Below are 110,917 nucleotides of genomic sequence, written 5' to 3' on the forward strand. Positions count from 1 at the left end.
AGAGGGCGCGACCTACATGCTGCGCGACCTCGCTGCGACTTAACGCCCCTCCCCGCTCGCTCCCGCCTCACGCGGGCGTGAAACCGCCGGCTCGAACCGGGTCAGATCAGCCTCCGTCGAAGGTGTGTGCGAGCCCTTCCGGTCTCGCCGAACCGAGGCTGGAGAATGTCCATGAAACTCACATTGTCGAAAGTTGCTTTCGTTGCGTGCGTTGCGGCGACTGCGTTCACCGCGACCAGCGCCAACGCGGCGCAGTACCGGACCTATGGCTGCGACATCGCCTTTTTCGAAGGTTGCGGCTTCCTGATCGAGACGCCGAACGTGGGCAGAAAACCCACCACCGTAACCCATCGCGACACCTCGCCCGTCTACATGAAGCAGACCGATCCCCGCTACAGTTCGTCGCTAAGCGATGCCGGCGGCGGTGGTGGCGGAGGTGGAGGTGGTGGCGGCGGTGGCCGCTGAGTCCACCTGACTTTTCGAGTGATGTCGCCGGTGCAAGCCGGCGGCATCATAGCCGTCCTTCCTGAACGGTGGCGTTTCAGCCGCGATGCTTCTTCTTGGTCTTCTTTCCCGGCGCCCCCCTCACCGGCCATGGCCTAACCGACGGCTCCGCGCGGCCCATCTTATCGCGATGCTTCTTTTTCATTCCGGAAGACGGCGCATCCTCGAATCTCGGTCCGCGCCCGCCGAGCGGTTTGCTGTGAGGTTTGAACTCACGTGCCTCGCGCGGACGATCCTCGCGGCGCTCGCCATCGTCTCTCGCGCGCCGCGGCGCGTGTGATCGCTCTTCCGACCGTGCCTGCTGCTGCGGCGCGTCCGCCATCGGCTCGATGCGGATGCTGTCTTCCTTGTCCGGACGCTTGACCTTTGCTGCGAAGGACTCCGCAACCCGCTCGGAGATCTGGAACTCGGTGGTGGTGTCCATGACCTTGATGGCGCCGATATCGCCCTTCTTGATGCCGCCACGTCGGCAGATCATGGGAAGCAGCCAGCGCGCCTCCGCGTTCTTACGCCGCCCGATCGCGGCCCGGAACCAGACGCTGCCCTCGTCCATGCCGTGCTTCGACGACGCTTGTCCGGACTTCGATCGCGGCTTCGCGGGACGATCGTCGCCACCTTCAAGTCTGTCGCGCCCGCGCCCGTCGCGCGGCCGGCCGCTCCGCTCACCGGGATCGATGATGTCCTCGGGGGACGGCAGCCGGGCGCGATAAAGCCGCGCGAGCGCGGCGGCGATCTCCTCGGCTGACCTCTCGGCGAGCAATGCCTGCGCCAAGGCCACGTCGTCAGGCGTCGTCTCTTCGGTGAACAGCACATCCTTCATGCGGTCGTGATCGAGCTTGCGGATCTCCTCGGCCTGCGGCGCCGTGCCCCAGACCGCATCGATACCCGAAAGATTGAGCAGCAGCTCCGCGCGCCGCCGACGCGCGGGCGGCACCAGCAGGACACTTGTGCCCTTTCGTCCCGCACGCCCGGTTCGGCCCGAGCGATGCTGCATCACCTCGGCGTCGTTGGGCAGATCGGCATGAATGACGAGGTCGAGACTCGGCAGATCGATGCCGCGGGCGGCAACGTCGGTTGCGACGCAGACGCGGGCGCGTCCGTCACGCAACGACTGCAAGGCCATGGTGCGCTCGTTCTGCGTCAATTCGCCGGAGAGAGCGACGACAGAGAAGCCGCGCTCCAGCAACGCCGCCTGCAAATGCCGGACGGCATCGCGCGTGCTGCAAAACACCAGCGCGCTCGGCGCCTCGTAGAAGCGTAGCACGTTGACCACGGCGTGCTCGACATCGGCAGGCGCGATGCGGATCGCGCGATACTCGATGTCGGCGTGGCCGCCTTCGTCGCCCGCGACCTCGATCCGGAAGGCGTCGCGCTGATATTGCCGGGCCAGCGCGACGATGCCGCGCGGAAAGGTCGCCGAGAACAGCAGGGTCCGGCGCGTCTCCGGGGTGGTCTCGAGGATGAACTCCATATCCTCGCGAAAACCGAGATTGAGCATCTCGTCGGCTTCGTCGAGAACGACGGCAGCGAGTTCGGAGATATCGAGACGACCGCGCCGCAAATGATCACAGAGCCGGCCGGGCGTCCCGACGACGATGTGCGCGCCCGCCGCCAGCTCGCGTTGCTCGCGCCGCGGATCCATGCCGCCGACACAGGAGACCACGCGCCCGCCTGCATGTCCGTAGAGCCAGGCCAGCTCGCGCTGAACCTGAAGCGCGAGCTCGCGGGTCGGCGCCACGATCAATGCGAGCGGCGCACCGGCCTGCTCGAACCGCTCGGTATCGCCGAGCAAATCCTTCGCCATGGTGAGGCCGTAAGCGAGAGTCTTGCCGGAGCCGGTCTGGGCCGAAACCAGCAGATCACGGCCAGCGGCTTCGTCCGCAAGCACGGCGAGCTGAACGGGAGTGGGAGAATCGTAGTTCCGCTCGGCCAAAGCGCGGGCGAGCGGCGGGGTCAGGGCCGGAAAGGACACGAGATGGAGAACCTTGGTTGATTCAGGCGCGTAAACGGTGGACGGCGGGCCTGAGCTCACGTGCGCGGCAGAAGGCCAGCAGCACGGGGCGATTTGATTTGGATGCTCTTTACGCCAAGCGCGGGGAAATCACCATGCTTATGTTGCATGGCTTGAGGGAGAGTAACGCGCCCGTTGGCTGCGGCCGACCTGGCATCAACCGTTCCGGACGCTTGTACCATGCAGGTTCTTTCAGATTTCCGCGTACACCTCCAGCAGATTACCGTCGGGATCGCGGAAGAACAGCGTACGGTGGCCGAAGGACTGGTCCGTCGGCAGAGCCAGAAGCACCACGCCTTGCCGCTGGAGTTCATCGGCGCACTGGTCGACCTCGTCCGCCGAGACCCTGAAGGCCAGCTGCAGCGCGGCGCTTCCCGCCGGGATCGGCGCGTCGGACGCGGTCCGGCTTGGCCTCGCCAAAACCAGCGTGTTGCTGCCGATGCCGTATTCGATCCAGTTCGGGGACAGCTCGCGTAGCAAGGAGAAGGCGAGCACGCCCTCGTAGAAGCGGCGCATCGCTGCCATGTCGCGCACGAAGATGACGGTGTAATCGATCGCGCGGATGGCGTGGAAGGGGGAGCGCGCGTTCACGTCGGGGGCATCTGTCATCGTGGCCCTCATTCCAGATTTCGGCACGTAACCCGCTTGAGCGGGGCGACATGCGGGAACGCCCGATTCGAAAAACGCTCCGGATATCGCCTCGCTCATCCGGGCTTCGGATCGTCTATCACGGCGGGGCATTACTCCACCAGCTCTGGCCACGGCACGATGGTCGACTTCACCGTCTTCATCGCCATCGCGTCTTTCACCGCCTGCGCGACGCCATCTTCCGTGAAGGGATAGATCGTCTGCATCTTCAGCCAGGGATACTTGTCCCGCGTGCGGTAGAGCATGTCGACGCCTAACGGCAGATCGTTGCCGGTGAAGCCCCAGGACCCGAGCACGTTGAGGTCCTTGGTGCAGATGCGGTGCCAGGAGGTGTCGATCGAGCCGGCGTCGGTGAACTGGCCCATCTCGACATAGGTGCCGCCGTCGCGCAGCATCTCGATGCCTTCGGGTCCGGCGGTGGGATGGCCCGAGCAGTCCATCACCAGATCGGCGCCGAAACCGCCCACGATCTTCCGCACGCGCGCGATGCGTTCTTGCGGCGATTTGAGCTCCTCGATGTTCACTGTCGCCTCTGCGCCGAACTCGCGCGCGAGCTTCAATCGCGGCGCCTCGGGCGCACCGACGCAGATGACGCGCCCTGCCCCCATCTCTTTTGCGGCCGCCACGGCGAGAATGCCGATCGGTCCCGAGCCCTGGATCACCACGGTGTCGCCCCAGCTGAAGCCGCCGGCGCGGGTCGCACGGTTGAAGGCGCGAATGCAGGAGGTCAGCGGCTCCGATAGCGCTCCCAACCGCAGCGACATGTCATCGGGCAGCTTGTAGATCTTGGTGCCCGGCAGCATCTCGAGATCGACATAGACATATTCGGCCCAGCCGCCCCACAGGTGCGGCGCCTTGTCGAAGCCGAGATAGCGGCCGTAATAGACCGGCGTCAGGCATTTGTTCGCGGTCTGGGGATAATGGATGCAGTAATAGCAGCGCCCACACGGCATCAAGGGCGGGATCATCACCTTCGAGCCGACCTTGAGCGGCTTGCTCATGAAGTCCTCGGAAAATTCATCGCCGCATTCGACGATGACCCCACCGAGCTCGTGTCCGAGCGTGAACGGCCACGGCAGCGGCTTCGGCCAATGACCTTTCAGGATATGCAAATCAGTGCCGCAAACCCCGCAGGCGCCGACCTTGATCAGCGCGGCCTTGCGGCCGACCTTCGGCCACGGCACGGTACGGATGACGGGCTCGGAGCCCGGACCTGCGTGAGTGCAGACGCGGATGGATTCCATGGAGACTTCCTCGCTGCCCGTCTGTTATGATTGATGGTGCGGGCTGATGCGAAGCGTATGTGAGATGCGCGCGCGTGCCAAGCGCTCGGCCTCGTAGCCTGCGTGAGCGCAGCAAGAACCTGCGGTGTGCTCCGGGGTCGGCACGAAGACAACTGATCACAAGACATGACCAGCGATCGCTCTCCTACATTGCTCGTATTCGGCGGCCTCCCCGGCACCGGGAAAACGACAATCTCCCGCGAGTTGGCGACACAGCTCAACGCAACCTACCTCCGTGTCGACGCCATTGAACAGGCATTGCGGCAGGGAGGCCTGGCGGTTGGCTCTATGGGGTATGCCATAGCGAATGCCATCGCCGCCGAGAACCTCAAGCTCCACCGAACCGTTGTTGCCGACTGTGTGAACCCGGTGCTCGCAAGCCGTATCGGCTGGCGACAGACCGCCGCGGAAACTTCGGCACGCATTATCAAGATCGAATTGGTCTGCAGCGATCTGGCTATCCACCAGCGGCGGGCGGAAGACCGCGTCGCTGACATCTGGGGTCACGAGCTCCCAGCTGGGAGGAGATAGTGAACCACGACTATGAGTCATGGGATCGAGAGCATTTTGTGCTCGACACACTGCCGGAGCCTCTCTCGATCATCTCGTCGAGCAATTGGAGAAACATGTCTGTGACAGGCTCGGCTAATCTTAGGCCCACGGATAACCGCGTAGGCACGGGCCAATCTCACATAGGGTAGTGCGAATCCCTTGCTCGGCATGCGGGCCTTCAGCGAGAACACGATCGGATATGGCATGGCGGCCGGCATTCACTGGTGGCTTGGCCTGTCGGTCGCGCTGCGGCGGGTGACGCGCGCGGCTTGACCGGTCGAATCGGGTCCTCGGAATGTGGCTTTTCGAGCGCATTGCGTCGGTTCGTCGTGGCTAGGCCCAATCCTAACGCGGCATTAACCCTATACACCTTAGGGTCGTCCCGGACTCCGCCCGGGCGGGGGGTCGGGTGTTGGAAATGGCGTTGGCGAACAAAAAATTTCTTCCGGCCGCCGAGGAGCGCAGGCGCTTCCAGCGGGTGAAGGTGCACCTGCTCGGCCGTTACATGCTGCCGGACCGCCGGGAATTCCCCTGCCAGGTGATCAACATGTCGCCGGGCGGCCTCGCTTTGCTCGCTCCCGGCATCGGCAATGTCGGCGACCGCGTGGTCGCCTATCTCGACCACATCGGCCGCGTCGAGGGCAAGATCACCCGCATCATCGACAACGGCTTCGCCATGACGATCGGAGCCACGCCGAGGAAGCGCGACAAGCTGGCGGCCCAGCTGACCTGGCTCGCCAACCGCGACATCCTCAATCTGCCGGAGGATCGCCGCCATGACCGTATCGTGCCGCGCAACCCCATTGCAGTGCTGACGCTCGAGGACGGCACCAAGATGACCTGCCGCATCATCGACCTTTCTCTGTCCGGTGCTGCCATTGCCGCCGAGAACCGGCCGCCGCTGAAATCGACGGTGCTGCTCGGCCGGGTCCAGGGCCGCGTGGTCCGCAACCTCGAAGACGGCTTCGCGCTGGAGTTCTTGCACGAGCAGCCGATCGAGACACTCGAAGAGAGCGTTACCGCGCGGTAAAGCGCGAGGACGCGAAAACCTCGACATTTCCAGGCTGGAAGGCGGCTTTCGCGATGCGCGATGCCGCCTTTTTCACGTCCGGCGGCGAACGCCCTGCAGTTAACGCAGGGCCTGCGAACGCGCGCAATCACCGGTTCCGCCGCGGGTTTCGGGTTAATCGATAAAATTTGAATCAATTGCAGTCATGTCCAATTTTATTCGAATTCGATTCAAGTATAGATCGAATTCGTCGCGCCTTTTACTTGTATTCGTTTCGACTTGACTTGGTTGACTTAGCAGCAGCTCAAAAGCTCCGTGCGCAATGTGGTCCCAACAAGAAACGGGGGCCGCAATGTTTGACTTCAGGGGACAGGGGAAGAAGCTGGCGCTGGTCGCCATGCTCTTCGGGATCAGCGCGACAGCGCAGGCTGGCGAAAGCCGTCTGCTCTACGCGAGCCTCGGCGATACCACGCGTGCGCCGATCGGCTGGGTCGAGTTCTGCGCGGACAAAGCCGCCCAGTGCCAGGGCGCACCGCTGCAGCCGCGCGACATCGTGATGTCGCAGGCTGCGTGGCGCGACCTCGTCAAGGTCAATCGCTGGGTCAACGAGACCGTCAAGCCTTTGACCGACCAGGAGCACTGGGGCGTGATCGAGAAGTGGTCGCTGCCGTCAGACGGCTATGGCGACTGTGAAGACTATGTGCTGTTGAAGCGCAAGATGCTGATGGATGCCGGTTGGCCACGCCAGGCCCTGCTGATCACCGTCGTGCGCGACAAGAAGGGCGAAGGCCACGCGGTGCTCACGGTGAAAACCGACAAGGGCGAGTTCGTTCTCGACAATCAGAACGAGAACGTCGTTGCCTGGACGGAGACCGGCTACCGCTTCGTCAAGCGCCAGTCGCAGAGCGATCCCAACGTGTGGGTCTCGCTGGGCGATACCAGGCCGGCGGTCTCCACCGCCAGCGCGAGAGATTAGGAACGAGACAACGAGTTACGCGGCCCGGTCACATCCCCACCCCTCCCCGTCCCAGACCGGTTCGCGCGCGCCCAGCCATCCCCCAATGGCTGGGCGCAACTTTTTGGCGAGACGCGTCGCTCTCGCACCGAGCACGCCCGCAAGCCGCAGTCGTCGGCGGCGGATCCTTCAGGAACAGTTCGGCCTCGATTCGGTGGGTGCGACAGCATCAGCGCGCGAGCAGCTGCTTGTTGCGCTTGCGGATCGCGGCCACGATTCCGGCGTGGTGATCGGTGCCGCAGGCCGGCGTGATCGAGCCAGGCCGGAGAGACCGCATCGATCGCGTGATCCATGACCTCAGCCGTTTCGTTCACGATGATCACTCTTGCGCTCGGCACCAACCACATGCTCAACAAGCGGCAGGCGGCCAGAGGTCCGGACGCCGGCAAGCGACTCGTCTGAGAAAGGACTAGTCTGGTCTGATGCGACTGCACGTCGTCAATCCCAACACCACCGCGTCGATGACGGCGAAGATCGCCGCAGCCGCGCGCAGCGTCGCCCTGTCCGGCACATCGATCGATGCGCGCCAGCCGGCGATGGGCCCGGTCTCGATCGAGGGATTCTACGACGAGGCTTTCGCCGTCCCCGGCATGCTCGGCTGCATCCGCGAGGCCGACCGCGACGGCGCGGACGCCCACATTATCGCCTGCTTCGACGACACTGGCCTCGATGCCGCGCGCGCCGCCGCCAAAGCGCCGGTAATCGGCATCGGCGAAGCCGGCTTCCACATGGCGAGCCTGATCGCTGCGCGCTTTGCCGTGGTGACGACGCTCGGCGTCTCCATCGCTCCGATCGAGCACAATCTGAAGAAGTACGGCCTCGCCGAGCGCTGTGCCCGCGTCCGCGCCGCCGAGGTGCCGGTGCTCGCACTCGAGGAGCGCAACACCGAAGCCGTCGGCAAGATCTCCGCTGAGATCACCGCCGCGATCCGCAATGATCGCGCGGAAGCCATCGTGCTCGGCTGCGCCGGCATGGCCGATCTCGCCGCTGAGCTCGCCGCCACACATGCCCTGCCCGTGGTCGACGGCGTTGCCGCAGCTGTGACGCTGGCGGAATCACTGGTACGGCTGCGGCTGACAACCTCCCGGCTCGGCCCCTATGCACCGCCGCGCGCGAAAAGCTATTTCGGGCCTTTTTCGCAGTTTCAGCCTTGATCCTGCTCCCAAGGGGGCTCTCGGAGTCCACAAGGCACGATGATCACTGGTTTTTTGGCCTTCAGCCTCTTTTTGGTCCCATTCCTTGCTGAAACCTAACGCTTTCGGGACGCCCCGGTGACCCTCTGGGTTGCCGGTCTTCGCCACTCACCAAGTTTCAATTTGGGTTTTGTCAGCGATGATCGATCTCGCCCAGGACACGCCATCCAATCGCCTGTTTCGGTTCGGCGGTCAGCCCATCGCGCTGACCGCGGCAGCTCTCTTGCTCTTGATTGTAGGCGTGACCTCGATCGCGATCTGGCGCGCCTATACCGGTGCAGCGCCGGAGACCGACCGGGTCGTCGCAGCGCGGCAGCTGCAGGCCCGCACCGCCCAAGCATCCGAGCAGTTGGTCGAGAAGACCAAGGGATTGGAGGCGACCCAGCAGGAATCGATCGACCAGCTGCAGGTGATGCAGGACCAACTCCTGACCATGAAGCGGCTGATGGCGGCGCAACAGGCCGATACCAAGCGGTTGTCCGAGCAGGTTGCAGCCCTGAACGAATCCATCGACGGCCTGCGGCAGTCCTTTGCCAGTGCCCGGGCAAGCGAGGTCGAAACGCCGCCGGTCACCCGCAAGAAACCGGTGCGGCAACGCGCCCACGACAGCGCCCGCAAGCGGTCGCGAAGCTGAGCCGACGACCACGCGACGGGAACTTATTTCGCCAGTTGTGAACTGGATCACATTCGCCCGTATGATTCCGGGCCATGCTCGCCGTTACCGGATGGCGTGAGCCGATTTCAATATCCGGGGCTGGCAAGGTCGTTGACGGTATACTGCGTCAACGGCCTTGTTCTTTGACAACTCACTCCGCCTCACTCGCAGACGTCGACCCGACGGTATCGCCATCCCGACGGCGTCATGACGCGCTTTCGCGCGACATAGCAGCCGCCATAGCCATCGTTGTAGCCGGTACCATAATAGTAGGGGACGCCGTAATAGGGATAACCGTACCCGTAGTAACCGCCGTAGAAGCCGGCACCGGCGATACCTGCCCCGATTGCGACCCCTGGCCAAAAGCCGCCGCCATGCCAATGACGGTGCCCCCAGCCGCCTCCGCCATGGAAGCCGCCACCATGGAAGCCTCCGCCGCGCCCGAAACCGCCCCGCGCCTCGGCCGCCTGCGGCGCCGAGAGCCCGACCGCGGCGACAGCCAGCGCCGTCATCATCATCTTGCGTAACATCGCTCGATCCTCCGCGTGGACACGCTCCACGCTTCCGAACCAAGCTAGCTTCAGTTGGAAACTCGTGACAGCCACGCTGTCTCACTTCCGCGCGAGCGTCAGCAGCCGCGACAGATGCTCTTCAGTCTCTTATCGAGCTGCCGATTCTCGGCGTTGACGGTTGCATCGACCCCACCACCTCCGCCGGTGCCGGTCGTGACTCCCGAGCCGGATGATTGAGCCGTACCCAGGCTGTTGGTCCCGGGCGGCGGAACGGGCGAATTGCGAACACCTCCGGTCGATCCCGCGGAGCCTCCCGTTGATCCCATCGAGGCTCCGCTCGAGCCTGTCGAGCCGCCGGCCGCCTGCGCGAGCGCTGCAGCCGGCATCGCCGCGAGTGCGAGGATCACGATCATCCCTTTGATGGGGCCGAACGATGCGGGCATGGGAAATTCTCCTTTGGCGGTCAACGGCCGCCACGAAGACCTGTTCCGGAACAAATGCCGCCATATCAGCTTGAAGCGAGGGAGGCACGATCATGACCGTGGATTCAGATCCCTTTACGGAAGGCGAACGCGCCGCGCGCGAAAACATTCCCGCTGAGGCCAACCCTTACCGCGACGGGAGCGATGAGCATGCGCTGTGGGCTGCGGGCCACGAGAAGGTCGCAGGCGCGATCGAAGCGCGGGAATCGGAAGGCAGCTGACCTCAGCCGATCCGCTTCAATCCTTTCTTGAAGCGCGGGCCGTTGGCCACGTAGAACCTCGCGGCGCTTCCCATCCTCTGGACTTGCGCATCGTCGAGCGTGCGGATCACGCGCGCCGGCGAGCCGATGATCAGCGAGCGCTCCGGAAATTCCTTGCCCTCGGTAATGACGGACCCGGCGCCGACGATGCTGTTGCGGCCGATTCTGGCGCCATTCATCACGATCGAGCCCATGCCGATCAGCGCGCCCTCCTCGATGGTGCAGCCGTGCAGGATGACGTTGTGGCCGACGGTGCAGTTCTTGCCGATGACAAGCGGAAAGCCGAGATCGGTGTGGCAGGTCGAACCGTCCTGCACATTGGCGCCCTCGCCGATCTCGATCCACTCGTTGTCGCCGCGCAGCACCGCGCCGAACCAGACGCTCGCACCCGGCTTCAGGCGCACGCGGCCGATCACGGTGGCAGTCTCGGCTATGAAGTAATTGCCGTCGGCGGGAAGGTCGGGCGCTTGCCCGTCGAGCTCGTAGATCGCCATGGAGGTCTCCTGTCGCGTTGACCAGCCATAGCGAAACGGCAGCCTGGAGGCAAAGGGCCGGCCGCGTCCGAAGCGCGGGGATCAGACCGGAATGCCGGCGGCGCGCAGCGTCATCAGGAAGAAGGTGCCGCTCATCATGCTCCAGAAGCTCGCGATGACGGTCGCCATCATCACGAACTCGATCCGGCGGCTTTCCACCTGGATGCCTCGCAGCGTGTTGCGCATGATGATGAAGGGCGCGGCGAACACGAGGAACGGAACCGCCGCGAAGGTCTTCGGCGCCACGCCCTCCTGCAACAGGCCGAAGCCGGCGGGCCGCTGTGCGAGCGCCTGGTATCCGTTCACGAGCGCGCCCGCGAGCGCGAAACCGATGCCGATCGCAAAAAAGGTATTGAGAGCCTCAGGTGTCATCGGAACGGTCCGCCCTTACGCAACGCCACCGTCTTCCTGTGACAAAGAGTGCGGGTTAACGCTACATTATCCTTAAGGGAAGGTTAACGCGGCCGCCCGCCCGGCGCAGGTCCCTCCTCTGTCCCAGCAGGCGGGAACGCTGCGCGAAACCGCCGTCGCATGGCATATTCGCCGCTGATTCGTCGGCCACCGGCCGACGTCCGGCTTTCCCCAGCGCTCAGCTCATGACGGTGTTTTCGGCAGCTTCCCTCAGGTCCCCCCGCACGCGCATCAGGTCGCATATCGTCCCGATCGTGCTCGGAGGCGCGGCTGCGGTCGGTGCGGTCGCGCTCGTCGCCTATCTGCTGTGGCCGACCTGGGGCACGCGCGCGGCGAACGCACCGGACAAGCTGCCGGTGAGCGTCGGCGGCACGCTGTTCAACCTGCCCAGGGCTGCGATCCGCATGAAGATCCAGCGGCACTCGGGCCCGCAGGAGCGGATCGATCTCGACTTCCTCTATCCCTCGCTGGAGCCGCCCGGCGCGCCCAAGCACGTCACCGCCGACACGGTGGAAGCCGTGGTGCAATCGATCGATCGCATCTTCCTGTCGATCGCGGCCCATCACGATGCGCTCGCGCCCGAGCAGCGAACGGCCACGATCTATCCGCGCTATCTCGATCGGGCCGCGACGATGCCTGTGGAAGGCCTGACGATGCGGATGTTCCGCGCCGACACGCCCTACGGAAGCGAGGACCTCTATTCCGCCGCCAGTCCCGCGCTGACCGCGCGCTGCACGCGCGATGCGGCCACCCCGGGCATGTGCCTCTCCGAGCGCCGCGTCGGCGGCGCCGACCTCACCTTCCGCTTTCCACGGAGCTGGCTGTCGCAATGGCGCGACGTGGCGGATGCGATGGAGAAGCTGACGGCGCAACTGCGCGGACCGAAGGGCTGACCACGGCCGTGCTGACCTGGCTCGGTGCCTCTCAAGCCAGAACTTCGAAAACAACCCCATGCACAGTAGCCAAGCCCTTGGCCGGACTTCGTATTTCCAGAATCATGACCTGATCGTCGCGCCGCGAGCGAATGACGTGGCTATATCTCCCCTCCCGCGGTATTCGCTCCGGCAATTCGTATTCTACGAAACTAGCTTGAAGCGACGGGCAAAACAGGGGCAGAATGGCGCGATGAAAAATGCGAGAGGGTCGTGTGAGCCGACCTCGTGACGCCGAGGTGCGGCGGTGACGGGCTGTTGTTGAAACGATAGAGTACCGGACTGCAGTCGCTGCTGTTCCTCGTTGCGAGCCAAGGGGCCCGCGCAAAGCGCGACCCGATGACAGGCTCCACGAAGCGATCCAGAATTTCTCCGCGGAAAGACTCTGGATTGCTTCGCTCCGCTCGCAATGACGGCCTGGAGAGAGCGGATCCAATTTCTCTGCGGCGTTGCAGCGCGTCCGGGACACGAGAGAGCGCGCGCGGCGAGGATTTCGTTACGCTCGCGACGGCGCCAAACGCCTATTCCTGATCGACGAGATCGTCTTCGAGGATCGCCATCTGGAACTGGAACGAGCGATCGTCGTCCTCGTCGTCGACGAACAGCACGCCGATGAACTCCTCGCCGATATAGACCTCGGCGGAATCGTCCTTCTTAGGCCGCGGCACGACGCGGATCTTGGGATTGCCGAATACGCGCTTCAGATACGCGTCGAGCTTCCTGACTTCCTTGACGTCCACGGCAAGTCTCCAATCGAAATCTAACGTGGCGGGGTTTTAGGACGAGACGCGACGAACCGCCAGCATGAATTGCCAAAGAATTTGGGGACGAAAAAGGCCGGAATTTCCGGCCCTTCGCGAGCATCAAAGCCTGGTCTCAAAGCCCCATCGCGTTGATCATCTGGTCCATGGTGCGCGAGGGCTCGGCGCAGCCGGCTTCGCCGACGATCTTGGCGGGAACGCCCGCAACCGTGACGTTGTGCGGCACGGGCTTGACGACCACCGAGCCGGCAGCAATGCGCGCGCAATGGCCGATCTCGATGTTGCCGAGAATCTTCGCGCCGGCGCCGATCAGCACGCCGTGCCGGATCTTCGGATGACGATCCTCGTTCTCCTTGCCGGTGCCGCCGAGCGTGACGCCGTGCAGGATCGAGACGTCGTCCTCGATGATCGCCGTCTCGCCGCAGACGAAGCCGGTGGCGTGGTCGAGGAAGATGCCGCGGCCGATGCGCGCGGCGGGATTGATGTCGGTCTGGAACACCGCCGAGGACCGGCTCTGAAGGTAGAATGCGAAGTCCTTGCGGCCCTTCAGGTAGAGCCAGTGCGCGAGGCGATGGGTCTGGATCGCATGGAAGCCCTTGAAGTAGAGCAAGGGATCGATGAAGCGCGAGGTGGCGGGATCGCGATCGTAGACGGCGACGAGATCGGCGCGGAAGGCGTTGCCGAGATCGGGATCGTCGCGCAGGGCCTCGTCAAAGGTCTGGCGCACCAGATCACCCGACAGCGCGGAATGGTCGAGCCGGTCGGCGACGCGATGGACCACGGAGTCTTCGAGGCGGCTGTGGTGCAGCACCGTCGAATAGATGAAGGTCGCAAGCTCGGGCTCGCGGTGGACGATGTCCTCCGCCTCGCCCCGGATCCGGTCCCAGATCGGATCGAGCGATGCGAGCTTCCCTCCCGGATTGACCTGATGCACTGCCATGGGATCTGCTCTCTCGAATTGGCTTCTTTTGCTGGCTGTATAGCACATCCTAGGCGACAAAGTCCTGACGGGCTTGCCTGAAAGTGAACAGCACCTTGCCTCGCGGGCACCTGCCAAACCCTTGAAACGTAACCGGTTTCCTCTGACGCCCCAAGCGGCAAGTCGGATCAAGGTGGTCAGAGTTCCACCAAATTCAAGGCGGGCTGCGTCAAACTATTGGTGAATTCTCTCCGAGCCGCTATTGCGGTGATGGCCGAACGAGGGCGGGAGCGGATTTGAGCATCACCACCGATCAATTACGCGCGCGCGCCGCCGATACGTTATGGCTCCGCCTGACAGCGGCGGCTCTGCCCCTCCTGATGATCGCGCCGGCGTTCTGGAACGGCTATCCGCTGTTGCAATGGGATACCGGCGGCTATCTCGCACGCTGGTACGAGGGCTATCTCGTCCCCAGCCGCTCCACGGTGTTCGGCCTCTATCTGCATTACGGCGAGAGTTTGGGATTCTGGATCAACCTCGCCGTCCAGTCGCTGGCGACCCTGTGGCTGCTGCAGCTCACTTTGCGTGTCCTGGGATTGATGCAGACCTTTCGCTTCGTCGCGATCAGCCTCGGCCTGATCCTGTCGACCGCGCTGCCCTGGCTGGCGAGCATGCTGCTCACCGACATCTTCGCAGGACTTTCGGTGCTGTCGCTGTTCCTGCTGGTGGCTGGCGCAAGCCGCACCTCGACGCTGGAGAAGATCGCGCTGTTCGTCTTCACCGCGTTTGCAGCCGCGACCCACAGCGCCACGCTCGGCGTGCTGCTGGGCCTCTGCGTCGCGGGTTGGATGGCGCGGCCGCTGCTCGGCAACCGGCTTCCGCTCGCCGGGCTGACGCAAGCGAGCCTCACCATCGTTGCGGGCAGCCTGATGCTGGTGTCGGCGAATTACGCGCTGTCCGGCAAGTTGGCCTGGACGCCCGGCGGCTATGGCGTCGCCTTCGGCCGCATGATGCAGGACGGCATCGTCGCGCGCTTTCTCAACGACCGTTGCCCGCGCGAACGCTTCAAACTCTGTCCCTATCGCAACGAGCTGCCGGCCAGCGCCGACGAATTCCTGTGGGGCAAGAGCATGTTCAACACGCTCGGACGTTTCGAAGGCATGAACGACGAGATGAGCTACATCGTCGTGCATTCCCTCAAGGACTATCCTGCCTGGCAGGCCGCCGCGGCGCTGCGCGCGACGGGACAGCAATTGCTGCACGTGGCGACCGGCGAAGGCACCAATGGCTGGATCCCGCACACCTACGGCATCATCGAGCGCTACATCCCCGAGCAGGTTGCGCCGATGCGGGCCGCGCGGCAGCAGCACTGGGCAATCGATTTCGACTACGTCAACTGGCTGCATGTCCCCGTCGCGCTGGCCTCGATGCTGGCCCTGGTTACGCTGCTTGCGCATGCGCTGGCGAACCGCCGGCTTGACGACCTCACGCTGCTGGCGGGGACCGTGGCGCTGGCCCTGCTCGGCAACGCCTTCATCTGCGGCGTCATCTCCGGTCCGCACGATCGCTACGGCGCGCGGATGGTGTGGGTTGCCACCTTCGCGGTGCTGATGGCGCTTGCGCGCCGTTTCGGCGGCGACGTTGAAGCGCGATGAGATCGGGGTGTAGCGTCATCGCGCTTGGCAGCTCTTTCGAGCTCGACCCCCCGCGCCGACGGCTTCCCATCTCGACGGCACTCATGCTCGCGGCGAACATAGCCAAGGGGACCGGCCTGAGCGCTGAATCAGCGGATGCAACGGGACGGGTCTTTGCGGCTTGCAGGAACGGGCCGATGCTCATGGCGGACGGAGTCGCCGGCCGCTACATCCTGGCTGGCCGCCCAATAGCAGGCCTTGGCGACTCCGGCAGCGCTCGGAGCGGCGACCGGTGACCCAGAGCAGACGTGTGCGCTGTAAATGAGCAGGCTACTCAAACTGAGTAGCTCGCTCTATAGGACGAAAGAACGCCCGAATAATCTCGGAGAACATGTGAAGCCGTGATAGCGTTTCACGATCACTGAACGACTTGTGGCTTATGACAGTGACTGAGAGACAATTTGCGCTCCCGCCTGAATGAGGGGGAGCGCCATGTGCGACAAATGCGATGAAATCGATAGGATGGTCAGCCAGTGGAAATTTATTCAATCATCAGCCACTGAACCCTTGGCCATCGAATTGCTTCGTATCGACATCGACGAACTCCTTCGTAGAAAGCACGAACTGCACAACGATCCGAAAGCTTCGGCCGATGAATAGCTCTCATCAGGCGGCGTGTTTCTCTTCATGCGTCGGCAGAATTTTTATGGTGCTGTTCCCTGCGATACCTCGTTCAGGCTTGCAGGGTGGTGGCAACCAAGCCTTGCATATCCTAATGCCGCTTTTCCTAATGCCGCTTTCGAGTCGCGAGCAGTTGGCGGATGTGGTCGAGCACGGGGCGATAATCAAGCTTCTTCGCCGCCTGGGGCCCCCCTTCGCAAAGGTCACCCGCGAGTGCAAGGACCTTCCCGACCGTCGCGCCTAGCATCGTCTTCACGGCTGGATAGTTGCTCCGTATCCACGCGGAAAGAGCAAACCCGGAACCGGTGGGACCACCTACGTCGATCAAGGCAACATCGATGTTGTGTTTGCCACCTTCGAGGCATTCACGAGCATCATCGTGCTGAGCTGCTTCCACCACGCGGTAGCCGCACTCGCGAAGGTACTCCGCCAGCGGGTGACGCACGAGGACGTCCTGCTCGACGATCATCACAGTTGCTGCTTGCATGTATATTACGGCGCCGAGCCGAGCATCTCCGCGATCAGCGCTGCGATCTGCTTGGGATCGTACGGCTTGCTGATGAACCTACCTACGCGGCTCGCTGCGCTCTCCAATTCTACGCTTCCAGAGGCAACAAGGATAAGCAGCATTGGTTGCATGACGCGCAGCTTCCCGGCCAGTTCAAGACCATCAAGGGTTCCGGGCATTCGGATGTCGGTTATAAGCGCGTCAACTCGCTCGCCTGAGGAGATGTAGTCCATCGCTTCGTCGGCAGTGCTCGCCTCAACAACCTCAAACCCCGCAGTTCGAAGCTGCTCAGCTACGTCAAATCGGATGAACCATTCGTCCTCCACCAGCAAAACCCTGACCCGATCGCTCTCTAGCTGCTCTTGGGGGACCATCGTCGGCTCCGCAGATGACCGGGAGCCAACTAGCTGAGGGGTCGAACGTTCCAAGCCATTGAGTTCTCTGCAGTTTGGAAGTCCGAAGCGCAGAGGCGGAATATCCGCAAGGCGGTACGCAAAATTTGATATCGCCGTCAGGGTCAGGGGCTCTGACCTACCTGCGACGACCCCGCGTTGTCGTGATGCCACAAAAGCGTCGGTTCATGACCCCCTGCTGGTGAGCTGCGGCCGGTACCTCTGAGGGAGGGACTTCAGTTAGGAACAATAGAGTCGACTGATTGTTTGCGGCATGCGCCGAGCGTTTGAACTAAACCTCGGTGAGGATGTAGTCCATCAGCTCCCGCCGACGGGTCGGTATTGCCTGCATCACTCCAAGAGAGCCTCGACCGGATCGAGCAACAGATTCGGGCCTACGAGGCATACGATCTGGCCGAGAAGGCCCGGTTCGCCCGCGAATCCTGGCTATGGACAGCAGAAGAGCGAATCGAATGGCAGGAAACTCAATCTGACAACGGCAGGGTACTTCGTGATCTGCGTGAGCAGGCCGATGCCCTGCGTCAAAAGCTGACGCCCTTTCAAAAACCGGCATAACCTGAGAGCCGCGAACCGATACCCTGAGGGAGCGCGAACGTGGAGGGCAACATAGCGGGTTGCCGAGCTGCGCAAACACGTCGGGCGGATCACCGGCGAGCCCCGATCTTACCGAGGCCGCGGCAGGCTGTTCGAAAAATCTGACGATGCCCTCTCTCAGGCTTAGAACCTTCGCGCCTACGCACACCCAGGACAGCCACGCAGGAAGGACACGACTGGCGCGTCATCGCGAGCAGTCAACCAGTCAGCGGCGGTAAGAAGCTGGCAAATGGCTCCTGCCGGAATCGAAACAAAGCCCTCGCTGACGGGCGAATAAAGGCGAACAGTCCCGCCACCCCCGAGCGGCTCTCAGCATCTATCGGTGGCGTGAACGCAAGTGCGCTCCCGCTCATCCAAGCGGAGCGTCAAATATGTCGGCTCAACGGTCCCCAGGACATTCCTTGACGTTCGTCTGCGGCGTCATCTCCGGCCCGCACGATCGCTACGGCGCGCGGATGGTGCGGGTTGCCACCTTCGTGGTGCCGATGGCGCTGGCGCGCCGTTTCGGCGGCGACGTTGAAGCGCGATGAGATTGGGTGAAGCGTCATCGCGCTTGGTACCTTGTTCAAGCATGCGCTCCACGCCGACGGCCTCCCTCCCCATTTCCACCGCACTCATCCTTGCGGCGACCATAGCCCAGCGTGCGGCCACGCGCCCATTTAGCAGAACGAGCGGCACATCGGGCGTCCGCGACAAGGAAGGTATGGGGACTGCGAGGAACGCACGAGCTGTTTCCTGATTGTCACGCATGCCACGCTACTACTTCGACTCCCGTGACAATGAAAAATTCGTCTCAGATGAGATCGGCGTCGAGGTCGCCTCCCTGCAGGAGGTAAAGACGCTGGCCTCCACTGCTATGGCCGAGCTCGCTAGGGACGTGCTGCCCGGTTCGGTGGCTCGAAGGTTGGCGATTGAAGTTCGTGACGAGTTCGGCCTGCTCCTCAGCGTCTGCCTCCGTTTCGAGATCGAACCGGCACGACAAATAACATAGAGCAGGTTTGGAACCTTTCCCTTAACCTGTGATTGTTGATTTACCACCGGCCGAAGCATTGGGCGCTGGTGGCTGAGAGTCTTGTGCTCCCGCCTGTCTCGGCCGGAGCGGCGAGTTGAATCCGGCTCAAATTTCTCAAGCGTGGAGAAGTGCGATGCCCGGTAGCCCAACGGCTGCGCTCGTTCAAAAACTCACCAAAACCAATCGGCTTGACCAGGACGATATTCTGGCGATTCAACAGCTTCCGATCCAGAGCAAGCGGGTTCCCGCCCAGCACGGCTTCGTACGTGACGGTGACCGCCCATCGGAATCCTGTCTCATCGTCGATGGGTTCGCCTTCCGCTCCAAGCTGACGCCGGACGGTCAGCGGCAAATTCTCTCGCTCCACATTCCAGGAGAAATCCCGGACCTGCAAAGCCTGCACTTGCACGTCATGGACCATGACCTGACGACGCTCACGGAATGCACCCTCGGATTCATCAAGCACGAAGCCTTACGGGAGCTGAATCTGAGGAGGCCCAACGTAGCTTCTGCGCTCTGGCGCGAAACCTTGATCGACGCCGCAATCTTCAGGGAATGGATCGTCAATGTCGGGCGCAGGCCGGCGCGGGTCCGAACTGCCCACCTGCTGGCGGAGCTCTATGAGCGGCTCGAACTGATCGGACGAACCACGAATGGGTCCTTTGAATTGCCCATCACTCAGATCGAGCTGGCGGACTGCCTTGGATTGTCGGTCGTGCATGTCAACCGGACTCTGCAAGAGCTTCGTCACGACGGTCTCATCGCAACGGAACGCAGAACCTTCCACTTGCTCGATAAGAGCGGGGTGGAGGAAGCAGGGCAATTCGAGAAGATCTACCTGCACCAACGTCCTGCGCTTTGAAGAAGGAAAGCCTCCCCTGCATCGACACTTCTGGTTACCCCTTGCCGACGTCCCGCCGTCCTCGATCCGTCGTCTCAATCGGCGCCAAGCGGACTCCCGATGTCTGCGCATGAAGGCGTGGACAACTGGCATGACATCAGGAGCATTGACCGACGAGCTCATCGGCGAAGACAGCATGCCTCAATCGCGGCGTGAGAGGAAATCGAGCACGCCGGTCTTGTAGACCTTGTCGCCGACCGCACGCATGTGATCACGGTTGGGGATGTCGAGCACTTCCGAGCCGGGGATGATGGCGCCGAGCGCACTCGCAGAGCCGGCTACGTCGTCGGTGGTGCCGACCGCAATCAGCACCGGCACCTCGATGCGCGCGGCTTCCTCCCTGCTCATAAGATCGCGCGTGCCGCGCAGGCACGCCGCAAGCGCGCGGTGGTCGGAACGGGTCTGGTCGGCGAACGCACGGAAGGTACGCCCCACGGGATCGGTGACGTCATCAAGGGAAGGCGCTTCCAGCGCCCTCGCGACGTTCTCGTCGGGGCCGGTGCCCTCGATCAGGCCGCCGATGCCGATGCCGCCGAGGATCGCCGCGCGCAACCGCTGCGGCTCGTTGAGGGAGAGCCACGCCGCTATCCGTCCACCCATCGAATAGCCCATGATGTCGGCCTGCGGGATGGCGAGATGATCCATCAGCGCGAGCACGTCGCCGGCCATGGTCGGGATCGAGTACTGCGCGGGCTCGTAGAGCTTCGCGCTCTCGCCGTGGCCGCGATTGTCGAGCGCGATAACCCGGCGGCCGTTCTTGCGCAGCTCCGACACCCAGGTCGGATAGACCCAGTTCACGTTCTTGCTGGAGGCGAAGCCGTGGACCAGGATGATCGGATCGCCCTCGCCTTCGTCGAGATAGGCAATTTCAACGGCGCCGTTGTGGAAGCTCGGCATCATGAGTTCCGTGAGATCTTGTGGGGGACAGCTCGATCTTAGAGCATGATCCGGAACACTGTGCAGCGGTTTTCCGGCAACATCATGCTCAAACAATAGCCTGATGCGCGCAGCGCTTCAGGCCGTCGCGGCCGCGTTGGCCAGACTTGCCTCTGCTGCGATCTGCGCACGGCGGAGCCGGCGCGCGCGCCTGCGATCGCACCAGGCCTGGGTCAGGCCTTCCGTCGTGGCCTTGATCGACGACAACAGGCCAAACAGCGTCAGGGCCGCGCCGAACAGCCAGAGGGTCAGATTGAACGCGCCGGTCGCAAGCAGCAGCGCGCCGCGGCCAAGCAGCTTGATGATGGCGCGGGTCTTGCCGCCATGCGCTTCCGCAAGCCGCGCCGCGCGCGCGACATCCTTGGGGCCTTCGGCGATGCGCAGCGTATCCATCGCCCCGCGCGTGCCGGTCTTTCCGGCGACGCGCGTCACGTCCTTGCCGAGCCGGACCAGCGCACCGGCCTTCTCGGCCCGGAAAGCAGCCTTGATCGCGCTCACGGTCTGGCCAGGGCGCAGCACCGAGCCGGACGCGACGGCGTTCCGGAGCATCGGCGCGTCGACTACCTCGCGTGCGGAGCGGCCGGCCCATGCGGCAAGCCCCTCGCCGAGCCGCCCCACCTTGCGCGCGTCCTTCACCAGCGATAGCCCCGCGCGCACCGGCGCGGCACCGCCGACGGAGACGTAGGTCGCCGCCGTCACCGCAAGGCCGGCAGCCGCAAGGGCGAGCACGAGGCGGTCGGTGTCCTCGCCCATGGCAAGATGCTTGCCTTCGCGCACCACGTCCCTGATGTCGCCGAACACGAAGAGATCGCCAGTCACCGTCCCCGAGAGGCTCGCGACGTCGTCAGCATTGCCGGTGACGAGACCGGTGACGAAGCGCTTGGCGAAATGCGAGGTGGAGTTCTCTGTTTTGACCGCATCGCTGACGCGGCTGAGGACGTCGTCCGGTAGCGCGATATTCCGGTCACGCGCCAGCGCGACAAAACTGTCGGCGAGGTCAGCGTCTCCGGCCGCGAGTGCGGCCTCGATGCTGTCCTGGACCAGACCCTCGTTCTGCCGCAGCAGTGCATCGAGCTTGAGCTCGGAGAGCACGGCCGGATCGTCCTGGGCCGCGAGAAGCGCGCCGGCCTCGCGGGCGTGCGGCGCGACCTGCACGAGCAGGAAGCCGCACGTCGCGATACCCGCCAACGCGGTGGTGATTCGCAGCCACTTCATCTGGAAAAGCCCGGCGATCCCAAAAATCGTCTACGCCTGATGTTTTCGTCTTTCGGCGCAAATTGCTCGCCAGAGAAGATAGTATGCCAAAATTGCGACACAACGTCCCCGACGAAAGAAGGGCTTCTCTCAGGCCGCAAGATTGTGTCGAATTTGCATGAGCAAATGAGCATGGGGCAATTGCGGAGCTTGCGGTTCCGCTGGACTAGCAATCATCTGCACCCGCCTTTATGGTCCGCCGCGCCTTAAAGATGCCGCGTCACTTGTTGATTGTGTCTGCCGCCATTGCCACTCCAGGATGAGTTACGATGTCCGACCATGTCGTCCCGCACTTCCATAACGATGCCGGCGTTCCCGTCATCGAGATCGGCTCGCATGAGTTCATGTGCGTGGGCGCCAACCCTCCGTTCGACCATCCGCACGTCTTCCTCGACCTCGGCAACGACGACGAGATCATCTGCCCCTATTGCTCGACGCTGTACCGCTTCGCGGCCGACCTGAAGCCGGGCGAAGCCCGCCCGCCGGAATGTGTCTTGAAGGACAAGGTGGCCTGACCGCTTCCGTCGGTCAGGGGTGGCGCTCTCCCGAACGATTGTCATCGCCGGTGCCGGCATCGGTGGGCTGACGGCCGCGCTTGCGCTCGCGGCCCGCGGCTTCCGCATCGTCGTGCTGGAAAAGGCCGAGCGCCTCGAGGAAGTCGGCGCCGGCCTGCAGCTCTCGCCCAACGCCAGCCGCGTGCTGGTCGAGCTCGGCCTCGCCGAACGCCTCGAAGGGCGCGCCGTCACTCCGGAAGCGGTCTCGATCATGAGCGCGCGCGCCGGAGGCGAGCTGCTGCGCATGCCGCTCGGGGAGGCCGCCTCCGCACGCGCGGGCGCCCCCTATTGGGTGGTGCACCGTGCCGACCTGCAATCCGCATTGGCCGGCGCCCTTGCCGATCATCCCGATATCGACCTGAAGCTGGGAGCGACCTTCGAGGACGTTGCAGCCCACGCCAAGGGCCTGACGGTGGTCCATCGCAGCGGCACGATCCGCCGCAGCGATCTCGCCGGCGCGCTGATCGGCGCCGACGGCATCTGGTCGACGGTGCGCCAGCACCTGTTCCCCGAGGTGCAGCCGCGCTTCTCCGGGCTGATCGCCTGGCGCGGCACGCTCGACGCCACGCAGCTGCCGAAGGATTATACTGCGCGGCGGGTGCAGCTCTGGATGGGGCCGAAGGCCCATCTGGTCGCCTATCCGATCGCGGGCGGACGCCAGATCAACGTGGTCGCGGTGCTGCCCGGCACCTGGAACCGGCCGGGTTGGAGCAGCCCCGGCGATCCCCTCGAGGTGATGGACGCCTTTGCCGCCCCGCGCTGGCCGCCGCCGGCACGGATGATGCTCGCCGCGGTCGACAGCTGGCGGAAATGGGCGCTGTTCGGCGTGCCCGACGGCTGCCCCTGGAGCAAAGGTCCGGTGGCGCTGCTCGGCGATGCCGTCCACGCGATGCTGCCGTTCGCGGCGCAAGGCGCCGGCATGGCGATCGAGGATGCCGCCGTGCTCGCGCGGCATCTGAGCGTCGAGGCGGCGGAGAACACTGACGGCATCGCAGCCGCACTGACGCAATATGGCCGTGCGCGCCTGGCGCGGGTACGGCGCGTGCAGGGAACCGCGCGGCAGCAGGGCCGCATCTATCACCTCGGCGGGCCGCTGGCGATCGCACGCGACCTTGCGATCCGCGCGCTCGGCCCGGAGCGCATGCTGGCGCGGCAAGACTGGATCTACAGCTGGCGGACTTGATGCGACCCGCCGCCGGCGCGGCGCCTCAGCGCAGCGTTCTTCCGGATTTCGAGGCGGGCTTGGCGACGGGCGACGGCGGCTCGGCAGCCGGCACCGGCTCGGGCGTCTGCCGGCACCTGTTGCGGCGCCAGGCGTCATCGGCCAATTGGGCCTGCCCTCGCACGGCGATATAGTCGTTGCGATAGGCGAGCTCGGACACGACCGCGCCACCCGCCCCGGTCTCGGCCTTCTGCATCAGCTTCTGCAAATCCTCGGTGCGCTTGTCGAGCTGCTTGCGCTCGGTCTCCAGCTGCTTGCAGTCGTACAATTCGTATTTGGCGGGATCGGCAAAGGCAGGCGCGATCGTCTCGCTCATGCCGGCGCAGCCGGACAGCGCGGCACCCGCCGCCAGCAGCGCGAGGAGCGCGCCGAAGCCGCGCAGCGAAGAGGACAACGAAGCAACCATGCCGGATGAATAGCCCCCGTGGATTGAGAATGCCTAAAGCAACAACAGATGTCGGGATTGAGGCTTTGCCTTGTGCGCCCGGCTCGCTTAAGGAAGGACCGTCCCCGGGCTCGAGCAACACGCCAATTCCAGACCGGGGATGGACTTAAGTGTTTGATCTCGTTGGATCAAGCGGGCATGGCGGAATTGGTAGACGCAAGGGACTTAAAATCCCTCGGTGCGCAAGCGCTGTGCCGGTTCGACCCCGGCTGCCCGCACCACCCGAGATTTTCTCGGCACGCTCAATGCATTTCGTTTGGAGTGCCGCCCTGAGCGTCGCGCAACCGTCTTTGGCTGGCCATCCGCGGGAAGGCGCTCCAGCGGCTTGTCGCTAGCAATTCAGACGAGAAGCTCGGCCGCCGAACGAGCTAGCCGCGCTCGAGGCGCTCGGGCTCCGCGCGGAAATCGAGCAACACGATCCAGAAGCAGATCAGGGCGACGACGAGGAGGATGAAACTGCCCTCGAATGGTCCCCCAAGAAGCGAGATCAGCGTCGGGAACGCGATGCCGACGCCGAGAACGGCGGCAAGCGCCATGGCGGGAAGATCGACGATGAGGATGGCGGCATAGAGCGCGAGCTCGAAGAAGGCATATTCCTTGAGACGCGGCGAGCTGAGGTAGAGCGCGAACATGGCGAGCACGGTGACGCGCATGGCCGTACGAGGATGATCCCTCAGCCAGAGATCAAGTCGGATCAGAAGCGATCCTCCCTCCCCCGCGGGGCCGCGGCCCACCACGCGCAGGACGGCAAGGCCGAACGGCACGAGCACGAGCGCGAGTGCTGCGAGCGCATAGGCCGCGAACAGTGCCGGCTTGACGTTACCGAGCCCGGCGTAATCCATGAGGCTCTGCGCCAGCAGCAGCAACGATGGATTTGTCTCCAGCAAGTCGACAAAATGCTGGTCGGGAATCTGCGCCGCCATCGCGAGCCGCCAGCTTGCGAACAGATCGGGATACAGCAGTTTGGATATCAGGATCGGCACGGCAAAGCTGAGGATCGCCGCCGCGATCAAGGCCAGCTTGCGGACGCGCGGCAGCGGCAGGAAATAGAGCGCCGCCAGCACCGGGAAGAACACCAGCTTGAACGAGGTCACGAGGCCGAGCAGCGCAGCGCCGGCGAGGCGCGACGAGAAGCCTTGTTCTCCCTGCGCTTCCGATCCAAGCGGACGAAGCAAGAGCCTCAGCGCGAACGCAGTCAGCACACCGCTCAGAATCGCAAAATTCCCCGATGCCTGCACCCATTCGAAACCGACGAACGCGCCGATCGCGCAGAGCACCCGGAGCGCAATGTCGCGCGGGCTCGGGCGCGCACGGGCAAGGCCGGGCAAGAGCAACCCGCAGAGCACGCCAAGCACGAGAAAAATGCTTCTGCAATGATCGACCAGAACACCACCCGCGCAGAGGGGACGGAAAACGTCCAGCGTCACCGGCAGGTAGGGATAAGAGAGCTTGGTGCCCTTCAGGTTCTTGACGAAATAGGGATCGCGCCCTTCGGCATATGCATCGACCGCCGCGCAATTGACGCGAACGTCCCAGCCAAATTTCACATCGAGCGTTGCATCGTTGGCGAGATTGCCGAGCACCAGCAGCGCCGTCAGCGCGATCAGGCAGGCAAGCCAGACGTTGCGCCTGCCAGTCGTGGCGGCCGCGGGCTCCAGCCATCGTGCAGCACCGGACATGTCGGACACGGGCGGCCCCCTGTTTCGCCTGTTTCTTCCGGTGCCGCCGCGGCAGCCGGTCCTGCCACAATGGTCAGGATGGGTTGCAGATTCATCTCCCCGACGTCCTGTGCCCGACCTTATGGTGAATCCCTGGTTGCCGGCCGACCTCCGATCGCGGGAACTCGCTGGCGCCAACGAACCGCGGGCGCCTACCGCGACGCGCGAGCGGCCAGCCAGGCATCGAGCGCCTTTCGGGTGTCCTGTGTCGCCGCCATCCGCGCGAACTGCTCGCTTTCGATGGCGAGGCCCTCCGCGATCGAGACGTTCAGGCCCCGCGTGGCGGCCGTGATGACGCGGGCGACCGCCAGGTGGGAATGCCGCGCGATCCGATCCGCCAGCCCGAAGGCCGCGTCGAGAAGCTGTCCGTGCGGAACGACACGGTTGACCAATCCCAGCTCCACGGCGCGCTGTGGTGAAAAGGATTCCCCGGTCAAGAGGCATTCCAATGCCCGCTTGCGGCCGGCGAGCCGCGGCAAGCGCTGCGTGCCGCCGAAGGTCGGCGTGATCCCGATCGCGATCTCGGGCTTGGCGAAGCTCGCCCGTTCGCTGGCGATTGCCAGATGCACGGCTTCCGTGATCTCGCAGCCGCCGCCGAAGGCGATGCCGTTGACGGCGGCGATGATCGGCTTCGGAAATGATTCCATGCGCGCCGTCATCGCCTGCCCGCGTCGCACGAAATCCTTGACTGCAATGTCCGGCCCGAACCTCACGCTCTCGGAGAACTCGGCAATGTCGGCGCCCGCCGAGAAGGCGCGATCCCCGGCCCCGGTCAGAACCACCGCCCGGACATTCGCATCGTCCTCGATGCGGTCGAGGACGGCCATCAGGCGATCGATGAGCGCGTAGCTCAGTGCGTTGAGCTTGCTCGGGCGATTGAACGTCAGCAGCGCGACGGCGCCCCGCATCTCGATCAAGATCAAGTCGGACAATTTGCGGCTCCTTCCAGGTCGAACACGCAGGAAGTCAGCCACATCAAACTTGTCATGTATACTCACTAGGCAGTATACAAATGAGATGTCGGGAAGAGGCGATATAACGCGCCAGCAGATCGTCGTTGCGGCGACGCGCCTGTTCTATGGCGAAGGCATCAAGGCGGTCAGCATGGATGCGGTCGCCGAGAAGGCCGGCGTCACCAAGAAGACGCTCTATTATCACTTCGCCAGCAAGGACGAGCTCGTTGCGGAAACCATCGCGGCCCGGGACCAGCCGACGCTCGAACTCTACATGCGATGGTTCGCCGAGACCGACGGGAGCGTAGCCGACAAGATCCGCGGTCTCTTCGCCAAGCTCGGCCGCTCCGTGGATACGCCGCGCTGGCGGGGCTGCGGCTTCCTGCGCACGATCGCCGAGCTCGCCAACACGCCGGCCCATCCGGCCGTCAAGGCCGGCGCGGCACACAAGAAGCGCTTTGAAGCATGGCTTCAATCGGAGTTGCGAGATCACGGCGTGGCCGATGCAAGCGCGCTCGCGCGCCAGCTCGTCATCCTGCTCGATGGCGCCACGACCGTGATGCTGATCCATCGCGACCTGGACTATGTCGAGGCTGCAGGACAATTGGCGCGCGGCCTGGTCGAGCAGGCGGCAACCCGACCCGATTGAGGCAACCGTCGCGACGGCGACCTCACCAATTGTTGTCCGCCCCTGCTCCGCCTGCCAGCCATCCCGAAACATGGGTTGTGCACCGCAGCATCAACGATAGATAGATCGCTCAATTTCAGGGGTGAGCTTCTTGTCTGACGTCAATGCCGACGATTGGGTGTCTACCGGACACCGCCCGATGGGGTTTCCAGAATTCGTCATCGTGATCGCGTCCATCATGGCGCTGAATCCGCTTGCGATGGACATGATGCTGCCGGCCCTGCCTAATATCGGGGCAGCTTTCAAGATTCCCGTCGCGAACCATCTCCAGCTGGTGCTGTCGACTTTCCTGATCGGCTTCGGTGCCGGCCAGTTCGTCATGGGCCCCCTGTCGGACCGCTTCGGCCGCCGGCCGGTGCTGCTCGGCGGCATGGCCGTCTATGCAGTGGCAAGCGTGCTGGCGGTCGCAGCGCCCTCTTTCGAGACGCTGCTGCTGGCGCGCGCGCTGCAGGGGCTCGGTACCTCGGCGACCCGCGTGATTGCGACATCCATCGTGCGCGACTGCTATGTCGGCCGCCGCATGGCGAGCGTGATGTCGCTCGCGATGATGGTGTTCATCGCGGTGCCCGTGATCGCTCCCTCGTTCGGGCAGGCGGTGCTGCTGGTGACGGCGTGGCGCGGCATCTTCGTGGTGCTGATGCTCTACGGCCTGCTCGCGCTCGCATGGTGCGTGCTGCGGCTGCCTGAAACACTCCCCGAATCCGAACGCAGGTCGCTGGCGCCCGCCGACGTGCTCTCGGCCTTCCGGCAGACCGTGACCAATCGCCAGACCATCGGCTATGCGACGGCTGCCGGCAGCGTCATCGGCGCGCTGTTCGCCTATGTCTTCTGCGCCCAGCAGGTCTTCACCGGCATCTACCATCTCGGCCAATACTTCCCGCTCGCGTTCGCGGCGATCGCCGCCGGCACCGCCATCGCCGGTTTCCTCAACGCAAGGCTGGTCGGGCGACTCGGCATGCGCGCGATCTCGCACGGGGCGCTGACGCTCTATACGCTAGTGGCCGGCGTGATGCTGCTGACGGAAATCCTCGGCGTGCTGCCGCTCTCACTGTTCATGCTGCTCTCCGCCCTGATGATGTTCTCATTCGGCATGATGGTCGCCAACTTCACCGCGCTCGCCATGGAGCCGCAGGGACACATCGCCGGCACCGCCTCTTCGCTTTACGGCTCGATCACGACGCTGATCGGAATCGCGGTCGGCATGGCGATCGGCCAGAGCTTCGACGGCACGCTGCTGCCGTTCTCGGTCGGCTTCTTCCTGTCGACCCTCGCCGCACTCGGGATCGTGCTGGTGGTTGAGAAGGGCCGCCTGTTCAGGCCGCATCATCGTCCAGTCAACTGAGGAACATCCCGGAGCTCTCGATGTTGTACCGCAGCAATCGAGAGGATGCCGAGATGGAACAAGAGAGCAGACCCGATCACCCCGCGTGGGAGATCGAACGGCCGGCGTCACAGCAACGTCCTTCGCCCGGCGAGCGGCCGGACCCCAGCTTGCCATTCATGAGCGAAGGGCTCGAGCAGCTGCGCGACAGCCACTGCTAACAGAAGCTCCGTAACTATCGCCCAATAGAAAAGGCGCCGTGGGAGACCCACGGCGCCGCTCGCATTTCAGACGAAGGCTATTCCGACTTCTCGATATTCCAGAATACCGGGGTCGCCGGGCCGTCGAGCACACCCTTCAGTGACTTCTGCCAGGCGCTCGGGGCCTGATACTGGCCGAGCGGAATGTAGATGACCTGCTCCATGGCTTGCTTCTGAATGTCGGCTGCGATCTTCTTCTGCGCATCTGCTGACGAGGCGCGAACGAAAGCATCCTTGAGCTCTTCGATCTTGGCGTCTTCCGCCCAGCCGAACCAGCCGCCGTTCTTCCCGCGACCGCCAATCGAGACGTTGGCGATCGGATTCATCACGTCCGCGGCAACCCAGTTGGTGAAGAACATATTCCAGCCGCCCTCCTTCACCGGCTTCTGGCCGGCGCGGCGGGCAACCACGGTCTGCCAATCCGTTGCCTGGAGATCGACCTTGAAGCCGGCCTCGCGGAGCAGCTGCGCCGCGACGATCGGCTGCGCCTTCAGAGTGGTGACGTCGCCCGGTGCCATGATGGCGATCGGCGTGCCGTCATAGCCGGATTCCGCAAGCAGCTTCTTGGCCTCCGCCATGCCGCCGCCCTTCACCAAAGTATCCGAGCCGATCTCCGAGGCGAGCGGCGTGTCGCAGACAAAGAAGGCGCCGCAGATCTTGTAGAATTTCGGATTTCCGACAAGCGCATCCAACACGTCTTTCTGGTTCATCGCCAGAAGTGCAGCGCGGCGCACCTTGGGATTGTCGAAGGGAGGCAGCAGGAAGTTCATGCGGCCAAGCGTCTGGAAGCCGAACTTGTTCAGCACCTCGATCTTCAGGTCTTTGTTGCCCTCGAGGACCGGAAGCATGTCCCAGGGCACGTTCTCCATGAAATCGATATCGCCCGACTGCAGTGCGTTCACGGCGGTCTGCGAGTCCGGCATGGTAATCCACTCCACGCGGTCCACCTTCACAACCTTGCCGCCGGCGGTCCAGCTGGCCGGCGCGTTGCGCGGCACGTAGTCGGTGTTCTTGACATAGACCGCCTTCACGCCGGGCTGGAATTCACCCTGCACGAACTTGAACGGACCCGAGCCGATCTGCTCGGAAATCTGCTTGCCGGGCGGCGTTTCGGCGAGTCGCTTGGGCATCATGAACGGCACCAGCGACGAAGGCTTGGCGATGGATTCGAGCACCAGCCCGTAGGGCTCCTTCAGCTTGAGCACGATGGTCTTGGCATCGCTTGCCTCGATGCTCGCCGTGAAGTCCATGAGCTTCTGGCCCATGCCGTCATTCTTGCCCCAGCGCTTCAGCGAGGCGACGCAGTCTTCGGCCGTGACCGGCGCGCCGTCGTGCCACTTCAGGCCGTCGCGCAGGGTGAAGGTGTAGGTGAGCTTGTCGTCGGAGACCTTCCAGTCCGCCATCTGCGGCTGGACCTTGAAGCTTGAATCGGTGGCCAGCAGCGTGTCGTAGACCATATAGCCATGGTCGCGCGTGATGTAGGCCGTGGTGAAGATCGGGTCGATGATGCGGAGATCGGAATGCATCACGGCCGTAATGGTCTTCCCGGCGGCAAGCACGGGCGAGACCAGCGCGGTCGAAAGCGCGACGACCGACAGCGCAAGTTTGGAGGCGAATGCGCGAGGCCCCCGGCGCATGAAGTGAAACATAGAAAGTTCTCCTGACGTGAAACTGTTCAAAGGCAGGCTATTGGTTAAGCATGAGGTTCATTCGTTGGGCGAACTAACTTCATGCAATGCCTTTGTCTTTTCGAGACTTGCAGACCGTGCCGAGCGCGTCAATCCGGTTTCGTTGCAAGCCCTCGCGGCGCGCGCACGGGCTCCACAAAGATCGATTTAGCTCTACAACACCCTCCGCTTGTCCCGCCCCGCGCTGATGCAATGCGCGTTCCACCTTTCGAAGCTTGAGAGACATTAAGATGAATCCTGCCAATCTCCCCTTTGATTCCGAGGCAATGCTCGAGGGCCTGCGCGGCTGGGTCGAATGCGAGAGCCCGACCTGGGACGCAGGTGCGGTGGACCGCATGCTTGATATCGCAGCGCGGGATATGGCGATCATGGGTGCGACGATCGAACGCATCGCCGGCCGGCAGGGTTTTGGCGGCGTCATCCGCGCGCGCTTTCCCCATCCGAAGCAGGGCGAGCCGGGCATCCTGATCGCCGGGCACATGGATACCGTCCACCCGGTCGGCACCATCGAGAAGCTGAAATGGCGGCGCGAGGGTAACAAGTGCTACGGCCCCGGCATCTACGACATGAAGGGCGGCAACTACCTCTCGCTGGAAGCGATCCGGCAACTGGCGCGCGCCTCCTTCACCACGCCGCTGCCGATCACCGTGCTGTTCACGCCGGATGAGGAGGTCGGCACGCCTTCGACCCGCGACATCATCGAGGCTGAGGCCGCGCGCAACAAATACGTGCTGGTGCCGGAGCCCGGCCGTGCCGACAACGGCGTCACCACCGGACGCTACGCCATCGCACGCTTCAATCTCGAGGCGACGGGACGGCCGAGTCACGCCGGTGCCACGCTGTCGGCAGGACGCTCGGCGATCCGCGAGATGGCCCGGCAGATCCTCGCGATCGACGCAATGACGACGGAGGACTGCACCTTCTCGGTCGGTGTCGTCCACGGCGGACAATGGGTCAATTGTGTTGCCACGACCGCGACGGGCGAGGCGCTCTCCATGGCCAAGCGCCAGGCCGATCTCGACCGCGGCGTCGAGAGGATGCTTGCGCTTTCGGGCACCAACAACGACGTCGCCTTCAAGGTCACGCGCGGCGTCACGCGTCCGGTCTGGGAGCCGGATGCCGGCACCATGGCGCTCTATGAGAAGGCGCGCGGCATCGCGAAGTCTCTTGGCATGGAGTTGCCACATGCAAGCTCGGGCGGTGGCTCCGACGGCAACTTCACCGGTGCCATGGGAATCCCGACGCTCGATGGTCTCGGCGTGCGCGGCGGCAATGGCCACACGCTCGAAGAGTTCATCGAGGTCGAGAGCCTGGTGGAGCGCGGCCGGTTGATGGCCGGGCTGCTGGCGACGTTAGAATAAATTGAATCAACTTTGCACTGCACAATGCATTGGCAGTCGCGGTCGAAATTTAGCCTTGTCTAAAAATGAGGCGTATCGTACTGCTCGGCCGTCCACGCGACGATGCGGGAGAGATCGCGACGAAGGTTCTAAGCCTTCGTTGCGGCGCCGACGGAGCAACCGCCCCGGAAACTCTCAGGCAAAAGGACCGTTTCGTCAGGACGATCTGGAGAGAGGCGGCGCGATTTCAGGCAATCGCGACGTCCACCGAAGGGGATAGTCCGTTGCGAGATCCGCAGCGGATCAAGCTCTCAGGTAACCGTGACAGATGGGGCGCCGCCAACGGCCTTTCGGCCGGCGGTTAGCCGACTCTAAACACGGGAGCCCCGAACCTCATCATGACTCATCTCGCCATCATCGGCGCCGGCATTACCGGCGTCACGACCGCCTATGCCCTGCTCGAACGCGGCTACAAGGTGACGGTGCTCGACAGGCACCGCTACGCTGCGATGGAGACGTCCTTTGCGAATGGCGGACAGCTCTCCGCCAGCAATGCCGAGGTGTGGAACAGCACCGCGACGATCCTGAAGGGCCTGCGCTGGATGTTTCGGCGCGACGCGCCGCTGCTGATGAACCCGCGGCCGAACTGGCACAAATATTCGTGGATGAGCGAGTTCGTCGCCAATATCGGCAACTACCGGTCCAACACGATCGAGACCACGCGGCTCGCGATCGAAGCGCGCCGGCACCTGTTCGACATCGCGTCGCGCGAGGGCATCGACTTCGATCTCGAACGCCGCGGCATCCTCCACATCTATCGCGACAAGGCCGGCTTCGAATCCGGTCTGCGCGTCAACGCGCTGCTGCAGGAAGGCGGCCTCGACCGCCGCCCGGTGACTCCGGACGAGATCCGCGCGATCGAGCCGACGCTGCGCAACGACTATTATGGCGGCTTCTACACGCCGTCGGATGCCACCGGCGATATCCACAAGTTCACCCGCGGGCTGGCGGAAGCCTGCAAGCGGCGCGGCGCGACCTTCGTTCACGAAGCCAACATCGATTCGATCGCACGTGCCGGCAGCGGCTTCGTCATCGGCTGGGCCGATCTCGCCGCGAGCGATGCCGGCGCGTCGGCCCGCGGCATGCTGAAGGCGGACGGCGTCGTGGTCTGCGCGGGCGTTGCGAGCCGGCACTTCGCCGCCCTGCTCGACGAGCGCGTCAACGTCTATCCGGTGAAGGGCTACTCGATCACCGTGCAGCTCGACACCGCCGAAAGCCGCAACGCCGCCCCGACGGTCAGCCTGCTCGACGAGGCCGCCAAGATCGTCACCAGCCGGCTCGGCGCCGACCGCTTTCGCGTCGCCGGCACCGCCGAGTTCAACGACTTCAACCGCGACATCCGCGCCGACCGCGTGCAGCCGCTGATCGACTGGGTGCGCATCAACTTCCCCGCGGTCGAGACCTCGCGCGTCGTGCCGTGGGCCGGGCTGCGCCCGATGATGCCGAACATGATGCCGGTCGTGCGCGCAGGGCGGATACCGGGGGTCTTCTTCAACACCGGCCACGGCCATCTCGGCTGGACTTTATCGGCGGCGACGGCGCAGATGATTGCCCAGACCATCGACGGTTGGCGCGGACTCAACGCGCCGCCGACGGTACCTTCACTTGGGGTTGAGCGTGAACTACGGCAGGCATCCTGAGTGGCCGGCGCCCGAGACATGCCGTCCTCTTGCTCCAGCGCAAGCCTTGGCACACAATTTGCCCGAGAGGGCGGCGTGTCCGGGCGACCTTTCCAGCCTATGTGGTAGGCATGATAGACACGACAGAGTTCACAGGCGCCCCAGGGCCCCACAAGTTCCGCAGCCGGAGATAGGTGCATGCTAGGTTATCTTGTTCGCCGCGTTCTGGCCGCGGTACCCGTGATGGGCGTGGTCGCCCTGTTCGTGTTCCTGCTGCTGCGGCTGACGCCGGGCGATCCCGCGGCGATTCTCGCCGGCGACAACGCAACGCCGGAACGGCTCGAGCGCATCCGCACCTCGCTCGGCCTCAACGAGCCTCTGATCGTGCAGTTCGTCACCTGGGTGAACAAGCTGCTGCACGGCGACCTCGGGACTTCGCTGATCTCCAACCTGCCGGTGATGAAGATGATCGGCCAGCGCGTCGAGCCGTCGATCTCGATTGCGCTTTCGACCATCATCCTCGCCGTGATCGTCGCCGTCCCCTTGGGGGTGATCGCGGCCTGGAAGCACGGCACCTGGATCGATCGCTTCGTGATGGGTCTGTCCGTGCTCGGTTTCTCGGTGCCGGTGTTCGTGGTCGGCTATGTGCTGATCCAGGTCTTCGCCATCGAACTGCGCTGGGTGCCGGTGCAAGGCTTCCGCAGCATCTTTAGCGGCTTCGGGCCGTTCTTCGAGCGCATCATCCTGCCGACCTGCGCCCTCTCCTTCATCTACATCGCGCTGATCGCCCGCATGACGCGCGCGGCGATGCTCGACGTGCTCGGCGAGGACTATGTGCGCACGGCGCGCGCAAAAGGCATCAACGAGGTTGCGGTGATGATGCGCCATGCGCTGCGCAACGCGGCGGTGCCCGTGATCACCGTGATCGGCACCGGCTTCGCGCTGCTCATCTCCGGCGTGGTCGTCACCGAGAGCGTGTTCAACATACCCGGCATCGGCCGCCTCACCGTGGATGCGGTGTTGGCGCGCGATTATCCGGTGATCCAGGCGATGATCCTCCTGACATCGTTCATCTACGTCGTCGTCAATCTTCTCATCGACGTCGCCTATACCCTGCTCGATCCCCGGATCCGGTACTGAGGCAAGGATTAAGAACACAATGTCCGTCGATACCCTTCCCCAGTCCTCCATTCCGATCACGTCGCCGCTGCGGCCGCGATTCGGATTCCTCACCTCGACGCCGATCATCGCCGCGGCGACGGTCCTGCTCACCTTGATCGTGGTGGTCTCGATCCTCGCGCCGCTGATCGCGCCGCATGATCCGATCCAGCTCGCACCGTCGCAGCGGCTCAAGCCGTCCTCCGCACAATTCCTGCTCGGCACCGACGCCTACGGCCGCGACCTGTTGTCGCGCGTGATCTATGGCGGCCGCATCTCGCTTCTGATCGGCATCGGCGCGGCGATCCTGTCGATCGCCATCGGGCTCGCGATCGGGCTCGTCTCCGGCTTTTTCAAGCTGGTCGATTCGATCCTGATGCGCGTCATGGACGGCCTGATGGCGATGCCGAGCATCCTGCTCGCGATCGCCGTCGTGTCGCTGTCCGGCGCCAGCCTCTGGACCGTGCTGATCGCAATCACGATTCCGGAGATCCCGCGCGTGGCGCGTCTGGTGCGCTCGGTCGTGCTCTCGGCACGCGAGGAGCCTTACGTCGAAGCCGCGATCTCGGTCGGCTCCAGCCTGCCGAAAATCATGCTGCGGCACCTGATGCCGAATACCATCGCGCCGCTGATCGTCCAGGGCACCTATGTCTGCGCGAGCGCCATCCTCACCGAAGCCATCCTCTCCTTCCTCGGCGCCGGCATCTCGCCGGAGACGCCGACCTGGGGCAACATCATGGCCGAGGGCCGCCAGTACTTCCAGATCAAGCCGTCGCTGATCTTCTGGCCCGGTCTTTTGCTCTCGATCGCCATCCTCAGCATCAACCTGATCGGCGACGCCGCCCGCGATGCACTTGATCCGCGCATGAAGCAGCGGGAGGCAAAGTGATTTGTCTCGCGGCCCTGCCCCCTTGTCCGTCCTTGCGAGCGAAGCGAAACAATCCAGTCTGCATCCGCGGATGGGCTCCGGATTGCTTCGTCGCTTCGCTCCTCGCAATGACGTCGGAGTGACCTGATGACCAACACCGTCCTCGACATCAACAACCTCGTCGTCTCCGTCGGCAAGAAGCCGGGCGGGCCGAAGATCATCGACGGGATCTCGATCCAGGTTCGCGAGCGCGAGACGCTGTGCCTCGTCGGCGAGAGCGGCTCGGGCAAATCGGTGACGTCGCTCACCACGATGGGCCTGCTGCCGAAGGGAACGCTGGTTCCCACCGGCGGCAGCATCAAGCTGGTCGGCGAGGAGCTGCTCACCGCGACCGACCGCCGCCTGCGCCAGCTCCGTGCCACGCAGATGGCCATGATCTTCCAGGAGCCGATGACCGCGCTCAATCCGGTGGTGCCGGTCGGCCGCCAGATCGACGAAGTGCTGCGCGCGCATACGGATCTCGACGCGAAGGCGCGCAAGAAGCGCATTCTCGACATGATGGAGCAGGTCCACCTGCCCCAGGTCGAGCGCATCTTCGCCTCCTACCCGCACCGGCTCTCCGGCGGCCAGCGCCAGCGCATCATGATCGCGATGGCGCTGGTGCTGGAGCCGAAGCTGCTGATCGCCGACGAGCCGACCACCGCGCTCGACGTCACCACTCAGAAGCAGATCCTGAGCCTGATCCGCGAATTGCAGCGCGATCACGGCACCGCCGTGCTGTTCATCACTCACGACATGGGCGTGGTTGCCGAAATAGCCGACCGCGTCGCGGTGATGCGGCAGGGCCGCCTGGTCGAGACCGGTCCGCTCGAGACCATTCTGCGCAATCCGACCATGGAATACACCCGCAACCTGCTCGCGTCGGTGCCGAGCCTGGTGCCGCGTGCGCCGCGCGAGGAGAGCCGCGACCCCGTGGTGCTGGAGGCCAACGAGCTCACCAAGGTCTACAAGGAGCGCGCCTTCTTCGGCAAAGGCCGCGAGGTCGTCGCCGCCGACAAGGTCACGCTGACGCTGCGCAAGGGCCGCACCCTCGGCATCGTCGGCGAAAGCGGCTCGGGCAAATCGACGGTGGCACGCTGCATCGTGCGCCTGATCGATCCGACCTCCGGCGGCGTGCGCCTGGCCGGCCGCGAGATCGCCGACATCTCGCGCCGTCTGCTCCAGCCGCACCGGCAGAAGATCCAGATCGTGTTCCAGGATCCCTATCGCTCGCTCAACCCGCGGGTCACCGTCGGCGAGAGCATCGCGGAAGGTCCGATCAACTACGGCGCGGCGCACGCTGACGCAATGAAGCGGGCGCGCGAGCTGCTCGAGCTGGTCGGCCTGCCCGCCGATGCCGTGTCGCGCTATCCACACCAATTCTCCGGCGGCCAGCGCCAGCGCATCGCGATCGCCCGCGCGCTCGCCCTCGATCCGGACGTGCTGGTCGCGGACGAAGCGGTCTCCGCGCTCGACGTTTCCGTGCAGGCGCAGGTGCTGGAACTGCTCGACGAGATCCAGAAGCGGCTCGGCATCGCCATCCTGTTCATCACCCATGATCTGCGCGTCGCCGCGCAGATCTGCGACGAAGTGGTGGTGATGCAGCACGGCCGCGTCGTCGAACAGGGCCCCGCCGGGGAAGTGCTGACGCATCCGAAGGAGGCCTACACCAAGGCGCTGCTGGACGCCGCGCCGGGCCGCAACTGGGACTTTGCCAATTTCCGGCCGGTGGCCGAGAGCGTGGTGGCGAGCGCGTAAAATCTCCCCTCCGTCATTCCGGGACATCGCGAAGCGATGAGCTTTGGTGTGCAATTGCGCACCATGGTTCGCGCCCAAGTAGGCGCGCCCCGGAATGACAGCGCAGCAGCATTCCCAAAACGTCTTGACCCTATGCATGGCGCGATTGCTTCCCAGCTTGCCCTCGTCGCAATGCCGGGGCTAACGTCGCGCACTTTCAATCTAGGACCGAACTGAATGACACGTATCGCCGTCGGCGGCTTCCTGCACGAGACCAACACCTTCGCTCCAACCAAGGCCACATTCGCGGACTTCCAGCATGGCGGCGGCTGGCCGGCGATGACCCAAGGTGCCGACGTCTTGAAGGTGATGCGGCGCATCAATGTCGGTCTCGCCGGCTTCGTCGACAGCGCCGAGGCGAACGGCTGGGAACTCGTTCCGACCATCGCCTGCGGAGCAAGCCCGTCGGCTCATGTCACCGAGGACGCTTTCGAGCGCATCGTCAAAGCGATGGTCGACGGGATAGCAGCCGCAGGACCTGTCGACGCGGTCTATCTCGACCTGCACGGCGCCATGGTCACCGAGCATCTCGACGACGGCGAAGGCGAGATCCTGGCGCGCGTGCGCCGCGTCATCGGCAAGGACGTTCCGCTGGTCACCAGTCTCGACCTGCATGCCAACGTTACCCCCGAGATGATGGAGCATGCCGACGCTTTGATCGCCTACCGCACCTATCCGCACGTCGACATGGCAGAGACCGGCCGTGCCTGTGCACGGCACCTGGCCCTGCTGCTGAAGACGAAGCAGCGCTTCGCGAAAGCATTCCGGCAATTGCCGTTCCTGATCCCGATCAGCTGGCAGTGCACCAATGACCAGCCGACCAAAGGCATCTACGAGAAACTCGCCGCGCTGGAAGGGGACGCGGTTCCGACACTGTCTTTCGCGCCCGGCTTCCCGGCCGCGGATTTCCGCGATTGCGGGCCGAGCGTGTTCGCCTATGGCAAGACGCAGGCGGACGCCGACCGCGCAGCCGATGCGATCGTGAAGCTGATCGAGAGCCACGAGGACGATTTCGACGGCAAGATCTGGTCGCCCGACGACGGCGTGCGTCACGCCATGGAACTCTCGAGGAACGCCAGCAAGCCAATCATCATCGCCGATACCCAGGACAATCCCGGCGCAGGCGGAGATTCGGACACGACGGGCATGCTGCGAGCGCTGGTGCGCAACAACGCGAGCGCTGCGACGGGCGTCATCTACGATCCGGAGTCGGCGAAAGCTGCGCACGAAGCCGGCGCCGGCGCCGCGGTAACACTCTCGCTCGGCGGCAAGTCCGGCATTCCCGGCGACGAACCCTATACCGAGACCTTCGTCGTCGAGAAGCTCTCCGACGGCCGGTTCATCGCGCCCGGTCCCTATTATGGCGGCCGCGAGATGGAGATGGGCCCCTCGGCGTGCCTGCGCATCGGCGATGTCCGCGTCGTCGTCTCCTCGCACAAGGCGCAGCTCGCCGACCAGGCGATGTACCGCTATGTCGGGATCGAGCCGACCGCGCAGAAGATCCTGGTCAACAAGAGCTCGGTGCATTTCCGCGCCGATTTCGAACCGATCGCGGAGAAGCTGATGATCTGCGCCGCGCCCGGCGCGATGCCGGCGGACACCGCTTCCCTGCCCTGGACGCGCCTGCGCCCGGGCATCCGCATCAAGCCGAACGGCCCTGTTTTCACGCCTCCCTCACGCTAACTGGACAGACCCTATGCCCACGATCGACCGCATCGACGGTTACGCCGACGAACTCACCGCTATCAGGCGCGACCTCCACGCCCATCCCGAGATCGGCTTCGAGGAAGTGCGCACCTCCGGCATCGTCGCCGACAAGCTCAAGAGCTGGGGCATCGAAGTGCATCGAGGTCTCGGCGGCACCGGCGTGATCGGCGTCATCAGGGGCAAGGGTTCGGGCAGCAAGCGCATCGGGCTGCGCGCCGACATGGACGCGCTGCCGATGGAAGAAAACACCAACCTGAAATGGAGCTCGAAAATCCCGGGCCGCTTCCACGGCTGCGGGCATGACGGCCACACCACCATGCTGCTCGGCACCGCACGCTACCTCGCAGAGACCAGAAACTTCGACGGCACCGTGCACCTGATCTTCCAGCCTGCCGAGGAAGGCCTCGGCGGCGCCCGCGCGATGATCAAGGACGGGTTGTTCGAGAAGTTCCCCTGCGACGAACTCTATGGCCTGCACAACGCGCCCGACCTCAACCATGGCGAGATCGCGATCCTGCCCGGCCCGGCGATGGCCGGCGCGGACTTCTTCGATCTGCGCATCACCGGCTATGGCGCGCATGGCGCGATGCCCGAGCGCTCCAAGGATGCCGTGATCATCGCAACGACGCTGGCGCAGGCGATCCAGACCATCGTCAGCCGCAACGTCGACCCGCTGCAGGCCGCCGTCATCTCGATCACCCAGATCCATGCCGGCTCGGCCTACAACGTCATTCCGGGCGATGCGCATCTGTGCGGCACCATCCGGACCTTCTCGAACGAAGTCCGCGCCATGATCAGCGAGCGCATCCGCACGATCTGCGCAGGCATCGCGAGCGCCTATCAGTGCGCGATCGACGTGGACATCCGCGACACGTTCGGGGTGCTGGTCAACCAGGTCGAGCAGTCCAAGGTGGTTGAGGAGGTCGCCCGCACCATCGTCGATCCCGCCAACGTGATCACCCGCACCCAGCCGAAGATGGGCAGCGAGGACTTTGCCGACATGCTGCAGACCATCCCCGGCGCCTATTTCTGGGTCGGCCATGACGGCTCGGTGCCCGTGCACAATCCCGGCTTCGTGCTCGACGACAAGATCCTGCCGATCGGCGCCAGCATGTTCGCCCGCATCGTCGAGACGCGCATGCCGGTGGGCGGCAATGCCTAAGAAGAGCGCCGAAGAGGCGGTCACCTCGCTGCACGATCTCTCCGCCGTCGATCTGATCGCGGGCTATCGCGCCAAGCAATTCTCGCCGAGCGAGGTGCTGGAGGACGTGCTCGCGCACGTCGCTGCGTGGGAACCTCACCTCAAGGCGCTCTATGCATTCGATCCCGACGGCGCGCGCGAGGCCGCAAAGGCCTCGACCGCGCGCTGGAGCGGCGGCGAGCCGTCGGGTGCGCTCGATGGCGTCCCGGTCACGGTGAAGGACAACATCGCGACCAAGGGCGTGCCGGTGCCGCTGGGCGCGGCCAGCGTCAAGCTCGTGCCGGCGGAGAAGGACGCCCCGCCTGCCGCGCGCCTGCGCGAGGCCGGCGCCATCATCTTCGCCAAGACCACCATGCCGGATTACGGCATGCTGTCCTCCGGTCTCTCCAGCTTCCACGCGCTGGCGCGTAACCCCTGGGACCTCTCCAAGAATCCCGGCGGCTCCAGCGCGGGCGCAGGCGCCGCCGCGGCCGCCGGCTATGGCCCGCTCCATCTCGGCACGGACATCGGCGGCTCGGTGCGCCTGCCCGCTGGCTGGTGCGGTCTCGTCGGCCTCAAGCCGAGCTTCGGACGCGTGCCGATCGATCCCAGCTATGTCGGTCGCGTTGCCGGCCCGATGACGCGCACGGTTGATGATTGCGCCCTGATGATGAGCGTGATCGCAAAGCCCGACCGGCGCGACGGCATGAGCCTGCCGGCCGAGCCGCTCAACTGGAAGGGCCTCGAGAAGTCGCCGCGGAAACTGCGCATCGGCCTGATGCTCGATGCCGGATGCGGGTTGCCGCCGGAGAAAGCGGTGGGCGAGGTCGCGGTGAAGGCGGCTGAGGCGTTCGAGTCGGCAGGCAGCGTCGTCACCGAAATCGACGGCATTCTCACGCGGGACATGCTCGACGGGCTCGACAATTTCTGGCGCGCGCGGATGTGGGACGACCTGTCCAAGCTGACCCCGGCAGAGCAGGCCAAGGTGCTGCCCTATATCTTCAAATGGGGCGAGTCCGGAGCCAAGCTCTCGGGCATCGACGTCATCCGCGGCTTCAACCAGACCATGGCGATCCGCGCTGCTGCGGCGAAGCTCTTTTGCGAGCTCGACTATGTGATCTCGCCGACCGCACCGAACGTGAACTATCCGGCGGAATGGGCCTCGCCCACCAACGATCCGATGAAGCCGTTCGAGCACATCGCCTATACCGTGCCGTGGAATATGTCGGAAAACCCTGCAATCTCCGTCAACGGTGGCTTCGACGCCAACGGCTTTCCGATCGGCGTGCAGATCGTCGGCCGCCGCTTCGACGATATCGGCGTCCTCGGCATGGCCAAGGCGTTCGAGGGCCTGCGGGGGCCGCAGCGGGCTTGGCCGAAGCCGCCTGCACACAAGACGCCGTACTAGCGTCACAGCACAACTCGTCATGCGCGGGCTCGACCCGCGCATCCATCGCCCTCAAAAAAGATGGATTGCCGGGTCAAGCCCGGCAATGACAGAATTGACTCAAGGAATGACAAGGAAGGAAACACCATGGCGTATGAGACGATCAAATACGAGGTCGCCGAGCAGATCCTCACCATCACGCTGAACCGGCCCGACAAGCTCAACGCCTTCAACGCACAGATGCAGGCCGAGCTGATCGACGCGTTCGATGCCGCGGACAAGGACGACGATATCCGGGCCATTATCGTCACCGGTGCCGGCCGCGGTTTTTGCGCGGGCGCCGACCTCTCCTCCGGCGCCGACACGTTCGATCGCGATGCGCGACGTGGGCCGGTGAAGCGCCTCCCCGACGGCAAGGTCGATTACAGCGATCCGCAGGTCCGCGACGGCGGCGGCCAGGTGACGCTGCGCATCTTCAAATGCCTGAAGCCGGTGATCGCCGCGGTGAACGGACCAGCGGTCGGCATCGGCGTCACCATGCAGCTTGCGATGGACATCCGCATTGCCTCCGAAGCCGCACGGTTCGGGTTTGTGTTCTCCCAGCGCGGCATCGTGCCCGAGGCGGCCTCGAGCTGGTTCCTGCCTCGGATCGTCGGCATCTCGCAGGCGCTCGAATGGTGCTATTCGGGCCGCGTCTTCCCGGCGCAGGAAGCTCTTGCCGGTCGTCTCGTCAGCAAGGTCGTGGCCCCCGATGATTTGCTGCCGACGGCGCGCGCGCTCGCCAAGGAGTTCGCCGCGAAGACCGCGCCGGTTTCGGTGGCGCTGATCCGGCAGATGATGTGGCGCATGATGGGCGCCGACGATCCGATGGAGGCCCACAAGGTCGACAGCCGCGGCATCTACGCGCGCGGCCGTTCGGACGACGTGAAGGAAGGTGTGGTGTCCTTCCTGGAGAAGCGTCCCGCACAGTTCAAGAACAAGGTGTCGACGGACATGCCGGACTATTTCCCGTGGTGGACGGAGCGGGAGTACAAGTGAGGCGGAGCGTCATCCCGGGGCTCGCGAAGCGAGAACCCGGGATCGCGAGAATCCGGGTTCGATGCTCCGCATCGCCCCGGAATGACGCTGGTAGAAACTAATCCATCACCAGCGCCACACGCCCGATCGCCTTGCGGTCGAGCAGCAGCCGCATGGCCTTTGCATAGTCCGCCAGCGGCAGGCGGTGTGAGACGTTGGGACGCAGCTTGCCCTCCTCCGCCCATTGCAAGAGCGCCTTCAGGCGTATCTCGCCGAGCTCCGGGTTCTTCCGCACGGCTTCGCCGGCGCGCACGCCGAGCACACTGGCACCCTTGATCAGCAACAGATTGGTCCTGGCCGAACCGATGCCGCCGGTGAAACCGATCACCAGCAGCCGCGCGCCCCAGGCGATGCAGCGCATCGAATCCTCAAAGACCTGGCCGCCGACCGGATCGAACACCACGTCCGCCCCGCGACCCTCGGTGATGCGCTTGACCGCATCGCGAAACGGCTCGCGATCGTAGCGGACGAGATGATCCGCACCGCGCGACTTCGCGATCGCCAGCTTCTCGTCGCTGGAGGCCGTTGCGATCACGGTCGCGCCCAGCATCTTGCCGACCTCGACCGCGGCAAGCCCGACGCCGCCGCCGGCGCCGTGCACCAGCAGCACCTCGCCCGGCTCGAGCCGGCCACGATCGATCAGCGCATGATAGGCGGTGCCGTGGCCCGCGAGATAGGTCGCAGCTTCCGCGTAATCGAAGGTGGACGGCATCGGCGTAAGCTGCGCCGGCGAGGCCACAGCCTCGTCGGCGAATGCACCATGGCGCATCTTGACGATCACCTTGTCGCCGACCGCAACGCCCGTTGCCTCCTGCCCGACCTCGGTGACATCGCCTGCAGCTTCCATGCCCGGGGTGAACGGCAACTCCGGCTTGAGCTGATATTCGCCGGCCGCCATCAGCACGTCAGGGAAATTCAATCCGGCCGCCCGGATCGCGACACGCACCTCGCCCGGCTTCAAGGCACGCGACGGAAACTCCTCCAGCCGCAGCGTCTCGGGCGCACCAAGCTCACGGCAAACGACAGCACGCACCATCAGGCCGCGCTCGCCTTGCTGCGCATGAGCGCCTCGCGGATCAACGGCAGCCGATCGTTGCCGAAGTACATGTCGGTCTTGTTCACGAAGATCGTCGGCGAACCGAAGCCGCCGCGCGCCACGACTTCTTCCGTATTGGCCTTGAGCTGGTCCTTGATGCCTTGCTCAGCAATGCCGGCGAAGAATCTTACCTCGTCGATGCCGACCTTCTTGCAGATCCCGGCGAGCACCGCGTCCTGCGAAATGTCCTTGTCCTCGCCCCAATAGGCTTCGAACACCGCCGTCGCAAACGGCACCGTGTCTTTGCCCAGCCAAATGCAGCCGCGCATCGCCTTCACGCTGTTCACCGGGAATACCGTCGGCGGCATCTTGATCGACAGGCCGGCCGAGCGCGCCCAATCCTGAAGATCCTTCGTCATGTAGCGCGCCTTGAGCGGCACCGGCTTCTCGCGCTGCGCATAGACGCTCGGATTGACCGTGTTGAAGATGCCGCCCACCAGGATCGGCCGCCAGACGATCTCCGCGCCGAGCTCCTTGGCGAGCGGCTGGATGTTGTGAAAGGCGAGATAAGTCCAGGGACTGGAACAGTCGAAGAAGAATTCGATCATGGCGTTTCCTTGTTGCGTTATTGGCACTCTTCTCGTCATTGCGAGCGCAGCGGAGCAATCCAGAGTGTCGCCCCGGAAGATTCTGGATTGCTTCGTCGCAAGGGCTCCTCGCAATGACGGGCGTGGCGAGCGGTCTACTTCTTTCCCAGCACTTCCTTAGCCCGTTGCCCGAACATGATCTTGCGTGATTCTTCGTCGAACGGCTCTTTCACGAACTTGCCGATCGCGAGCCCCGCCTGCACCTGCGGTCTCGCGCGGACCGCGGCATACCAACGCTTCACGTTTGGATAGTCATCGAGCGTGAAGCCTTGCGCCTTGTGAGTCATGGCCCACGGAAAGCAGGCGATGTCGGCGATGGAATAGTCGCCGGCGACATAGCTACCGGTCTTGCCGAGCTGCCGGTCAAGAACCCCATACAGACGGGCCGACTCGTCGCGATACCGCGTGATCGCGTAAGGGATTTTCTCTGCGGCGTAGAGGGCAAAATGCCCGTGCTGGCCGAGCATCGGTCCCAGCCCCGCCATCTGCCACATCACCCACTGGATGGTGGCAGAACGCCCGCGCAGGTCCGCCGGCAAGAACCGTCCGGTCTTTTCAGCGAGATAGATCAGGATCGCACCGGTCTCAAAGGCCGAAAACGGAGCACCGCCGTCGGCGGGATCGTGATCGACGATCGCCGGGATGCGATTGTTCGGGGAGATCGCGAGGAACTCGGGGCTGAACTGCTCGCCAGCGCGGATGTTGACAGGCTTCACGCTGTAGGGAAGCCCGAGCTCCTCCAACATGATGGAGATTTTCCAGCCGTTCGGCGTCGGTGCGTAATAGAGATCGATCACGGCCCTTTCCATCGGCCTTTCCCGGGCCTTCCCTATCGTCGTCTCCGAATGGAGAGCGACTTTCGTTGTTCTGTACCTAGAGGTTAAGTCATGGCAGGAAGAGGCGCAACACAACCTGCCGGGAGGGCCGCCATGCTGTTTCCAACCACGATCGCCGGCTCCCTGCCGAAGCCGGAATGGCTGGCGGAGCCGAACATGCTGTGGGCGCCCTGGAAGTCCGACGGCGACGAGCTGCTCCGGGCCAAGCGCGATGCGACCTTGATCTGGCTGAAGATCCAGGAAGACGCCGGCATCGACATCGTCACCGAGGGCGAGCAGGCCCGACAGCATTTCGTCCACGGTTTCCTGGAGAGGATCGAGGGCATCGATTTCGCCCACAAGGTCGAGATGGGCATCCGAAACGACCGCTACAAGGCAATGGTGCCGCAGGTGGTCGCTCCGCTCCGGCTCAAGGGACGCGTGCACGCCTTCGAGGCGCGCGTGGCGCGCACGCACACCAGGAACAAGCTGAAATTCACCCTGCCCGGCCCAATGACAATCATCGACACGATTGCCGATCGCTATTATGGCGACCGCGTGAAGATGGCCTTCGCCTTCGCCGAGCTTCTCAACGAGGAGGCCAAGGCATTGCAGGCCGACGGCGTCGATCTCGTGCAGTTCGACGAGCCCGCCTTCAACGTCTACATGGACGAGGTCAACGACTGGGGCATCAAGGCGCTGGAACGCGCCGCGCAGGGCCTGACCTGCGCCACCGCGGTGCACATCTGCTACGGCTACGGCATCAAGGCCAACACCGACTGGAAGGAGACACTCGGCAGCCAATGGCGGCAGTACGAGCAGATCTTCCCGGCGATCGACGCGAGCCCGATCCAGCAGGTCGCGATCGAGTGCCGCAATTCCAAGGTGCCGCTGGACCTGCTGGCGCTGCTCAAGACCAAGATCGTGCAGGCCGGCGTGATCGACGTCGCCAGCGACACGGTGGAGACCGCCGAGGACGTCGTGAAGGTGATCGACGCGGTGTCGCAATTCGTGCCCAAGAGCAACATCATCGCCACCACCAATTGCGGCATGGCGCCGATGCGGCGGGAGATCGCAGAAGCCAAGCTGATGGCGCTCGGCGCCGGCGCCGCGCTGGCACGCGAGAAGCTGGGGTGACGGCGGCGATCCGCAGATCGCCCTGCCAGTTAGTCCAGAGCGGTCGGATGCAGCGCCGGCTGATATCCAGCATTGAGCGCGCGGAGTGTGGAGGGTGGCGTCAGCAGCATCGGGCCCTCCAGCTCGTACTCCACGCGGGCATAGCCGGCCGGCGACCATAGCAGCGGCCGGCCTCTCGTCATCAGAAAGCTCTGCTCACCCTGCTGCACCATCGCGCCATCGGGCAGTTCTGCAAGCTGCACCGGCAGCGCATGCAGGCGCTTGCGACCATGATGCAGCCGCTCCAGGTGCAGCTGCGCGTCCATCGCCTTTGCGCTCACCTTGCTCGCGCCATTGCCCCTCTCCCATGCCGCGCGGAAGCGATTGGCATCGTCACGGCGGCAGAAGAAGCACGGACGGTGTCCCGCGGCAAAGGCGGTGGCCTCGTCGAGGAAGAACAGCTCGGTCCAGCTCCGCCGCGCCATCACCGGGCGCCGCCAGCCGCGGAATTCACACAGGCATGTAATCCACGCCGGCGACGACCAGCGCTTGTTCAGCAGTGTCTTCGTCGCGGGATCATGGATGATACCGCGATTGCCGGTGAACAGGCCGCGATGCGGCGTGGCGATGATCTCGCCGGTGGGCGTGACGCGGTTTTGCAGGGGGCGGGTAGCGAATGGCGAATTGCGAATTGGGGATTCACTACTCACCATTCCCTACTCGCTAGTCACCATTCGCGCTCAGTCAGGCCGCGCCATCGCGCAGCGGCGGGTGGTAGGACAGCGCGGTGTCCCAGGGGAAGAAGATCCAGGTGTCCTGCGAGACTTCGGTGATGAAGGTATCGACCAGCGGGCGCCCCTTCGGTTTGGCGTAGACCGTGGCGAAGTGCGCGTCCGGCAGTATCTCGCGCACCAGTCTGCCGGTCTTGCCGGTGTCGACGAGGTCGTCGACGATCAGAAGCCCCTTGCCGGTGCCCTCGCCGAGCTTCATCACCGCGTCGGAAATGCCCTTGAGGACCTGGAGCTCGCCCTGCTTGTCGTGATCATAGCTGGCGATGCAGACCGTATCGATCACGCGCAGGCCGAGCTCGCGCGCCACGATCGCCGCCGGCACCAGGCCGCCACGGGTGATCGCGATCACCGCATGGAAAGGGCCGACCTCGTTGAGCCGCCACGTCAGCGCGCGGCAATCGCGGTGGAACTGGTCCCACGAGACCGGGAAGGGCCTGCCCGCCCGCTCCTGCGCGCTCGGTTCCGGTGCTTCGCCAGCCATTGTCGTCTCCTGCTGCGTCTGCCGGTGCTAGCGCGAGACGTTCAATCCTGCCAGCATTTCCTTCACAGCAGTCATTGCCGCTGCCAGCCTCTCCGGATCGCGCGAGCGCACCACCAGATTGGTGTTCGGCTTCTGCTCCTCGTCCATGAAGGGGTAGCTGCCGATGATGGTGTCGGGATGGGCGGCGGCAATCGCCCGCAGAGGCCCGCCGATGTCGCCCTCCCGCGCATTGGCGCGGACCGATTCGGAGAGCATCCGCACGCCTGACTTCAGCTTGGGCGCGACGATGTCCATCATCGCCTGCATGATCGAGGGCACGCCGGCCATGACGATGACATTGCCGATCTTGAAGCCGGGAGCGAGAATCGTCGCGCTCTGGATCAGCTCGGCCCCGTCGGGGATGCGGGCCATGCGCAGGCGGGCTTCGTTGAGGTCCTGCTCGCTCCAGCGCTCGCGGAAACGGGCGACGACCTCCGGGTGATGGTCGATCCGGACCCCGAACGCTTTGGCGACCGCGTCGGCGGTGATGTCGTCATGGGTCGGACCGATGCCGCCGGTAGTGAAGACGTAGGTGTAGCGATGCCGCAATGCGTCCAGCGCGGCAATGATGTCTGCCTCGTCATCGGAGACGACCCGGACCTCCTTCAGATCGATGCCGATATTGGTTAGGTATTCGGCGATGAACCCAATGTTCTTGTCCTTGGTCCGGCCCGACAGGATTTCGTCCCCAATGACCAGAATGCCCGCCGTGACGATGTCGCTCATGCCTTAAATCCCTCACCTGTGACGCCGACTTTGCCGAGGTAACGCCTTGAAGTCACGCGGTTTTGCTTCTGAAATAAGCAGTCCTCAGCCATTTTTTCAGGCAAGTCGCTGGCCGTTCCCGGCAAACGTCTCTCCTCCATGCTTATCGCGCTGGCCCGGCCCTTGCTACCTCCTACGGAAGTCATGCACTCTCACGGCATGGCCACAGGCAACGCCCTGGGGGAGAACAGTCGGAATCTATGGCAGCCGCGTTTGACGAAATGAATATTCCCGGCGGGGACCTTCGCCCCGCCTATCAGGAGCTGGCGCGCTGGCTCAAGGAGACGCCTCCCGAGGCGCTCGAATATCGCCGCCAGGAGGCCGAACTCCTGTTCCGCCGAATCGGCATTACCTTCGCGGTCTACGGCGATTCCGAATCGACCGAGCGCCTGATCCCCTTCGACGTGATCCCCCGGATCATGTCCGGCAAGGAATGGGCGCTGCTCGAGAAGGGCCTGAAGCAGCGCGTCCGCGCGCTCAACATGTTCCTGCGCGACATCTATCACGGCCGCGAGATCCTCCGCGCCGAGATCGTGCCCGACGATCTGATCTTTCAGAACCCGGTGTTCCGGCCCGAGATGAACGGCCAGCAGGTGCCGCACGACGTCTACGTGCACATCGCCGGCATCGACATCGTCCGGGTCGACGCCGAAGACTTCATCGTGCTGGAGGACAACGCCCGCACGCCTTCCGGCGTCTCCTACATGCTGGAAAACCGCGAGATCATGATGCGGCTGTTTCCGGATCTGTTCGCCCGCCACAAGGTGGCGCCGGTCGAGCGCTATCCGGACGAATTGCTCGCCGCGCTGCGCTCGGTCGCGCCGCAAGGCGCATCCGGCGAGCCGACCGTCGCCCTGCTTACGCCCGGCGTCTACAACTCCGCCTACTACGAGCACTCTTTCCTCGCCGACAAGCTCGGCATCGAGCTGGTCGAGGGGCGCGATCTCATCGTCAAGAACAACGAAGTATTCATGCGCACGACGGAGGGGCTGAAGCGGGTCGACGTGATCTATCGGCGGGTCGACGACGATTTCCTCGATCCCCTCACCTTCCGTCCCGATTCCGTGCTCGGCGTCCCCGGGCTGATGTCGGCTTACGCGGCCGGCAACATCACGCTCGCCAACGCCGTCGGTACCGGCATCGCCGACGACAAGGCGATCTACTCCTACATGCCCGACATCGTGAAGTTCTATCTCGGCGAGGAGCCGATCCTGAAGAACGTGCCGACCTGGCGCTGCCGCGAGCCGAAGGATCTTGCCTATGTGCTGGACAATTTAAGCGAGCTCGTCGTCAAGGAAGTGCACGGCTCCGGCGGCTACGGCATGCTGATCGGTCCCGCCGCGACCAAAGCGACGATCGAAGCGTTCCGCGACAAGCTCAAGCGCGAGCCTGAAGGCTTCATCGCGCAGCCGACGCTGGCGCTCTCGACCTGCCCGACCTGCACCGAATCCGGCCTCGCGCCGCGCCATGTCGATCTTCGCCCCTTCGTGCTCACCGGCAGCAAGAGCACCACCATCGTCCCCGGCGGGCTCACACGCGTCGCGCTCAAGGAAGGCTCCCTGGTGGTGAACTCGAGCCAGGGCGGCGGCACCAAAGACACCTGGATCCTGGACGAGTAGAGAGATGCTGTCGCGTACCGCCGAAAACCTCTATTGGCTCGCCCGCTACGTCGAACGGGCCGAATATCTGGCGCGCACCATCGATGCGACGCTGCGCGTCACCGCGCTTCCCGCCGCCTATATCGGCAAGACCAACGAATGGGACTCGGCGCTGCTCACCGCCGGCGTCGCCGCCGGCTTCTATCAAGCCTATGAGGAAGCCAACGAGCACAACGTCGTCGAGTATCTCTCGTTCTCGCCGAACAACCCGTCCTCGATCAGGAACTGCATCGAAGCGGCGCGACTGAACTCGCGCTCGGTGCGCACCGCACTCACCAGCGAGATGTGGGACACCATCAACTCGGCCTGGATCGAGCTCCAGGCAGTGTGGAGCAAGGGCACCTCGACCCGCGAGGATCTCGCCAAGTTCCTCCGCTTCGTGCAGGAGACCTCGCTGCGATTCGACGGCTCGGCCTACCGGACCATGCTGCGCAACGATGCCTACTGGTTCTCGCGGATGGGCGTGCACCTGGAGCGCGCCGACAACACCGCCCGCATTCTCGACGTGAAGTATCACGTGCTATTGCCCGAAGAGGAGCACGTCGGCGGCCCGCTCGACTTCTATCAATGGAGCTCGATCCTGCGCTCGGTCTCGGCGCTGACGGCCTATCACTGGGTCTATCGCGAGACTCTGAAGCCGTGGCTGATCGCGGACCTGCTCATCCTCAACGACACGCTGCCGCGCTCGCTGGCGAGCTGCTACGGCAACCTCGTGCGCAACCTCGACCAGATCGGCGTCGCCTATGGCCGCCAGGGCCCCGCCCAGCGCCACGCCCGCGGCATCCGCAACCGGCTGGAACACAGCAACATGAACGACATTTTCCAGCACGGCGTGCATGAATTCATTCAGGAATTCATCACGGACAATTCAAGGCTGGGCGAAATCATCACGAAGCAGTATTTGATCTGACCCAAGCTGTCGTTCCGGGATGGTCCGAAGGAGCAGACCCGAAACCTCGAGCTTCCAGGTTCGATGCCGGCGCATCGCCCCGGAATGACGATGCCAGAACAAAACGGTCCACCATGCGCCTGCGTATCCAGCACACCACGACCTATCGCTACGAGCCGCCGGCGACCAGCGTGATCCAGATCCTGCGCATGACGCCGGGCAGCCACGACGGGCAATACGTCGCGGAATGGCAGATCGACGTCTCCACGGACACCAAGCTCGACACGCACGAGGACGCGTTCGGCAATGTCACCCATGTGCTGTCCTGCGGGCCCGTCGGCGACATCCGGATCACCGCCGAAGGACTGGTCGAGACCCACGACACCGGCGGCGTCCTGCGCGGCACGGACGAGCGTTTCCCGGCCGGCATGTTCCTGCGCTCCACCGACCTCACCTGCGTCAATCCGGCGATGACGGCGGTCGCGCGCCAGCTGCGGAGCGAGGCCGAGAGCGACACGCTCGGCTTCCTGCACACGCTCATGACGCAGATTGCCGATCACATGACATTCGACGAGGACCCGACCAACAGCGGCACGTCCGCCGCGGACGCGTTCGCGCTCAAGCGCGGCGTCTGCCAGGACTACGCGCACATCTTCATTGCTTGCGCTCGCGCCGGCGGCGTGCCGGCGCGCTTCGTCTCCGGGCATTTCTTGCGAGCAGACGACGCGGTGCATCAGGAAGCTGGCCATGCCTGGGCGGAGGCTTACGTGCCCGATCTCGGCTGGGTCGGTTTCGATCCCGCCAACAGCATCTGCGCCACCGATGCCCATGTCCGCGTCGCGATCGGGCTCGACTATCTCGGCGCGGCCCCGGTGCGCGGCACGCGCTATGGCGGCGGCACGGAAACGCTGGCGGTGACCGTGAAGGTCGAGCAGGCCGGCCGCGGCGGCCAGTCGCAATCGCAGTCGCAGCGACAGAGCTAGGCACCGCCGAGCGCCTGCGCCGTGCTACATTGCAGGATCAGATCGGACCTGTGAGGTGGCCCATGGCGACTGTGAAACTGCTTTCGGATGATGAACTCTCGGCCGAGGCGCGCGCCGTTTTCGACGACATCCGCAAGGTGCGGAAATCAGACTTCGTCAACAATTTCTGGCGCGCGCTGGCGCATGATCCGAAGACGCTGCGACGGACCTGGGAAAGCATCAAGGAGGTGATGGCGCCTGGTGCGCTCGATCCCAAGGTCAAGGAGATGCTCTACGTCGCGGTCTCGATCGCGCATGGCTGCAGCTACTGCATCCATTCGCACACCGCCGCAGCACGGGCCAAGGGCATGACCGAGGCCGAATACGGCGAGCTGCTCGCCATCGTCGGCATGGCCGCCGAGACGAACCGGCTGGTCACGGCGCTCGGCGTCCCGGTCGACCAGGCGTTTCTGGTCGATGGCGCGGATTGAGGTCGGCGGTCGCAGCAGCGTACCTTGCCTGTCATTCTGGGGCACGCGTAGCGCGAACCCGCAATCCATTCATCCACCAGTGCCGCAGCCCAATGGATTCCGGGCTCGCGACTTCGTCGCGCCCCGGAATGACAGCTTTCCCCCGCGGGAATCGGGGGTTTCATGGCCCCCTGAAATTGGCTAGTAATTCCGCGCAAACGCGTTCGGGGACTGGAAATGACCTATTGCTGCGGAATCCTGGTTCGGGACGGTCTGGTGATGATCGCCGACACCCGCACCAATGCCGGCCTCGACAATGTCTCGACCTTCCGCAAGCTGCACATCTTCTCCAAGCCGGGCGAGCGCATCATGGCGATCGCCAGTGCCGGCAACCTCGCCATCAGCCAGTCGGTGCTCTCGACCCTGACCGAGGGCCTGGAGGACCCGAACACGGGCGAGGTCGAGACGCTGATGAACGCGCCGACCATGTTCCAGGCCGCTCAGCGCATCGGGCGGGCGATCCGGGCGGTGCATGCGACCGAAGGGCCGGCGCTGAAATCCGAAGACGTCTCCTTCGACGTCTCCTTCCTGTTCGGCGGCCAGATCAAGGGGGCACGCATGCGCCTGTTCATGGTCTACACCGCCGGCAATTTCATCGAGTGTACCACCGACACGCCCTACCTGCAGATCGGCGAGCACAAATACGGCAAGCCGGTGCTCGATCGCGCCATGCACTACGATGTCGAGCTCTACGAGGCGCTGAAGACCGGCCTGATCTCGATGGATTCGACCATGCGGTCGAACCTCGGCGTGGGCCTTCCGATCGACGTGCTGGTGGTGCGCAACGATGCCTGCGAGGCCGATCTCAACCACCGTATCGAGGCGGGCGAGCCTTATTTCCACGATCTGCGCTCGCGCTGGTCGGCAGCCCTGCGCGCGGCGCATCAGAACATTCCGCGCCCGCCTTACAAGAACGACAAAGAACCCAAGACCTGAACAGCTCGAGAAAAGGCAGGAAACGATGAGTGAAGCGAAGAAGATCGCATTGGTGACGGGCGCCGGCACCGGTGTCGGCCGAGCGGCGTCGCTGGCGCTGATGAACACCGGCTTCACCGTGGTGCTCGCCGGCCGCCGGCTCGACATGCTCGAGGAGACCGCGAAGCTCGGCCCCGCGGGAAAAAGCCTTTGCGTCACCGCCGACATGACCAAGCCGGATTCCATCGCCGCGCTGTTCGACAAGGTGAAGGCAACCTATGGCCGCCTCGACCTGCTCTTCAACAATGCCGGCATGGGCGCGCCCGCCGTGAACTTCGAGGATCTCAGCCTCGAGCAATGGCAGGCGGTCGTGAACACCAACCTCACCGGCCCGTTCCTGTGCACCCAGCACGCCTTCCGCATCATGAAGGACCAGACCCCGCGCGGCGGCCGCATCATCAACAACGGCTCGATCTCGGCGCATGCGCCGCGGCCGTTCTCTGCCGCCTATACCTCGACCAAGCACGCCGTCACGGGCCTGACCAAGGCCTCCAATCTCGACGGCCGCATGTATGACATCGCGGTCGGCCAGGTCGACATCGGCAACGCCGCGACGCCAATGACCGATCGCATGGTCAACGGCCCCGGCGTGCTGCAGCCCGACGGTACGACCAAGCACGAGCCGCGCATGGACGCCAAGGCGGTCGGCGACGCCGTGGCCTACATGGCCAGCCTGCCGCTCGATGCCAACGTGCTGACCATGACGGTGATGGCAACCAAGATGCCGTTCGTCGGACGGGGCTGACCCAAAGCGCGAAAACAACCTCATGCACAGTAGGCGTCAAGAGGCGTCTACTGCTTGCCCCGCTGCGGGGTGGCGCGAGCTAAGTCCGCAGATTATCTCAACAATCGTCATTGCGAGCCAACGGGTCCGCGCGAAGCGCGGCCCGATGACAGGCTCCGCGAAGCAATCCGGGCTGCGTCCGCGGTGAGATTTCCGGATTGCTTCTCCGCAAGAGCTCCTCGCAATGACGTGGAGAAGGCGGCGCCACGACGGCATTGCCTTCGGCGTTTGCACGGCCATAATCGTTGAGGGTTTGGGGACATCATGCTGCGGCTGCAATCTGCACTCGGCATCTTCGCGTTGCTGCTGATCGCCTGGGTGCTGAGCGAAAACCGCCGGGCGGTATCGGCTCGGCAGGCCGCGATCGGCCTCGTCGTGACCTTCGTCGCCGCAATCGTGTTGTTGAAGCTGCCGGTCGTGGCGCATGCGTTTGGCGCCATCAACGAGGCGGTCGGCACGATCTCCGCGGCCTCCCGCGCCGGCTCCGCCTTCGTGTTCGGCTATGTCGGCGGCGGCACCCTTCCGTTCGATCTGAAGGTGCCGGGCGCGGATTTCATCCTGGCGTTCCAGGCGCTGCCGATCGTGCTGGTCATGAGCGTGCTGACGACGCTCTTGTTCTATTGGCGCGTCCTTCCGCCGATCGTGCGCGGCATGGCCTGGCTGCTCGAGCGGACGCTGGGCGTCGGCGGCGCGGTGGGACTGTCAACCGCCGCGAACATTTTCCTCGGCATGGTCGAGGCGCCGCTGTTCGTGCGGCCGTATCTGGCACAGATGACCCGCAGCGAATTGTTTCTGGTCATGACCGGCGGCATGGCGGGCATCGCCGGTACCGTTCTGGTGCTCTATGCGACGCTGCTGGCGCCCCTCATCCCCGACGCCGCCGCGCATTTCGTCATCGCCTCGGTGCTGGGCGCGCCGGCCGCGATCCTCGTCAGCCTGATCATGGTGCCCGAGACCTCCGACAAGCGCACCGGCGGCGCTCTGCAGAATCCCGAGATGGACGTGTCCGGCACGATGGATGCGATCGTAAAGGGCACCACCGCCGGCCTCGATTTGCTGCTCAACATTGTCGCCATGCTGCTGGTGCTGGTGGCGCTGGTCTATCTCGTCAACGCCATGCTCGGCCTGCTGCCGCATCTCGGCGGTGCCCCGATCTCGCTGCAGCGCCTGCTCGGCCTCGTCATGGCGCCGGTATGCTGGTTGATGGGACTGCCGTGGGATCAGGCGATTGCCGCAGGCAGCCTGATGGGCACTAAGACCGTGCTCAATGAATTGATCGCCTATGTCGACTTCTCGAAGCTGCCGCCCGAAGCGCTCGACCCGCGCTCGCGCCTGATCATGCTCTATGCGATGTGCGGCTTCGCCAATTTCGCCAGCCTCGGCATCATGATCGGCGGCCTGGGGGTGATGGCGCCGGAACGGCGCGAGGAGATCAACGCACTGGGCTTGAAGTCGATCGTGTCGGGGACGCTGACCACGTGCTTGATGGGCGCGGTGGTGGGAGTGTTGGCGTAGGCTCCCCGCTCGTCATTGCGAGCCAACGGGTCCGCGCAGCGCGCGGCCCGACGACAGGCTCCACGAAGCAATCCGGTGTGCATCCGGGGAAAGACAGGAAGAGCACCTACGCCTTCAACTCCACCGTCTTGAACTCAGCCGGCAGAATCACTTCCAGCAGTTCGACGTCATCCGAGTAATCCAGGATCATGTGCTTGATCTTCGGCGGCTGGGTCCAGGCGCTGCCTTCCTTCATCAAGGTCTCGCCCTGCCCGTCCATATAGGTCTTCACCCAGCCCTTCAGCACGTAGACCATCTGGAACTCGACGTCGTGGAAGTGCAGCTTCGACACCTCGGCAGGATTGCACGGGCCCTGCAGCCGGATCACATGCGCCTGCGCGAGGCCGTGCGTTGCCGCAGCGATGCCGAGATCGCGGTACTTCGCGTAGGCACGCAGGCCGTCGGCCTTGAAGTCCTCCTCGCGGTGATGGCTGATGGCGATGCGCTGCTTCGGCCGCACGGGCTTCTTTGGAGCGACGGTACGCGGCTTCGCCTTCACCGCCTTGCGCGCCGAGGATCGCGCCGCAACATTGGCGCCGCTCCGCTTCTTCAACGCGGTCTTCATTGCGGGTCTCGATGCCTTGTGCTTGGCCATTGTTTGCCTCCCTGATCTGAGCCGCGTCCGCCGGACGGGCACGACCCGAAAGGCAGACTATCCAGTCCGGGGCGAGGCAGCAATCGCCAAGCTTGAGCCAGTCATTCGATTGCTCAGCAGATCGTAGCTTGTCCCAAGCTGTCGTGGCGAGCGGCGCTCGTCTCGTCTTCGCTCGCTCGCTGAACTAGTCTCGCCAGGAGATCTTGGGGGAATGATTCATGGGCAACAGCGTCGGTCAGCGTGCGTTTCAGAATGCCCGGCTTCACAAACGGCAAAAGGGCGTAGTTCTGCCATTGCTCGGGCATGCGCTCGAGTTGCACAAGAAGGGACGCCTCCCCGAGGCCAGAGCTGCCTATCGCGAGCTCCTGCAGATCGCGCCTACCCAATTCATCGCGCTGCACATGCTCGGCGCTCTCGAGTCTGACGCAAAGAACTTTCAGCAGGCTGAAGCCCTGCTGAGCCGGGCGGTTGCCGTGGATCCGCGCTCTGCCGAAGCTCATATGAGCTTGGGCATCGCCCTGAACGGGCTGAAGCGTCACGATGAGGCCCGCGAGAGCTATCGAAAGGCTCTCGCCTTGCGACCCAACTACGCCGCGGCCCTTGCCAATCTCGGCAACGCGAGCGCCGCGCTCGATCTGCACCAGGACGCGGTCGAGAGCTACGACAAGGCGCTTGCAATCGACGGAACTCTTGCCGAAGCCCACAACGGCCGCGGCTCTGCGCTCTGCCGACTGCGCAACTATGACGAAGCTCTCGCAAGCCTCGATCGCGCGCTCGCGATCTAGCCCGACTATGCCGCCGCGCTTGCCAACCGTTCCGTCGTATGGCGCGAGCTGCACCGGCTTGACGAGGCCATGGCGGACTGCGATCGGGCAATCGCCCTCGCCCCCGACGACGCGAATGGGTGGCTCTCGCGGGCCAGTGTCTTGCTCCAAGTCAAGCAAATTGCCCGCGCCTATTCCGATTGCGCGACGGCCCTGGCGCTTGCTTCCGATTCCGCGCAAGCTCACCTGGTGCAGGGCCTATGTCTTGCCGGACTTGGCCGGGTCGATGAAGCGCTCGCAAGTTTCGACCGAGCCCTCGACATCCAGCCTGACCTTCAGAGCGCCATCTCCAGCAAGATCTTCACGCTCGACTTTGCGGCGGACGCGACTGTCGAGCAGCATCAGCAAGCGCGGCAAGTCTGGTGGGAGCGGGTCGGGGCGAAAATCGCATCAGAAGCGGCGGGCCCGTACGACAACAGCTGCGATCCGGATCGCCGTCTGGTGCTCGGCTACGTCTCGTCGGATTTCAACGCGCATTCAGCGGCATTCATTTTCAAGCCGGTCCTGCAACACCACGACCGGGCACGGTTCGAGATCGTGTGCTATTCATGTTCGTCGAGGGTCGACGCCACGACGCGCGAATTCGAAGGAATGGCCGATCGCTGGCGCGACGCCGCGCAATGGACCGACGATCGCCTCGCCGCTCAGATTCGCGCCGATGGCGTCGATATCCTGATCGACCTGTCCGGCCACACCAGAGGCAACCGCCTCGGCGTGTTTGCGCGCAAGCCGGCGCCGATCCAGGTTCATGGATGGGGCCACGGCACCGGCACCGGACTGCCGACGATCGAATATCTCTTCTCGGACCCCGTCGCGATTCCTGTCGCGGTCCGCCATCTGTTTGTGGAGACCGTCATCGATCTGCCGTGCTTCGTGACCCTGGCGCCGCTGCCGGCCGGGATCGCGCGGGCGGGGGCGCCGGCTCTCTCGAACGGCTTCGTCACGTTCGGCGTGTTCACCCGCATCAGCAAGATTTCGGACGAGGCGGTTGACGTCTGGTCCAGGATTCTCGAGCGGGTGCCAGGTTCGCGCCTGCTGATCAAGGATTTTGCGCTGGACGATCGGCTGGTGCGCGACAACCTGCTGGCGCGGTTTGCAGCTTGCCGCCTGCCAGCCGAACGGGTCGAGCTGCTCGGGGCCACTTCGAGGGACGAGCATCTGGCGTCGTTCAATCGCATCGACATCTGCCTCGACACATTCCCGCAGAACGGCGGCGTCAGCACCTGGGAAGCCTTGCAGATGGGCGTGCCGGTGGTGGCGAAGCTCGGCAACAGCCTGCCCGGCCGTGCGGCGGGCTCCATCCTGACCGCGCTTGGCCTGCCGGACTGGGTCGCCGATTGCGATCAGACATATGCCGACATCGCGGCAATCCGCGCATTTGGGATCGGCGACGTTTCGCAGCTGCGCCGCGAATTGCCGGAACGGATCAGAGATGCTGCCGCCGGCGACCCCGTCTCCTACGCGCGCGCGGTGGACGACGCCTACCGCGCGATGTGGAAACGGTACTGCCGCGATTGCGCCTGATCTCTGCTCAATGCAGCCGGAATACGCCGTCCACCGCGCGCAGCTCGGCGGGCTTGATCAGCTTGGAATGCGCCACCGTGACCGAGTGGAGAGGGCCGTCGAGCTTCTCCTGCCAGAATGCCAGGAAATCCTTCAGCGCCGGAAATTTCGGAAACATGTCGTAGTTCTGCCAGACATAGGTCTGGAGCAGCGACGGATGATCCGGCATCCGATAGAGAATTTGTGCCGTCGTCAGTCCGTATCCCAGCATCTGCTTCCGGAAATCGTCGGAAACACCCCCAACGCGCAGTCCCATGCCAAACCTCCTTTGCAGGAGCGCATTCAGGGGGTGGCTTGATCCGTGCCCCGGGAGCCACCCGGAAACGATGCGCTCACAGACGAGAAATGTGACGCAAACTGACAATCCATCTCAAGCCCAAAAGTTTAACAAGCTGTTGAAATTCAATGCGTTAGCAGCAGATGCCGCTCCGTGCTAATACGGCCTCGGCCTCGGTTAACGATGGCTGAGAGATCCTGGCAGTGCGAACTGTCGGCTGCTAATTTTTCTGCTACAAACCCTTGCCCCCGCAAAATTCCTGTCCTATTTGAGCCTCGCTCGTGCTAGCACTCGCGGGCAACGATTGCTAACAATCTCAAAATCCTCAACTCGTGCAAATGCTTAGGAGGACTGCATGAAATTCCGTCCGCTTCACGACCGCGTCGTGGTCAAGCGCATCGACGCAGAAGAGAAGACCGCTGGCGGCATCATCATTCCCGACACTGCCAAGGAAAAGCCCTCCCAGGGCGAAGTCGTCGCCGTCGGCCCGGGTGGCCGCGACGAGTCCGGCAAGCTGATCCCGATCGACCTCAAGGTCGGCGACCGCGTGCTGTTCGGCAAGTGGTCCGGCACCGAGGTCAAGATCGACGGCCAGGACCTGCTGATCATGAAGGAGAGCGACGTGATGGGCGTTCTCGAAGTCAGCGAGTCCAAGAAGAAGGCGGCTTAAGAGCCCTTCTCCTCCCCCCAGTCAAACACCACTCAAGGAAAATTCCAGATGGCAGCCAAAGAAGTCAAATTCTCGGTTGAAGCGCGCGACAAGATGCTGCGCGGCGTCGACGTCCTCGCCAATGCAGTGAAGGTCACGCTCGGTCCGAAGGGCCGCAACGTCGTGCTCGACAAGTCGTTCGGCGCTCCCCGCATCACCAAGGACGGCGTCACCGTCGCCAAGGAGATCGAGCTCGAGGACAAGTTCGAGAACATGGGCGCGCAGATGGTGCGCGAAGTCGCCTCCAAGTCCGCTGACGCGGCCGGCGACGGCACCACCACCGCCACCGTGCTCGCCCAGGCAATCGTGAAGGAAGGCGCCAAGTCCGTCGCCGCCGGCATGAACCCGATGGACCTCAAGCGCGGTATCGACCTCGCGGTCGAAGCCGTCGTTGCGGACCTCCAGAAGAACTCCAAGAAGGTCACCTCGAACGAGGAGATCGCTCAGGTCGGCACCATCTCGGCCAACGGCGACCAGGAGATCGGCAAGTTCCTCTCCGATGCCATGAAGAAGGTCGGCAACGAGGGTGTCATCACCGTCGAGGAAGCCAAGTCGCTCGAGACCGAGCTCGACGTCGTCGAGGGCATGCAGTTCGACCGCGGCTACATCTCGCCCTACTTCGTCACCAACGCCGACAAGATGCGCGTTGAGATGGACGACGCCTACATCCTCATCAACGAGAAGAAGCTCTCCTCGCTGAACGAGCTGCTGCCGCTGCTCGAGGCCGTGGTGCAGACGGGCAAGCCGCTCGTGATCGTCGCCGAGGACGTCGAAGGCGAAGCGCTCGCGACCCTCGTCGTGAACCGGCTGCGCGGCGGCCTCAAGGTCGCGGCCGTCAAGGCTCCGGGCTTCGGCGATCGCCGCAAGGCCATGCTGCAGGACATCGCGATCCTGACCGGCGGCCAGGCGATCTCGGAAGATCTCGGCATCAAGCTCGAGAACGTCACGCTCAACATGCTCGGTCGCGCCAAGAAGGTGATGATCGACAAGGAGAACACCACGATCGTCAACGGCGCCGGCAAGAAGGCCGACATCGAGGCGCGCGTGGCCCAGATCAAGGCGCAGATCGAGGAGACCACCTCGGACTACGACCGTGAGAAGCTCCAGGAGCGTCTTGCCAAGCTCGCGGGCGGCGTCGCGGTGATCCGCGTCGGCGGCGCGACCGAGGTCGAGGTGAAGGAGCGCAAGGATCGCGTTGATGACGCGATGCATGCGACCCGCGCGGCGGTCGAGGAAGGCATCGTCCCGGGCGGCGGCGTCGCCCTGCTCCGTGCCTCCGAGCAGCTCAAGGGCCTGCGCACCAAGAACGACGACCAGAAGACCGGCGTCGAGATCGTGCGCAAGGCGCTGTCGGCTCCGGCTCGCCAGATCGCGATCAACGCCGGTGAAGACGGCTCGGTGATCGTCGGCAAGATCCTGGAGAACAAGACCTACAATTACGGCTTCGACTCCCAGACCGGCGAATATGCCGACCTCGTCAAGAAGGGCATCATCGACCCGACCAAGGTGGTCCGCACCGCGATCCAGAACGCTGCCTCGGTGGCCGCGCTCCTGATCACCACGGAAGCCATGGTCGCCGAGCTGCCCAAGAAGGGCGGCGCCGGTCCGGCGATGCCTCCGGGCGGCGGCATGGGCGGCATGGACTTCTGAGTCCAGCCTTTCAGGCAAACGACGAAATGCGAAACCCCGGCAGCGATGCCGGGGTTTTTGTTTCATGGAACGTCACTCCGGGGCGCGTCCCCTTGGGCGCCAGCCCGGAATGACAGCGCGGCACAATCGACCCCGCCGCCCCGGAATGAGGGGCCGTCACTCCACCTTGCCCAGCCGCTCGAAGCGCGGCTCGCCGTCCTCGTCGAGCGACCAGAAGATCCGCGTGACCTTGCCGACGAGATTGTCCATCGGGACGAATCCGATCCCCGGCATGCGGCTGTCGGTGGAATTGTCACGGTTATCGCCGAGCACGAAGATATGGCCCGCCGGCACCGTGAAGACGCTGGTATTATCCAGGTTGTCGTCGTCGCCGCAGTCCAGAGTCACGTAGGACGCGCCGTTCGGCAGCGTCTCGCGCCAGAGCTTCGCCGTCGCGTCGTCATCCACGCCGCACGTGTCGCCGACCTGTGCCTTCTTCTGCGCGACACGCGTCACGGGACGATCGTTGAGGAAAAGCCGGCCCCGCCGCATCTGGATGCGGTCGCCGGGCAGCCCGACCACGCGCTTGACGAAGTCGGTCGCGGTATCCTTCGAGGAGCGGAATACGACAATGTCCCCATATTCCGGATCGGCGGCGAGGACTCGGCCCGAGATCCAGGATGGCGCAAAGGGGACGGAATAGCGGCCGTAGCCGTAGGCATGCTTCGCGGCGAAGACGTAGTCGCCCACCGTCAGCGCCGGCGCCATCGAGTTCGAGGGGATGTTGAACGGCTGATACAGGAAGTAGCGAAACAGGAACGGCGGCGACCATAGCACCGGGATCAGCAGGATCAGGATGACGATCGCCCTCCATTCCCGGGATTGTGCCGCTCGCCGCGCGGGCGGCCGGATCGTGTCCTGACACGTAGTCATGCAACTGCCCTGGTCAAAATCATGTCATCGCGAGATTGGCAACTCCTGCGCGCATGCGCAATCTCCTGCGAATTCCGAAATTTGTCGCACGTCGAGCAGGCTGCGTTCAACGCGGGGCCGTGAACGTCGCCGGGCTGTCAGCCCTGGGAAATATCCCTGAAGCACTGCCGCACCCATTCGATGGTGAGCCGCGCCGCCGGATCGCGCTTGAGGTGGTTCTGCACCAGGAGCCAGACGTCCCGGCGCCTCGGCAGCAACGTGGCGCGCAGGCTGCGGTCGGCGAGCAGCAGGCCGCAGCTGTACTCGGGCAGCACGCCGATGGCCAGATGCGACTGGATCATGGTGCGGATGATGCGGACATTGTCGGTGATGCAACGGGCGTTCTTCAGTCGTTTCGACCGTAAGAATTGCTGCTCCGGGATCGCGTCGAGTTCGTCGGGATAGACGCACGCAACCGGCTCGATCCCGCTGCGGTCCGCGGGCTCGAGGAAATACAGCCTGACCTCGCCAAGCTTGGAGATGGTGAAGTCGCCCTTCTCCGGCTTGCGCAGGCGAATGGCGAGATCGGCCTGCCAGCGCGAGAATTTGACATTGCCGCTGGCGGTGAGGAATTGCAGCGTCAACCCTGGATGGTCGCGCAGGAAGTCGCTCGCATGCGGCGCCAACAGCTCTTCGGCAATGGCATTGGTCGAGGCGATGCGGAGCCGGCCGACCGGACCGGGCTGGCTCTCCTTGATCCGGTCGATCGCCGCGGCATGCGCCGCCATCGCGCCGACATGCTCGAGCACCGCCTCGCAATGGCGCGTCGGCCGGCGCAAGCCATCCACGGCTTCGAACAACGGCACGCCGAGATCCCGCTGGATGCGCGCCAGCCGGCGGCCGACAGTGGTCTCGTCGATGCGCAGCCGCGCGCTGGCGCCGGCATAGGTGCCCTCGTCCCTGACCGCGGCGATGATGCGCAGATCGTCCCAGTTCATTCCAGGAGCCTAGCAGGAGACAGCGGCATCCTGCAAATTCGCAGCCATATGCCGCAATATTCCTGCACATCGGCAGGCGCCGGCTGCGCTAGTGTCGCGTCATCCGACATCCACAGGAAAGCCTGCCAGCATGACCGCTCCCAAGACCCTGCTCGAACTCGCCGGCGCCGATCTCAATCCGCCGAAACTCCACGAGGCCTGCCTCGTGCTGGTCGACATTCAGAACGAATATTGCGCCGGTCCGCTGGCTTTGCCCGATGCGCAGCCCGCGATCGCCGCGGCTGCGCGCCTGCTGGCGCGGGCACGGGAGAGCGGAGCCGCGATCTTCCACATCGCGCACAAGGGCCGCGCCGGCGGCCTGTTCGACCGCGAGACCGCACGCGGCGCAATCGTTGACCGGCTGGCGCCCCTCGCAAGCGAGCCCGTGATCGAGAAGGCGCTGCCGAACGCCTTCGCCGGCACCGACCTGCAGACACGGCTTGCCGCGACCGGACTCAAGAACGTCGTGCTGGCCGGATTCATGACGCATATGTGCGTCTCTTCGACCGCCCGCGCCGCGCTCGACCTAGGCCTGCGCACGACGATCGCAGCCGACGCCTGCGCCACGCGCGACCTGCCAGACGGCCGAGGCGGAACGCTGGACGCCCGGACGATCCACCAGGTCGCGCTCGCCGAGCTGTCGGATCGCTTCGCGATCATCGCGCAAGTCGACGCGCTGACTTGATGGCGCGTGAGACGCTGCAGCTTTATTTCTCCGACGGCCTGCCCGCTATCGAGCCGCATCGCGCTGAGGGAGGCCGATATGGAGGCGCAGCATCAGCGCGCCCGCTGCCGCAAGGCGATGGCGGCGTGAATGCCTCACTCCACCCGCTCGAGCACCGCGAGCTTGCGGATGCCCTTGTTGCGGTAGGCGTCGAGGAATGCGTAATAGTCCTTGAACGACACGCAGCCGTTGGAATCTCCGTTCGGCCCCAGCATGTAGGTGTGGGCGAGCAAACCGTCGCGGCCGTAGATCGCGCTCTCGCCGCCGATCGGCGTCAGTCGCAACGCCGGCACGCCGTGGAACAATGCCTCGCGCGGTTTCAGAGTGTAGATGTGCGGCGGCGTCACGCCGCGCATGCGCAGGCGGCGGGAGCCCGGATCGTCGCGGTTGGCGCCGAGGCCGGAATGAGCCTCGAGCCTGGTGCCGTCGGGCAGATACACCATCTTGGCCGTGATGTCGTAAACGGCGGTGTCGCGCTCGTAGGGCGGAGCGCCGCCGAGCATCGGGTTCTGCTCCTTCGGCGCGATGGACGCAGTAATGCTGGCGTCGGCGGAGGCATAGGCGAGCAGCCCGCCGGACGGCTCGCGCTTGCCCCAGAGCTTCTCCACCATCGACTGGCGCGGAGCGGTGATCGACATCACCGCGGCCTTGGCCCGGTCGGCGAAGGATTTTGGTTTGGCTTCGGGCGCCGGCACGATCTGGGCCGGGTCGGCCGAGGCAAGCTGCAGCTGGGCCTCCGGCGCGCGCTTGGCCCTGTCTGCAGCCTTGTCAGCTCCCTTGGCTGCCGGCTTCAGTGCGTCCGCAACCTTCGCGATCACGCTCTGCTTCGGGGCATCTTTGGCCGCGGCAACCTGGGTCGCGGGGGCGGCGCTCGCCGCATTCGATGGCACGCCTTGGGTCGCAGCGGCGGCGAAGCGCTCGTTGAACATCTCGCGCGAGATCGGCGTCGCGACCTGCAAACGGTCGGGCAACAACGCAAAGGCGTCCTTGATGGCCTCGCCGGCGTCGCGCAGCACGACCTTGGGCGCGCGCCTGACCACCGGCTCGTCGTAGCCGATGCTGCCGACGGTCGGATAGACGCTCGCGCCGAGAATGTTGCTGTAGATGGTCCAGCCGGCGCCCATCACGACGCAGCCGATCGCCGCGGCGCCAAGCCAACTCGTCGTGGTCATCTTCCGGGAAGGCTTCCGAAGAGAATTCTTGGACTTCCGTGCCGCGTTACTTTGCGCAGCGATACTCGTACTCATTCGCCTTGCGTCCAGGACGGTGTCACTCAGTCCCCCCTCGAAGTGCCGCTGGTCACGATCCGGGAACAGCATCTCGCAGAGGGTCGGAGCGTCATTAAGGCGACTTTTAGTTAAATGCGGATTAAGTTCGGGCGGATGTGAGGCAACTCGTTAATGCTGTCCCATTCTGAGAAAAATCCCGCAGAATTACGGACTTAGTCGCATCTGTTAACCATGTTTCTCGACCGGTTTGCGTCGCCTCTCCGACGCTTGCGGCCGCACTCATGACGCATTCGACAACGTCATTTTCGTGATCGTCGAACCGGCCTCGACCCTAGTTCGGTAGCGTTGCGCGAAGCTGGTGGCTCCACGTCGGCCGGCCTTACGGCTGCCGCCGATCGCGGCCCATGCGCATCACGCGCCGCACGGCTTCCGGCAAGCCGGCGCGTGACCGAAAGTTGATCGCATCGGTTCTGGACACCGCCGTCACAAGAAAATAGCTGCTGCCTCGGCACTTTCGGCGGCCTCTTCGTGTGATACGATGCAGTATCATCCCACCTTTGAGCTGTTCCGAACACGCAAACGGAGGCCGGCATGAAAGGGATCGCGCGCGCAGGTCTTGTCGCCCTGGCGGGTTCGTTCTTGCTGATTGGATCTGCGACTGCCCAGCCCGCAGCCAATGCGGGCTGCACGGCAACGCTCTCCCTTGCCGGAACGCAGACCTGGCGCTGTGACAACGGCATCACCATCGTTGCGGAAAACGGCGCCAGGTTTGAACTTAAGGACGCCAACCGCGACGGACGTATAGACGCCGTCGAATTGAGCAGCAAAGCCCTGCTGGTCGACGTACCCAGGAAGCCACGCGGCACTCCCTTCAAGGTGCTGACGCCACAGGCGATTGCCGCCGTGCGCGGCACGAGATGGGCGGTCGACGTGGCCGACATCAAGACCGCCGTGTTCGTCGCCGACGGCCGGGTCGGGGTGACCCGCAGGACTGGCGGACGCGGCGTCGTGCTTGGACCCGGCGAAGGCGTCGACGTCGAGGCAACCGGCCCGCTGACGGTCAAGACATGGGGCCAGCCGCGCGTCGACGCGCTCATGGCAAGGCTCGGACAATAAGGCTGGGTCGAGACGGCCTCGGCCCTCGATATTTGAACAACAGTAGATTGCAAGACGACCGCATGCGCAGGCGACGCGTTCAGATCCTGGTGGCACTCGTCCTCACCGCGCTGTGGGGCGCGGGCATCTATGCCGCTCATGCCAACGGCCGCCTGCGCTTTCTCGACCGGCTCGAGGCGACGTTGACGGATTGGCGGACTCAGGTCCGCGGCGTGCAGCGTCCGCCCGACCTCGTCACCATCGTCGCCATCGACGACACCGTCGTGAAGCGCGGCGGCAGCTATCCGCTGCCGCGTGCCGACCTTGCCCGCGTCGTCGACACCATCGTGCAGTTCAAGCCGAAGGTGATTGGAATCGATCTCCTGCTCGTCGACCGCAGCGCTGCGATCGGCGATGCCACGCTGGCCAACACGCTCGCCACCGGCCCCATGGTGCTCGCCGCCGCGGCGATCTTTCCCTCCGCCAGCGAAACAGTGGCGCCCGACAGCGAAGGGCCCCTTGCCGTTCTGCCGCAGGCCGAACGCTTCCTGCAGCCCCTGCCCGCCTTCGCCGATCACGCCGAGGTCGGCATCGTCAACGTCGCGACGGGACAATCGGGGTCGCCGCTGTCAGTGCCGATGCTGTTCCGGACCCGCGACAAGGTCGAGTTGTCGTTTCCATTGCGCGTTGCCGCCCGTGCTCTCGACGAACCGTTGACCGTCGCGCCGGACCATCTGCGAATCGGTGAGCGCGTGGTGCCGACCGACAGCGATTTCGCGCTGCCGATCACTTATTACGGCCCGCGCCGCACGATCCGCACGGTCAGTGCACAAAGCATCTTCGACGGCACGCTCGACCGCGCAGCGATCGAGAACCGGATCGTCGTGATCGGCGCCTCGGTGGCGGGCGGCGGCGACTTCTATCCGACGCCGTTCGATTCATTGATGCCCGGCGTCGAGGTGGTCTCGACCGCAATCACGCAACTCGTCGCTGGCGACGGCATCGTGCGCGACCGCAGGGTCCGCATCGTCGACGCGCTCACTGCGATTCTGCTGCCGGTGCTATTGGTGGGCCTGCTCGCCTGGCGACGCAGTGCGCTCGGGATCATGGCGGCGGCGGCGATCATGATGGCCTGGGCCGGGCTCAACCTGTTTACGTTCACGCACGGCGTCTGGCTGAACGCCGCAACCACGCTGGCCGCAGCGGTCCCGCCGGTTCTCGTTTTTGCCGGCGTGCAGCTGTGGGCGGGAAGCCGCCGCACGCAATATCTTGCTGCCAAGAGCAGGTCGCTTGCGCAATTCCAAGCTCCGGCGGTGCAGGAGTGGCTGGCGCGAGATCCGGACTTTCTGTCGAAGCCCGTCCGGCAGGACGCAGCGGTAGTCTTCCTCGATCTCTCCGGGTTCACCGGCCTGAGCGAGCGGAGTGATCCGGACGAGCTCAGGAATCTTCTGAAGGCGTTTCACGCCTTGATCGACAGGACCGCGGCCGATTGCGGCGGCATGATCACCGGATTTCTCGGTGACGGCGCCATGATCCTGTTCGGGCTGCCGCGCCCGATGCCCGACGACGCGGCGCGCGCGCTGAAATGCGCGATCGATCTGCATCGCGGCGTCGAACGCTGGATCGCCTCGCTGCCACCGCCGATCGCGGGGCAGCTCGGCTTCAAAATCGGCGCGCATTACGGAGAGATCGTCGCCTCCCGGCTCGGCGAGAGCCATCAGCACCTGACGGCAACAGGCGACACCGTCAATGTCGCGAGCCGGCTGATGGAGGTAGCCGCCCAGAACGATGCGCGCCTCGCGCTGAGCGATACGCTGCTGGATGCCGCCGACTTCGAGGGAACCCCCGACGGGATCCTGTCGGGCCCCCTGCTCGCCCGCATCCGCGGCCGCTCAGCCGTCGTGACCGTGTGGTTCTGGCGGGATCCGGACGGGCCGGGTCAGGTTGCGACCACGGCCGAGACAATCGTCTGAGGTCTGCTACCGCGCTTCCGGCGGGGGCGAGCGGTCCAGCACGTCGCCCTTGGCGCCCTCGAGCAGATCGATACCGTAGGTCTCGACCACGAGCGGCCCGCGCTTGCGCTGCAATTGCGCGATCCGCGTGACCTGCGCAAAGAGATCATTCAAGGCGGGATGCCCGTCCGGGCGCAGTTCGTCGACATAGAGCAGCTTGCCGGCCAGCAGGCTGGGGTCGGGCTCGGGCATGTTGACCCAGCGGATGCGCTGGGTCTGCTGCGCGACGCACGTGCCGGGCGGGAGATAGAACGCGAGCCAGCCTGTAGTGCCGTAGTCCTGCGCGAGCACGCAGGTCGCACCGCTGCGCACGCGCACTGCTTCGATCTCTGCGGCGAGTTCGCGCCAGCCGACACCGACGCTGCGCACCGTGGCATCGCGGCGATAGCCCGACAGCCAGCCTGTATTGGCCTGAACGATCAACGCTGCAAACATCACGATGCCCACGGGTGCAGCCCAGCGCCGGCAGAAGGCGACGAGACGCCGCTGGCGCGGCTTCCATTGCGCGAGATTGGCTGCGGCCGCCGCCGCGATGACGAAGGGCGGATAGACGGGTGCGAACCAATTGGCCTCGACGCGGGCATGCAGCGAATGCCAGACGAAATAGGCGACGATGGTCCAGAACATCGTCCCGATCAGCACGCGCGAGGCCAGCGCGCCGGTGCGCTGCCACGTCAGCGCGTGCAGGCCCATGGCGCCGAGAATGAAAGCCAGCGGCGTTGCGAACGCGATCTGGGTCGGGATCAACTCGGCAATGAATACGGGGCGGAAGTCCTCGATCCTGGCGCGGCCGAGCTGCTTTGCGAATGAAACCCATTGATGGTCCGCGTTCCAGAGCAGCACCGGCGAAAACAGCGCCAGGGCAGCGAGGCCGCCGAGATAAGGCCACGGCGAAAGGAACCAGCGCCTGAGCTTCGGTACGACCGCGAGCCAGATCAGGATCGCCGGCCCAAAGAACATCGCCGTGTATTTCGACAGCAGCGCCGCGCCGACGGCCGCGCCGACGGCAAGCCACCAGGCACCCCGGCCGGTCTCCAGCACCTTCGCGAGGAAGAACAGCACGAAGCTGGAAGCGACCAGCAGCGGCGCATCGGGCGTGACGATCAGCGTTCCGACCGAGGCCAGCAGCGTCACATTGAGCAGGATGGCGCTGGTCGCAGCCACGCGCACGCCGCCGAACAGGATTGCTGCGGAGCGATAGACCGCATAGCTCATCGGCAGCGCGAGGAGGATCGAGACGAGGCGAACGCCGAGCTCGGTATCGCCCGCGATCATGGTGCCGGCGCGGATCACATAGGCGACCATCGGCGGATGGTCGTAATAACCGCCCGCCAGATGCTTCGACCACATCCAGTAATAGGCTTCGTCGAAGGTGATGGGCGTGAACGCAGCCGCAACCAGCCGCAACCCGACGAGGGCAAGAATCAGCAGCGCGGTGTTGCGGACGATCCGCGCGTCAGCCTCGCCCATCACGCGCTATTTCTTGCGCCAGACGAACAGTCCGGACATCGCGTAGTTCCACACCACGCCCATCAGCGCGCCGGCCATGCCGGCCAGCCACCAGATCGGCTCCTGGTCGTACACCGAGAAGGCGACGCCGACATTGGCGAGCAGGCCGACGCTGCACACGATGTAGAAGGCGATGAGGCCGCGCAGCAGCGCAAAACCCTTCAGGCGCTGGTCGCGGTAGGTGAGGAAGTTGTTGAGGATGAAGTTGCTGGTCATGGCGACGATGGCGCCGGCGGCTTGCGCCTCCGCGAACGGCGCGTTGAACAGGCGGAGCGCGATGAACAGCGTGGTCAGGTGAACCACGAGGCCGATACCGCCCACCATCGCGAACAGGATGAAGCGCAGCGAGACGATGTCGTTGGTCAGCTTGGCGAGAACGAGACCGAGGAAATCGAGCGCGACCATGGAATCGAGCTTGCTCTCGCCATGCTGGCGGGCGCCGAACGTATAGGGAATCTCGACCGTGCGCAGGGTGCCGTGTGCGGTCGCGACGACATCGAGCAGGATCTTGAAGCCGTGCACCGACAGCTTGGGTGCGATCTGCTCGAAGCGATCGCGGCGCATCATGAAGAAACCGCTCATGGGATCGGCTATCTCGACCCGCAGCATCTTTCTTGCGAACTCGGTCGCAAGCGCGCTGGCGCCGGCGCGCTGCTTGTTGAAGCCCTCGCTCTTGTAGCCCTCGATGTAGCGGCTGCCGACCACGAGGTCGGCCTGATCGCTTGCAAGCAGCAACAGCATCTTCGGCAGCTGCGTCTCGTCGTGCTGGAGGTCGGCATCGATGACGGCCACGTAAGGAGCGCTCGAGGCGAGGATGCCCTCGATGCAGGCCCCGGACAGGCCGCGGCGGCCGATGCGGCGGACACAGCGCACGCGGCTGTCGCGCTGCGACAGCGCGCGCACCACGTCCCAGGTGCCGTCGGGCGAATTGTCGTCGACGAACACGACTTCCCAGGCAATGTTGGCGAGCGTCGCCTCCAGTCGCCGATACAGCACCGTGACGTTGTCGCGCTCGTTGAAGGTCGGGACGATGACCGACAGTTCCGGGCCCTCTTGAGCCTGCGGCGGGATGTCGGCGCCGGGTCTGATCGCTTCGTTCATGACGGCAGCGTATATCCGCCGCGTCCTGCGCTGCCAAGCCGGGGGCTCTGGAGAACGGCCGAAATGGGGGGCTAAAATGCCAACGACCCCGGAACGGCGGGCCGCGCGTACATCCGGCGCAAGCCCAAGCTATTCCAAGGTCGTTCCAGCGCCGGAGTTTTTGCTCAACGTCGCCGTTACAGACCAGATGGGGACGGAAAAGGCGCTTCGCAAGAGGGCGGAAATGCCATTTTTCGCGCCCTATTGGTTAGGCACTTCCCGGATGATCGGCCCGCGCGGCGCGGGCACAGCGGGGGCCGCCGGTTCGGCCGCGGGGGCCGGCTCGACCTTCGCCGGCTTGGGCGGCTTGCCGTACTGGCCAATCGGCCCGAACACGACGGCAACCGCAAGCACGATCACCGCGACGATCGCGCCCAGAATGCCCCCCAGCGACTCAGACGACATGCAAGTCCACCCCTACTCCAGATGCGGCGAGTAGTACCACGGATGCGCGCGCGGCCGGAAGGCCCCGGGCGAATGGCGAATAGCGAATGAGGCAACCGGGGCCTCAGCCCTCCTCGCTCCTCGCCATCCGCCACTTCCTATTTCGCTGGTGCCCGATGCTTTACATAGGCCGTCACGATGTCCTTCTGCGCTGCCTCGACCGCCCTGTTCGCGGTGGCGAGATGGGCGCCGGCATCGATGCTCGGATATTGCGTGGTGAGATAGTCGAGCAGCGTCACCCGGTAATATTGCCGCTCCGAGGGACAGGCGCCCGCAACCGAGCGGCCGAAATCCCGCTCCGACAGGCCCTGGTTGGATTCGCGCGAATATTCCCGCGCCAGACAATGCCAGTAGTCGTCGCGGCTCTGCTGGGCGAGCTTCTGCATACTCTTGGCATCGTCGTCATCCGCCAAGGCGGAACGGGTCATGGCAGCAGATGTCATCATGACGAGCGCGGCTCCCACCAACAGCATCCGCATGTTGTTCTCCTTCTTTCGCGGGCCCTTGCGAGCTTAGACGGGAGCGGCCAACTGGCCAATCACATCTGGTTTGATTAGGATGAGATCCCTCCCCGTCGATGCGAGATCCTCCCGTGGCCAAAGCAAAAACCGCGTCAAAAAAATCCGGCAACATCTTCATCGGTATCGGCGGGTGGACCTTCGAGCCCTGGCGCGGCGTATTCTATCCGGAGAAGCTCGCGCAGGCGAAGGAGCTGTCCTACGCCGCCTCGAAGCTGACGTCGATCGAGATCAACGGCACCTATTATGGCTCGCAGAAGCCGGAGAGCTTTCGCAAATGGGCCAGCGAAGTCCCTGATGGCTTCGTGTTCTCGGTGAAGGGCCCGCGCTTCGCCACCAACCGCCGCGTGCTGGCCGAGGCCGGCGATTCCATCAAGCGGTTCTACGATTCCGGCGTGCTGGAGCTCGGAGATCATCTCGGGCCCGTGCTGTGGCAGTTCGCGCCGACCAAGAAGTTCGACGCCGGCGATTTCGGCAAGTTCCTGGAGCTCTTGCCGCGCAAGCTCGACGGACGCGCCCTGCGCCATGTCGTGGAAGTGCGCCACGACAGTTTCTGCACACCTGATTTCGTTGCGCTGATCCGCGAGTTCGAGACTCCAGTGGTGTTCGCTGAGCACGGCAAATACCCGGCGATCGCCGACGTTGCCGGCGATTTCGTCTACGCAAGGCTCCAGAAGGGCAGCGACGAGATCAAGACCTGCTACCCGCCGAAGCAGCTGGACGCCTGGGCTGAGCGCCTTCAGGCCTGGGCGTCAGGCGGTGAACCGGACGACCTGCCGAAAGTTGACAAGGCCAGGCCGAAAAAGGAGCCGCGCGACGTGTTCGCCTACGTCATCCACGAGGGAAAGGTGCGCGCGCCCCACGGGGCCATGGAGCTGATCGCACGCGTGAGCTGAGGTATTCCATGGCAAAGGCAAAGAAGCTGTTCACGATCGGCTATGAGCAGACGCCGCCGAAGGCGGTGCTGGACGAGCTGGAACATGCCGGCGTCAAGCTCGTGGTCGACGTGCGCGCGGTGACGTCGTCGCGCCGGCCGGGTTTTTCGAAGAAGCAGCTTTCGGCAGGTCTCGATGAGCGCGGCATCGCCTACGTCCATCTCGCCGCGCTCGGCACGCCAAAAGATGGGCGCCTCGCAGCACGCAGCGGTCACTACGACGTGCTGGAGAAGATCTATTCAAAGCACCTGAAAACGCCGCAGGCACGGGAAGAGATGGACGAGCTCTCGGCCCTGGTGAAGAAGGCCGGCCCTGTGTGCCTGCTCTGCTACGAGCGCGACCACACCCATTGTCACCGCCAGATGATCGCGGAGATGATCGAGGAGCGCGATGGGGTGACGGTGAAGAATCTGGTGGGGCGGCAGCTGTAGCCACACTCCGTAATTCCAGCGCGCCTGTTGGCGCGAGCTGCGGTGCGCAATTGCGCACCTGAGAATCCGTCGCGCGGCAGGGTTGGTGGACAAATGGATTCCGGGATCGCGCCCCGGAATGACGGATGGATTGATCTACCCTTCCCCCGCCAGCTTGAACGTCCCCTCCATCATCTGCACGCAGCTGCCGCCGACATGAGCGGAGACGATCTTGCCGTCCTGCTTGCGCACGCGGGTGAGGAGGATGCTCGGACGGCCCATGTCAAAGCCCTGGCCGATCGTAAGCTTGAATTCGCCGTCGCGCGTCGAATCGAGATCGGCGAACAGCGCGGCGGCTGCGACCGTCGCGCTGCCGGTGGCGGGGTCTTCGATCAGGCCGCTTGCGCCGGGAAAGAACATCCGCGCCTGCCGCTCGCAGGGCGCCTCCGCTGCCGGTACATCGCGCGTGTAGAAGTAGACCGAGAATGCGCCGTCTCTCGGCAAAATCCGGCCAAACGCTGCGGCATCGGGCTTGGCCCTGCGCACGGCTTCGCGCGATCGCACCTCCGCGACCACGAACGGCGTTCCGACGCCGACGACCTGCGGCGCATGATGATCGGTTTTGATGTCATCCGCCGTCAGGGAAATGCAGGCGGCGACGTCGGCTGCAGACAGCTGCGCGAGCCTTGCCAGCGGCTGCGGCGCGGTAAGCTCGGTGCTGATGACCCTGCCCTGCTCCCGCACGATGTCGACCGGGACCACACCGGCCCTCTCCTCGAACAGCAGGCGCGGCTTCGGCTCCCTGGCGATCGTCGCCAGCACGAAGGCGGTGCCGACATTGGGATGGCCCGCGAAGGGCAGCTCGCGGACCGGGGTGAAGATGCGCACCTCGGCATCATTGGCCCTGTCGCGCGGCGGCAGTACGAAGGTGGTCTCGGAATAGTTGAATTCGGTGGCGATCGCCTGCATCTGCCCGGTCGTGAGCCCGCCAGCATCGAGCACAACGGCGAGCTGGTTGCCGCCGAAGGCGCGGTCGGTGAACACGTCGACGGTGACGTAGCGGCGCAGCATATTCTCTTCCTCATGCAAGTCGCGGCCGCAACCGGCCGCACGGGCGACAGTCTACAAGCCGGCGACGTCGGCCGTCATGCCCCAAAATTCGGAGCAATCGGAGCAATCGGAGCAACCGCGCAAGGGAGAGTGAGACGCCGTCAACCGGCGATATCCAAAGCGAGCTATCCCAGCTGAAACACGGCCACCGGCCGCTCATAGCCGCGCACCTCGACTTCGCCGAGCGCGACGGCATCGCTGCCATCATCGCCCAGCGCCTCACGCACGGAGGCGGAGATCAGGAGCTGCGAACCGAACTCCTTGTTCAGCGCCTCCAGGCGCGAGGCGAAGTTCACGGTGTCGCCGATGACGGTGTATTCCTTGCGCCGGGGGGAGCCGATGTTGCCCGCGACGACTTCGCCGAAATGGATGCCGATGCCGATGCGCAGCCGCCAGCTGCTCTGGGCGTTGATGCGATCCATCGCGGTCAGCATCTCGCGGCCCGCGGCGACCGCGCGCTGCGCGGCGTCGGACGCTTCCAGCGGCGCGCCGAACAGCGCGAGGAAGCCGTCACCGAGAAACTTGTTCACGATGCCGCCGTGGCGATCGAGAATGTCGACCAGTACGGCGAAGGCGCCGTCGAGCCGGTCGACCACCTCCTGCGGCGTGCGGGACCGCGCGCCGGCAGTGAAGCCGCGAAAATCCACGAACATCACAGCGACGCGGCGGAGATCACCGGTTGCGCTCGTTCCCGCCGCCATCAGCCGCTCCACCACCTGCGGGGAGACGTGCTGGCCAAACAGATTGGTCACACGGTCCCGGGCGGTCGCCGCAGCGATGCTGGCGGCGAATTGCCGCCGGAGCTGCGCGCCGACGGCGCCGGCCAGCACGCCGCAGATCAGGATGATAGTGCTGCGCACGGCGTGGAAGTAGACGAGCGGTTCGCCGGCCTCGCTCTCCGCGTTGTAATACAGGCCGATGGCCAGAAGTCCGGCTCCGGCCACGAATCCGGTGAACGTGGACAGCCAGAAATCGAGCCGCAGCGTCGAGAGGATGACGAATATGAAATACATCAGCGGCACGGCAAAGCCGAGCGCCTGGGCCACGCCTATGGTCCGGATTTGCAGGATGAGGATTACCGTCGGCAGCGACGTCTCGATCAGCGTACCGATATAGCGCCGGACTACCGGCAGATCGCGATCGAGCCGCAGGTTCTTCCTGATCTGCGTGTGGACCCAGACCTCGAACAGAATGAAGCCGACGAGAAGGCCATAGACCTGGACGAGTCCTTCCGTCCCGCGCCAGACGCGGTTCACCACAGCAGGGTCGATCAGATAGATCGCGGTCAGGAATAGCATCATGACGCAACCCGTGAGGATTAGTGCCCTTACCCGCAGCAGCTCGGTACGCAGCACCTCCCGCGTCAGCTCGCGTTCGAAATCTGCCGACAAGGCGGCATGCTGTCGTGCCTTCCTGCTTGCAAACCTGACCATCACCCCCCCCGTCACTCCGGGGCGCCGCGAAGTCGCGTCTCCGGAATCTCGCAATTCCCAGATGCGCAATGGCGCACACAGCGCACGCGAGGCGTGCTCCGGAATGGCTATCGAGAGGCATTGTGCCTCAATCGAGCGTGCGGCGGAAGCGCGTCACGGCGATGGTCATGGCCAGCAGCATCAGGGCCGCCAGCGCCAGCGTGTCGAAGCGCAGATTCTCCATGCTCGCACCCTTGAGCATGATGGCGCGGACGATCCGCAGATAGTGGGTCAGTGGCAGGCATTCGCCCAGATATTGCGCCCAGGCGGGCATGCCGGCGAACGGAAACATGAAGCCTGAGAGCAGGATGCTCGGCAGGAAGAACATCATGGACATCTGCATGGCCTGGAGCTGGTTCTGCACCACGGTCGAGATGGTATAGCCGATCGACAGATTGGTGGTGATGAACAACGTCGAGAGCAGCGCCAGCAGGAAGAGACTGCCGAGCACGGGCACCCCGAACAGACCGACGCCGATGCCGATAATGAGGAACGCTTGAAGGAAACCGACCAGCACGTAAGGCACGATCTTGCCGAACATGACTTCGACCGGCTTGATCGGCATAGCCAACAGGCTCTCCATGGTGCCGCGCTCGACCTCGCGCGTGACCGACAGTGCGGTGAAGATCAGCATGGTCATGGTGAGAATGGTGCCGACGAGGCCGGGCACAATGTTCAGGCTGGAGGCCGCGGCCGGGTTGTAGCGGGCGTGCGCGCGGATCTCGAACGGCATCTCCGGGGGATCGCCGATATAGAGATCATGCTTGAGCGCCGTCTGCACCACCATACCCAGCGAGCCGATCGCCGCGCTCGCCGCGACCGGATCGGTGGCGTCAGCCGCCACCAGCAGTGCCGGCTTGTCGCCGCGCCGTACCGCCCGCTCGAAGCCGCGCGGGATCTCGACACCGAACAGCACCTTGCCGGATTTCAGGAGATTGTCGAAATCATCGACGTGGTGCACTTCATAGAGGAAGCGGAAATAGGCGGTGTTCTCCAGCGCCTTCAGGATCGAGCGGGCAAGATCGGAGTCCTCCTGGAGCAGCACCGCGCTCGGCAAGTTGCGCGGCGTCGTGTTGATCGCGTAGCCGAACAGCATGAGCTGCATCACCGGCAGCATCACGATCATCGCGAAGGAGACGCGATCACGCTTGAGCTGGATGAACTCCTTGACCAACATCGCGTAGGAGCGCCGCAGAAAGCCGAAGCGCTCGCGCATTGCGCGGGCTGAATCAGGGGCATCGACGCCGCTCATTGGAAGTTGTCCTTGGAACGCCCCATCAGCTCGATGAAGACGTCCTCGAGTGACGGTTGCGACTTCTGCCATCGCAATCCCCCCCTCTCGCGCCAAGGCGCGATGCTGTCTTCGAGCGCCGCGATGTCGCGCCCCGACACGTGCAGCGAGGTGCCGAACGGCGCCACCATGTCGATCCCGGGCTTGCCCGTGAGCGCCGCCGCAAGCTCGTTCAGCGCTTCGCCCGTGACCGTGTAGGTCGCCAGCGCAGATTGCGCGATCACCTCCTCCACCGTGCCGTGCGCCAGCAGATAGCCGTAGGCGATGTAGGCGATCTCGTGACAGCGCTCGGCCTCGTCCATGTAGTGGGTCGAGACCAGCACGGTGAGGCCTTCGGCTGCGAGTGCGTGGATCTCGTTCCAGAAATCACGCCGCGCCTTGGGATCGACGCCGGCAGTCGGTTCGTCGAGCAGCAAAAGTTGCGGATTGGGCAGCGTGCATGCCCCCAGCGCCAGCCGCTGCTTCCACCCGCCCGAGAGTTCGCCCGCAAGCTGCTCTTCTCGCCCGGTGAGCCCGAGCCGCTTGATCATGTCGCGCGCAGCGCCGCGCGCGTCCGTGACGCCATAGAGCCGCGCCACGAACTCGAGGTTCTCGCGCACCGAGAGATCCTGGTAGAGGCTGAAGCGCTGGGTCATGTAGCCGACGCGGCGCTTGATCTTCTCGGCATCGCGGCGGATGTCATACCCGAGGCAGGTGCCCTCGCCGCTGTCGGGCGTGAGCAGCCCGCACAGGATGCGGATGGTCGTGGTCTTGCCCGAGCCGTTCGGCCCGAGAAAGCCGTAGATCGAGCCGCGCTTCACCTGCATCGACAGGTCGTGCACGACCTCGCGGCCGCCGAACGACTTCGTCAGGCCCTTGACGTCGATCGCGATGTCGTTGCCGCTGCTCATCGTCTGTCCGCCACCGGTGTCTTGAGCTCGGAATTCTTGGGATTGAGATAGACATCGATCGGCTGTCCGACCCGCAGGGCATCCGGCCGCGAGGGCCGCGCCTGGATCAGATAGACCAGCTTGTTGCGCTCATCGAGGCTATAGATGACGGGCGGGGTGTATTCGGCCGAGGTCGCGATGAAATAGATCTTTGCGGTAAGGTCGGCCGCGCAATTGTCGCAGGAGATGCGCACCGTGTCGCCGATCGCCAGCTTCGGCAATTCGGTCTCCGGCACGAAGAAGCGCAGCTTCATGTTGCCGGGCGGCATGATCGACAGCACCGGCCGCTGCGCCGCCACCATCTCGCCCTCGCGAAAATAGATCTGCTGGATGGTGCCGGCAACCGGCGCAAAGCCCTTGCGCCTCGCCATCCGCGTCTCCGAGGTCGCTACTCGCGCTTCGGCGATGCGCAAGGCGGACACGGCGGAATCGAGGTTGGCCTGTGTGCCCGAGCCGGTCTTGCTCAGCGAAGCCGCCCGGTCATAGGTCTGCTGCGCGTTCGCCAGCGTCGCCTTGTTCTGATTGAGATCGGCGCGCTGGAGATCGTCATCGACGGAATAGAGGGGATCGCCGACCTTGACCTCGTCACCCTCGCGGACGTTGAGCCTGGTGATCCGACCCGCTTCGTCCGGACTGACGAAAATCATGTCGGCCTCGACCCAGCCCTGGAAGCCGGGATCGCGCTTCTCCTTGCAGGCCGCAAGAGCGGTTGCGACCACAAGCGTCAATGCAAACCTCAAAACTGCTTGCGACGACCTCATGTCGTCCTCCGTTCGCCAAAAATCAAATCGAGATGGACGCGCAGCATCTCCTGCGCATCGAGCGGCGCATGCCGCGCAAACAGGCTCTGCCAGATCACCGCGATCATTGCGGGCGCAACCAGGATCTGCGGATAGCGCGCGAGATCCTTCTGACGGATCTCGCCGCGGGCAATGCCGAGCTCGATCAGTGCGCGCATGGCGGCGATCCCGCGCGAGACGACCTCGCGATAGTAGAAGTCGGCCACGGAGGGAAAGCGCGGCCCCTCCGCCACGATCAGACGCACCAGATCGCCCCGACGCGTCCCGATCACCTCCTTCAGGAAATTGCCGGCAAACGTCTCGATGACTTCACGCACCGTTCCGGCGGGCGGCGGCAGCGTCGTGAGGCGCGTGACCACCGGCACGATCACGGTGCGCACCAGCTCCTCGAACATCGATTCCTTGTCCTTGAAGTGCAGATAAATCGTGCCCTTTGCGACGCCGGCGCGCTTGGCAATGTCGTCAAGCCGCGTCGCGGCAAACCCGCGCGCGATGAATTCGTCCATCGCCGCCTCCACAATGGCCGCGCGCCGCTCCGCCGCGCGCGTGGCACGGTTGGAGGCCGGAGCAGCTCCGCTGGCTTCGGAGTGTCCGCCGCTCTGGTGGACGCGAGCCGCGGACCGCGTAACGCTTTTGGTCGACTTCCTGGTCATCCCAGATGAATGACTGACTAGTCAGTCATTGTCAAGAACAAGAACCGGCAGGTGCCAAAACGAATTAGTGTTGACTAATGCATTAGCGTTCGCTAATTGAAACTTCATGATTGAAGCCGCCCAAAACCCCGTCACAACCGTGATGCGCGCTCTTGCCGATCCGACGCGCCGCGCCGTTTTCGAGCGGGTGTTCGCGAGCAAGGAGATCAGCGTCGCAGAGCTGACACGTGGCAGCGGCGTAACCCAGGGTGCGATCTCGCAGCACCTGAAGTCGCTCAAGCAGGCCGGTCTCGTCACCGAACGGGCCGAGGGCCGCAACGTCTACTACCGCGCCGCGCCGCAAGGACTCGAGCCTCTGGTCAACTGGATGGACCATTACGGCGTGTTCTGGCGCGAGCGCTTCCAGAACCTGCGTGATTTCTTGAAGGAGATCGATCCGTGAGTACTGCCGCGTTGAAAGCCGAAACAAAGGACATCGTCATCGACGATGTGTTCCCTCACACCGCCGAGACGATCTGGAGGGCGTTGACCAGCGCCCAGCTGATCGCGCGCTGGCTGATGCAGCCGACCGGCTTTGAAGCCGTCGAAGGCAACTCCTTCACATTCCAGACCACTCCGGGCGGCAATTGGGACGGCGTGATCCATTGCCGCGTTCTCGAGGTCGTGCCGAACCGCCGCCTCGTCTACTCTTGGAAGGGCGGCGACGAACGCAACACCGGCTATGGCGCACCGCTCGACACCGTCGTGACGTGGTCCCTCTCCCCGGTCGAAGCCGGCACGCGGATCCGCCTGGTCCATGCAGGCTTCGTCCTGCCCAGGAACGAGTCGGCCTACACGGTCATGAGCGGCGGCTGGAAGAAGGTGGTCCGCAAGCTCGACGAGATCAGCGGGGAAGAGTGAGGAGATGGCGCGATGGAAAAGTCCTATACCGGCGGCTGCGCCTGCGGCGCGATCCGCTATTCGATCCTCGGGGAGCCCCTGTTCAGCAATCACTGCCAGTGCCGGGACTGCCAGCGGGAAAGTGGCAGCGGGCATGGCTCCTACGCGACCTTCGCGCGCGCCGGCGTCACGGTGACCGGTGAAGCGACGCACTGGGACATGGTCGCAGACAGCGGAAATGTGAAGACGCGCGGCTTCTGCGCAAAATGCGGCGTGCCCGTCTACATGACCTTTGCGGCACAGCCCGATGTCTTCACGATCCGGGCGGCAAGCCTCGACGAACCCGCCCGCTACAAGCCGCAGGCGGTCACCTTCGCCGCGCGCGGTCACGACTGGGATCGCCTTGGCCCTGGCCTGGTGAAATTCGAAGGCATGCCGCCAGCGTAAGCAACGGCGACGAGAGTGACCGGCGGCTCAGATGCATGGCCGGATGTAGGGCCGGTTGATCTCCCACAACTCCTCGAGCAGGCCTCGCGCGGCCTTCTCGGAATGGACGACGGGGTCGAGCAGCAAGGCCTGCAGCGCCATCTCCTTCGAAGCGTGCATGGCCGCCTCCACCGCCATCTGCTGAACCTGAACCTGGATCGTCATCAGCTTGGCCACGGCGTCGGGCAGCGCCCCAAGCGAGACAGGATGGATGCCGGCAGCATCTACTTCCACCGGCACCTCCACGGCGGCATCGGCCGGCAGGTTCGGGATCACCTGTCGATTGTGAACGACCGCGGATTCGACGAGTTGCTTGCGGTTATGGACAATGGCGGCGATGATGCCGATCGCTCGCTCGCCCGAGGGCATCGACCACCAGTCCGGCATCTCGGCCCGACCTGCGAGCACGTCGTCGATCAGCCGCGTCAGTTTCGCGCGCTCGCTCTCGTCCCAGTCGAAATTATAGCCGCCCTCGCCGGCCTCCCAGCCGAACGAAAGATACTCGCCCACGTGACTGTCTCCGCAGCCGAGCCAGTAGCCGAACGCGTGCAACAATTTGCGCGTCAGCGGTGAGAAGGCGGGATCGAAATCCCGCTCCTTTTCGCGCAGCAGTGGATAGAGGTCCGCGCCCGTCTCGCGGTCACGAATTTCGGTCAGGCACTGGAAATGGTTGAGACCTGCACCCCACACGTCCACGCGACTCTCCGGCATCCCCAGAATTCGCGCGACGTTGTCGCGGGCAAGGAATATTCCGTGGCACAGGCCGACGCTGCGGATTCCGCTGTACCGGCCGAGCGCCAGGATGATTCGGCTTTCCGGATTGGAGAAATTGATGAACGTCGCGCGTGGGCAACGGAGCTCCATCTCGCGCACGAAGTCGAAGACGGCCGGCAAGGTGCGCAGCGTGAAGAACAAGCCGCCGGGCCCTCCGTTCTCACCCAGCGTATGACGGATGCCGAACCTGCGCGGAATCTCGAAATCGAGCCGCCACAACCGATTGCGATCGATGGCGGTGGAATGCACGACGAACTCGGCGCCGTCCAACGCCGCGCGCCAGTCCGTCGTAGCCTCGACGACATAGCCGGCGCCGGATTTCTCGTTGAGCAGTTTGGCAAGCCGCGTCGACCGGCCAAGCCGGTCGACGTTTCGTCCGACCAGGACCAGTGTCGAACCGGCGAGATCGCGGGTCGAAAACAGGTCCCGGAACATGCTCATCCCGAAGGATGCGCTGCTGGCGCCGAGAAAGACGATCTTCGTTGTCCGGGCCATGCCCTGCTCCTCGCAGAGACTAGGCGAAGTCGAGCACCATGCGGCCGTCGATCTTGCCGGCCTTCATCCGGTCGAAGACCTCATTGATCTGCGCGAGCGGCACCTTGGCGACCTCGGCCTTGACCTTGCCGTCGGCGGCGAAAGCAATGGCCTCGTCGAGGTCGCGCCTGGTTCCGACGATCGAGCCGCGCACAGTGATGCGCTTGAGCACGACGTCGAAAATCGGAGTCGGAAATTCGCCCGGCGGCAGCCCGACGAGGCTGACGGTCCCCTTGCGGCGCACCATCTTCAGCGCCTGGGCGAACGCCGGGGTGGAGACCGCAGTCACCAGCACACCATGCGCCCCGCCTCCGGTCGCTTCCAGCACCTTGTCCACCGCATCGGCGGCGAGCGCGTTCACCGCAAGATCGGCACCGGTCTCACGGGCCAGGTCGAGCTTGTCCTCGGCGATATCGACGGCCGCAACCTTGAGACCCATCGCCTTGGCGTATTGAACCGCGACATGGCCGAGCCCGCCGACGCCCGAGATCACCACCCACTCGCCGGGCTTCGCCTCGGTCTCCTTCAGTCCCTTGTAGGTGGTGACGCCGGCGCACAGGATCGGCGCGATGGCGGCAAAATCGACGGTTGCCGGCAGCTTGGCCGCGAAGGCCGCCGAAGCGATGACATATTCGGCGAAACCGCCGTTCACGCTGTAGCCGGTGTTGTGCTGGTGCTCGCACAGCGTCTCCCAGCCGGTCTCGCAATACTCGCACGACATGCAGGCGTCGTGCAGCCAGGCGACCCCGACGGCATCGCCGACCTTCAGATTCTTCACACCGGGCCCGATCGCGGCGACGATGCCCGCCGCCTCATGGCCGGGAATGAAGGGTGGAACCGGCTTCACCGGCCAGTCCCCGGAGGCGGCATGCAGATCGGTGTGACAGACGCCGCAGGCCTTGACCTTCACCAGGACCTCGCCGGGACCGGGCTGCGGCACCGGCACATCCTCGATCACCAGCGGCTTGCCGAATTGTCTGACGACTGCAGCTTTCATGGTCGGCATCGGTCTGCTCCTTTGCGTTGGCTGGGGCAGATTAGCCATGCCGGGGGCCTTGCTCTTGACCGGCGTCAAAGAGCACAAAGTTTGCGCAAGCACTTCCGCCATCGTGACACCACGATGACAACGAGAAGCGACGACCAACGCCCTCAGCTATGGAACTTGAGGCCATCGACGATCTTGTCGATCACCTTCCGTTCGGCGCGCATCGCAATGCCGACGAGATTGAGGTCGGCGCGTGCGACGGCCCTGACCGCCTCGCGATTGGCGGCATCGTGCGTGGTCCTGAACATGTCCTCGGTGTAGACCGCCGGCTTGACATTGCGGGTGAGCGCGCGGTCCAGCGCGCGCGACAATGCGGCCCCGTCGGCGCCGTAGATCAGGATCGGCTGGCCGATCAGTGCGTGATACTTGGTACCCGAGGCGTCTTCATAGGCCTCGCCAATGCATTCGGGAAAGGCTGCGGCAATGCCGCTGGTGAGAAAGGACGCGACGTTGAGCTTCTGCCAGGCTTGAAGATCGGTGCGGATCACCACGGCGATCTTGGTGTCGAACTGCATGCATTCCCTCGATTGTCATTCCGGGCGCGCCACTTGGCGCAAGCTACGGAGCGCAATTGCGCACCTGAGAATCCATCGCGCCACAAGGCAAGGGGACGAATGGATTGCGGGTTCGATGCTACGCATCGCCCCGGAATGACAGCAAGAGGAATCAACCCTTGGCGTCGCAGGCCCAGGCGCGGATCACGCATTCCTTGCCACCATACTTGTAGCATTCGCGCGTGGCGGCATTGAGCGAGGCCGAAATCTTCGGCTTGACGGCATAGCCATAGGCGCCGCAGGGATTGGTGAGATCGACCGACATTGCGGCGCAGGCGCGCTTCATCGTTACGGTCGTGCAATCGCCCTTGCACTGCTTCTGCGCCGCGGCGCGCGCCTCATGCTCGGCGTCGTAATCATACGCTTGGCCATAGGCGCCGCATTTGCCGACTGCAAATGCGCCGGCGGCGTGGGCTTCAGTAATGTAGCGGGCGCCCGTAACGGCAACAGACAAGACAACGCAAAACATCGCGAAACGGCGCGCGACGGCATTCGAAGCCATGGAAAAACCCTCCCCCCAGGCAAGGCGATGGGAGTCTAATCGGCGGTCGTTTCCAGACGGTGAACGGGTGGTTGAGCTTGGCGGACGGGGACGTGTCGCGGGGTGGATTGCGCCTTCGGCTAATCGACCCGGCGCTGCTGCGGCACCTTCATCCCCGTCTTGCCGCCTCCAGCGCCTGCGGCGTGTCGATGTCGAGGAAGGCACTTTCGCCGTCGACGGGCACTTCGGCGACCGCCTCGGTGTGCTTGGCGATCAGATGACGCGCGCCGACGTCGCCGTCGAGCGTCATCAACTCCTTGAAGAAGCGGCGCGACCACAGCACGGGGTTGCCGCGGCGGCCCTCGCTGACCGGTACGACGATGAGATTGCCGCAGTCGGGGGCAAAGCTGTCGATGAGACGGTCGATCAGCCCGGCGTCGATCAACGGCATGTCGCCGAGACACACGACAGCGCCGTCGCACGCCTCGGGCACGGCCGCCATGCCCGCCTTGACCGAACTGGCGATGCCACCGGCGAACTCCGGATTGCGGACGAACTTCACCTTCAGGCCTTGCAGCGCCTGCTCGACCAGCTCGGCCTGATGACCGGTGACGACGATCACCTCGGAGGCCTTGGAGGCCAGCGCCTGCTCGGTCGCGAGGCGCACCAGCTTCTTGCCGTCGAGTTCGGCGAGCAGCTTGTTCGGCCCGCCCATCCGGGTCGAGCGCCCCGCGGCAAGCACGATGGCCGCGACCTGGCTATTGCCTTCGGTCTCCGGCTTGGCGCGCGGCTGCGGCCGCGTCACGATCTCCATCAGGAGGCCGCCGACGCCCATGCCCATCAGCTCGGACCGCGTCACCTTGATGCCGGCGAGCAGCCGCATCAAGACCCAGTCAAACCCGTTCTCGACCGGCGAGCGCGCGCAACCCGGCGCGCCCAGCACGGGCACCTCGCCAGCACGGGCGATCAGCAAGAGGTTGCCGGGATCGACCGGCATGCCGAAATGCTCGATCTCGCCGCCGATGCCGGTGACGGCCGCCGGGATAACGTCGCGGCGATCGGCAATGGCGGAGGCGCCGAACACGATGACGAGCTCGGCACCAAGGCCGAGCAATTCCTTGATCGCGGCCGACAGCGCCTGCTCCTCGTGCGGGACCCGCCGCTCGGCGATGATGCCGGCGCCGGCTGGAGCAAGGCGCTCGGCGGTGACGCGCAACGTCTTGTCGATCACCTTGGAGGAGAGGCCGGGCAGCAGCGTCGAGACCACACCGACGCGCTTGATCACGTAGGGCGCGACCTTCAGCACGTCCTTGCCGGCGGCCTGCACGGCAGCATCGCGCAAACGTCCCTCGACGCCGAAAGGGATGATCTTGACGGTGCCGACCATCTCGCCCTCGACCACCGGCTTGAACGGGGTGAGCGTCGCGAAGGTGATGGCCTCGTCGATGTTATTGATACGATCGACCGCGGCGCGGTCGATCACCAGCACGCCCGGGCGCGCAGCAAACAGATTGGCGCGGCCGGTGAAGGCGCGTTCGACATGGATGCCCTCGCCGCCAATGGCGAGCGCGATGCTGGCGGCTGCAATGTCCTCGGAGACGTCGCCCTCCTCCATCCGCACCACGACAATGTCCTTGATGCTGGCGCGCTCCAGCGCCTCGGCCTCCGCCGGTCCGATCGTCGTACCTTTCTTCAGAACCAGCGGTCCCTGACGCAGGGTGTGGACGGTCACCCCTCCGATCGCATCCCTGGGGCTCGCCGGTCCGAACTTCATGCCGCTTCTTCTTTTTCTTTGGGAGGCAGACGAAGCACCGCCGTGATCTCGGCCATGATCGACACCGCGATCTCGGAGGGAGAGACTGCCCCGATCGCAAGCCCGATGGGCGCGTGGATGCGTGCGATGTCGCTTTCCTTGGCGCCCTGCGCCCGCAGCCGGTCGGCGCGTTTGGCATGCGTCTTTCGCGAGCCGAGCGCGCCGATGTAGAAGCAGTTGCGTTCAAAGGCATGCAACAGCGCGGGATCGTCGATCTTGGGATCGTGCGTCACCGCGACGAATGCGGTGTAGGCATCGACATTGAGCGGCGGCAGCGCCGTGTCGGGCCATTCCGCGATCAGCGGGATGTCGGGAAAACGCTCGGGGCTGGCAAAGGCCGTGCGCGGATCAACCACAGTGACGTCATAGCCGAGGGAGCGCGCGAGCGGCGCCAGCGCCTGGCTGATGTGGACCGCACCGATGATGACGAGCTTGGCCGTCGGCGCGTAGACGTTGAGAAACAGCTTCTTGCCCCCGGCCTCGACACTGGCGCTCTTGCCCATGCGAAGCTGCTTTTCGAGCTCGGCGCGCAGAGGATCTTTCGCAAAATCCCTGGCCTTCACCAGGCGTTGCTCGCCGCTGTCGGTGTCAGTCACCAGGATCACCGGCCGGCGCGCGGCGCGCTCGGCATTGAGTTCGTGCAGGATCTCGAGCTTCACGGCTAACCGACCTTCTCGACGAAGACGCGGATGGTGCCGCCGCAGGACAGACCGACGTTCCAGGCGGTCTCGTCGGCAACGCCGAACTCCAGCATCTTGGGCTTGCCGCTCTCGATCACGTCCATCGCCTCGGTGACCACGGCGCCCTCGACGCAGCCGCCGGAGACCGAGCCCAGGAATGTGCCTTCGTCGTTGATGACGAGGCTCGAGCCCGCCGGGCGCGGCGCCGAACCCCAGGTCTCCACGACGGTGGCGAGCGCGACGCCACGGCCGGCCTTCTGCCAATCCTCCGCCGCCTTCAGAATGTCCTCGTCGCGATCGAGCATGGGGTGCCTCTCAAGCTGCGGAGCGGATCAGGCTGCGGTGATGCGGCGGCAGCGGCTGGGAGAGCGTCGTGATCAGCTCCTGGATCGAACTCAAATTATGCACGGGGCGGAATTCGTCAACGTGGGGCAGCATCATTTTGATGCCCTGCGCCTTGGCCTCGAAGCCCCCGAACCGCAACAGCGGATTGAGCCAGATCAGCCTTCGGCAGGACCGGTGCAGCCGATCCATCTCGAAGGCCAGCTTGGAATCGGCCTCCCGTTCCAGCCCGTCGGAGATCAGGAGCACGATGGCGCCCTGGCTCAGCACCCTCCGCGCCCACAATTTATTGAAGTTGTGCAGCGAGGCCGAGATGCGGGTGCCGCCGGCCCAATCCTCGACCGAGGCCGAGCAGCTCGCCAGCGCCTCGTCGGGATCGCGCTGGCGCAGCGCGCGACTGACATTGGTGAGGCGGGTGCCGAACAGGAACACCGAGACGCGCTTGCGCGCGTCCGTGATGGCGTGGAGGAAGTGCAGGAACAGGCGGGTGTACTCGCTCATCGAGCCCGAGATGTCGAGCAGCGCGACGATCGGCGCCGGCTTCTCGATCCGCCCGAGGCGATGGATGTCGATGATATCGCCACCGGTGCGGAGCGATGCGCGCAGCGTACGGCGCAGGTCGAGGCGAAGCCCGCGCCGATCGGGCCGGTGCCGGCGCGTTAGAAGCTCGGCCTGCGGCAGCCGCATCCGCTCGACGGCACGCAGCGCCTCGGCAATCTCCGCAGCGCTCATCTGCGCAAAGTCCTTCTTCTGGAGGATCTCCTTGTCGGAGACCGACAGGCGCAGATCCTGCTCCTGGTGCTGCGGCGTCTCGGTCATGCGCGGCTGCGACATCGCTTCCTGCACGCGGCGCGAGCCGGCCTGCGGCTTCTTCTTGGCCTCGTCCGGCAGCGGCACCGAATCCAGCATGTGCTTCCACTCTTCAGAGGCGCGGAAGAACAGGTTGAAGGCCTGCTTGAAGATCAGCGCATGCTCGTGCCGCTTGACGAAGATCGCCTCCAGCGTGGTGAAGACATCGCTGCGGTTGCCGATGTCGATTGCCTGCAATGCGCTCATCGCATCGATCACCGCGCCGGGCCCGACCGGCAGGCCGGCTGCACGCAGCGCGCGGGCGAAGCCGACGATGTTGTCGGCGAACTGCTCGGTTTGCTCGGGGGCAAGGTGGTTGATGGCCATGGTCTCGTATCCATCCCCTCGGGGGCGCGCCACTTGGCGCGAGCCCCGAATCCATGCTCCCGATCGTGTTATGGATTCCGGGCTCGACGCTTGCGCGTCGCGCCGGAATGACGGGAGCAGCTATGACGCACGCGAGATCAATTCTCGCTCGTCGCTTCCTTCAGCACCTTCTGCAGGGCATCGCCCTGCATTCGGGTGATGTCGTCCTGATACTTGAGCAGCGCACCCAGCGTGTCGCCGACCACTTGGGGGGTGAGCGAACGCGCATCGAGCTCGGACAGCGCGGTGGCCCAATCGATGGTCTCGGCGACGCCCGGCGACTTGTAGAAGTCCTGGTTGCGCAAAGCCTGGACGAAGCGCACGACCTGCTGTGACAGCTTCGCAGAGATGCCTGGCACGCGCGTCTTGACGATCGCAAGCTCGCGCTCGGCAGCGGGATAATCGACCCAGTGATAGAGACAACGCCGCTTCAGCGCGTCGTGGATCTCGCGGGTGCGGTTCGAGGTGATGATGACGATCGGGGGGTGCGGCGCCTTCACGGTGCCGAATTCGGGAATGGTCACCTGGAAATCGCTGAGGATTTCGAGCAGGTACGCCTCGAACGCCTCGTCGGCGCGGTCGAGTTCGTCAATCAGCAGCACCGGCGGACCGGCAACGTCGGGCTCCAGCGCCTGAAGCAACGGCCGCTTGATCAAGTAGCGGTCGGCGAAGATGTCGCTCGAGAGCTGGTCGCGATCGGTGTCGCCGGCGGCCTCCGCCATCCGGATCGCAATCATCTGCGCGGCGCTGTTCCACTCGTAGACCGCCGAGGAAACGTCGAGACCCTCGTAGCACTGCAGGCGGATCAGCCTCCGCCCCAGCGCCGCCGAGAGCACTTTGGCGATCTCGGTCTTGCCGACGCCGGCCTCGCCCTCCAGGAACAGCGGCCGGCCCATGCGCAGCGACAGAAAGGTCACCGTCGCCAGCGACCGCTCAGCGAGGTAACCGCGCGACGTCAGAAGTTCGAGCATCGCGTCGACCGATGCCGGCAAAGCACCGGAAGAATTGGCCGCTGAAGTCATGAAAAAGCCAGTCTTGCTACGCCCTCGCCAGGGACAGGTGTGGACCGAGGAACGAGTTCAGCTCATTCCTTGGCATTGGCGGCGTCGACGGCACGCCGAGTCAGCACCCCGATGAGATGCGCACGATACTCTGCGCTGCCGTGGATGTCGCTGTTGAGGCCTTCGGCCGGCACCGCGATGCCTTCCAGCGCCTTCGAGGCGAAGCGCTTCTTGAGAGCCTCCTCGAACGCGGTGACGCGAAATACGCCCTCTGAGCCGGCACCGGTGACGGCAACGCGCACGTCCGACGGACGGCGCGCCACGAAAACACCGACCAGCGCGTAACGGGAGGCCTGGTTGCGGAACTTGATGTAGGCTGCCTTTTTCGGCAGCGGGAACATCACCTTGGTGATGATCTCGTCGGCTTCGAGCGCCGTCGTGAACAGGCCCTGGAAGAACTCTTCCGCCTTGAGGCGACGCTTGTTGGTGACGATGGTCGCGCCCAGCGCAAGGACCGCGGCCGGATAGTCGGCGGTCGGATCGTTGTTGGCGAGCGATCCGCCGATCGTACCCTTGTGACGCACGGCGGGATCGCCGATCTGACTCGCGAGGTTCGCCAGCGCCGGGATCGCCTCACCGACGATCGCGGAGTTCGCGACCTCGGCGTGCCTGGCGGTGGCGCCGATCACCAGCGAGCGGCCCTTCATCTCGATCGCGTTGAGACCCTCGATATGGGAGAGGTCGACCAGATGCGGCGGGCTCGCGAGGCGCTGCTTCATGACGGGAATCAGCGTGTGGCCGCCGGCGATCACCTTGGCGTCTTCGTTCTTCACCAGGAGATTGGCCGCCTGGCGAACGGTCCCAGGGCGATGATATTTGAATTCGTACATCTGAATGTCCTGATCGCGGGATGCGCGTTACGCGAGATCGGATTTCGCCATCGCCTTGGCGCCGGCAGAGATCGAGGCGACGATGTTCTGGTAACCAGTGCAGCGGCAGAGATTGCCTTCCAGCTCCTCGCGGATCGTGTGATCGTCGAGTTCGTGTCCTTTGCGATGGACGATGTCGATCGCGGTCATGATCATGCCGGGGGTGCAGAAGCCGCACTGCAGGCCATGATGCTCGCGGAAGGCCTCCTGCATCGGATGCAGCGGCGCGCCGTCGGCGGCCAGTCCCTCGATCGTCTTGACCTCGTGGCCGTCGGCCATCACGGCAAGCGTGGTGCAGGACTTCACGGCCTTGCCGTCGAGATGCACGACACAGGCGCCGCACTGCGAGGTGTCGCAGCCGACATGCGTGCCCGTCAGCCGCAGATTCTCGCGCAGGAACTGCACCAGAAGCGTGCGGGGATCGACATTGGCCGTCACAGGATTGCCGTTCACGATGAGGGAGATTTTTGCCATAAGCACTCTCTATCAGCGCCCCGACGGGTCCCGTCGAAGCGGTTCTTATAATTATTCCAACCCATCATATGGGCCATTGTCCCCCGGGGCAACATCGCCCCCGACGCAAGCCGCCATGCCGAAAGGCGATAGGTTTCAGCCCTGTACCGCCTTGGCAAAGTTCGCAAAAAATTCGTCGGCGAGCTTCTTGGCGGTGCCGTTGATGAGGCGCTGGCCGAGCTGCGCCAACTTGCCGCCGATCTGCGCCTCGACGTCGTAAGAGAGCAGCGTGCCGCCGTCCTTCTCGGCGAGCTTGACCACCGCGCCGCCCTTGGCGAAGCCGGCCACCCCACCCTCGCCCTCGCCGGAGATCTTGTAGCCGTTTGGCGGGTCGAGATCGGACAGCGTGACCTTGCCCTTGAAGCGCGCCGACACCGGGCCGACCTTCATCTTTGCCGTTGCGCGAAAGCCGCCGTCGTCGGTCTTCTCCAGCTCCTCGCAGCCGGGGATGCAGGCCTTCAGCACCTCCGGATCGTTGAGCTTGGCCCACACGGCCTCGCGCGGCGCCGCAAGCTGGACTTCGCCGTTCATCGTCATGGCCATGAGGTGCCTCCCGGATCGCGCAACTATAATGCTGATCAAGTAACGCAGGGACGCGGCAAAGGAAAGGGCGGCGCTCAGCCACGTGCAATGCATATTCGCAACTGCAAAAAGATGTGTGCAGGCGGTTGGGGATTGGCACAGCGGGGCCATGATGATTAGGTCGCGCGCAACATGAGCACATCCCTCTCCCCCCTGCTCGCGCCGATGCTGTCGAGCGCGGCGATGCGCGCGGTCTGCGACGACCGGTCTACCCTGCAGAACATGCTCGATTTCGAGGCAGCGTTGGCACGCGCCGAGGCCGCCACGGCTGTGATCCCGGCGTCCGCCGTTGGCCCGATCGAGGCTGCGTGCAATGCCGATTGCTTCGACATGGCCGCGCTGGCCGACGCCGCGACGCGATCGGGCAATCTCGCGATTCCCCTGGTCAAGATGCTGACCGCCAATGTCGGCAGGAACGACGCGGAGGCTGCGCGCTACGTGCATTGGGGCGCGACCAGCCAGGATGTCATCGACACCGCGACCATGCTCACGCTCCGCGCCGGCATCGCCGCGCTGGATGCCGATCTCAGCCGCGCCATCAAGGGATTCGCCGCGCTGACGCGCAGCCACCGCAATACCCCGATGGTGGCGCGGACCTGGCTGCAGCACGCCTTGCCGATGCCGTTCGGGCTCAAGGCGGCGGAATATGCCGCAAGCCTCGCCCGCGCCCGTTGCCGCCTGCGGCGGTTCTCCCGCGAGGGCCTGGCGCTGCAATTCGGCGGCGCGGCCGGCACGCTCGCTGCGCTCGGTGACAAGGGGCTCGCGGTGGCCGAACGGCTGGCCCAGGAGCTCGGTCTGCCGCTGCCCGAGGCGCCCTGGCACGCCCATCGCGACCGCATCGCCGAGGCTGCTTCCTGTCTCGCCATTCTCGCCGGCAGCTGCGGCAAGATCGCACGGGACGTCTCGCTGCTGATGCAGACCGACGTCGGCGAGGCGTTCGAGCCCGCCGGCGAAGGCCGCGGCGGCTCCTCGACGATGCCGCACAAGCGCAATCCGGTCGCCGCCGCGAGTGCGTTGGGCGCCGCCACCATGGCCCCGCAGCTCGCCGCGACCATCTTTGCCGCGCAGGTCCAGGACCACGAACGCAGCGCCGGCCCCTGGCACGCGGAATGGCCGACCCTGCCGCAACTGATGCTGGTCACCTCCGGCGCGCTGGCCGCCATCGTCGATATCGCGGAGGGTCTCGAGGTCGATGCGGCGCGCATGTGCAGCAATCTCGATGCGACGCAGGGGCTGATCATGGCCGAGGCGGTCACCTTCGCGCTGGCCGAGACGATCGGCAAGAGCGATGCGCACCATCTGATCGAGGCCGCGAGCAAGCGCGCAGTCGCCGAGAAGAAGCATCTGCGCGAGGTGCTGTCGGCCGATTCGCAGATCACCACGCACCTTTCCCCGGAAAAAATTGCTTCATTGTTCGAGCCGATGGCCTATCAAGGGGCCTCCCAGGCGCTGATCGACCGCCTGCTGGATTCCTTGGATCTCTCCTGATGTCATTGCCGGGCTTGACCCGGCGATCCATCATCCTGGATAGATTCACTTATTGGATGGATGCGCGGGAAATTTGGGATAAGACGCGCTGAGCGCTATTGCCCGCCCATGACGAGGAGCATGCCATGCCCATGATCGATGCCGACGGTTGCCTGCTCAACGTCTCGGTCGAAGGCCGTGACGGCGGGCCGACCTTGATGCTGTCCAACTCCCTCGGCTGCACATTGCAGATGTGGGAGCCGCAGATGAAGGCGCTGACGCAGGTGTTCCGCGTCATCCGTTACGATCGCCGCGGCCACGGCAAGTCGAATGTCCCGCCTGGCCCCTACACGATGGAGCGCTTCGGTCGCGACGTTCTCGCGATCCTCGACGATCTCAACATCGAGAAGGTGCACTGGTGCGGGCTGTCGATGGGCGGCATGGTCGGACAATGGCTGGGCGCGAACGCGCCGGAGCGCATGGGCAAGCTCGTCCTTGCCAACACGTCCTGCTACTATCCCGATCCAACAAACTGGCACAACCGCATCAAGGCGGTTAAGGAGGGCGGCATCGCCGCCGTCGCCGATGCCGTGATCGCGGGCTGGCTGACCCAGGATTTCCGCGAGCGCGAGCCTGAGATCACCGCGAAGATGAAGTCGATGCTGCTTGCTTCCCCGGTCGAGGGCTACCTTGCCTGCTGCGAGGCGCTGTCGACACTCGACCAGCGCGCGCTACTGCCGAAGATCAAGAGCCCCACGCTGGTGATCGCCGGCCGCCACGATGCGGCGACACCGATCTCGGCGGCCGAACTGATCCGCTCCAACATTCCCGGCGCCAGCATGACCATCATCGACGCCGCGCACATCTCGAACGTCGAGCAGCCGCACGCGTTCACGGATGCGGTGGTGGGGTTCCTGACGCAGCGCTAACCACAGCCGTCATTGCGAGCGCAGCGAAGCAATCCAGAGATCCCGCAGCGGAGACGTCTGGATGGCTTCGCCGCTTCTCCTCGCAATGGCGAAGGAGGAAAACACATGGACGACCAGAAGCGCCGCGATGCCGGCATGAACGTGCGCCGCAAGGTGCTGGGCAATGCATGGGTCGACAAGTCGATCGCGAACCGCAATGCGTTCAATACCGACTTTCAGGACCTGATCACGCGCTACGCCTGGGGCGAAATCTGGACGCGGCCGCATTTCGACGAGCGCACCCGTCGGGTGCTGGTGATCGGCACCATGGTCGCGCTCGGGCAATGGGACGAATTCCGCCTGCATGTGCGCGCGGCGCTCGCCGAGGGCGGCTTCACGCCCGACGACATCAAGGAAATCCTGCTGCAGCAGGCGATCTATTGCGGCGTGCCGGCGGCGAACCACGCCGTGAAGGAAGCCTCAGCGATTGTGCAGGAGCTCGGCCTGCTCAAGACCTAGCGGGGCGGCAATCTCCGCGGTCTTCGATGCTGCCGCCGGCTTCTCGATCACGACCACGATCGCGGCTCCGAGCAAGAGCAGGAGCTCGGTGGCATGCAGCCGGAGCGCTGCCATCTCGCCGACCTTGGAGGCCATCACCATGCTGGCAAACGAGATTAGGCTGCCGATCGCCAGCGCGATGCCGAGCGCCTCGTCGCTGCCGCCGTTCCTGCGGATTCGGGGAATGCAGAGCAGCACGAGGTAGATCGCGAAGAACGCCACCACCGTCACCCGCCCCAGCGCGAGCAGCCAGGCGGCGCGGACCGTGTCCATCCCCGCCATCTGAAGGTGGTCGCTGAGGTACAACGCAACGGCAACGCTCGGCCGCTCGTAAAGGCCGTGCACGGGAGCGACAATGATGTTGAAGGCGACGAGGCTCCATACGGGAATGAAATAGGCCGCCAGCAGCGCGCCGTTGACCGAGCCGATCCGCCAATTCCTGAACATGCCGCTTCCCGCTTGGTTTGCCGATGCCTTGACGAAAAGGCGGCGGCTTCGCCGGAGCTAACTCGCATCGGCCTGTGGCGGCAATTTAAACCCTTTGTTTACCTTAACTGCCCCGCGGACGTCGTCATTTTGAGATGGTGCACAGCACCATGACCGGAATCTCGAGAGTCCGCGCTCGGCTATTCGAGCTGCCCCGGAAACTCCCCTAAGAAGAGGCCCCAGCTTTCGGCGGGCCAGGTCTCCTCACTCCTGGTGCTCTCATCTTCGGGCTCCCGGACCTTCATATTCTGACCGCGGGCTACCCTGCTGCCAGCTGACCGCCCTGACGCGGGTCTTCCTGCTGCCCAGGTTTCTGACCGCCGCCCTGCTGCTGTCCTGGGCTCTGCTGGCCGGGGGTTCTGACTCTGCTGACCCGATTGCTGGAACGAGACAACGGCTGGCATCTCATCTTGGCCCCTTGCGGAACCGGGTTCCTCGCAATCTCGGGAACCCCGGGACCCAAAATGATCTCTGTACAAGCCTTTAGGTGGAGACCGGGCCAGTTGCAGCTGCCAGTTCCCTCCTGTTACAAAACCCGAAGAACGCTCAAGGGCTGCCGGGGCCCAAGAACTCTCTCTCGAAGAGCTCCCTTTGAGCCTGCGTCAGGTGTGGTACGGCAGCCCATGGATTATTTCGCCCAGCAGCTCATCAACGGCCTCGTGCTCGGCTCCATCTACGGCCTGATCGCGATCGGCTACACGATGGTCTACGGCATCGTCGGCATGATCAACTTCGCCCATGGCGACGTCTTCATGATCGGCGGCTTCATTGCGCTGATCACCTTCCTGATCCTGATCTCGCTCGGCCTCACCGCGATCCCCCTGATCCTGCTGGTGGTGCTCCTGGTCTCGATGGCAATCACGGCGCTTTATGGCTGGACCATCGAGCGCATCGCCTACCGGCCGCTGCGTCATTCCTTCCGTCTTGCCCCGATGCTGTCCGCGATCGGCATGTCCTTCGTGCTGACTAACTATTCGCAGGTGGCGCAAGGCGCGCGCGTCAAGCCGATCCCGCCCTTCATCACCGGCGGCTACACGCTGCATGAGAGCCAGGACGGCTTTGTCATCCAGCTCTCCAACATCCAGATCATGGTGGTCATCACCACCATCGTGTTGCTGGCGATCTTCACCTGGCTGGTCTCGCGCACCCGGCTCGGGCGCGACATGCGGGCCTGCGAGCAGGACCAGACCATGGCGGCGCTGCTCGGCGTCGACGTCGACCGCACCATCTCGATGACCTTCGTGATCGGCGCCGCGCTCGCCGCGGTCGCCGGCCTGATGTACCTGCTCTATTACGGCCTCGTCGATTTCTTCATGGGCTTCGTCGCGGGCATCAAGGCATTCACCGCCGCCGTGCTCGGAGGCATCGGCTCGCTGCCGGGCGCCATGCTCGGCGGGCTTGCGATCGGTCTGATCGAGACGTTCTGGTCGGCCTATTTCTCGGTCGAATACAAGGACGTCGCGGCGTTCTCGATCCTGATCGTCGTGCTGATCTTCATGCCGACCGGCCTGCTCGGCCGCCCCGAAGTCGAAAAAGTCTGACGGACCGGCCGCGTGACAATCCCTTCGACCAATACGGCCAAACCTGCAACGGGCATCCCGGCCCTCCTCAAGACAGCCTTCATCAACGCCCTCGTCGCGCTGGTGCTGTTCTCGCTGATGGTCGGCATCCGCACCGAGGCGGGCCCGGACGGCCAGCTCACCTACTGGACGCGATTCGGAGAGGTTGCCGCCCTCGTCGCCGTCGTGTTCGGGGGCTCGATCGTGATGGAGCTCTTGCGGCAATGGATCGGTTCGACCGGCGCCGAGAAGCTGGTGCCGCCGGCGGTGCAGAGCGGCATATCCTTCATCGGCCGCTATCTCGCGCCGGCGCTTTTGATCTTCACCCTGCTGGTGCCTGTGATCTTCTATGACCAGCGCTACATTCTGGACCTTGCGATCCTCGTTCTCACCTACGTCATGCTGGGCTGGGGATTGAACGTCGTGGTCGGGCTCGCCGGCCTTCTCGACCTCGGCTATGTCGCTTTCTATGCGGTCGGCGCCTATTCCTACGGACTGCTCGCCACCAATTTCGGCTGGTCGTTCTGGATCTGCCTGCCGCTCGCCGGCATTCTCGCCGCCTTCTGGGGCGTTCTGCTCGGCTTCCCCGTGCTCCGCCTACGCGGCGACTATCTCGCCATCGTGACTCTCGCATTCGGCGAGATCATCCGGCTCGTCATCATCAATTGGCAGGATCTGACGGGCGGCCCGAACGGCGTCTCCGGCATTCCCCGTCCCTCCTTCTTCGGCATCCCGCTGGACAACAGCGATGAAGGGCTCGCCGCAAGGCTTGGCATCGAGTATTCGGCGACCCACCGCATCGTCTTCCTGTTCTACCTGATCCTGGCGCTGGCGCTGGTCACCAACTGGGTGACGATCCGCCTGCGCCGGCTCCCCGTCGGGCGGGCCTGGGAAGCCCTGCGCGAGGACGAGGTCGCCTGCCGCGCGCTCGGCATCAACACCACGACCACCAAGCTCACGGCGTTCGCAACCGGCGCCATGTTCGGCGGCTTCGCCGGTGCGTTCTTTGCCACCCGCCAGGGCTTCATCAGCCCGGAATCCTTCACCTTCCAGGAATCGGCGCTGGTCCTCGCCATCGTCGTGCTCGGCGGCATGGGCTCGCAGCTCGGCGTGGCGCTCGCAGCTCTCGCCATGATCGGCGGATTCGAGCTGTTCCGCGGCCTCGAGAGCTACCGCATGCTGGTGTTCGGCATGGCCATGGTGCTGATCATGATCTGGCGGCCGCGCGGCCTGGTCGGCCATCGCGCACCCACCGTGTATCTGACCAAGGCGCAAGCGATCTCCTCCGACCTCGTCAAGGAAGGGCACGGATGAGCGGCGACAAGATTCTCAGCGTCGAGCGGCTGACCATGCGCTTCGGCGGCATCGTCGCCGTGCAGGACTTGTCATTGTCGGCAGAGCGCAAGAAGATCACCGCGCTGATCGGGCCGAACGGCGCCGGAAAGACCACCGTCTTCAACTGCATCACCGGCTTCTACAAGCCAAGCGCTGGTGCCATTCGCCTCACCCATGACGACGGCAGAGTGATCGCGCTGGAGCGGCTGAACGATTTTCGCATCGCCAAGCAAGCCAAGGTCGCGCGCACCTTCCAGAACATCCGCCTGTTTCCCGGCATGACCGCGCTGGAGAACCTGATGGTGGCCCAGCACAACGCCTTGATGCGCGCCTCGGGTTACACGCTCCTCGGTCTCCTCGGCGTCCCCGCATACCGCGACGCCGAAAAGCGCGCAATCGACCTCGCCACCGACTGGCTGAAGCGGGTCAATCTGCTCGACCGCGCCGACGATGCCGCCGGCAATTTCGCCTATGGCGACCAGCGCCGGCTCGAGATCGCGCGCGCAATGTGCACCGAGCCCGCCCTGCTGTGCCTGGACGAACCCGCCGCCGGCCTCAACGCGCGCGAAAGCGCGGCCTTGAGCGAGCTCCTGCTTTCGATCCGGGACGAACTCGGCACCTCGATCCTGCTGATCGAGCACGACATGTCGGTGGTGATGGAGATCTCCGACCACGTCGTGGTGATGGACCATGGCGTCAAGATCGCGGAAGGCACGCCGCGCGACGTCCGCAACGACCCGAAGGTGATCGCCGCCTATCTCGGCGCAGACGAGGACGAGGCCGTAGCCGTGATGGAGAGCCCGTCGTGACCTCGGTGCCGCTGCTCGCGATCCGCGGTCTTCGCGCCGCCTACGGAAAGATCGAGGCGCTGAAGGGCGTTGACTTCGAGATCAATGCCGGGGAGATCGTGGCGCTGATCGGCGCCAACGGCGCCGGCAAGTCGACGCTGATGATGACGATCTTCGGCAAGCCGCGCGCTCGCGCCGGCCAGATCCTCTATGAAGGCCGCGACATCACCCACGTGCCCACTCACGAGATCGCCCACCTGCGGATCGCGCAATCGCCGGAGGGGCGCCGCATCTTCCCGCGCATGAGCGTGGCGGAAAACCTCCAGATGGGGGCGGACGCCACCGACTGCACCGAGGCTGAGCGCGAGACGACACTGCAACGCGTGTTCACGCTGTTTCCGCGTCTGAAGGAACGCTACGCCCAGCGCGGTGGAACCCTGTCCGGCGGCGAGCAGCAGATGCTGGCCATCGGCCGCGCGCTGATGAGCCGCCCGCGGCTGCTCCTGCTCGACGAGCCCTCGCTCGGGCTCGCACCGCTGATAGCGCGACAGATCTTCGACGCAATCCGCACCCTGAACCGGCAGGACGGGTTGACCGTCCTGATCGTCGAGCAGAACGCCAACCATGCACTCAAGCTCGCTCATCGGGGTTATGTCATGGTCAATGGCCTGATCACACTGGCGGGGACCGGCACCGAACTGCTGCAGCGCCCCGAGATTCGCGCCGCCTATCTGGAAGGCGGTCGCCACGGCTGACGAGACCGAAGGCCGACGAGTGCGGCCGGATGCGGCGCGATATCTCCGCAATGCCCGTATTTTGCCGGTGACTTCTCGCCGGATTCATTCAAGAATGGCGCCGGTTTGAACCGGGCCTGCCCGGCAACTTCCACAGGCGACCACCCGCGAGGTATCTCATGAAATCACTGAAGCTCATCGGTCTGGCATTCGGCGCATCGCTCGCCCTGTCGAGCGCGGCATTCGCGCAGGATGTCACCGTCGCAGTCGCAGGCCCGATGACCGGCGGCGAGTCCGCCTTCGGACGCCAGATGAAGAACGGCGCCGAGATGGCCGTGGCCGATATCAACGCCGCCGGCGGCGTCAATGGCAAGAAGCTCGCGCTTTCGGTCGAGGACGACGCCTGCGACCCGAAGCAGGCCCGCTCGATCGCGGAGAAGATCGCCGGCGCCAAGATTCCCTTCGTGGCCGGGCACTATTGCTCGTCGTCGTCGATCCCGGCTTCGGAAGCCTATGCCGACGGCAACGTGCTCCAGATCACGCCGGCCTCGACCAACCCGCTGTTCACCGAGCGCAAGCTCTGGAACGTGGCTCGCGTCTGCGGCCGCGACGATCAGCAGGGCCTGATCGCCGCGCAGTACATCGCCAAGAACTACAAGGGCAAGAACATCGCGATTCTCAACGACAAGACCACCTATGGCAAGGGTCTTGCCGACGAGACCAAGAAGGCGCTCAACAAGGCCGGCGTCACCGAGAAGATGTACGAGTCCTATAACAAGGGCGACAAGGACTTCAACGCGATCGTCTCGCGCCTGAAGCGCGACAACATCGACCTCGTCTATGTCGGCGGCTATCATCAGGAGAGCGGCTTGATCCTGCGTCAGATGCGCGATCAGGGCCTCAAGACCGTGCTGATGGCCGGCGACGCGCTCGCCGACAAGGAGTACGCCTCCATCACCGGCCCGGCCGGCGAAGGCACGCTGTTCACCTTCGGCCCCGACCCGCGCAACAAGCCGACCGCGAAGAAGATCGTCGAGGCTTTCAAGGCCAAGAACATCGACCCTGAGGGCTACACCCTCTACACCTATGCGGCGATGCAGGTGTGGTCGCAGGCGGCCAAGAAGGCCGGCACCACCGACGCCAAGAAAGTGATGGCGGCGATGAAGGCCGGCAAATGGGACACCGTGATCGGCCCAATCGAGTATGACGCCAAGGGCGACATCAAGCAGATCGACTACGTCGTCTACAAATGGGATGCCAAGGGCGGCTACGCCGAGATCAGCGGCAACGGCACCTGAGCGCGCTAGACGAGCCTTTGGGCCGTTATCAATCAACGCCGCGCCCCGGCTCAAGCCGGGGCGTTTTTTCTTGCGGCAGGATCAAACGGCGGCGGGCAGCGCGCTGGTCGCGGCCTGGGCATTCCGCAATGCCTGCAGGAGATCGCTCGGCCGAAACGGCTTTTGCAGGCAGACCACGTTGGCCAGGCTGGGCGATTGATCGATGAAATCAAGTGTCGTCATTCCGGACACCGCAACGACGGGGAGCGCCGGCGCGTGTTCGCGCAGGGCGGCAATGACGTCGGCTCCGCTGGCGTCACCGAGGAAGATGTCGACGATCGCTGCGTCACAAGCGCTTTCCGCGAAGGCTTTCAGACCTGCCGCACCGCTTTCGGCCTCCACCACCTCGAAATGATTAACCCGGAGCACGATCGCGATCATCGCGCGCACGTCCTTCTGGTCATCGATGATGAGAACGCGAGGCATGGGGAACTCCCGATATCGAAATCAAATCATCTGACTCAGACCTGGAACCCGCCGCAGCGGAGGGGCATTGTGGCACCGCCCAGTAAAGCGCACCTTACCTGATCCCTGTTCCGAGCTCCCACGGAGATTAGGTAAGCTATAACCTTCGGTTGAGTCGTGACCGGTCTGTTCCAGACCCGCGCCCAGAACCCGCACCCATGAACGGACTGTCCAGCCGAATGAGACCAGCGGAGATGCACAAGCCCGACTCGCTCAAGACCGCCCCACGAGAGGTGGACGTGCCCGCGACGATCGAGCGAAGCACATCTCTCTCGACCCTGCCCGCCACTTCGGCCGACCGCACCGCAGCATTGACGATTGTGGGCGTGTCCTCCCTCCTGTTCGTAGCGGCCGTGCCCTTCGCGGGGACCCCTCTCCTGCCCGTCCCGGCCTTCGTCGCAAGCTACCAATCGGCACTCGCCGTGAGCGACATCGTCACCGCCGTGCTGCTGCTGTCACAATTCGTGGTCTTGCGGACACGCGCGCTGCTGTGGCTCGCGACCGGCTATCTCTTCACAGCCGCGGCGGCCCTGGTTCATGCCCTCACCTTCCCCGGACTGTTTGCGCCGACGGGGCTCTTTGGCGCAGGGGGGCAGACCACGGTCTGGCTCTACATGATCTGGCACGCCGGCTTTCCCCTGTGTGTCATGGGTTATGCCTGGCTGAAGGAAAAGGACGGTGGCCCTCGCGTCCGCGGCGCGGCAAGCACCGCGATCTACGCCAGTGTGCTCGGCGTCATCGCGACGATGGCCGTCTTCACCTGGATCGTCACCGCCCAACACGATCTGCTGCCGGTGCTGCTGCGCGACGGCCACTATACGCCGACCATGATCGGAGTCGTGTCGTTCGTGTGGTCGCTGAGCTTTGCGGCGCTGGTCTCGCTCTGGTTCCGCAGACCGCATTCGGTGATCGACGTCTGGCTGATGGTGGTCATGTGCGCCTGGCTGTTCGACATCGCGCTGTCGGCGATCGTCAACGTCGCCCGGTTCGATCTCGGCTTCTATGCCGGCCGGCTCTACGGCCTCGCCGCGGCGACCTTCGTGCTGGCGGTACTTCTGATCGAGAACGTGCGTCTCCAGGCGCACACAGTGAGCCTCCTCGGGAGGCTGCGCCAGCAATCGGCATCGGAGCGCGACTATTACGGCAAGCGCCTCGCGCTGTACGGCGCAGTGATTGAGTCGTCCAATGACGCCATCATCACGAAATCGCTGGATGGCATCATCACCGGCTGGAACAAGGCCGCCGAGCATCTGTTCGGCTATTCCGCCGCCGAGGCCATCGGCAAGTCGATTGACATCATCGTGCCGCCGGATCGCAAGGGCGAAGTCAGGAGCATCCTCAACCGTATCGCCAGCAACGAGTCGATCGCACAGCACGAGACGACCCGAATCCGGAAAGACGGCCGCCCGCTCGACGTCGTCCTCAACATCTCACCGCTGCGGACCGATGAGGGAGAGATCATTGGTGCCTCCAAGATCGCCCACGACATCACCGAAGAAAAGCAGGCGAGAGAGAAGCTGCGCCGCGAGACGGAGGAACGCCAGCGCATCTTCGAGACATCGCAGGATCTGATCCTGGTCACCGACGGCTATGGTAATTTCGTGCAGGTCAGCCCGAGCGTGAAGAACATTCTCGGCTACAGCCCCGAGGACATGGTCGGGCACAGCGCGACCGAATTCATTCATCCCGACGATCTCGATAAGACGCGGAACGAGATGCGCGCAGCCCGTCGCGGCGCGGCCAAGCGCAGCTTCGAGGCGCGCTACTATCACTATGACGGCCACGAGGTCGCGCTGAACTGGATGGGCACTTGGTCCGAGCCGGTAAAGCGCCACTTCTTCATCGGCCGGGACCTCACCGACAAGCAGGCTGCCGAAGCCCAGTTCCGGCACGTCCAGAAAATGGACTCGATCGGTCAGTTGACCGGAGGCGTCGCCCACGACTTCAACAACGTGCTGACCGTCATCACGGGCACGATCGGCATACTCAGCGATGCCGTGGCTGACCGGCCCGAGCTCGCCGCTATTACCAGGCTGATCGACGACGCGGCCGAGCGCGGCGCGCAGCTGACCAAGCACCTGCTCGCCTTTGCCCGCAAGCAGCCGCTCCGGCCGCGCGAGATCGACGTCAATGCGCTGGTGCTCGATGCCGCCAAGCTCTTGCATCCGACGCTCGGCGAGCAGATCACGATCATGCCGCAGCTCACGGAGGATGCCTGGCCGACCCTGGTCGATCCGGGCCAGCTGTCCACCGCGATCCTCAATCTCGCGCTGAACGCGCGCGACGCCATGCCCGATGGCGGCACGCTGGTGCTGGAGACCCGCAACATCTTCCTCGACGACGGCTATGCCAGCATGAATCCCGACGTGGCCGCCGGCAACTACGTGATGATCGCCGTCAGCGACACCGGCAGCGGGATTCCCGCAGAGCTGATCGACCGGGTCTTCGATCCCTTCTTCACCACCAAGGAGGTCGGCAAGGGCACTGGCCTTGGCCTCAGCATGGTGTTCGGCTTCGTCAAACAGTCGGGCGGCCACATCAAGATCTACAGCGAGGAAGGCCACGGCACGAGCGTGAAGATCTATCTGCCCCGCTCGACCGGGGTGCAGGAGACCGAGTTCGAGGCGCTCCAGAACGCACCCATCGCCGGGGGTGACGAGAAGATCCTGATCGTCGAGGACGACGCGCTGGTCCGGCAGTATGTCGTGACGCAGGTCAGGAGCCTCGGCTATACCGCGCTCGAGGCCGCCAATGGCGCCGAGGCCCTCAAGATCATCGACGGCGACGCGACCATCGACCTGCTCTTCACCGACATCATCATGCCTGGCAACATGAACGGCCGCCAGCTTGCTGACGAAGCGGCCAGGCGCCGCCCCAACCTGAAGACGTTGTTCACCTCGGGCTACACGGAGAACGCCATCGTCCATCATGGCCGTCTCGATTCCGGCGTGCTGCTGCTGGCCAAGCCCTACCGCAAGTCCGAGCTCGCCAAAATGCTCAGGACGGCGCTCGCCAGTTGAGCCTGCGCCATCGCTGCGCTATCGCAGATCGCAAATTGCTCTCAGTTCACGAGGCTGTCTTGAAAAACCTGCTCACCGACATCGCCGGCGTCCGGGTCGGTCATGCCGAAGATGCGAAAGTCGCTTCCGGCGCGACCGCGGTCATCTTCGATTCTCCCGCGATCGCCGCGATCGACGTCCGGGGCGGCGGTCCCGGCACGCGCGAGGATGCACTGCTCGATCTGGCCAACACCGTCGAACGCGTCGATGCGATCGCACTCTCCGGCGGCTCCGCTTTCGGCCTCGATGCCGGCGGGGGCGTGCAGGCCTGGCTCGCCGAACAGGGGCGCGGCTTCAGGATCCGTGAGGCCGTGATCCCCGTCGTCCCGGGGGCGATCGTGTTCGACCTCCTCAACGGCGGCGACAAGGCCTGGGGCCGCTTCTCGCCATATCGCGATCTCGGCTATGCCGCCGCTGCCGCCGCCGGCACCGACTTCGCGCTCGGCAGCGTCGGTGCCGGGCTGGGCGCCACCACCGCCACCTTCAAGGGCGGCATCGGCTCGGCATCGGCCGTGACCACGAACGGCCTCAAGGTCGCCGCGATCATGGTGGTGAACGCCGTCGGCAGCGTCACCATCGGCAACGGCCCATGGTTCTGGGCCGCGCCGTTCGAGGAAAACGGCGAGTTCGGCGGACGCGGTCTGCCGTCTGCGTTCACGCCCGACATGCTGGCGATGCGCATCAAGGGCGGGCCGGCTGCCAGCGAGCGCGAGAACACCACGATCGGCGTCGTCGTCACCGACGCGATTCTGAGCAAGGCCCAGGCCAAGCGGCTCGCGATGATCGCACAGACCGGATTTGCCCGCGCGATCTACCCGGTGCACGCTCCGCTGGACGGCGACGTGCTGTTCGCCGCGGCCACCTGCGAGAAGCCGATCGAGCCGCTGGTGGAGCTCACCGAGCTCGGCATGGTCGCTGCCAACGTTGTCGCACGCGCGATCGCAAGCGGCGTGTACAACGCGACCGCACTGCCATTTCCAGGGGCACTACCGGCGTGGAAGGACAGATACGACTAGAAACGAAGCGGCGGGCACGGCGTTACCCGACGGAGCCCAAGGTGCGCCGTCATGCCGTCTTCCGTGATCCGCTTCTTCCGCTATGCCCCGGACACACGCGAGCTGCAGGTGACTTTCGTCACCGGACGGGTCTATGTCTACGAGGACGTTCCGCCCGAGGTCGCGGCCGCGTTCCGGGAAGCGCGATCAAAGGGCACTTTCTTCAACCTGCACATCCGTGACCGCTTTGCCTATCGCGAGATCACGCATGACTACGCGGATCAGACCGAGTCCTGATCACACGCTTATCGACATCGAAGAAGACGCGGTCGCGGAACCGGACTGCGCCTGGCGCTGCATCATCTGCCCAAACCAGTCATAGGGCGAATTGCCGCCTCCGTTCGCCATCGGACCGCGATGTGCGCCCGGCACCGTCGTCGACATCTTGAAGCCGTCGGCATAGGTGACGGTGGTGGTGGTCGAGCCGTCGGCATTCGTCGTCGTCGTCGAGGTCGACCCGCGGCTCGCCTTTGACGAGGACTCCGACCCACCGCCCGATGCGTCAGCCGAGCCGTCAGCGCCTTGCGCCTGGTGGCCTTGACGCCCGCTCGTCAACGCCTTGGTCATTTCACCGAGATTGATGCTGTCGTCCGAGTTCGCATCCATCTTCGCGAACACGTGGTCGGCCTGCGCCAGATTGGTGCCCCCGGCGCCGAGCGCGTCCTCGAATTCGGACTTGGTGATCTTGCCGTCGCCATCCGCATCGATCTGGGAGAACAGATCCTTCAGCGCAGCCTCCCGACCTTTCGACGTCGGGGACGTCGAGTTCGACGAAGCCGAGCCGTCGGCCGATTGGCTCTGCGCCGCGAACAGCGCGTTCATCGTCTCCGGCGAGATCTGCGGATGTCTGCCCGAATTGACCGGCGAGCTCGCACCGCCGGACGTGCTGCTGGCGCCGTCGATCGCGAACGGATTGGTCGCACCTTGCGCCGATCCCGCCTTGTCCGCCGCCGACGACGATTTCGAGTTCGTCAGCGACTGGATCGCATTGAGCGCAATGGAGACGGCGCCAAGGGCAAACAACATTGCACAACTCCAACCGATGCGGCATGCCGCGGCCAATGTTCTGTCGGGTGAGATCAGCAAGCGACGTGCCATCGGGAAAAGCTCAATGAAATCCGCAATCCACCACGCTTTGCAGTTTCGGGAACATCGGCAATTGGTGCCGGTCGCGGCAGAAATTTCCGCCCACAGGAAGCGCGGCTCCCCTGCATTGCCGGCCGCGGAGGCCCATGTTAGGCGAGGCCATTCGTCGTCCGCCTGCCATGGGAAAACCGCGCCATGACCCAAGCCTTCGCTCCCCGCCCCCTGGCCATTGCGCCCTCGATCCTGGCCTCGGACTTCTCAAGATTGGGCGAGGAGGTCCGCGCCGTGGACGCCGCAGGCGCCGACTGGATCCACCTCGACGTAATGGATGGGCACTTCGTTCCCAATATTTCCTACGGCCCTGATGTCATCAAGGCGATGCGTCCGCACACGAAGAAGATCTTCGACGCGCATCTGATGATCTCGCCCTGCGATCCCTATCTCGAGGCCTTTGCCAAGGCCGGCTGCGACCACATCACCGTGCATGCAGAGGCCGGTCCACACCTGCACCGCTCGCTCCAGGCGATCCGCGCGCTCGGCAAGAAGGCCGGCGTCTCGCTCAATCCGGCAACGCCGATCAGCGCGCTGGAATACGTTCTCGACCTCGTCGACCTCGTTCTGGTGATGTCGGTCAATCCCGGCTTCGGCGGCCAGGCTTTCATCCCCTCCGCGATCGGCAAGATCCGCGACATCCGCGCGATGACGGCGGGCCGTCCGATCGACATCGAGGTCGACGGCGGCGTCGGCCCCGACGTGGCCGGCGCGCTCGCGGCGGCCGGCGCCAACGCCTTCGTCGCCGGCACCTCAGTGTTCAGGGGTGGGACGCAGGACGCTTACAAAGCCAATATCGCCGCGATCCGTCACGCGGCACTTGGGGCACGCGGCGAGGCGATCTGAGACCAAGGCTGTCCGAACCGCAGCTGCGGCCGCTGCGACCAACGGCAATGGATGAACTCCGCGCCACTCTGTTTTCTGCCGGGCTGCGTCGTCTTCTCGCCGAGGCCCTGCAGGATGGAGAGCAAGTGGTCTGGCAGGGGCAGCCCGACGGCATCGCCCGCGCGGCCATGTGGCGATTTCTCTGGTGGATCGGATGTCCCTGGTTGCTGCTGACCGTCATCGCCGTCGGGAACGGTTGGATCGACCAAGCGACCCAGCCTCTCGCAATGATTGGAGTCGGGATGGTTGCAGCTCCGTTCGTGATGCTGCTGCAAGACCTGCAGACGCTTTATGTGATCACCGACCGCCGCGCGCTGATCGTGCGCACGGCCTGGAGCAGACGCACCGTGACCCCTACTTCGTTCGACGCCATGGATGCAGTGTTCGAAATCCTCGACATCGGCAGCGGCGTCGGCCACCTCAACTTTGCGTCAGGGCGCTCGACCCGTTCGCCCGATACCGACTACACCGGGCACTATGGCTTTCGCTTTGTCCGAGACGCACCACGGATCCGGGATATCCTCGACGATGCGCGCACCGGCAAAATACGTCGGCCGCACTTGGAAAGAACTGCGGGTTCTACGGGTGTTGCAACGCGCAAAGCTTGAAACTTTAGCCTTGGTCCGTACTCATCCGGACTTCACTGATTCGTGCAAATCACCGCAAGTGGCTCCTGCCTGCTTTTGACGGGAGCACATCATGACGACGACCCTGATTTGGACTGGCGTAGCGTTGTGGTTCGGAGTCAATGCGGCGATTGCAGCTCGCAGTCTCCACGTGGCGCGACCGGTGAAGGTCGCATCCCCTGCCCGCATCATCCACCTTCATCGTCGCCGGAAGTGATGCCATGCGGCTCGCACTCGTGAAACGTCAGCCGAAGCGCAGGTGCCGTATTCCGCGTCGCCCGCATCCGAACCTTGATGATTTCTTCGGTCGCTTCGAGCGCGCCGATGGCACGCTGGATGACGATGCCGGGCTCGACAATTCGGACCTCGATCATTCGTTTGCCTCGCAACACCGACACTGAGACTTCTTTTTTCCTACCGCCCATGAAACCGCATTGCCCGAACTGCCTGAAGGAAATGACCAAGGCGTCCGCGTCACGTAACTTGTTCAGTTGCGAGCGAGATCATCCAGTATTTTGGCGGCAGCGCGGATCACGGCGAACCCGTCCCGCAATTCTCCTGGCCCATCCGCCGCAAGCGCGCCGCACAGTCCGCCCACGCGGCCTGATCCGCCGTTCGGAAACGCAGCCCTATCCGGTCGCCTCGTTGGCATCTGTCCCGCCGACGTCCCCGGCCAGCCGCGGCGGCCGCACCACCGTGACGGTGCAGGTCGCCTCCGCAGCCACCTTGGCCGACACGCTGCCGAGCAGCATGCGCCTGAATGAGTGCTGCCGCGCGCCGATGATGACGTGGTCGACCTGGTTGGCCTTGGCGAACTCCAGGATCGCGGCGGCGGGATCGACCGCTTCAAGCACATGCGCCGACAGCCGACTCTCGTCCAGCTTCAGCGGCGTTGCCCAATGCCGGAGCGCAACCAGACGGTCGATATGCTTGTTCGACCCCTCCTCGTCCAGGCTGCGGTCGATCGCGATCCGGCTCAGCTTCAGCACGTTGACGCAGGCCAGCCGCGCTGACGGCAAGGTCGCGAGGATACGCTCAGTGGTCACGCGCAGCGCCTCGTTGAGTTCCGGCGCGCCCTCCATGGCGTCGAGGGCAACTGCCAGGATCGGGCTGGATGCGATCTGAGCGGCGACATCGGATTTCGCGCGCGGCGCCATGGCGCCCTGGTTGAAGCGACGCCGCCAGACGACGCTGAGCGGGTCGCGTTTCACACGCTCGGAGCGCGCGGTGAGCTTGACCTGGTCGGGGTGGGCGAGATCGAAGGCGAGCTGCGACGCCGTCGGATAACGCCAGACCGGCTCGATCTCCAGGCACCGCAACACCACTTCCTGAAGCCAGGGCGGATAGTCCGGGCGGACCTTGCGCGGCGGATGCGGGTCGCGCCACAGCCGGCGCCGCATCGCGCGCAGCGTCTCTCCCTCGCCGAAGGGGCGCACACCCGTGGTGAAGAAGTAGAGCAGCACGCCGAGCGAGAACAGGTCGCTGCGCGGATCGTCGCGCACCCCAAGCAGCCGCTCGGGCGCCATATAGGGCGCAGTGCCGTAGGGCAGCCGAAATTCTTCCTGCAGGAGGTCCGGCAGGTGGTTGTGATGCGACAGGCCGTAGTCGATCAGCACCGCCTCGCCGGACTCGCGGAACATGATGCTGCTCGGCTTGATGTCGTGATGGATCACGTTCTGCCGGTGTAAATCAGCAAGCGCGGTTGCGATCCTGGCGACGAGCTGCCGCGCCTCGTCATAGGGCAACGGCAGGTCGGGCAGCCGCTTGTAGAGCGTGGCGCCCGGGATGCGCTCGATCACGACATAGGCCTGGCGGGCAAAGTCCCCGGTGCCGAAGCAGGCCGGCACATGCGGGCCCGCGAGCCGCGGCAGGATCATCATCTCCATCTCGAAAGAGACGATCGCGGCCGGGTCCTCGCCCTCCGATACCCGTGGGATCTTCATCAGCAGGGGCACGTCGATGCCGGGATGGGTGACGGTCCACAACGTCGCCATGCCGCCGGCATGCACGCATTCACCGATAGTGTAACCATCGATTTCAGCGCCGGATCTGACCAGAGGTTTCGGCATCGGTGTCAGCGTCCCTGCGACAGCCGGTCGGCGAGCCAGGAGGGCAATCCGTTGTCGCGGATCCTGCCTGCCGCCGCCGCGACGTCATAGGGCGCGCGGCAATAGGTGATCTGGCAAGAGACCGTGTCGAACAACGCGAAGGCCGCCGATGGATCGCCGTCGCGGGGCTGGCCGACAGAGCCGAGCACGGCGAGCCATTGCCGTCCGCGCAGCAGCTGCACGGGGACATCGGTCTTCGGCACGAAGCTCGTCATCTTCGCCGTGACCGACATGGAATAGAGCGCGGGGCGGTGGATGTGGCCGCAGAAGGTCACATGCGCCGACGTTGCGATCAGGCTCTTGGCGGCATCCGTCGTCGAGCGGACATAGTGCCAGCGCTGAGGGTGAGAGGCTTCCGAATGCACGAACAGGAGGCCCTCATCCTCCACCATCATCGGCAATTCGGCCAGAAACCGCCGCTGCGCCGTGTCGAGCCGGCCTCGGGTCCATTCGATTGCGATCTGCGCCTCGGCATTCATGGTCTCAGCCGTCGAATTGACCGCCTGGTCATGGTTGCCGCGCACGGCGACGGCGCCCTCCGCAACGAGCTCGATTGTGGTATCGACGACCCATTCCGGATCGGCGCCATACCCGACGAAATCGCCGAGCAGAACCAACTGCTCCGCGCCCTTCGCACGGGCCGCCTTCAGGCAGGCCTCAAACGCCTGCCGATTGGCGTGGATATCCGAGAAGACAGCGAGAAGCACGCACCCTCCACCCTCCAGATTCTATTGAAGGCCGAGAAGGCCAATTTGAGGGAGGTCAACACCATGCGCCAGCGCCACGCCCTTTGCCAGCGTAACACCGCGATTTGGCGAGGAGCCTACCGCTCGTCCTTGGGCGGCATCCGGGGCGGCGGCAGCGGGGTGAACACGGCGCCTTGTGCGCCGGCCGGCGGCGCATTGAACTCGCCGGTCGAGGAGTCCCCGCCGCTGGTCTCCAGAATGGTCTTGGGCGTCACGTATTCGCGGACCATGTCGATGAGGCTACCGTCGCCACCGCCGAAATCCGCGGCGCGTCCGCCCTGAG

At 64.6% G+C, this 110,917-nt stretch carries 118 protein-coding genes, 1 tRNA gene and 2 riboswitches (2 of these 121 running past the window's edge); of the genes, 62 read left to right on the forward strand and 57 right to left on the reverse strand.

The genetic code is table 11. The annotated features are described in order from the left end of the window. Together ASG57_RS33700 and ASG57_RS33705 are read left to right on the forward strand one after the other, a co-directional pair. Positions 1-43, forward strand: the end of a protein-coding gene (locus ASG57_RS33700; RefSeq protein WP_057199021.1) for a GNAT family N-acetyltransferase. Its footprint begins 464 nt before the window's first position; only the last 43 of its 507 coding nucleotides appear in the window; its start codon lies beyond the left edge, outside the window; its stop codon occupies positions 41-43. Between the two features lie 128 nt (positions 44-171). Beyond that, a complete protein-coding gene (locus ASG57_RS33705; protein ID WP_057199022.1) occupies positions 172-465 on the forward strand; it encodes a hypothetical protein in 294 nt (97 codons plus the stop codon). Between the two features lie 76 nt (positions 466-541). On the opposite strand, the gene ASG57_RS33710 is transcribed toward ASG57_RS33705, so the two are convergent. From ASG57_RS33710 to ASG57_RS33720, 3 genes are all read right to left on the reverse strand, one after another. Beyond that, on the reverse strand, positions 542-2,476 hold the full coding sequence (locus ASG57_RS33710) for a DEAD/DEAH box helicase (RefSeq protein ID WP_057199091.1): 1,935 nt from the start codon (positions 2,474-2,476) through the stop codon (positions 542-544). Positions 2,477-2,707: 231 nt separating this feature from the next. Next, positions 2,708-3,124 (reverse strand): VOC family protein, encoded by a 417-nt coding sequence (locus tag ASG57_RS33715; RefSeq protein WP_057199092.1) that lies wholly within the window; start codon positions 3,122-3,124, stop codon positions 2,708-2,710. Between the two features lie 131 nt (positions 3,125-3,255). Further along, positions 3,256-4,407: a zinc-binding dehydrogenase gene (locus tag ASG57_RS33720; protein WP_057199023.1), complete on the reverse strand. Its 1,152-nt coding sequence runs from the start codon at positions 4,405-4,407 to the stop codon at positions 3,256-3,258. A 165-nt stretch (positions 4,408-4,572) separates the two neighbouring features. Between ASG57_RS33720 and ASG57_RS33725 the strand changes: the two genes are divergently transcribed. The 5 genes from ASG57_RS33725 to ASG57_RS33745 all read left to right on the forward strand — a co-directional run bounded on the left by ASG57_RS33725 (position 4,573) and on the right by ASG57_RS33745 (position 8,849). Beyond that, the gene (locus ASG57_RS33725; RefSeq protein WP_063997036.1) at positions 4,573-4,977 is read left to right on the forward strand and encodes a P-loop nucleotide/nucleoside kinase family protein; all 405 of its coding nucleotides are present in this window, start codon (positions 4,573-4,575) and stop codon (positions 4,975-4,977) included. 439 nt (positions 4,978-5,416) lie between these two features. Continuing rightward, complete coding sequence (locus ASG57_RS33730) at positions 5,417-6,028, forward strand: PilZ domain-containing protein (RefSeq protein WP_024340745.1); 612 nt, start codon at positions 5,417-5,419, stop codon at positions 6,026-6,028. Between the two features lie 331 nt (positions 6,029-6,359). Beyond that, positions 6,360-6,983 carry a transglutaminase-like cysteine peptidase gene (locus ASG57_RS33735; protein ID WP_024340746.1) on the forward strand — a complete coding sequence of 208 codons (624 nt, stop codon included), beginning with the start codon at positions 6,360-6,362 and terminating at the stop codon, positions 6,981-6,983. Positions 6,984-7,444: 461 nt separating this feature from the next. Next, positions 7,445-8,176 (forward strand): aspartate/glutamate racemase family protein, encoded by a 732-nt coding sequence (locus tag ASG57_RS33740; protein WP_057199024.1) that lies wholly within the window; start codon positions 7,445-7,447, stop codon positions 8,174-8,176. A 178-nt stretch (positions 8,177-8,354) separates the two neighbouring features. Continuing rightward, positions 8,355-8,849 carry a hypothetical protein gene (locus ASG57_RS33745; protein ID WP_057199025.1) on the forward strand — a complete coding sequence of 165 codons (495 nt, stop codon included), beginning with the start codon at positions 8,355-8,357 and terminating at the stop codon, positions 8,847-8,849. A 182-nt stretch (positions 8,850-9,031) separates the two neighbouring features. Here the strand turns inward: ASG57_RS33745 and ASG57_RS33750 are convergent, their stop codons facing one another. Both ASG57_RS33750 and ASG57_RS33755 read right to left on the reverse strand, forming a co-directional pair. Beyond that, positions 9,032-9,400, reverse strand: coding sequence for a hypothetical protein (locus ASG57_RS33750; protein WP_057199026.1), 369 nt, complete (start codon positions 9,398-9,400; stop codon positions 9,032-9,034). A gap of 98 nt (positions 9,401-9,498) precedes the next feature. After that, positions 9,499-9,825, reverse strand: coding sequence for a hypothetical protein (locus tag ASG57_RS33755; protein WP_024340750.1), 327 nt, complete (start codon positions 9,823-9,825; stop codon positions 9,499-9,501). A 92-nt stretch (positions 9,826-9,917) separates the two neighbouring features. Here ASG57_RS33755 and ASG57_RS38890 point away from each other — a divergent pair, with 92 nt between their 5' ends. Continuing rightward, on the forward strand, positions 9,918-10,085 hold the full coding sequence (locus tag ASG57_RS38890) for a hypothetical protein (RefSeq protein ID WP_200948597.1): 168 nt from the start codon (positions 9,918-9,920) through the stop codon (positions 10,083-10,085). 2 nt (positions 10,086-10,087) lie between these two features. Here ASG57_RS38890 and ASG57_RS33760 read toward each other — a convergent pair whose 3' ends face one another. After that, positions 10,088-10,618, reverse strand: coding sequence for a gamma carbonic anhydrase family protein (locus ASG57_RS33760; protein ID WP_024340751.1), 531 nt, complete (start codon positions 10,616-10,618; stop codon positions 10,088-10,090). A gap of 81 nt (positions 10,619-10,699) precedes the next feature. Further along, positions 10,700-11,029, reverse strand: a complete 330-nt coding sequence (locus ASG57_RS33765; protein WP_024340752.1) for a DUF6949 family protein — start codon at positions 11,027-11,029, stop codon at positions 10,700-10,702. 224 nt (positions 11,030-11,253) lie between these two features. Between ASG57_RS33765 and ASG57_RS33770 the strand changes: the two genes are divergently transcribed. Further along, positions 11,254-11,961: a hypothetical protein gene (locus tag ASG57_RS33770; protein ID WP_057199027.1), complete on the forward strand. Its 708-nt coding sequence runs from the start codon at positions 11,254-11,256 to the stop codon at positions 11,959-11,961. Between the two features lie 560 nt (positions 11,962-12,521). On the opposite strand, the gene ASG57_RS33775 is transcribed toward ASG57_RS33770, so the two are convergent. Then, positions 12,522-12,740: a DUF3126 family protein gene (locus tag ASG57_RS33775; protein WP_007602550.1), complete on the reverse strand. Its 219-nt coding sequence runs from the start codon at positions 12,738-12,740 to the stop codon at positions 12,522-12,524. A gap of 136 nt (positions 12,741-12,876) precedes the next feature. Then, a complete protein-coding gene (gene cysE / locus ASG57_RS33780; RefSeq protein ID WP_024340754.1) occupies positions 12,877-13,701 on the reverse strand; it encodes a serine O-acetyltransferase in 825 nt (274 codons plus the stop codon). 275 nt (positions 13,702-13,976) lie between these two features. On the opposite strand from cysE, the gene ASG57_RS33785 reads away from it, so the two are divergent. Together ASG57_RS33785 and ASG57_RS33795 are read left to right on the forward strand one after the other, a co-directional pair. After that, positions 13,977-15,335: a hypothetical protein gene (locus tag ASG57_RS33785; RefSeq protein ID WP_057199028.1), complete on the forward strand. Its 1,359-nt coding sequence runs from the start codon at positions 13,977-13,979 to the stop codon at positions 15,333-15,335. 471 nt (positions 15,336-15,806) lie between these two features. Continuing rightward, positions 15,807-15,974 (forward strand): hypothetical protein, encoded by a 168-nt coding sequence (locus ASG57_RS33795; protein ID WP_155248573.1) that lies wholly within the window; start codon positions 15,807-15,809, stop codon positions 15,972-15,974. A gap of 127 nt (positions 15,975-16,101) precedes the next feature. Here the strand turns inward: ASG57_RS33795 and ASG57_RS33800 are convergent, their stop codons facing one another. Both ASG57_RS33800 and ASG57_RS33805 read right to left on the reverse strand, forming a co-directional pair. Further along, the gene (locus tag ASG57_RS33800) at positions 16,102-16,464 is read right to left on the reverse strand and encodes a response regulator (RefSeq protein WP_162250094.1); all 363 of its coding nucleotides are present in this window, start codon (positions 16,462-16,464) and stop codon (positions 16,102-16,104) included. Positions 16,465-16,487: 23 nt separating this feature from the next. After that, the gene (locus ASG57_RS33805) at positions 16,488-16,877 is read right to left on the reverse strand and encodes a response regulator (RefSeq protein WP_024340759.1); all 390 of its coding nucleotides are present in this window, start codon (positions 16,875-16,877) and stop codon (positions 16,488-16,490) included. A gap of 360 nt (positions 16,878-17,237) precedes the next feature. On the opposite strand from ASG57_RS33805, the gene ASG57_RS33810 reads away from it, so the two are divergent. The 4 genes from ASG57_RS33810 to ASG57_RS33820 all read left to right on the forward strand — a co-directional run bounded on the left by ASG57_RS33810 (position 17,238) and on the right by ASG57_RS33820 (position 19,384). Beyond that, on the forward strand, positions 17,238-17,471 hold the full coding sequence (locus ASG57_RS33810; protein ID WP_024340760.1) for a hypothetical protein: 234 nt from the start codon (positions 17,238-17,240) through the stop codon (positions 17,469-17,471). Positions 17,472-17,911: 440 nt separating this feature from the next. Further along, positions 17,912-18,040, forward strand: coding sequence for a hypothetical protein (locus ASG57_RS39775; protein ID WP_283806214.1), 129 nt, complete (start codon positions 17,912-17,914; stop codon positions 18,038-18,040). Positions 18,041-18,258: 218 nt separating this feature from the next. Beyond that, positions 18,259-18,501, forward strand: coding sequence for a DUF6894 family protein (locus ASG57_RS33815; protein ID WP_057199031.1), 243 nt, complete (start codon positions 18,259-18,261; stop codon positions 18,499-18,501). A 154-nt stretch (positions 18,502-18,655) separates the two neighbouring features. Continuing rightward, the gene (locus ASG57_RS33820) at positions 18,656-19,384 is read left to right on the forward strand and encodes a Crp/Fnr family transcriptional regulator (RefSeq protein WP_057199032.1); all 729 of its coding nucleotides are present in this window, start codon (positions 18,656-18,658) and stop codon (positions 19,382-19,384) included. A 180-nt stretch (positions 19,385-19,564) separates the two neighbouring features. Here ASG57_RS33820 and ASG57_RS33825 read toward each other — a convergent pair whose 3' ends face one another. Next, positions 19,565-20,320 carry an alpha/beta fold hydrolase gene (locus ASG57_RS33825; protein WP_057199093.1) on the reverse strand — a complete coding sequence of 252 codons (756 nt, stop codon included), beginning with the start codon at positions 20,318-20,320 and terminating at the stop codon, positions 19,565-19,567. A gap of 117 nt (positions 20,321-20,437) precedes the next feature. Further along, positions 20,438-21,574, reverse strand: a complete 1,137-nt coding sequence (locus tag ASG57_RS33830) for a hypothetical protein (RefSeq protein ID WP_057199033.1) — start codon at positions 21,572-21,574, stop codon at positions 20,438-20,440. Positions 21,575-21,882: 308 nt separating this feature from the next. Between ASG57_RS33830 and ASG57_RS33835 the strand changes: the two genes are divergently transcribed. Both ASG57_RS33835 and ASG57_RS33840 read left to right on the forward strand, forming a co-directional pair. Then, positions 21,883-22,128 carry a zinc-finger domain-containing protein gene (locus ASG57_RS33835; protein WP_024340765.1) on the forward strand — a complete coding sequence of 82 codons (246 nt, stop codon included), beginning with the start codon at positions 21,883-21,885 and terminating at the stop codon, positions 22,126-22,128. 19 nt (positions 22,129-22,147) lie between these two features. Beyond that, positions 22,148-23,350, forward strand: coding sequence for an FAD-dependent monooxygenase (locus tag ASG57_RS33840; protein WP_057199034.1), 1,203 nt, complete (start codon positions 22,148-22,150; stop codon positions 23,348-23,350). Between the two features lie 25 nt (positions 23,351-23,375). Here the strand turns inward: ASG57_RS33840 and ASG57_RS33845 are convergent, their stop codons facing one another. Beyond that, the gene (locus tag ASG57_RS33845; protein WP_057199035.1) at positions 23,376-23,795 is read right to left on the reverse strand and encodes a hypothetical protein; all 420 of its coding nucleotides are present in this window, start codon (positions 23,793-23,795) and stop codon (positions 23,376-23,378) included. 171 nt (positions 23,796-23,966) lie between these two features. Here ASG57_RS33845 and ASG57_RS33850 point away from each other — a divergent pair. Next, positions 23,967-24,055: transfer RNA gene (locus ASG57_RS33850), tRNA-Leu, on the forward strand. A 147-nt stretch (positions 24,056-24,202) separates the two neighbouring features. Here the strand turns inward: ASG57_RS33850 and ASG57_RS33855 are convergent. Continuing rightward, a complete protein-coding gene (locus ASG57_RS33855) occupies positions 24,203-25,513 on the reverse strand; it encodes a hypothetical protein (RefSeq protein ID WP_230646564.1) in 1,311 nt (436 codons plus the stop codon). 191 nt (positions 25,514-25,704) lie between these two features. Continuing rightward, a complete protein-coding gene (locus tag ASG57_RS33860; RefSeq protein WP_057199037.1) occupies positions 25,705-26,484 on the reverse strand; it encodes a crotonase/enoyl-CoA hydratase family protein in 780 nt (259 codons plus the stop codon). 85 nt (positions 26,485-26,569) lie between these two features. Between ASG57_RS33860 and ASG57_RS33865 the strand changes: the two genes are divergently transcribed. Next, positions 26,570-27,154: a TetR/AcrR family transcriptional regulator gene (locus tag ASG57_RS33865; protein ID WP_024340770.1), complete on the forward strand. Its 585-nt coding sequence runs from the start codon at positions 26,570-26,572 to the stop codon at positions 27,152-27,154. A 130-nt stretch (positions 27,155-27,284) separates the two neighbouring features. Then, positions 27,285-28,535 (forward strand): multidrug effflux MFS transporter, encoded by a 1,251-nt coding sequence (locus ASG57_RS33870; protein ID WP_057199094.1) that lies wholly within the window; start codon positions 27,285-27,287, stop codon positions 28,533-28,535. 277 nt (positions 28,536-28,812) lie between these two features. Here the strand turns inward: ASG57_RS33870 and ASG57_RS33880 are convergent, their stop codons facing one another. Further along, positions 28,813-30,423 carry an ABC transporter substrate-binding protein gene (locus tag ASG57_RS33880; protein WP_057199038.1) on the reverse strand — a complete coding sequence of 537 codons (1,611 nt, stop codon included), beginning with the start codon at positions 30,421-30,423 and terminating at the stop codon, positions 28,813-28,815. A gap of 269 nt (positions 30,424-30,692) precedes the next feature. On the opposite strand from ASG57_RS33880, the gene ASG57_RS33885 reads away from it, so the two are divergent. From ASG57_RS33885 to ASG57_RS33930, 9 genes are all read left to right on the forward strand, one after another. Continuing rightward, positions 30,693-31,823, forward strand: a complete 1,131-nt coding sequence (locus ASG57_RS33885; protein WP_057199039.1) for a M20/M25/M40 family metallo-hydrolase — start codon at positions 30,693-30,695, stop codon at positions 31,821-31,823. A 95-nt stretch (positions 31,824-31,918) separates the two neighbouring features. Beyond that, a riboswitch (glycine riboswitch) is annotated at positions 31,919-32,023 on the forward strand. Between the two features lie 3 nt (positions 32,024-32,026). Continuing rightward, positions 32,027-32,132, forward strand: a riboswitch (glycine riboswitch). A 68-nt stretch (positions 32,133-32,200) separates the two neighbouring features. Continuing rightward, positions 32,201-33,502, forward strand: a complete 1,302-nt coding sequence (locus ASG57_RS33895; RefSeq protein WP_057199041.1) for a D-amino acid dehydrogenase — start codon at positions 32,201-32,203, stop codon at positions 33,500-33,502. Positions 33,503-33,679: 177 nt separating this feature from the next. Then, complete coding sequence (locus ASG57_RS33900) at positions 33,680-34,621, forward strand: ABC transporter permease (protein ID WP_024340776.1); 942 nt, start codon at positions 33,680-33,682, stop codon at positions 34,619-34,621. 19 nt (positions 34,622-34,640) lie between these two features. Beyond that, positions 34,641-35,528: an ABC transporter permease gene (locus ASG57_RS33905; RefSeq protein ID WP_024340777.1), complete on the forward strand. Its 888-nt coding sequence runs from the start codon at positions 34,641-34,643 to the stop codon at positions 35,526-35,528. A 126-nt stretch (positions 35,529-35,654) separates the two neighbouring features. Further along, positions 35,655-37,304, forward strand: a complete 1,650-nt coding sequence (locus ASG57_RS33910; RefSeq protein WP_057199042.1) for an ABC transporter ATP-binding protein — start codon at positions 35,655-35,657, stop codon at positions 37,302-37,304. A gap of 216 nt (positions 37,305-37,520) precedes the next feature. After that, the gene (locus ASG57_RS33915; protein WP_024340779.1) at positions 37,521-39,026 is read left to right on the forward strand and encodes a M81 family metallopeptidase; all 1,506 of its coding nucleotides are present in this window, start codon (positions 37,521-37,523) and stop codon (positions 39,024-39,026) included. Between the two features lie 13 nt (positions 39,027-39,039). Continuing rightward, a complete protein-coding gene (locus ASG57_RS33920) occupies positions 39,040-40,212 on the forward strand; it encodes a M20 aminoacylase family protein (protein ID WP_057199043.1) in 1,173 nt (390 codons plus the stop codon). Next, positions 40,205-41,638, forward strand: coding sequence for an amidase (locus tag ASG57_RS33925; protein ID WP_057199044.1), 1,434 nt, complete (start codon positions 40,205-40,207; stop codon positions 41,636-41,638). Before ASG57_RS33920 ends, ASG57_RS33925 begins: the two co-directional genes overlap by 8 nt. 126 nt (positions 41,639-41,764) lie before the next feature. Further along, the gene (locus tag ASG57_RS33930; protein WP_024340782.1) at positions 41,765-42,655 is read left to right on the forward strand and encodes a crotonase/enoyl-CoA hydratase family protein; all 891 of its coding nucleotides are present in this window, start codon (positions 41,765-41,767) and stop codon (positions 42,653-42,655) included. A gap of 97 nt (positions 42,656-42,752) precedes the next feature. On the opposite strand, the gene ASG57_RS33935 is transcribed toward ASG57_RS33930, so the two are convergent. The 3 genes from ASG57_RS33935 to ASG57_RS33945 all read right to left on the reverse strand — a co-directional run bounded on the left by ASG57_RS33935 (position 42,753) and on the right by ASG57_RS33945 (position 45,174). Continuing rightward, on the reverse strand, positions 42,753-43,730 hold the full coding sequence (locus tag ASG57_RS33935; protein ID WP_057199045.1) for an NADPH:quinone oxidoreductase family protein: 978 nt from the start codon (positions 43,728-43,730) through the stop codon (positions 42,753-42,755). Then, positions 43,730-44,338: a 2-hydroxychromene-2-carboxylate isomerase gene (locus tag ASG57_RS33940; protein WP_057199046.1), complete on the reverse strand. Its 609-nt coding sequence runs from the start codon at positions 44,336-44,338 to the stop codon at positions 43,730-43,732. Before ASG57_RS33940 ends, ASG57_RS33935 begins: the two co-directional genes overlap by 1 nt. Positions 44,339-44,472: 134 nt before the next feature. Then, positions 44,473-45,174 carry a glutathione S-transferase N-terminal domain-containing protein gene (locus ASG57_RS33945; protein WP_024340785.1) on the reverse strand — a complete coding sequence of 234 codons (702 nt, stop codon included), beginning with the start codon at positions 45,172-45,174 and terminating at the stop codon, positions 44,473-44,475. Positions 45,175-45,306: 132 nt separating this feature from the next. Between ASG57_RS33945 and ASG57_RS33950 the strand changes: the two genes are divergently transcribed. Beyond that, on the forward strand, positions 45,307-46,329 hold the full coding sequence (locus ASG57_RS33950) for a methionine synthase (protein WP_024340786.1): 1,023 nt from the start codon (positions 45,307-45,309) through the stop codon (positions 46,327-46,329). 29 nt (positions 46,330-46,358) lie between these two features. Here the strand turns inward: ASG57_RS33950 and ASG57_RS33955 are convergent, their stop codons facing one another. The 3 genes from ASG57_RS33955 to ASG57_RS33965 are packed head-to-tail and all read right to left on the reverse strand — an operon-like array spanning position 46,359 to position 48,345. Beyond that, on the reverse strand, positions 46,359-47,021 hold the full coding sequence (locus ASG57_RS33955; protein ID WP_024340787.1) for a hypothetical protein: 663 nt from the start codon (positions 47,019-47,021) through the stop codon (positions 46,359-46,361). 31 nt (positions 47,022-47,052) lie between these two features. Beyond that, a complete protein-coding gene (gene gpt, locus ASG57_RS33960; RefSeq protein ID WP_024340788.1) occupies positions 47,053-47,580 on the reverse strand; it encodes a xanthine phosphoribosyltransferase in 528 nt (175 codons plus the stop codon). Positions 47,581-47,607: 27 nt separating this feature from the next. Beyond that, complete coding sequence (locus ASG57_RS33965; protein ID WP_024340789.1) at positions 47,608-48,345, reverse strand: competence/damage-inducible protein A; 738 nt, start codon at positions 48,343-48,345, stop codon at positions 47,608-47,610. A 239-nt stretch (positions 48,346-48,584) separates the two neighbouring features. On the opposite strand from ASG57_RS33965, the gene ASG57_RS33970 reads away from it, so the two are divergent. The 7 genes from ASG57_RS33970 to ASG57_RS34000 all read left to right on the forward strand — a co-directional run bounded on the left by ASG57_RS33970 (position 48,585) and on the right by ASG57_RS34000 (position 55,697). Further along, complete coding sequence (locus ASG57_RS33970) at positions 48,585-50,003, forward strand: circularly permuted type 2 ATP-grasp protein (protein WP_024340790.1); 1,419 nt, start codon at positions 48,585-48,587, stop codon at positions 50,001-50,003. A gap of 4 nt (positions 50,004-50,007) precedes the next feature. After that, positions 50,008-50,952 carry an alpha-E domain-containing protein gene (locus tag ASG57_RS33975; RefSeq protein ID WP_024340791.1) on the forward strand — a complete coding sequence of 315 codons (945 nt, stop codon included), beginning with the start codon at positions 50,008-50,010 and terminating at the stop codon, positions 50,950-50,952. 113 nt (positions 50,953-51,065) lie between these two features. Beyond that, entirely contained in the window at positions 51,066-51,914 is an 849-nt protein-coding gene (locus ASG57_RS33980) for a transglutaminase family protein (RefSeq protein WP_024340792.1), read from the forward strand. A 62-nt stretch (positions 51,915-51,976) separates the two neighbouring features. Continuing rightward, the gene (locus ASG57_RS33985) at positions 51,977-52,384 is read left to right on the forward strand and encodes a carboxymuconolactone decarboxylase family protein (RefSeq protein WP_024340793.1); all 408 of its coding nucleotides are present in this window, start codon (positions 51,977-51,979) and stop codon (positions 52,382-52,384) included. 216 nt (positions 52,385-52,600) lie between these two features. Further along, positions 52,601-53,359, forward strand: coding sequence for a proteasome-type protease (locus tag ASG57_RS33990; protein WP_024340794.1), 759 nt, complete (start codon positions 52,601-52,603; stop codon positions 53,357-53,359). A gap of 25 nt (positions 53,360-53,384) precedes the next feature. After that, positions 53,385-54,143: an SDR family oxidoreductase gene (locus tag ASG57_RS33995; RefSeq protein ID WP_024340795.1), complete on the forward strand. Its 759-nt coding sequence runs from the start codon at positions 53,385-53,387 to the stop codon at positions 54,141-54,143. Positions 54,144-54,446: 303 nt separating this feature from the next. Beyond that, a complete protein-coding gene (locus ASG57_RS34000) occupies positions 54,447-55,697 on the forward strand; it encodes a NupC/NupG family nucleoside CNT transporter (protein WP_024340796.1) in 1,251 nt (416 codons plus the stop codon). 106 nt (positions 55,698-55,803) lie between these two features. On the opposite strand, the gene ASG57_RS34005 is transcribed toward ASG57_RS34000, so the two are convergent. Beyond that, positions 55,804-56,331, reverse strand: a complete 528-nt coding sequence (locus ASG57_RS34005; protein ID WP_024340797.1) for a cupin domain-containing protein — start codon at positions 56,329-56,331, stop codon at positions 55,804-55,806. Between the two features lie 218 nt (positions 56,332-56,549). Between ASG57_RS34005 and ASG57_RS39555 the strand changes: the two genes are divergently transcribed. Further along, complete coding sequence (locus ASG57_RS39555; RefSeq protein WP_349509767.1) at positions 56,550-57,116, forward strand: tetratricopeptide repeat protein; 567 nt, start codon at positions 56,550-56,552, stop codon at positions 57,114-57,116. Between the two features lie 141 nt (positions 57,117-57,257). After that, positions 57,258-58,679 (forward strand): O-linked N-acetylglucosamine transferase, SPINDLY family protein, encoded by a 1,422-nt coding sequence (locus ASG57_RS34010; protein WP_230646557.1) that lies wholly within the window; start codon positions 57,258-57,260, stop codon positions 58,677-58,679. 7 nt (positions 58,680-58,686) lie between these two features. Here ASG57_RS34010 and ASG57_RS34015 read toward each other — a convergent pair whose 3' ends face one another. Continuing rightward, positions 58,687-58,974, reverse strand: a complete 288-nt coding sequence (locus tag ASG57_RS34015; protein WP_024340798.1) for an usg protein — start codon at positions 58,972-58,974, stop codon at positions 58,687-58,689. Between the two features lie 376 nt (positions 58,975-59,350). On the opposite strand from ASG57_RS34015, the gene groES reads away from it, so the two are divergent. Both groES and groL read left to right on the forward strand, forming a co-directional pair. Beyond that, complete coding sequence (gene groES / locus ASG57_RS34020) at positions 59,351-59,665, forward strand: co-chaperone GroES (protein ID WP_024340799.1); 315 nt, start codon at positions 59,351-59,353, stop codon at positions 59,663-59,665. A gap of 48 nt (positions 59,666-59,713) precedes the next feature. Continuing rightward, on the forward strand, positions 59,714-61,354 hold the full coding sequence (groL, locus tag ASG57_RS34025; RefSeq protein WP_024340800.1) for a chaperonin GroEL: 1,641 nt from the start codon (positions 59,714-59,716) through the stop codon (positions 61,352-61,354). A gap of 156 nt (positions 61,355-61,510) precedes the next feature. On the opposite strand, the gene lepB is transcribed toward groL, so the two are convergent. After that, a complete protein-coding gene (gene lepB, locus ASG57_RS34030; RefSeq protein ID WP_024340801.1) occupies positions 61,511-62,266 on the reverse strand; it encodes a signal peptidase I in 756 nt (251 codons plus the stop codon). A gap of 137 nt (positions 62,267-62,403) precedes the next feature. Beyond that, positions 62,404-63,243 (reverse strand): LysR family transcriptional regulator, encoded by an 840-nt coding sequence (locus tag ASG57_RS34035; RefSeq protein ID WP_024340802.1) that lies wholly within the window; start codon positions 63,241-63,243, stop codon positions 62,404-62,406. Positions 63,244-63,373: 130 nt separating this feature from the next. On the opposite strand from ASG57_RS34035, the gene ASG57_RS34040 reads away from it, so the two are divergent. After that, a complete protein-coding gene (locus ASG57_RS34040; protein ID WP_024340803.1) occupies positions 63,374-63,967 on the forward strand; it encodes a cysteine hydrolase family protein in 594 nt (197 codons plus the stop codon). 134 nt (positions 63,968-64,101) lie between these two features. Here ASG57_RS34040 and ASG57_RS34045 read toward each other — a convergent pair whose 3' ends face one another. Beyond that, positions 64,102-65,178, reverse strand: coding sequence for a DUF2778 domain-containing protein (locus ASG57_RS34045; RefSeq protein ID WP_024340804.1), 1,077 nt, complete (start codon positions 65,176-65,178; stop codon positions 64,102-64,104). 648 nt (positions 65,179-65,826) lie between these two features. Between ASG57_RS34045 and ASG57_RS34050 the strand changes: the two genes are divergently transcribed. Together ASG57_RS34050 and ASG57_RS34055 are read left to right on the forward strand one after the other, a co-directional pair. Then, positions 65,827-66,351 (forward strand): FecR domain-containing protein, encoded by a 525-nt coding sequence (locus ASG57_RS34050; RefSeq protein WP_024340805.1) that lies wholly within the window; start codon positions 65,827-65,829, stop codon positions 66,349-66,351. A gap of 62 nt (positions 66,352-66,413) precedes the next feature. Then, positions 66,414-68,303: a CHASE2 domain-containing protein gene (locus ASG57_RS34055; RefSeq protein ID WP_024340806.1), complete on the forward strand. Its 1,890-nt coding sequence runs from the start codon at positions 66,414-66,416 to the stop codon at positions 68,301-68,303. 6 nt (positions 68,304-68,309) lie between these two features. Here the strand turns inward: ASG57_RS34055 and ASG57_RS34060 are convergent, their stop codons facing one another. From ASG57_RS34060 to ASG57_RS34075, 4 genes are all read right to left on the reverse strand, one after another. Continuing rightward, positions 68,310-69,812 carry a glycosyltransferase family 39 protein gene (locus ASG57_RS34060; protein WP_057199047.1) on the reverse strand — a complete coding sequence of 501 codons (1,503 nt, stop codon included), beginning with the start codon at positions 69,810-69,812 and terminating at the stop codon, positions 68,310-68,312. A gap of 6 nt (positions 69,813-69,818) precedes the next feature. Continuing rightward, a complete protein-coding gene (locus ASG57_RS34065; RefSeq protein ID WP_024340808.1) occupies positions 69,819-70,952 on the reverse strand; it encodes a glycosyltransferase family 2 protein in 1,134 nt (377 codons plus the stop codon). A gap of 240 nt (positions 70,953-71,192) precedes the next feature. Next, positions 71,193-71,396: a hypothetical protein gene (locus ASG57_RS34070; RefSeq protein WP_024340809.1), complete on the reverse strand. Its 204-nt coding sequence runs from the start codon at positions 71,394-71,396 to the stop codon at positions 71,193-71,195. 137 nt (positions 71,397-71,533) lie between these two features. Next, a complete protein-coding gene (locus tag ASG57_RS34075) occupies positions 71,534-71,914 on the reverse strand; it encodes a hypothetical protein (protein ID WP_024340810.1) in 381 nt (126 codons plus the stop codon). Positions 71,915-72,012: 98 nt separating this feature from the next. Here ASG57_RS34075 and ASG57_RS34080 point away from each other — a divergent pair, with 98 nt between their 5' ends. Both ASG57_RS34080 and ASG57_RS34085 read left to right on the forward strand, forming a co-directional pair. After that, a complete protein-coding gene (locus ASG57_RS34080; protein WP_156402899.1) occupies positions 72,013-72,849 on the forward strand; it encodes a DUF72 domain-containing protein in 837 nt (278 codons plus the stop codon). 8 nt (positions 72,850-72,857) lie between these two features. Beyond that, positions 72,858-73,319, forward strand: a complete 462-nt coding sequence (locus ASG57_RS34085; protein WP_024340812.1) for a DUF488 domain-containing protein — start codon at positions 72,858-72,860, stop codon at positions 73,317-73,319. 135 nt (positions 73,320-73,454) lie between these two features. Here the strand turns inward: ASG57_RS34085 and ASG57_RS34090 are convergent, their stop codons facing one another. From ASG57_RS34090 to ASG57_RS34115, 6 genes are all read right to left on the reverse strand, one after another. Further along, the gene (locus ASG57_RS34090; protein WP_057199049.1) at positions 73,455-74,369 is read right to left on the reverse strand and encodes a PhzF family phenazine biosynthesis protein; all 915 of its coding nucleotides are present in this window, start codon (positions 74,367-74,369) and stop codon (positions 73,455-73,457) included. Positions 74,370-74,533: 164 nt separating this feature from the next. After that, on the reverse strand, positions 74,534-75,841 hold the full coding sequence (locus ASG57_RS34095) for an adenylate/guanylate cyclase domain-containing protein (protein WP_024340814.1): 1,308 nt from the start codon (positions 75,839-75,841) through the stop codon (positions 74,534-74,536). Positions 75,842-75,968: 127 nt separating this feature from the next. Continuing rightward, the gene (locus tag ASG57_RS34100) at positions 75,969-77,132 is read right to left on the reverse strand and encodes an ABC transporter permease (RefSeq protein WP_057199050.1); all 1,164 of its coding nucleotides are present in this window, start codon (positions 77,130-77,132) and stop codon (positions 75,969-75,971) included. Continuing rightward, complete coding sequence (locus ASG57_RS34105) at positions 77,129-78,061, reverse strand: ABC transporter ATP-binding protein (RefSeq protein ID WP_024340816.1); 933 nt, start codon at positions 78,059-78,061, stop codon at positions 77,129-77,131. The genes ASG57_RS34100 and ASG57_RS34105 overlap by 4 nt, the downstream gene beginning before the upstream one ends. Next, a complete protein-coding gene (locus ASG57_RS34110) occupies positions 78,058-78,861 on the reverse strand; it encodes an HlyD family secretion protein (RefSeq protein ID WP_024340817.1) in 804 nt (267 codons plus the stop codon). Before ASG57_RS34110 ends, ASG57_RS34105 begins: the two co-directional genes overlap by 4 nt. Continuing rightward, entirely contained in the window at positions 78,858-79,553 is a 696-nt protein-coding gene (locus ASG57_RS34115) for a TetR/AcrR family transcriptional regulator (RefSeq protein WP_024340818.1), read from the reverse strand. The genes ASG57_RS34110 and ASG57_RS34115 overlap by 4 nt, the downstream gene beginning before the upstream one ends. A 106-nt stretch (positions 79,554-79,659) precedes the next feature. Between ASG57_RS34115 and ASG57_RS34120 the strand changes: the two genes are divergently transcribed. From ASG57_RS34120 to ASG57_RS34130, 3 genes are read left to right on the forward strand one after another with little or no spacing between them, the layout of a single operon-like run. Next, positions 79,660-79,995 carry an ArsR/SmtB family transcription factor gene (locus ASG57_RS34120; RefSeq protein WP_024340819.1) on the forward strand — a complete coding sequence of 112 codons (336 nt, stop codon included), beginning with the start codon at positions 79,660-79,662 and terminating at the stop codon, positions 79,993-79,995. Next, on the forward strand, positions 79,992-80,453 hold the full coding sequence (locus ASG57_RS34125) for an SRPBCC family protein (RefSeq protein WP_024340820.1): 462 nt from the start codon (positions 79,992-79,994) through the stop codon (positions 80,451-80,453). The genes ASG57_RS34120 and ASG57_RS34125 overlap by 4 nt, the downstream gene beginning before the upstream one ends. Positions 80,454-80,465: 12 nt before the next feature. Beyond that, positions 80,466-80,879, forward strand: coding sequence for a GFA family protein (locus ASG57_RS34130; RefSeq protein WP_024340821.1), 414 nt, complete (start codon positions 80,466-80,468; stop codon positions 80,877-80,879). Positions 80,880-80,906: 27 nt separating this feature from the next. Here ASG57_RS34130 and ASG57_RS34135 read toward each other — a convergent pair whose 3' ends face one another. The 12 genes from ASG57_RS34135 to ASG57_RS34190 form a co-directional block, all read right to left on the reverse strand. Continuing rightward, complete coding sequence (locus ASG57_RS34135) at positions 80,907-82,187, reverse strand: family 4 glycosyl hydrolase (RefSeq protein WP_057199051.1); 1,281 nt, start codon at positions 82,185-82,187, stop codon at positions 80,907-80,909. A 19-nt stretch (positions 82,188-82,206) separates the two neighbouring features. Further along, positions 82,207-83,232: an alcohol dehydrogenase AdhP gene (adhP, locus tag ASG57_RS34140; RefSeq protein ID WP_024340823.1), complete on the reverse strand. Its 1,026-nt coding sequence runs from the start codon at positions 83,230-83,232 to the stop codon at positions 82,207-82,209. A gap of 143 nt (positions 83,233-83,375) precedes the next feature. Beyond that, on the reverse strand, positions 83,376-83,786 hold the full coding sequence (locus ASG57_RS34145; RefSeq protein ID WP_024340824.1) for a DUF2000 family protein: 411 nt from the start codon (positions 83,784-83,786) through the stop codon (positions 83,376-83,378). Positions 83,787-83,937: 151 nt separating this feature from the next. Beyond that, entirely contained in the window at positions 83,938-84,327 is a 390-nt protein-coding gene (locus ASG57_RS34150) for a DUF4189 domain-containing protein (RefSeq protein WP_024340825.1), read from the reverse strand. 148 nt (positions 84,328-84,475) lie between these two features. Then, positions 84,476-86,080 (reverse strand): NTP transferase domain-containing protein, encoded by a 1,605-nt coding sequence (locus ASG57_RS34155; RefSeq protein ID WP_024340826.1) that lies wholly within the window; start codon positions 86,078-86,080, stop codon positions 84,476-84,478. Next, positions 86,077-86,778 (reverse strand): XdhC family protein, encoded by a 702-nt coding sequence (locus tag ASG57_RS34160; protein ID WP_024340827.1) that lies wholly within the window; start codon positions 86,776-86,778, stop codon positions 86,077-86,079. Before ASG57_RS34160 ends, ASG57_RS34155 begins: the two co-directional genes overlap by 4 nt. A gap of 2 nt (positions 86,779-86,780) precedes the next feature. Further along, positions 86,781-87,104: an XdhC family protein gene (locus tag ASG57_RS34165; RefSeq protein ID WP_008564652.1), complete on the reverse strand. Its 324-nt coding sequence runs from the start codon at positions 87,102-87,104 to the stop codon at positions 86,781-86,783. Between the two features lie 10 nt (positions 87,105-87,114). Beyond that, complete coding sequence (locus tag ASG57_RS34170; RefSeq protein ID WP_024340828.1) at positions 87,115-88,317, reverse strand: vWA domain-containing protein; 1,203 nt, start codon at positions 88,315-88,317, stop codon at positions 87,115-87,117. Positions 88,318-88,454: 137 nt separating this feature from the next. After that, entirely contained in the window at positions 88,455-89,378 is a 924-nt protein-coding gene (locus ASG57_RS34175) for an AAA family ATPase (RefSeq protein WP_024340829.1), read from the reverse strand. A 62-nt stretch (positions 89,379-89,440) separates the two neighbouring features. After that, positions 89,441-90,247, reverse strand: a complete 807-nt coding sequence (locus ASG57_RS34180) for an FAD binding domain-containing protein (RefSeq protein ID WP_024340830.1) — start codon at positions 90,245-90,247, stop codon at positions 89,441-89,443. A gap of 27 nt (positions 90,248-90,274) precedes the next feature. Beyond that, entirely contained in the window at positions 90,275-90,760 is a 486-nt protein-coding gene (locus ASG57_RS34185) for a (2Fe-2S)-binding protein (RefSeq protein WP_014494194.1), read from the reverse strand. 135 nt (positions 90,761-90,895) lie between these two features. Beyond that, complete coding sequence (locus ASG57_RS34190; RefSeq protein ID WP_024340831.1) at positions 90,896-91,342, reverse strand: SRPBCC family protein; 447 nt, start codon at positions 91,340-91,342, stop codon at positions 90,896-90,898. 171 nt (positions 91,343-91,513) lie between these two features. Here ASG57_RS34190 and ASG57_RS34195 point away from each other — a divergent pair, with 171 nt between their 5' ends. The 3 genes from ASG57_RS34195 to ASG57_RS34205 all read left to right on the forward strand — a co-directional run bounded on the left by ASG57_RS34195 (position 91,514) and on the right by ASG57_RS34205 (position 94,275). Then, positions 91,514-92,869, forward strand: coding sequence for a 3-carboxy-cis,cis-muconate cycloisomerase (locus ASG57_RS34195; RefSeq protein ID WP_024340832.1), 1,356 nt, complete (start codon positions 91,514-91,516; stop codon positions 92,867-92,869). A gap of 125 nt (positions 92,870-92,994) precedes the next feature. Further along, complete coding sequence (gene pcaD, locus ASG57_RS34200; protein ID WP_024340833.1) at positions 92,995-93,777, forward strand: 3-oxoadipate enol-lactonase; 783 nt, start codon at positions 92,995-92,997, stop codon at positions 93,775-93,777. 105 nt (positions 93,778-93,882) lie between these two features. After that, the gene (locus ASG57_RS34205; RefSeq protein WP_024340834.1) at positions 93,883-94,275 is read left to right on the forward strand and encodes a carboxymuconolactone decarboxylase family protein; all 393 of its coding nucleotides are present in this window, start codon (positions 93,883-93,885) and stop codon (positions 94,273-94,275) included. On the opposite strand, the gene ASG57_RS34210 is transcribed toward ASG57_RS34205, so the two are convergent. Continuing rightward, positions 94,237-94,761 carry a hypothetical protein gene (locus ASG57_RS34210; RefSeq protein WP_024340835.1) on the reverse strand — a complete coding sequence of 175 codons (525 nt, stop codon included), beginning with the start codon at positions 94,759-94,761 and terminating at the stop codon, positions 94,237-94,239. The genes ASG57_RS34205 and ASG57_RS34210 overlap by 39 nt on opposite strands. Positions 94,762-95,423: 662 nt before the next feature. Here ASG57_RS34210 and ASG57_RS34215 point away from each other — a divergent pair. The 5 genes from ASG57_RS34215 to ASG57_RS34235 all read left to right on the forward strand — a co-directional run bounded on the left by ASG57_RS34215 (position 95,424) and on the right by ASG57_RS34235 (position 100,514). Continuing rightward, positions 95,424-96,341, forward strand: coding sequence for an ABC transporter permease subunit (locus tag ASG57_RS34215; protein WP_024340836.1), 918 nt, complete (start codon positions 95,424-95,426; stop codon positions 96,339-96,341). A gap of 12 nt (positions 96,342-96,353) precedes the next feature. Then, entirely contained in the window at positions 96,354-97,673 is a 1,320-nt protein-coding gene (livM, locus tag ASG57_RS34220; RefSeq protein ID WP_024340837.1) for a high-affinity branched-chain amino acid ABC transporter permease LivM, read from the forward strand. Continuing rightward, complete coding sequence (locus tag ASG57_RS34225; RefSeq protein ID WP_024340838.1) at positions 97,670-98,503, forward strand: ABC transporter ATP-binding protein; 834 nt, start codon at positions 97,670-97,672, stop codon at positions 98,501-98,503. The genes livM and ASG57_RS34225 overlap by 4 nt, the downstream gene beginning before the upstream one ends. After that, on the forward strand, positions 98,500-99,237 hold the full coding sequence (locus ASG57_RS34230; protein ID WP_057199052.1) for an ABC transporter ATP-binding protein: 738 nt from the start codon (positions 98,500-98,502) through the stop codon (positions 99,235-99,237). Before ASG57_RS34225 ends, ASG57_RS34230 begins: the two co-directional genes overlap by 4 nt. Before the next feature lie 158 nt (positions 99,238-99,395). Further along, complete coding sequence (locus ASG57_RS34235) at positions 99,396-100,514, forward strand: branched-chain amino acid ABC transporter substrate-binding protein (RefSeq protein WP_024340840.1); 1,119 nt, start codon at positions 99,396-99,398, stop codon at positions 100,512-100,514. An 81-nt stretch (positions 100,515-100,595) separates the two neighbouring features. Here the strand turns inward: ASG57_RS34235 and ASG57_RS34240 are convergent, their stop codons facing one another. Next, positions 100,596-100,979, reverse strand: a complete 384-nt coding sequence (locus tag ASG57_RS34240; protein ID WP_024340841.1) for a response regulator — start codon at positions 100,977-100,979, stop codon at positions 100,596-100,598. A 233-nt stretch (positions 100,980-101,212) separates the two neighbouring features. Between ASG57_RS34240 and ASG57_RS34245 the strand changes: the two genes are divergently transcribed. Genes ASG57_RS34245 through ASG57_RS34255 form a run of 3 tightly spaced genes read left to right on the forward strand, consistent with a single transcriptional unit; the run spans position 101,213 to position 105,369 of the window. Further along, entirely contained in the window at positions 101,213-104,038 is a 2,826-nt protein-coding gene (locus ASG57_RS34245) for a PAS domain S-box protein (RefSeq protein ID WP_057199053.1), read from the forward strand. Between the two features lie 59 nt (positions 104,039-104,097). Further along, positions 104,098-105,093, forward strand: coding sequence for a P1 family peptidase (locus ASG57_RS34250; protein ID WP_024340843.1), 996 nt, complete (start codon positions 104,098-104,100; stop codon positions 105,091-105,093). A 51-nt stretch (positions 105,094-105,144) separates the two neighbouring features. After that, on the forward strand, positions 105,145-105,369 hold the full coding sequence (locus tag ASG57_RS34255) for a KTSC domain-containing protein (RefSeq protein WP_057199054.1): 225 nt from the start codon (positions 105,145-105,147) through the stop codon (positions 105,367-105,369). Here ASG57_RS34255 and ASG57_RS34260 read toward each other — a convergent pair whose 3' ends face one another. Further along, positions 105,370-106,158, reverse strand: coding sequence for an EF-hand domain-containing protein (locus ASG57_RS34260; protein ID WP_057199055.1), 789 nt, complete (start codon positions 106,156-106,158; stop codon positions 105,370-105,372). It lies immediately after the preceding gene. 255 nt (positions 106,159-106,413) lie between these two features. Between ASG57_RS34260 and rpe the strand changes: the two genes are divergently transcribed. Both rpe and ASG57_RS34270 read left to right on the forward strand, forming a co-directional pair. Then, positions 106,414-107,115, forward strand: coding sequence for a ribulose-phosphate 3-epimerase (rpe, locus tag ASG57_RS34265; RefSeq protein WP_024340846.1), 702 nt, complete (start codon positions 106,414-106,416; stop codon positions 107,113-107,115). 47 nt (positions 107,116-107,162) lie between these two features. After that, positions 107,163-107,762 (forward strand): hypothetical protein, encoded by a 600-nt coding sequence (locus ASG57_RS34270; RefSeq protein WP_024340847.1) that lies wholly within the window; start codon positions 107,163-107,165, stop codon positions 107,760-107,762. Between the two features lie 206 nt (positions 107,763-107,968). On the opposite strand, the gene ASG57_RS38500 is transcribed toward ASG57_RS34270, so the two are convergent. The 4 genes from ASG57_RS38500 to ASG57_RS34290 form a co-directional block, all read right to left on the reverse strand. Continuing rightward, the gene (locus ASG57_RS38500; RefSeq protein ID WP_162250092.1) at positions 107,969-108,244 is read right to left on the reverse strand and encodes a hypothetical protein; all 276 of its coding nucleotides are present in this window, start codon (positions 108,242-108,244) and stop codon (positions 107,969-107,971) included. A gap of 165 nt (positions 108,245-108,409) precedes the next feature. Next, positions 108,410-109,849, reverse strand: a complete 1,440-nt coding sequence (locus tag ASG57_RS34280; RefSeq protein WP_024340850.1) for a serine/threonine protein kinase — start codon at positions 109,847-109,849, stop codon at positions 108,410-108,412. 5 nt (positions 109,850-109,854) lie between these two features. Further along, on the reverse strand, positions 109,855-110,595 hold the full coding sequence (locus tag ASG57_RS34285) for a metallophosphoesterase family protein (RefSeq protein ID WP_024340851.1): 741 nt from the start codon (positions 110,593-110,595) through the stop codon (positions 109,855-109,857). Between the two features lie 116 nt (positions 110,596-110,711). Further along, positions 110,712-110,917, reverse strand: the 3' end of a protein-coding gene (locus ASG57_RS34290) for a hypothetical protein (RefSeq protein WP_024340852.1). It continues 400 nt past the right edge of the window; only the last 206 of its 606 coding nucleotides appear in the window; its start codon lies off the right edge, out of view; the stop codon is at positions 110,712-110,714.

The organism is Bradyrhizobium sp. Leaf396 (assembly GCF_001424605.1).
GTDB classification, from domain to species: Bacteria; Pseudomonadota; Alphaproteobacteria; order Rhizobiales; family Xanthobacteraceae; genus Bradyrhizobium; species Bradyrhizobium japonicum_C.

Coding starts and splice junctions, on each gene's coding strand:
- ASG57_RS33705 (WP_057199022.1), top strand. CDS start 172: ATGAAACTCACATTGTCGAAAGTTGCTTTCGTTGCGTGCGTTGCGGCG.
- ASG57_RS33715 (WP_057199092.1), bottom strand. CDS start 3,124: ATGACAGATGCCCCCGACGTGAACGCGCGCTCCCCCTTCCACGCCATC.
- ASG57_RS33720 (WP_057199023.1), bottom strand. CDS start 4,407: ATGGAATCCATCCGCGTCTGCACTCACGCAGGTCCGGGCTCCGAGCCC.
- ASG57_RS33725 (WP_063997036.1), top strand. CDS start 4,573: ATGACCAGCGATCGCTCTCCTACATTGCTCGTATTCGGCGGCCTCCCC.
- ASG57_RS33730 (WP_024340745.1), top strand. CDS start 5,417: ATGGCGTTGGCGAACAAAAAATTTCTTCCGGCCGCCGAGGAGCGCAGG.
- ASG57_RS33735 (WP_024340746.1), top strand. CDS start 6,360: ATGTTTGACTTCAGGGGACAGGGGAAGAAGCTGGCGCTGGTCGCCATG.
- ASG57_RS33740 (WP_057199024.1), top strand. CDS start 7,445: ATGCGACTGCACGTCGTCAATCCCAACACCACCGCGTCGATGACGGCG.
- ASG57_RS33745 (WP_057199025.1), top strand. CDS start 8,355: ATGATCGATCTCGCCCAGGACACGCCATCCAATCGCCTGTTTCGGTTC.
- ASG57_RS33750 (WP_057199026.1), bottom strand. CDS start 9,400: ATGTTACGCAAGATGATGATGACGGCGCTGGCTGTCGCCGCGGTCGGG.
- ASG57_RS33755 (WP_024340750.1), bottom strand. CDS start 9,825: ATGCCCGCATCGTTCGGCCCCATCAAAGGGATGATCGTGATCCTCGCA.
- ASG57_RS38890 (WP_200948597.1), top strand. CDS start 9,918: ATGACCGTGGATTCAGATCCCTTTACGGAAGGCGAACGCGCCGCGCGC.
- ASG57_RS33760 (WP_024340751.1), bottom strand. CDS start 10,618: ATGGCGATCTACGAGCTCGACGGGCAAGCGCCCGACCTTCCCGCCGAC.
- ASG57_RS33765 (WP_024340752.1), bottom strand. CDS start 11,029: ATGACACCTGAGGCTCTCAATACCTTTTTTGCGATCGGCATCGGTTTC.
- ASG57_RS33770 (WP_057199027.1), top strand. CDS start 11,254: ATGACGGTGTTTTCGGCAGCTTCCCTCAGGTCCCCCCGCACGCGCATC.
- cysE (WP_024340754.1), bottom strand. CDS start 13,701: ATGGCAGTGCATCAGGTCAATCCGGGAGGGAAGCTCGCATCGCTCGAT.
- ASG57_RS33795 (WP_155248573.1), top strand. CDS start 15,807: ATGTGCGACAAATGCGATGAAATCGATAGGATGGTCAGCCAGTGGAAA.
- ASG57_RS33800 (WP_162250094.1), bottom strand. CDS start 16,464: ATGATCGTCGAGCAGGACGTCCTCGTGCGTCACCCGCTGGCGGAGTAC.
- ASG57_RS33805 (WP_024340759.1), bottom strand. CDS start 16,877: ATGGTCCCCCAAGAGCAGCTAGAGAGCGATCGGGTCAGGGTTTTGCTG.
- ASG57_RS33815 (WP_057199031.1), top strand. CDS start 18,259: ATGCCACGCTACTACTTCGACTCCCGTGACAATGAAAAATTCGTCTCA.
- ASG57_RS33820 (WP_057199032.1), top strand. CDS start 18,656: ATGCCCGGTAGCCCAACGGCTGCGCTCGTTCAAAAACTCACCAAAACC.
- ASG57_RS33825 (WP_057199093.1), bottom strand. CDS start 20,320: ATGCCGAGCTTCCACAACGGCGCCGTTGAAATTGCCTATCTCGACGAA.
- ASG57_RS33830 (WP_057199033.1), bottom strand. CDS start 21,574: ATGAAGTGGCTGCGAATCACCACCGCGTTGGCGGGTATCGCGACGTGC.
- ASG57_RS33835 (WP_024340765.1), top strand. CDS start 21,883: ATGTCCGACCATGTCGTCCCGCACTTCCATAACGATGCCGGCGTTCCC.
- ASG57_RS33845 (WP_057199035.1), bottom strand. CDS start 23,795: ATGGTTGCTTCGTTGTCCTCTTCGCTGCGCGGCTTCGGCGCGCTCCTC.
- ASG57_RS33855 (WP_230646564.1), bottom strand. CDS start 25,513: ATGTCCGGTGCTGCACGATGGCTGGAGCCCGCGGCCGCCACGACTGGC.
- ASG57_RS33865 (WP_024340770.1), top strand. CDS start 26,570: ATGTCGGGAAGAGGCGATATAACGCGCCAGCAGATCGTCGTTGCGGCG.
- ASG57_RS33880 (WP_057199038.1), bottom strand. CDS start 30,423: ATGTTTCACTTCATGCGCCGGGGGCCTCGCGCATTCGCCTCCAAACTT.
- ASG57_RS33885 (WP_057199039.1), top strand. CDS start 30,693: ATGAATCCTGCCAATCTCCCCTTTGATTCCGAGGCAATGCTCGAGGGC.
- ASG57_RS33895 (WP_057199041.1), top strand. CDS start 32,201: ATGACTCATCTCGCCATCATCGGCGCCGGCATTACCGGCGTCACGACC.
- ASG57_RS33900 (WP_024340776.1), top strand. CDS start 33,680: ATGCTAGGTTATCTTGTTCGCCGCGTTCTGGCCGCGGTACCCGTGATG.
- ASG57_RS33905 (WP_024340777.1), top strand. CDS start 34,641: ATGTCCGTCGATACCCTTCCCCAGTCCTCCATTCCGATCACGTCGCCG.
- ASG57_RS33910 (WP_057199042.1), top strand. CDS start 35,655: ATGACCAACACCGTCCTCGACATCAACAACCTCGTCGTCTCCGTCGGC.
- ASG57_RS33915 (WP_024340779.1), top strand. CDS start 37,521: ATGACACGTATCGCCGTCGGCGGCTTCCTGCACGAGACCAACACCTTC.
- ASG57_RS33920 (WP_057199043.1), top strand. CDS start 39,040: ATGCCCACGATCGACCGCATCGACGGTTACGCCGACGAACTCACCGCT.
- ASG57_RS33925 (WP_057199044.1), top strand. CDS start 40,205: ATGCCTAAGAAGAGCGCCGAAGAGGCGGTCACCTCGCTGCACGATCTC.
- ASG57_RS33930 (WP_024340782.1), top strand. CDS start 41,765: ATGGCGTATGAGACGATCAAATACGAGGTCGCCGAGCAGATCCTCACC.
- ASG57_RS33935 (WP_057199045.1), bottom strand. CDS start 43,730: ATGGTGCGTGCTGTCGTTTGCCGTGAGCTTGGTGCGCCCGAGACGCTG.
- ASG57_RS33940 (WP_057199046.1), bottom strand. CDS start 44,338: ATGATCGAATTCTTCTTCGACTGTTCCAGTCCCTGGACTTATCTCGCC.
- ASG57_RS33950 (WP_024340786.1), top strand. CDS start 45,307: ATGCTGTTTCCAACCACGATCGCCGGCTCCCTGCCGAAGCCGGAATGG.
- ASG57_RS33955 (WP_024340787.1), bottom strand. CDS start 47,021: ATGGTGAGTAGTGAATCCCCAATTCGCAATTCGCCATTCGCTACCCGC.
- gpt (WP_024340788.1), bottom strand. CDS start 47,580: ATGGCTGGCGAAGCACCGGAACCGAGCGCGCAGGAGCGGGCGGGCAGG.
- ASG57_RS33965 (WP_024340789.1), bottom strand. CDS start 48,345: ATGAGCGACATCGTCACGGCGGGCATTCTGGTCATTGGGGACGAAATC.
- ASG57_RS33970 (WP_024340790.1), top strand. CDS start 48,585: ATGGCAGCCGCGTTTGACGAAATGAATATTCCCGGCGGGGACCTTCGC.
- ASG57_RS33975 (WP_024340791.1), top strand. CDS start 50,008: ATGCTGTCGCGTACCGCCGAAAACCTCTATTGGCTCGCCCGCTACGTC.
- ASG57_RS33980 (WP_024340792.1), top strand. CDS start 51,066: ATGCGCCTGCGTATCCAGCACACCACGACCTATCGCTACGAGCCGCCG.
- ASG57_RS33985 (WP_024340793.1), top strand. CDS start 51,977: ATGGCGACTGTGAAACTGCTTTCGGATGATGAACTCTCGGCCGAGGCG.
- ASG57_RS33990 (WP_024340794.1), top strand. CDS start 52,601: ATGACCTATTGCTGCGGAATCCTGGTTCGGGACGGTCTGGTGATGATC.
- ASG57_RS33995 (WP_024340795.1), top strand. CDS start 53,385: ATGAGTGAAGCGAAGAAGATCGCATTGGTGACGGGCGCCGGCACCGGT.
- ASG57_RS34000 (WP_024340796.1), top strand. CDS start 54,447: ATGCTGCGGCTGCAATCTGCACTCGGCATCTTCGCGTTGCTGCTGATC.
- ASG57_RS34005 (WP_024340797.1), bottom strand. CDS start 56,331: ATGGCCAAGCACAAGGCATCGAGACCCGCAATGAAGACCGCGTTGAAG.
- ASG57_RS39555 (WP_349509767.1), top strand. CDS start 56,550: ATGGGCAACAGCGTCGGTCAGCGTGCGTTTCAGAATGCCCGGCTTCAC.
- ASG57_RS34015 (WP_024340798.1), bottom strand. CDS start 58,974: ATGGGACTGCGCGTTGGGGGTGTTTCCGACGATTTCCGGAAGCAGATG.
- groES (WP_024340799.1), top strand. CDS start 59,351: ATGAAATTCCGTCCGCTTCACGACCGCGTCGTGGTCAAGCGCATCGAC.
- groL (WP_024340800.1), top strand. CDS start 59,714: ATGGCAGCCAAAGAAGTCAAATTCTCGGTTGAAGCGCGCGACAAGATG.
- lepB (WP_024340801.1), bottom strand. CDS start 62,266: ATGACTACGTGTCAGGACACGATCCGGCCGCCCGCGCGGCGAGCGGCA.
- ASG57_RS34035 (WP_024340802.1), bottom strand. CDS start 63,243: ATGAACTGGGACGATCTGCGCATCATCGCCGCGGTCAGGGACGAGGGC.
- ASG57_RS34040 (WP_024340803.1), top strand. CDS start 63,374: ATGACCGCTCCCAAGACCCTGCTCGAACTCGCCGGCGCCGATCTCAAT.
- ASG57_RS34045 (WP_024340804.1), bottom strand. CDS start 65,178: ATGACCACGACGAGTTGGCTTGGCGCCGCGGCGATCGGCTGCGTCGTG.
- ASG57_RS34050 (WP_024340805.1), top strand. CDS start 65,827: ATGAAAGGGATCGCGCGCGCAGGTCTTGTCGCCCTGGCGGGTTCGTTC.
- ASG57_RS34055 (WP_024340806.1), top strand. CDS start 66,414: ATGCGCAGGCGACGCGTTCAGATCCTGGTGGCACTCGTCCTCACCGCG.
- ASG57_RS34060 (WP_057199047.1), bottom strand. CDS start 69,812: ATGGGCGAGGCTGACGCGCGGATCGTCCGCAACACCGCGCTGCTGATT.
- ASG57_RS34065 (WP_024340808.1), bottom strand. CDS start 70,952: ATGAACGAAGCGATCAGACCCGGCGCCGACATCCCGCCGCAGGCTCAA.
- ASG57_RS34070 (WP_024340809.1), bottom strand. CDS start 71,396: ATGTCGTCTGAGTCGCTGGGGGGCATTCTGGGCGCGATCGTCGCGGTG.
- ASG57_RS34075 (WP_024340810.1), bottom strand. CDS start 71,914: ATGCGGATGCTGTTGGTGGGAGCCGCGCTCGTCATGATGACATCTGCT.
- ASG57_RS34080 (WP_156402899.1), top strand. CDS start 72,013: ATGCGAGATCCTCCCGTGGCCAAAGCAAAAACCGCGTCAAAAAAATCC.
- ASG57_RS34085 (WP_024340812.1), top strand. CDS start 72,858: ATGGCAAAGGCAAAGAAGCTGTTCACGATCGGCTATGAGCAGACGCCG.
- ASG57_RS34090 (WP_057199049.1), bottom strand. CDS start 74,369: ATGCTGCGCCGCTACGTCACCGTCGACGTGTTCACCGACCGCGCCTTC.
- ASG57_RS34095 (WP_024340814.1), bottom strand. CDS start 75,841: ATGGTCAGGTTTGCAAGCAGGAAGGCACGACAGCATGCCGCCTTGTCG.
- ASG57_RS34100 (WP_057199050.1), bottom strand. CDS start 77,132: ATGAGCGGCGTCGATGCCCCTGATTCAGCCCGCGCAATGCGCGAGCGC.
- ASG57_RS34105 (WP_024340816.1), bottom strand. CDS start 78,061: ATGAGCAGCGGCAACGACATCGCGATCGACGTCAAGGGCCTGACGAAG.
- ASG57_RS34110 (WP_024340817.1), bottom strand. CDS start 78,861: ATGAGGTCGTCGCAAGCAGTTTTGAGGTTTGCATTGACGCTTGTGGTC.
- ASG57_RS34115 (WP_024340818.1), bottom strand. CDS start 79,553: ATGACCAGGAAGTCGACCAAAAGCGTTACGCGGTCCGCGGCTCGCGTC.
- ASG57_RS34120 (WP_024340819.1), top strand. CDS start 79,660: ATGATTGAAGCCGCCCAAAACCCCGTCACAACCGTGATGCGCGCTCTT.
- ASG57_RS34130 (WP_024340821.1), top strand. CDS start 80,466: ATGGAAAAGTCCTATACCGGCGGCTGCGCCTGCGGCGCGATCCGCTAT.
- ASG57_RS34135 (WP_057199051.1), bottom strand. CDS start 82,187: ATGGCCCGGACAACGAAGATCGTCTTTCTCGGCGCCAGCAGCGCATCC.
- adhP (WP_024340823.1), bottom strand. CDS start 83,232: ATGCCGACCATGAAAGCTGCAGTCGTCAGACAATTCGGCAAGCCGCTG.
- ASG57_RS34145 (WP_024340824.1), bottom strand. CDS start 83,786: ATGCAGTTCGACACCAAGATCGCCGTGGTGATCCGCACCGATCTTCAA.
- ASG57_RS34150 (WP_024340825.1), bottom strand. CDS start 84,327: ATGGCTTCGAATGCCGTCGCGCGCCGTTTCGCGATGTTTTGCGTTGTC.
- ASG57_RS34155 (WP_024340826.1), bottom strand. CDS start 86,080: ATGAAGTTCGGACCGGCGAGCCCCAGGGATGCGATCGGAGGGGTGACC.
- ASG57_RS34165 (WP_008564652.1), bottom strand. CDS start 87,104: ATGCTCGATCGCGACGAGGACATTCTGAAGGCGGCGGAGGATTGGCAG.
- ASG57_RS34170 (WP_024340828.1), bottom strand. CDS start 88,317: ATGGCCATCAACCACCTTGCCCCCGAGCAAACCGAGCAGTTCGCCGAC.
- ASG57_RS34175 (WP_024340829.1), bottom strand. CDS start 89,378: ATGACTTCAGCGGCCAATTCTTCCGGTGCTTTGCCGGCATCGGTCGAC.
- ASG57_RS34180 (WP_024340830.1), bottom strand. CDS start 90,247: ATGTACGAATTCAAATATCATCGCCCTGGGACCGTTCGCCAGGCGGCC.
- ASG57_RS34185 (WP_014494194.1), bottom strand. CDS start 90,760: ATGGCAAAAATCTCCCTCATCGTGAACGGCAATCCTGTGACGGCCAAT.
- ASG57_RS34190 (WP_024340831.1), bottom strand. CDS start 91,342: ATGGCCATGACGATGAACGGCGAAGTCCAGCTTGCGGCGCCGCGCGAG.
- ASG57_RS34195 (WP_024340832.1), top strand. CDS start 91,514: ATGAGCACATCCCTCTCCCCCCTGCTCGCGCCGATGCTGTCGAGCGCG.
- pcaD (WP_024340833.1), top strand. CDS start 92,995: ATGCCCATGATCGATGCCGACGGTTGCCTGCTCAACGTCTCGGTCGAA.
- ASG57_RS34205 (WP_024340834.1), top strand. CDS start 93,883: ATGGACGACCAGAAGCGCCGCGATGCCGGCATGAACGTGCGCCGCAAG.
- ASG57_RS34210 (WP_024340835.1), bottom strand. CDS start 94,761: ATGTTCAGGAATTGGCGGATCGGCTCGGTCAACGGCGCGCTGCTGGCG.
- ASG57_RS34215 (WP_024340836.1), top strand. CDS start 95,424: ATGGATTATTTCGCCCAGCAGCTCATCAACGGCCTCGTGCTCGGCTCC.
- ASG57_RS34225 (WP_024340838.1), top strand. CDS start 97,670: ATGAGCGGCGACAAGATTCTCAGCGTCGAGCGGCTGACCATGCGCTTC.
- ASG57_RS34235 (WP_024340840.1), top strand. CDS start 99,396: ATGAAATCACTGAAGCTCATCGGTCTGGCATTCGGCGCATCGCTCGCC.
- ASG57_RS34240 (WP_024340841.1), bottom strand. CDS start 100,979: ATGCCTCGCGTTCTCATCATCGATGACCAGAAGGACGTGCGCGCGATG.
- ASG57_RS34245 (WP_057199053.1), top strand. CDS start 101,213: ATGCACAAGCCCGACTCGCTCAAGACCGCCCCACGAGAGGTGGACGTG.
- ASG57_RS34255 (WP_057199054.1), top strand. CDS start 105,145: ATGCCGTCTTCCGTGATCCGCTTCTTCCGCTATGCCCCGGACACACGC.
- ASG57_RS34260 (WP_057199055.1), bottom strand. CDS start 106,158: ATGTTGTTTGCCCTTGGCGCCGTCTCCATTGCGCTCAATGCGATCCAG.
- rpe (WP_024340846.1), top strand. CDS start 106,414: ATGACCCAAGCCTTCGCTCCCCGCCCCCTGGCCATTGCGCCCTCGATC.
- ASG57_RS34270 (WP_024340847.1), top strand. CDS start 107,163: ATGGATGAACTCCGCGCCACTCTGTTTTCTGCCGGGCTGCGTCGTCTT.
- ASG57_RS34280 (WP_024340850.1), bottom strand. CDS start 109,849: ATGCCGAAACCTCTGGTCAGATCCGGCGCTGAAATCGATGGTTACACT.